This window comes from Anaerobacterium chartisolvens, from assembly GCF_003337415.1.
Taxonomy (GTDB): Bacteria; Bacillota; Clostridia; order Acetivibrionales; family DSM-27016; genus Anaerobacterium; species Anaerobacterium chartisolvens.
In genome coordinates, this window is record NZ_QPJT01000015.1 from 1 (window position 1) to 115,343 (window position 115,343).

Here is a 115,343-nt window from a genome sequence, read left to right on the forward strand (position 1 = left end):
TCTCTTTTTCTCAGATGCTCTATAAGCTCCTTTTTCCTGCTCTTAAGGCTCTCCAGCACCTCCCCGGAAACGACGCCGGCAGGCGCCTTATACCGAAGAGCTCCATCCTCTGCCCATAGCCTTATTTTCATTGCCTCAAGCTCTTTTGCAAACTCATTAACGTTTGCTGAAAAGCCCTTGGCGCTGTTGTTTCCCACAAGCATTATATCCTCTCCTTAAAGACGTGCAGGCGGTTTTTTATCCCGGTATTTTCAAGTCCTCAAAATCCTTAAGCTCTTCCCTGTCGGGAAAAACCTGCTTAAACCTTTCAGCCTGTTCCTCCATAGAAGTCCTTTTGGTATTAAAAACACTTATAAGCATTTTTACCGCTTCCTTTACCTCATCCAGCGAAGGCTGTCTGCCCTCCTTTTCAATCTCCTCCTTCATTGCCTGCACCTTTCTGTAGGGCTCAATAACCCCCTTGGTATACTCGTCATTATCCCAATTGCTGTTTTTGGTGCAAACCGCTATGGCAATGCATTTTGTAATAATATCTATCCCGCGCTTGGGGCCCTCTCCATATCCGTCAGGCTGCAAAATACTGGCTTTTACCGCCTTTCTGTCCTGCTCGCTCTCATATGAGACGGCTTTAATGCCGGGGACATTCTTTTTCATTAAATTTCTTAAAACCGTCTGAGGCCCAACCTCCACAGCAAGCTCAATGCCCTTTTCCTTTAAATATTCCATTGAGGGCTGCCACTTTACCGGCTTTACTATCTGCATTGACAGGTAATCAATAATTTTCTCCTCACCTTCATAAGGAGCAGCCGTTACATTGCTTATTACAGGCCATTTAAAGCTGCCGTATGAATACCCTCCAAGCTCCTCCCTAAGCTTATCCGCAGCGGGCTGCATCAGCGGGCTGTGAAAAGGCGCGCTTACCTTTAGGGGTATAACCCTTGCCCCCATTGTTTTTAAGTCCTCCGACGCAGCGTTTACGGCATCCGTATGCCCTGATATTACTATCTGCTCGGGTGAATTGTAGTTAGACACCACAACTATTTTATCCTCAGAGGATATTTTTTTGCACTGATCCTCTATAGCCTGCCGCGATACGCCGCTGACCGCCGCCATGCTGCCTACCCCCAGCGGTACTGCGCTTTGCATGAACAATCCCCTTTTTCTTACAAGCCGGACGGCATCGTAGAACGACAGCACTCCGGCACAGCATAACGCCGAGAATTCCCCAAGGCTATGCCCTGCGGTATATAAAGGCAATACTCCTATTTCCTCCATGTAAACTCTAAAGGCCGCGACACTGGCCGTTAATATGGCGGGCTGAGTGTTTTCGGTTTTTGTCAGCTCCTCCATGCTTCCTTCAAAGCACATTTTCCGTAAGTCAAACCCAACTGAGTCATTTGCCTCCTCAAAAACCTCCGCCGCCGCCTTAAACTGGCCGCTCAGTTCCTTTCCCATTCCAACATACTGCGATCCCTGCCCCGGAAATAATAAGGCAATGCTTTTCATAAAAATTCTACCTCCTAATAAATATATTGATATTATAAAGCCAGGAGCTTATTTTGCTATCCCCTTCCGCTCATTTGCTTCCTTCTCTGCTTTGCTTCCTTTTGCTTTCTAAGCCTGTCTTCATTCTGCCCAAATGACACTTGCGCCTGCCCGTCGGTAACATATTTTGCCAGTGAGCTTATTGTGGAATGAGTAAACATGTCCAATAACGAAAAGTCCCTGTCAAACTGTTTTTTTATACGGCTGTGAACCCTGGCAAGCAGAAGAGAATGCCCGCCTATCTCAAAGAAGTTGTCATTGACACCTATATTATCAAGTCCAAGCTCCTCCCTCCATATTTCTGCCAGAGCCTTTTCTGTTTCACTGCACGGGGCGGCATAAGCCTCCTTTTTTTCCAGCACAGGCGGCGGAAGCGCCTTTCTGTCTGCTTTACCATTGGGTGATACAGGCATACTGTCTAAAAATACATATATTTTCGGCACCATATACTCAGGCAGCGTCTTTTCCAAAAAGGCCTGAAGCTCGTTGGTCTGTGCCTTGGCTTCATTTTCGGGAACCACATAGCACACCAGATTTATATTTCCCGGCCGTCTTTCCCACGCGGTTACAATACACTCCTTGACCGCCGGATGCCGGAGCATTGCCCCCTCTATTTCTCCCAGTTCTATCCTGAAGCCCCTCACCTTTACCTGAAAATCCATTCTTCCCAAGTATTCTATATTGCCGTCCTCTCTCCATCTGGCAAGATCCCCGGTACGGTATATTTTCTGCCCTTCAAAAAAAGGATTGTCAACAAACTTTTGTGAGGTAAGCTCAGGACGGTTCAAATACCCTCTTGCCAGTCCCGCTCCCGATATGCACAGCTCGCCCGGTACCCCTATGGGCTGAAGGAGCAGGTTTTTGTCCAAAATAAGCAACCGTATGTTATCTATAGGCTTCCCTATGGGTATCGTGTCCAAATCCTCATGTGTGGAGCAGTTAAAATAGGAAACATCAATAGTGGCCTCGGTAGGGCCGTATAAATTGGCGAGGCGCGTCCCGTTTTTGCCCATAGTTTCCTTAAACAGCCTCACATGGGAAGCTGTCAGCGCTTCTCCGCTTGCAAACACCTGCTTTAGAGATGAAATTCTGTGTGCCTCGCCGGAGTCCTTAATGTAATCCATAAAGACCTGAAGCATTGAAGGTACAAAGTGCATTACAGTAATATTATTCCTTTCAATTGCCTCGGTGATTTTCTGCGGGTCCTTCTCTCCTCCCGGCTCAAGGAAGCATACCTTTGCGCCGTAAGCCGACCACCAGAACATTTCCCATACCGATACGTCAAAGGTAAAGGGAGTCTTTTGGAGTATTGTATCACTGCCGTCTATGGGATACATCTTTTGCATCCAGTCAAGCCTGTTAATGAGGGAATGGTGCTCTATAACCGCTCCCTTGGGTTTCCCCGTAGAGCCGGACGTATAAATTACATATGCCGGGCTGCGTGGGTCAATATGGTGCTTCTCAAGGCATGGGAAATCACGGTACAAATGCTGCTCCTCTACAAATATTCTTTGTATTTTTTGCGGCACGCTTATGTCCGAAAACCCTTTATGGGACAGCAGCAGAGCGGCCCCGCTGTCCTCCAGCATATATACAATCCTGTCGTTGGGGTAGTGCGGGTCTATGGGAAGATAAGCGCCTCCTGCCTTTTCAACCGCCATTATACCTGCAATCATTTCGATTGAACGCTCCAGCATAACAGCAACAATGCTCTCGGCTCCCACTCCCTTTGAGTGCAGAAGTGCGGCAATGCGCCCCGCCCTTTGGTTCAATTCCCCATAGGTTGCTTTTTCATCCCCAAAAATGACAGCAACACTATCCGGGGTCTCCCCGGCCCGCGCCTCAAACAGGCTGGCGACGGTACTATGCATGGGATAAAAGGCTTGAGTGTCATTAAACTCATACAGCAGCTTTTCCCTTTCCATTGGGGTAATAATATCCACCCTTGAGACAGGCTGCAGGGGATTTGATGCCACAGCCTCCAGCAGCACCTGCAAATGATCTGCCATACGCTTTATAGTTGACGGATTAAAAAGAGCCTCATTATAGTCAAACCCACCCCTTAGCCTGTTGTCCCCTTCAGTAAGCTGCAATCTGAGATCGAAGGGGGCCATATGGCTTTCAACACTTATCTGCCGCATTTTTAATCCCGGAAGCTCAAGCTGTGCCTCGGGGGTGTTGTGCAAAATAAACATAACCTGAAAAAGAGGAGTTCTGCTGACATCGCGTTCAGGCTTAAGCTCCTCCAGCATTCTGTCAAACGGCAGCTCCTGGTGAGTATAGGCATCTAGCATCATCCTCTTTACACGCTTTAATATATCTGAAAAGCATGGGTCCCCTCCAAAATCCGTGCGAAGGACCAGAGTGTTCATCAAAAAGCCAATAAGCCTTTCCTTCTCTTTTCTTCCGCGGTTTGCAACTACCGTACCTGTAAATATGTCGTCCTGGCCGGAATAGCGGTGCAAAAGTGTCTGAAATGCCGAAAGGATCAGCATAAACATCGTGACACCCTCTTTATTGCAAATTCCCTTAAGCTTTTGGGTTAATACGGGTGAAAGCTCTACGGCTTGAAATCCTCCCTCATAGGTCTGGCTCTTGGGTCTTGCATGATCTGTCGGAAGCTGGAGCGTTAAAGGCTTATCAAGCTGCTTCTTCCAATACTCCAAAGAGCGTCTCATTTCTTCCCCGGCAAGCCTGTCCTTCTCCCACAGCACATAATCCACATACTGTATTTCAGGAGGCTCAAGCGTGGTACTCTTGCCCTCCAGCACCGATTTATAGGCACTGAAAAATTCCCCTACAAATATTATATTGGACCATGCGTCGGAAATAATATGGTGAATTGTCAATGAAAGCACAAACTCATTCTCATCCAGTGTAAACAGGCAAAACCTGAACAAAGGCCCCTTTTCCAGATCAAAAATATGCCTTGCCTCTTCCCGCAGCCTTATTTTAAGCTCTTCCTCAATATTCTCCGCACCCATGCCCTTTAAGCTCAGCTCATGCAGAGCTGTTTCCATTTCACTGTTAATCACCTGCACGGGCCTTCCGCCTACATTTGAAAAGGTTGTCCTCAAGGACTCGTATCTCTTTGTCAGAGCCGCCAAAGACAGCCTTATGGCTTCAGTGTCCACCACACCGGACATCCTTACGGCATTTGAGATGTTAAATACGGGATTCCCCTTAGTCATCTGATCAAAAAACCACATGGACTGCTGTGAGCAGGAGAGAGGAAAATTATTTTCTCCGTCTCGCGGAACAGGCACAATAGCATTACCAGCCGCAATCTTTTCAAGCTCAATCTGGCGAAGAAATTCCATTATTTCTTCCTTTTTGGAGGAAATTTCTCCCAAAAGCTCCTTGGTTATCGCTCCCTTGGGTGCCTCATATGAAAGGCTGTCTCCTTCAAGCCTCAGCTTTATGCTCATATCACGAAGACGGGATAAAAATTCCATTGTAGACATATGCTCATCTCCCCCCTTTATACCTTTTTTAAAGCCGTAATATCTTATATTGTTCCGCGCTCAATATCGTCCTCACCCGCCGCCGATTCCCCGGCGGCCTCATCCGCCCATCTGTATGCCTCAATAAGCTGGGCAACTCCCGCTACCGTGGTGGTCTCGAAAAGCTTCCTTAATGGTATCTGTACGTTAAAGTCCTTGCTAAGCTCTGTGGCAATGGCGGCAGCCAGCAGAGAATGGCCTCCCAGCTCAAAGAAGTCATCATGCCTTCCTACTTTGTCAAATCCCAGAACCTGCTGCCAGTGATCGGCAATAGTTTTTTCAATGCCATCTGCAACCGGCACGTAAGGAGTTTCCAGCTCCGGCCTCGGCCTCTTTTTCAGCTTAGAGCCAAGTCCCTCCAGCGCGTTTGAGTCTTTGCCGCACGCCTTCAGCCCCACCTGTGAAACGTCTATTTCAGGGCATATATTTTTAAAATCCTCGCACAATTCGGTAAGCTTCTCTTTGAATTTAAGAATGCCTTCAAGCCTGTCCCTCTGCTCCTCTCCGTTTAACGGGTCAACATCCTTGTCAAGCCGGAAGGTAAGAGTGATTGTACCCTCACTGTATTTTGACCCGGCCCCTATACTATTTATATCCTCACTTGAAGCTATAAAGGCGTCGGGCTTATCCGCGGCCTCTCCCCTATTTCCCTCCTCTATCCAGTAACGCTGTCTTTCAAATGGATATGTTGGAAGAGGTATGCGCGAACGCGTCTCACCTGCGTAAAGCTTATTCCAGTTTACCGCCCCTCCCTCAAGCCACAGCCGGCCTATTGCCCTCAAGAGGCAAAAGCCTTCTCCTCTGTCATCATCACAGCCGGGCATAGCGTTTATAACACATTGGCCTTCATCCTGCATCAGAAGCTTTTCCGCCTCACCGCAAAGCCTGCACCCCGGTCCCATTTCCACAAGCATCCTGTGAGAACTGTTTAATGCCTCTCCAAATCCCTTCATAAATTCCGAGCCCTCGGACTGCCTTATCCAGTAGCCCGAGCTAAGTGCATCCGAATCCGTTATCCACGTGCCTGTGATATTAGATACAAACGGAATTTCCGGGGCATTGAGCTTAAGGCTTCCCAGCCTGTCATGTACCACCGCCGGCTTGCAGCATGACAGCGCAATGGCATCCTCTAAGGACATTACGCCTGCCAGGCAGGCCGCAACATACTCTCCCACGCCTTCGCCCACAAGATAGTCCGGCTTAACCTCCCATTCCATCCACAGCCTTGACAGGGCATATTCCGTAACAAACACCGCAGTACGCCTGGTCTCGCCATCCCATCCGCTGCCGTAAGCCTGCCTCGCACTAGTGTAGAGCAGCTTACGCATATCAATTCCCGACAATGTCATAAAAATATCACAGCATTCATCCGCCGCCTGCCGAAACACAGCTTCGGTCTTATACAGCTCGGAGCCCATATTTGCATAGGCTGATGCCTCACCGGGGAACATAAATACCACCTCAAGCTCCCCCGGCTTCTTAAAGCGCGAATACACAGCCTCCTGCCCCTGACTTCTAAGCTGCGAGGCCAATTCATTTACATCCCTGCATAAAACCATCCTGCGGTGATTAAACTTCCTGCGCCCCACATGAAGAGTGAAAGCGATATCCGCAAGGTCTGAGCCGGAGTTTTTATCACAATAGCTTATAAGGTTGTTACTCATTTTTTCGAGGGCTGCCGCTGTTTTAGCCGAAAAGGAAACCAACTGCCATTCCCGCAAGGATTTCTGCGAAGGCCTGGATGCGGGAGCCTCCTCAAGAATTGCGTGGACATTAGTCCCCCCTATGCCAAACGAGCTGACTCCCGCCCTTAACGGGACACCGTCCGTTTCCCATTTCTTCAGCATATTATTTATATAAAACGGGCTGTTTGCAAAATCTATCTTCTTGTTGGGCTCTTCAAAATTTAGGCTTGGAGGAAGCATTCCATGCTTCATTGACAGAACAGTCTTTACAAGGCTTGCCATACCTCCCGCCGTAACCAGATGGCCTATATTGGTTTTTACGGAGCCTATCCCGCAAAACTGCCTTTTATCGGTATATGAACGAAAAACCTTAGTAAGCGCGGCAATTTCAATAGGGTCCCCCAAATCCGTGCCTGTGCCGTGAGCATCAATGTAGCTTATAGTCTCGGGATCAATTCCCGAAATTGCAATGGCCTCTGCAATACATTCCGCCTGCCCGTCAACATTGGGAGCGGTAAAGCTGTTTTTGGAGGAACCGTCATTGTTTACCCCCGTCCCCCTTATAACGGCATGTATATAGTCTCCGTCTGCTATGGCGTCCTCAAGCCTTTTAAGCACCACCACAGCAAGCCCGCTTCCGCTTACCGTACCATTAGCCTTAGAGTCGAATGCGCGGCAATGGCCGTCTGCCGACCCTATTCCCCCCTCCTGATAGAAGAAGGCCTCGTTTCTGGAGATCTGAAAGCTGACTCCTCCGGCAAGGGCTAAATCACAGGCATAGTTTAAAAGGCTCTGGCACGCAAAATGAAGCGCTACCATAGAGGAGGAGCATAGTGTATTTACATTTACGCTGGGCCCCATAAGATTCATTTTATAAGATACTCTTGTAGCCAGAAAGTCCTGTGAGTTGTCAATCATTATTTTAAAGGTTCCCACATTTTCAACCAGACCGGGGTTGGAATAAAGGTTCCTTATCATATACCCGCTCAAGTTTGCCCCTGCGTATACGGCAATTCGCCCGTCATACAGCTCTGAGCTGTAGCCGGCGCTTTCCATAACCTCCCACGCGCTTTCGAGAAACAGCCTGTGCTGCGGGTCCATTATTTCCGCCTCTCTTGCTGAAAAGTCGAAAAATGAGGCGTCAAACTGATCCATTCCATCCAGTATTGCGTCGGCTGCCACAAACCTTGGATTGTCCAGCAGGTGCTTGTCTATTCCCATCTTCTCAAGCTCATCGCGGGTGAAAAACCTCACCGATTCGACACCGTTGCAAAGATTCTGCCAGAACTCATCCATATCCGCCGCTCCCGGAAATCTTCCGTTCATTCCTATTATGGCGACAGATCCGAGAGAGCTGCTTTCATAATTATTATCCATTTTAACCACTCCTTATTTTCGTATCATTCTCTGCCTTTTCTGCTTTAGTAATTCAAGCTGCTTTTCTGCTCTCTGATTTACCTGAGTAAACACAGGCTTTTCCTGCTCCTGGCTGCCGGCGCTCAAGTACTTTGAAAGCGAAGACACGGTATTGTATTTATACAGGTCAACTACCGCTATATCGGTTTCAAAGCTTTCCTTTAATTTGGAGTGAAGCTGTATGAGGAGAAGTGAGTCGCCCCCCAGTGCAAAAAACTCATCAAGCACTCCAATCCTGTCTATTCCAAGTATCCTTTGCCATATTTCCGCAAGCTTTTTTTCTGTGTCGCTTTTAGCAGGTATGAATTCATTATCCAGCTCGGGCCTCGGGTGAAGCTGCTGCGCCGGTGCCGCTGCCGTGATGCCTTCGGCTGCCCCTGCTCTGTTTGTATAATCCGCCTGACGGAAGGCCTCCTGTATGTCCCTCGTTGACACAACTACCTGATACTTAAAGCAGCCCTTAAAAATCCGTTTTAAGACCTCATTGCCTTCTGAAACAGAAATTCCTTCGTCAAAGCTCTTATTTCTGCGCCTCTTATCTTCCCTGCAAAGCCTTTCCAGTTCGGCGAAATCAGAATTTTGAGCTGCCGCCGCTCTCGATTTTATACCCTCGGCAGCGGCCTCTCCTATGAGCTTCATTGAGAAGCCCGTTATTTCAACCAGCCTCAATCCTTTGTCGTTCATAATGCTTATATCGCTGGTTATTATCTCCTCGGATTTGCCGTAACCATTTTTAAACCTTATATGCGCGTATATTTTACGTGGTATGGCGGCATTAATGTCCAGCCTTCCATACGAAAACGGCAGGTAGCTGCCTCCCGCCGCCAGCCTTACCGAGCCGGTAGCGGCGTCTGCCACAGCGGGATGAAACCTGTAGCTCGCCATGTCACCTTCAAATTCCTCATCAAGCTCAATTTGCACCAATGCCTCATCATTTCCCATGTCAAAGCTTTTTAGGTTTTTCCATCTCCTTCCAAAGCTTATAAACTCCTCTGAGGCCGCCTTATTCCTTTCGGATTCAGGCATTATGTCCCTTCGGCATCTTGAGGATATTTGGGATAAATCGTCCTGCACCCCGGAATTCTCCTCCTCCAGTCTGCAAACGGTGCCTCTCACATGCTCCTGCCAGCCGTTTGTACCGCCTTTTGAAGCATGGCTCCTGCTCACTATCTGGAAGCTGTACGCTGACCCGGATTTGCCCAGGATAGTGAAAACATCACGTTTTTCACCTGCAGCTACCGCCATGGGAGAAAGAAAAATTACATCGGCAATCCGGCTCCGCACACCTCCCTCTATCTCTTCAAACGCCGCTCTCGCCATTTCAATATAGGTTGTACCAGCTATTGTAGGCGTGCCCAGAACTAAATGCTCAGAAAGAACCCAATGGCTTTCAGGGGACATCTGGGTCATATATACCGTCTTTTGCTCGCTGTGAGCAAGCCTGTCCCCCAGCAGCGGATGGAGGCTTTGAGGCTTGGAAGAGGTTGCCGCCGCCATTCCTGTGCCGGGCCACCTGTCCCAGTTTATTGAAATGACCCTTGTTCCATAATGTGAATCATTCTGCCTTGCAAACGCATCCATAAACGCATTTGCCGCACTGTAGTCCGCCTGTCCGAAGCCTCCCGTCAGTGCGTTCAGCGAAGAGTAGAATATAAAGAAATCGGGCTTCTCATCCTTAAAAGCATCATGAATGGCAACTGTTCCCCTTACCTTGGGAGCAAGTACTTTTTCCGCAAATTCACGTTTTTTTATTTGGATCATTCCGCCGCCCGGTATCCCGGCCGCATGGAAAATGCCGTCTATGCTGCCGAATTTTTGTTGAGCCTGCCTTCTCACGTCCCGCAGAGCTTCAGGGCTTGTGATGTCGGCACTGCATATAAGCAGGTCGGCTCCCTTGCCTATACATGCGGTAAGCCTCTGTATTACCTTTGACACCTTATCCTCCGGGCCTTTTGACTGAAGCCAATCCTCCCATTTTTCCCGTTCAATAAATTGTGACCGGGCCACAAGCACAAGCCTTGCCTTAGCCTCTTGGGCAAGATGCTCCGCCAGTGCAAGCCCTATCCCCCCAAGTCCTCCCGTAATCAAATACACCCCTTTGGGCTTAAGTGCTATGGCATCGCCGTTGTTGCCGTGCAACGGCACTCTTTCATAGGCCAGCTCCCACCTCTCGGTTCCCCTGTAATCAACCTGAGCCTCCTTAGTCTCGGAATATATTTCGGCTGCCAACTGTTTAAGCATCTCGTCTAAATACCGGCTGTCCTTCCGGGGCATTACAAAGCCTATATCACTGCATTTTATTGCGGGGTATTCTATAGGTATAACCCTGCACGGCCCCATTGACATGGCTTTTCCCGTGCATATGCGCCTGCCGCCCAATTCATCACCCGGATGATCCGATATTAGCTTGATGTCCACAGGACATTTCCAGCCCAGCTCTCCATATGCCTGTGCGGTATACAGCATACTGTAGAACAACCTCTCCCCGCATTCTATATAATTCTCGTCCCCGCAGCCGTCAGCGTCACCCGTTACTCCCATAAGATTTACCACAATGCATCCCTTGCCCCCTGAATTTCCAGCTTCATGGAGCAGTGATTTATAATCGGCAGGTGAATTGGGGTTAAACTGGTAAGTATTTTCCGATATTTTCTTATATTCCGAAGCGGCAGATGCAATAATAATGCCGTCCCCTTTTAAAGCCAAAAGTTCCGTAAGCCTTTCTGTGAAGCTGCCCTCCTCTGCCAGAATAAGCATTGACCTGCCGTCTGTCACAGCGGTGGAAGAGCTGTATGGCACATCCCTCACAGACTGCTTCCATACAGGGGTGTAAAACCATTCGTCAATATCCTTTTTCTTTTTTGCATTTATATTCTGCCTTGTATTTTTCATAGGAGCGGATGTCCAGTATGACTTCCCTTCAAATGGGTATGACGGAAGCGGTATGCGCCTTCTTTTTTGCCCCTCATACAGCTTTTCCCAGTCAATTCCTTCTTCCGCAAGCCACCTGTGGCCCAATTCCTCAAGGGAGTCTCCTTGCGTATTCCTGATAGTCTCTGTGCCGTATGTCCCCTTATTATCCTTGTTGTCAAAAGCCCTTTTAGACCCGGCACTCATATTTGACAATATCTCTATTGCGTCCTCACGCGAAGCGCACACTAAAAACCTTCTGATTTCATGCTCTCTTCTTCCCACCTGAAGGGTATAGGCGGCGTCCGCCATGCTAATACCTTCGTTGCTGCTCAAAAACTCCGCAAGCTCCTTGCTCATGGCATCTAAGGCTGTGCCGGTCTTAGCCGAAAGCACTATAAGGTACTCTCCGTCTCCGGCGGCGTCCGGCTGTGCCTTGGGAGCCTCCTCAAGCACCGCGTGTGCGTTTGTACCCCCTATCCCAAAGGAGCTTACCCCCGCCCGGCGAGGATCTTCTCCGCTTTTCCATTCGGCAAGAGCCGCGTTTACGAAAAACGGGCTGTTTTCAAAATCAATTTTGGGGTTGGGCTTATAAAAATTCACGCTGGGCGGGATTTTTCCCTTGTTAAGTGACAGCACCGTTTTAATCAGCCCCGTTACACCGGAAGCAGAGTCAAGGTGCCCTATATTTGTTTTTACAGAGCCCACCGCGCAGAAATTTCTTTTATCGGTATAAGTACCAAACACCTGCTTCAATGCTTCTATTTCTATTGGATCTCCCATAGGAGTTCCCGTGCCGTGTGCTTCTATGTATGTAATTGTAGCGGGATCAATTCCGGCCTTCCTCTGTGCCTCATGTATTACCCTTGCCTGTCCGTCCAGTCTCGGGGCGGTGTAGCCTACCTTCATAGAGCCGTCGTTATTTATTGCCGAGCCCTTTATAACGGCCCATATATTATCTCTGTCCCTGACAGCCTTATCCAGCCTTTTTAATACTACAACCCCCGCGCCGTTTCCTCCCACAGTACCCTTTGCCTTCTCATCAAACGCGCGGCAGTGCCCGTCAGGAGAAAGTATCATTCCCTCCTGGTACATATAGCCTTTTTTCTGCGGAAGTCTTACGCTTACTCCTCCTGCCAGAGCCATATCGCACTCCCCGCTGTTTAAGCTGCGGCACGCAAGATGGACTGCAACTAAAGAGGAGGAGCACGCCGTCTGCACCGTCATCCCTGGCCCTTCAAGGTTCAGCTTATATGCTACTCTGGTGGCCAGAAAATCCTTATCATTGCTTATCATGATCTGATAATCGTTAGCAAGCCCTTCGCTTCCTTCCCCACCCGACAGGTTTTTTATATAGGTATTCATTCCGGTGCTTGCAAATACTCCTATAGAGCCATTGTATTTCTCCGAATCGTATCCCGAATTTTCAAGCGCCCTCCATGACTCCTCAAGGAATATTCTCTGCTGAGGGTCCAGTACCGCGGCCTCTCTCGGGTTATATCCAAAGAACAACGCATCAAATTTGTCCACTCCGTCAAGGATTCCCCATGCCTTTACATATTCTGGCCTGTCCAGCATGTCGGGATCTACTCCCTCTTCAATAACCTCCTCATCGGTAAAACGGGATATTGATTCTACGCCCCTCTCAAGATTGCTCCAGAATTCATCTATATTTGCCGCCCCGGGAAATCTCCCACTTAGGCCTATTACCGCTATATCCTGACCTTCCGTTTCTTTTGCTTCGGCTGCATTTGCAGAAGGAACATTTATTGCCGTGCGGGACTTTCCATCCAGATATTGCGCCAAGGTATGGACAGTGGGATATTTGAACAGCTCAAGCATAGGTATATCCCTGCCCAAAAGCTTTTCCACCCTGCTTCTCACCTGTGCAAGCAGCAGGGAATGGCCTCCCAGATCGAAAAAATTATCATTGACTCCTACGGCGTCACGCTTTAGCACATCCCTCCATATGTCTGCAATTTGCTTCTCTGTCTCATTGGAAGGAGCCTCATACTCTTCTTCGGATAAACTTCCAAGGCTTTTCGGCATAGGGAGGGCCTTGCGGTCAATTTTTCTGTTCGGGGTCATGGGGAAGGACTCCATTACTACAAAAGCGGAGGGTATCATATAATCGGGAAGCTTTTCTTTAAGCAGCTTTCGCAGCAAGGATGCATCAAGGCTGCCCGCATCATACCCCGAATGAGGCACTATATATGCAACCAAAGACTTCTCCCCCGGTATTACCTCCCTCGCCGCAACAACGCTCTGCTTGACAGAAGGGCTCTGGCACAGAAGAGACTCAATCTCTCCCAGCTCTATTCTAAATCCCCTTATCTTTACCTGATGGTCAAGCCTCCCTACAAACTCCATTCTCCCGTCCTTAAGAAACCTCACCAGATCCCCTGTTTTGTATATGCGTGCCCCCAATGCGTTAACAAACGGATTTGGAACAAACCTCTCACGCGTCAGCTCAGGCTGGTTAAGATATCCTCTGGCAAGCCCGTCCCCGCCTATATATAATTCTCCGGGAATTCCAACCGGCATATGCCTCATCATGGGATTTAATATATACACCTTTGTGTTTCCTATTGGTTTACCTATTGTCACAGCGTGTCCGCTTGCTATTTGCTCCATTGAAGACCATATTGTGGTTTCGGTTGGGCCATACATATTCCAAAGGCACCCGCACCTGTCCGCAAGCTTAAACGCCAGCTCCTCCGGCAATGCCTCGCCTCCGCAGAGTATTCTGAGCGTTTTGCTTCCCTTCCAGCCCGACTGAAGTATAATTCTCCATGTGGCAGGAGTGGCCTGCATAATGGTTATGCGATGCTTATCCATAAGCTCTGTAAGCCTGCTGCCGTCTGATGTATCATCCCTTGCCGCGAGGACTACACTAGCACCGGCTATGAGGGGCATAAACAGCTCCAGCCCCGCAATATCAAAGGATAATGTGGTAACAGCCAAAAGCTTGTCTCTGTCCTTCAGCCCTGTCTTTTGCGCGGTAGATACCAGAAAATTCAGAAGGGCATACTGCTCAATCTGGACTCCCTTTGGCTTTCCCGTTGAGCCCGATGTATAAATAAGGTATGCAAGGCTCTCCCTCTCTCCTTTGCACACATTAACCTCCGGGTAATGCATATCTATTGCCTGCCACTCTCTGTCCAGACAAATAATTTTGGCGTTATGATCCGGGAGTGTGTCTGCCAGTGCTTCTTGGGTTAAAACTATGCCTGTCTGCGCATCCTCCAGCATATATGCAATACGCTCACTAGGAAATATAGGGTCCATCGGAAGGTACGCCGCTCCCGCCTTGTGTATTCCAAGCAGTGCCACCAGCATTTGCGGAGTTCGGTCCATATATACGCCAACTACCGTTTCGCGGCCCGCGCCCGACTCAATGAGATAGTTCGCCAGCTTATTGGAACGGCTGCTCAGTTCCCGGTATGTCATTGACCCGTCGCGGCTTATAACCGCCAATGCCTCGGGAGATCTCTCCGCCTGCATATCGAATAGCTGAACCCAGCATTTCACATCTCCCAAGTCCAGCTCCGTCCTGTTCCATTGTTCAATCTGCATAAGCTCTTCCGGCTGAGTTAGAATTTCATACCCATCCAAATACTCGTCGGGAGACGCGCAAATGCCCTTTAAGAGCTGCTTATAATGCCCTGCCATTCTCGCAATATCCTCAGTGTTAAACAGTGATGTATTATATTCAAAATCCACCGCCAGAGAATCTCCGGCATCCCTTACGTCTACACATAGATCAAACCGTGCAAAGCCGCTGTCCATATCCATGGTTGAGATGTTCATTTCTGAAAACACATGTCCCTGCGACGGAGTGTTTTGAAGACTGAAAAGTATCTGAAATAAAGGGTTGCGGCTCATATCCCTCTGTATATTTAATTCCTCCACAAGCTTTTCAAACGGTATATCCTGATTCGCATACGCCTCCAGCGTCACCTTTTTTACTCTGCTTAACAGCTCCGAGAATTTATCCCCCGCCGAAAATGACGTGCGCAGCACCATATTGTTTACGAAAAAGCCTATAAGTCCCTCGATTTCCTTCCTGTTGCGGTTGGCTACAGGAGATCCCACTATAATGTCCTGCTGCCCGGTGTAACGGTAAAGCAGAAGCTTAAAAGCGGCAAGCAGCAGCATAAAAAGAGTGCAATTTTCTCTTCTTGCAAGCACCTGCAGTTTTTTCACCATAGAACCGGGTATGGAGGCGGTGAGTTTAGCCCCTGTATACTGCTGTATTGCGGGCCTATTCTTAATTATGGGAAGCTCCAGTACCGGCAGCTCTCCCGAAAGCTTGGTCTTCCAGAATTCAAGCTGCTGTTTTGTTTCCTCACCCTCTGCTCTTTGCAGCTGCCAACGGGCAAAGTCGGCATACTGTATGTCCAAATCCGCAAGCTTTGCGTCTTTTCCTTCTAAAGCCGCTTCATAGTACTGTGAAAGCTCCTTAAGCAAAATTCCGAAGGACCACCCGTCAAAGATAATATGGTGTACCGCAAGCACCAGTAAATGCTCGTCCTCCGAAAGCCTGATCAGCCTTCCCCTTACAAGAGGAGGGGTGTCAAGCCGGAACGGCCTTGACGCAACATCTTCAGCCAGCTCCATCGCCTTATTCTGTCTTTCATCCGGGGGCATATGGCTGATGTCATCCATATCAAGCCTGAATTCATATTCTTTATTCAACAATTGTACAGGCGTGCCGTCCTCTTCATAAAATGACGACGAGAGAATTTTATGCCTTTGTATAACCATGCACACGCTCTTCTCCATCAAATCTGCCCTAAGACTTCCTTTGAGCCTAAGCGCAGTATAGAGATTGTACTGGGGGCTTTCGCTGTTCAAGCGGTCAAGGAACCACAGCCTCTTCTGTCCGAAGGAAAGGGGCAGCCTGCCTGTGTCCGGCAGAAAGGTCTTTATGCTTTCGCTGCCTCCAGATTTATTTTTGCCTGCACCGTCAATAATGCACGCCAGCGCTTCTATGCAGGGATTTTCAAAAAACTCCGATTGAGTTAATTCAACATCGAAAAGATCCCTTATTCGTGAAATGACGCGTGTGATTTTAAGAGAATCCCCTCCCAGATCAAAAAAGCTGTCACGCGTTCCAACTCTGGAATAGCCCAGTATGTCACACCATACCTCAACAAGCCTTTTCTCTGTATCATTTTTAGGAGGCTCTATTACTCTGTTTCTGATGTCGCTGTCCATAAGGCTGTTAAGCTCGGCCCTTATTGCATCGTATTCTCCGTTTAAAAAGCTCTCCCTGAGCTTATATCTCTGTATTTTTCCACTGGTGGTTTTGGGCATACTTTTTATCGGAATAACGTCCGATACCTCTATTCCCGTCTTTTCACCTATGCACCTCTTTATATCGGCCGACAGAGGCATAAAGCTTTCCGCCTTCTGTTTAAAAAGAATAAACATTACAATACGATCACACTGCAATCCCTCGTCAAATATTCCCACAGCCGCCGCTTTTCCCAGCTCTACTCCTTCAATCTCCTCCGCTGCACGCTCAATATCATGAGAATAGAAATTTTGTCCCGCTACAAATATTACATCCTTTGCCCGCCCTGTTATGACAAGGCGCTTATCCCTCATAAAGCCCAAATCGCCGGTATTCAGCCATCCGTCGCCGGTAATGGCCTGCCTTGTAGCCTCGGGGTTGTTGTAATACCCGCAGGTAACATTGGCTCCCGATATTTGTATATTCCCAATCCTGTTTTCGCCAAGATCGTTATTGTCTTCTCCGCATATTCTTACACGGCAGTCATAAATAGGTAAGCCGACATCGACAAAGGTAACAGCCCTTATGTCTTCCGTCGTAGCCTCTCTCACAGTCTGTCCTATTTTTAGATATTCCCTGTTTAAAGTGACGCACCTAAGCTCATCCCCCATATGCGGGAAGGTTACTGCTATTGTTCCTTCCGCAAGGCCATATACGGGGTACATGGCATTTCTTCTTAAGCCATACCCGGACAGCTTGTCTAAAAACTCATTGCACAGACCGGCAGAAATAGGCTCAGCCCCATTGTATATAAGCCTTATACCAGATAAATCCCAATCTTTTTTAACATCCTCGTTAAAAAATTTAAGGAAATGCTTGTATCCAAAATTGGGGGAATATGTAATTGTGACATTATGCTCGCTGGCCTTGGAAATCCACAGAGAGGGGTGCCTTATAAAAAGCTGGGTATGCATGTTGTACTGGTTCATGCAGGCCAGAACGCCCTTTATATGGGTTCCTATCAGTCCCATGTCGTGCGTAAGGGGCATCCAGTTTAGCCCTGTGTCACAGCAATTTATACCCGTCCATTTTATAACTGAGCTTAAGTTTGCAATTACATTTTTGTGGGTTATTATAACCCCTTTAGGCTCCCCGGTGGAACCCGAGGAAAACTGTACGAAAGCCATGTCGTCAGGGCCTGTGCTATGGATTTCCCCCTGCTCTCCTCCGTTCTCCATATCCTCGACATAAGCAGTCCTTTTTGTTATGGAAGCCATTTGTTCCTGAAGTCCCTTTTTATCGGCGAAGCCCTCAAGCTTGAGCATAAAATCCCTTGAGGCAAGCATACATGGGTTATCCAGTACCTCCCATATTTTAAAAAGCTTCATTTTATGCTCATCATTTGTGCCGGGGGATACCGGAACCGGTATCATGGCACCCAAAATACAGGCCCAGAAGGAATAAACAAATTTTTCATTGTCATCTATTTGGAAAATAACCTGATCCCCCTGCTTAAAGCCAGCCTTCTGCAGCTTATACAGCAAGCTTAAGGAGGCATCGTACAGGGATTTATATGAAACATACCTTTCGTTTGTCTCGCCCAGTATAAAGGTTATTCCCTTTTCATGTTCATCCTTTCTGGAAATAATAAGCTCTGTTAAAGTTTCATGAGCAGACATAACAAAACCCTCTTTTCAGATATAATATTTAATTAAATATTTGTATTTTTTCAAAGACAGGCTTGTCAGGATTTTTTCTGGACTCCTGAGGCCTGAAAAAAACATCCAGCTCAAAGCTTTCCGGCTGGTATACTACTATTTGAAGTGTCATTTTATTATACAAATCGCCGCTGTCCAAAAATGCTCCCGGTGAGCCTCCGTTAAAGGAAGCAACCTCCTTCAATTCATCAGGTGTGACGACAGGCCCCATTTTGCCGAGCTCTGCCTTCATGTTTTCCCATCTTTTAGTGTTGCACTTATTGTCTGAATAATTGTCCTTATTTCCATAAAGCATAAATGAATTAACGCTTCCGACAGCATTTTTCATTTCCCAGGTTATTCCGTCATTAAGCTTGGAGTCCCAGCCTCTCAGCTCACACCGAACCTCCTTGCCGTTTGTTCCTGTGCCGCTGAAATTGTTTTCAAGAACCTTACTCTCCTTTTCATCTGAAAAAGCCAGTAGGTAGTTTATAGTATGCTGCTCAGAGTGTTCCTTCATGAACTCTGCCGCGGAGTCTAAGGTGTCCTGTGTTTCAAGTGCATATCTTAAATCCATCGGATAGGATCTCCTTCCCTCCGATGAGTATGGAGCTCCGGACTGTGAATCAAGTATTGCGGCAAACACCTTGCTGTCATTTAATCCTGTTATTATCCCAATATACCCCATGTAGCCGATTGAGCATATGCTTTTTTGGGGATGCTTTATTGTTATAACCCCTTGAATCCTTGGAAGCTGATTTTTGCTCCCTCCATACCAGTCGAGAATTCTCGCGCTTATAGTGCTTTTTGTTTCGGAGCTCTCTCCGAAAACAGAAATAAAGCTGCACTGGGTGCCTCTTGCCACATCAGGAAGCAAATTGAAAAGATACAGCTCGTCTAAGGAAAGCTTACCGTCTGCTCTCTTATTTTCATTCCCTCCTGAAAAAGCCGACGCTATTCCCTCAATTTCTTCTTTATAGCTTTGCTCAAGCTGGGGCTTTAAGTCTTCAACACGGCTGAACGAACCGGGATAGTCATTCTTGTTGATGTTCTCGGCAATGTAAGAGTCTATTAAAGACTCATATTCCGGCTCCATTTGAAGAATTGCCTTTCCAAACAGCTCTCCCATTCGTCTGGGAGTCAGCCCTGTGGTGTAATCAAGCGTAACGTCAAAATAATTGCCTCTGTCAACAATGGAAACACCCTCCTCCTCAAATGAGGGCTTTACAGCCAGTGTGTCTTTTGCAGGGCCACATCCCATTTGAAGCATCAATGCAAATGCGGCAAACATACCGACAACCTTTTTCAAAGTGATCACCTCTCCTTATAAGTACCGCCGGAAATTTTAACAAAATAGAATTTTACCATTGCGTATATATATGCGGCTCCAATAAGCACAGATAATGCCATCACAGCCTCCATAAAGCCGGAGGGCCCTATTTCCTCCACCATGGCCCATGGAGTTCCGTAGTAATACAGAGTATCGGGTAAATGATAAATGTAATATGCACAATAGCCTGCCACCGCAGTAGCTATTAAAAATACTATTATCCCTTTAATTCCCTTTGCCTTAAACCGTTTTTTGCCACCGGCTATTTTTGATATCAGCAATACCAGCAGTACCGCTATCAGCAGGGCAACCGCCCAACACCCTGCCGCAATTGAATATAATATGCCGCTGTCTATCATATATAAATCCCCCCATTAATTTTATTGCTACGGTCCATCCTCCTGCCAGAATACAGGAATCTTTTCAAACACAGGGACTTCAGGGTTGTCTATTATATTTCTGGGTCGGAAAAACACCTCCAAAGACAGGCTTTCGGGTTCAAAAACCACCATCTGAACCGTCATCTTGTTGTATAAATCCCCACTGTCTGAAAAAGTACCGGGTGATTTTCCCTTTTTGTAGGATATAACATCCTTAAGCTCCTCCGCAGTTACATCCTCGCCCTTCTCCAAAAGCTCTCTCTTCATGTTTTGCCATCTTTTTGTATTGTATTTATTGGGCTTATGGTTGTCATGGTTTCCATACAGTAAAAATGAATTTACCGTTCCCACAGCATTGTCTATTCCCCATGATATGCCTTTATTAAGAGCCGACTCCGAGGTTCTGACGGAACGCTTTACGCGCTTTAAATCCAGACCGTCTCCCGTAAAATTATTTTCTAAAATTACTGATTTAACGGGATCTGAAAAACCGATAATGTGATTGACCCCGTAAAGCTTTGAAGGGTCTCTCATAAACTCACACGCATCCTCCATGGTGTTTGTGCTTTCCAGAGCAAATCTGAGATCCAGAGCATAAGAGCGTATTCCAAGCGAGCTGTAAGGAGTTCCCGACTGAGAGTCTACAATGGCGGCAAACACCTTATCGTCATTGAAGCCCGTCAGTATTCCAATATACCCCAAATACCCCACTGAGCAAAGCTTTTTGTCGGTATACCTCATGGTTATAATGGACTGAATGATTGGAAGCTGGTTATCCTGCCCTCCGAACCAGTCCAGATTCCGCCCTGCTATAGTGCTTCCCGTAGAGGATCTGTCTCCTGAAACGGCCAGATAGCAGCATTGAGTACCGCGCACAACATCCGTAAAGAGGTTAAAGAGATATATCTCATCTCTGGAAATTTTATTGTCGCCACGGACATTTTCTTTCCCTCCCGAAAAAGCATCCGCCAGCCCTTCAATTTCCTCCTTATAGTCTTCATTCATCTGCGGCATTACATCCTCAGCTCTTAAAAGGCTGTAAGGATATTCATATGTGCTTAGGTTCTCGGCAATATATGAATCTATCAGCGCCTCATAATTGGGAACCGCTTTAAGTATTGCCCTCCCGAAGGCTTCTCCCATTTGGCGGCGTGTTAACCCCGCGGTATAATCAAGCACCACATCAAAATAATTTCCCTTATCGGTAATAGAAACACCTTTTTCCTGATAGCTGCTCTCTCCTGTGACAACAGCTATCTCCTTGCTGCATCCGACCTGAAAAATCAGTACCAGTGCCACAATGCCTCCAAGCATTCTTTTAAGCATAATAAGCTCTTCCTTTCAAATAGTCTTACGCCCCCGCAAGTACCGTATCCTTTATATCCGCTTCCTTCCGGGGCTGTACTATCCTTCCCGTTTCCATTTTTATATGCCTGTCGGTATCTGCAAAATAGCTATCGTCATGAGTTATTGCAATAACCGCCTTACCCCTTGCCTTTAGCTCGGGCAGGAGCACCTTGTAAAAGAATCTCCTGAATTCAGGGTCCTGATCGGCTGCCCATTCGTCAAAAAGGCATACGGGGCGATCCTCAAGGTAGCTTACAAGAAGCGCCAGCCTTTTTCTCTGGCCTGTAGAGAGCTTCAACGTACTGAATACCCCCTCGTTAATGCTTACCTTGTCACTTATTCTTAGAACCTCAAGGTATTTCTGTATTTCATCGTGCTTTTGCTCATACTCCACTCCATACAGCTTGTCAAAAAGATGAAAATCACTGAAAACAGTGGAGAAATTCGATCCCAGCACCTCGGAATCCACCTTTTCTCCATTTACTGTTATTTCTCCCTCATCGGGTCTGTAAAGTCCGGTAATCAATTTTGCCAGAGTAGACTTTCCGCTTCCGTTACCCCCGGAAATGAATACTATTTCACCTGACCTGAAGGTATAATCAATAGGCCCCACAGTAAAATTTTCTCCGCTTTCATTTTTATATTCAAATTTTACTCCCTTGAGCTCTATCTGCAATTCTCCTTGAGTATTTACGGCTTGGGGAAGTACCGCCTCTTCCTCCATTTCGGATATTTCCCTTATAAAATCCTTTATCCTTCTCCAGCTTACAAGAACCCTCACCAGAGAGGGAATAAGGAATATTTCCTGATTTACTATTCCTCCCATGTATAAATATACCGTAACATAGTTTCTCAGTGTGTTCCCCTGTATATTGTCAAATATGAAGGGGAAGGTAAAAACCACTATGCCTATTACAAATATGTACATTATTTCTCCAAGAATGGATACTCCTATAAACTTGAACTCACCCTCCACACGCGTATCCCTGTAGATTTCACAGCTTTTTTGCATGTCCTGCCTGAACTCAACCCTTTTCCTGCGGTTTATATAAAGCTCCTTGAAGCCTTTCACCAGATCACTTATATGCCTGAAAAAAATAGTCTGGTAATCCCTGTTTTTTTCAAATATCTTCTCTGCCGAGCGGCTGACCTGTATAAAAAGGAATACCGCAAGGGAAATTACCAGTATTGAGAAAAGCATTCCGTATAAATTCAATGTCCCCAGATATATAAAGCACGTCACCATGGTTATTATCCCCGTTAGACCGTTGACAATCATGTTGACGACCCCGCTGACCGTTTCGGTGTCGTTATTTAATGCCGCCGAGGTTTTACCCTCCTCAAGGGATTCAAACTTATAAAACGGGGCTTTAAGAAGCTTGTTTATTATTTCCATCCTTTTGTCATACACCACGTTGCTGGTAATGGTAATCAGCTTCTTCCTTACAACCATTGCGCTTACTGTAAAAAGAATGATTCCCAGTATAAAGTATATATACAGCCCGCTTTCAATTCCCGACCTTCTGGTTTCGGCATCTATGCTCCTGTTCAAGGTGGCGTTTATAATGAAAATAATAAGAGAATTTCCCATTCCGCTTACCACGCTCAGTACGATTATCATAAAGAATGGCTTGTCATCAGGCTTTGGGAAGAAGTACCCGGCAAGGAAGTACAGGTAAAAGACAGGTATCGCTATAGCCAGTGAGGCTACGGCAGTTATCATAATTTGAGGGCCCAATTGCTGTATAAAGGCCCAGGACATTCCGTCAAACAGTATATACGGCGCTCTGTACATGCAATAAGCAAACAGTGACATAAGCGCGAGAGACAAAATAATGGTTCCCACCCCCTTTGCCCCTTTCCACTCAAAGCGTCGCTGCCCCTTAATAACCTCTTTTATCAGAAGCATAAAATAGTAGAGCGTAACCAAGGTTACTATCGCCAATACTCCCAAAATAATAAAAGACAAACCACTGTCCGGCACTATATGCTCCCCCCCTTACATTTATTCTTCAATACCACTGTTTATAATATCTGCAATCTCTTTAATATAATCGAATATAAAGAAATGCCCCCCATCAAACTCATGCATTTTACAGAGATTGGAGGTGTATTGGGGCCAGCCAAGCATATTATCCTCCCGATCAAGTCCATGAGTAATAGTGTCGGTTCTTCCGTTAAGCACCGTTATAGGGCAGCTAAGCCTTATATTGCTTTCAGCATGTTTATAGCATTCAATAATCCTGTAATCGGCTCTTAAAATAGGAGAAAATATCTGCGTAAGCTGCGGATCCTCGAATATTTCTTTCGGCGTGCCGCCTATTTTCAATATTTCCTCTTTAAACTGGGACTCAGGCAGTGCGTGCAGATCCTTTTCATTTTTTTTGATATGCGGAGCATAGCGTCCCGAAGCGAAAACATGGCAAGGGCCTGTTTTTCCATTTCGCACGATCCTCATGCATAACTCATATACGATAACGGTTCCCATGCTATGTCCGTAAAATGCATACCTGCACCCGTCAAGACCTTGGGATATGCTGCTGTAAATATCATCTGCGGCCTTATGAACGCTGTCATAAAATGGCTGGTTCATTCTTCGTCCTCTTCCTGCAAGCTCTAAAGGTACCAGCTCGATTCGGCTGTCAAGATATGCTCTCCATTTATTGAATACTGATGCTGATCCCCCAGCATACGGAAGACAAAAAAGCTTTACTTTTTCCATATATTGCTCCTGCTAAATAATTTTAATATACAGCTATTTCTCTACAAAAAAAACACAATTACTATTAAGAAATAAGCTAAAAATGTTTTTATATTACTTTAAAGTAAATTAATAAAAATAATTACTATAAATTAAATTTTTAGTCCTTAGAGCTATTACTTTTTAATTATATATATAATAGCATTTTTTGTTAACACAAGTATACACAGAATTTTGGATTTTGTCAATAGAAAGGTTTAATTCCATTTTATAGATAGCAAAAGTCGAATCTCTTTTATACCAAGCATTTAGGACTTTATACCTATATCCTAAAAAAGACCAATATCCTTGATTATATGGAATATGTTCTGTTTATTTGATAAATTTCGCAGGGTTTTGTTCTGATATTATGTAACCTTAGTTAACATTACACAGGGGCTGTTAATTTTAGTAATGCTTTAAAATTGAAACCCTTGTCATGCTTTAATGCAAATAGAAGAAATGCCATCACAACAGCAAGGCTTTTAACGGGAAGTGAATACTTAAGCCCGCAGGCCATACACACCAAAAAGGATACCGCCACGGAGGCGGCACATGAAAGCAGCAGGGGGAGCAGGCCTGCCGGGAATTTTATGCAGGACTTATACATCCTTATTTCAAAAACGGTTAATATGAAAACAGCAGCTAAAAAAACAGACAAAAGATTTATTATTAATGCAGCATTCTTACTGTGCATTTCAAGAAGCGTAGGTATATATCCCTGTAATTGGTTGGAAGAATGTACATGCTGAATTAGCTTTTCCAAATAAAAGCCCAGATCAAATATATTGTCATAAGGAATGTATTGATAGGGAATCATCAGCTCAAATGCCGCCAGCCAAAGCACAAGTCCCATAAGTGCAGGTATAGCTGACAAGGCCGCTAAAAATAAAGCAATGCGCGCCTTCTCCATTATGAGCATTTCAAAAAAGTATTTGTTTTTCATGCAGCCTTTGAGGTAATCGCTGAAAAATATTACGCAGCGTATAAAATATACCGTCAGCATAAATATGACAAGCATGGCTATGAAAAAAACGAATACCCTCAGCGGCTGCTCCAAAAAAGCGCACCCTGCATAAAAGTCGGTAATTCTGTATGCCGTCAAATCAGCTCCGGTCTTTTCTCTCAGTATATTCAGCGTCTTGCTTTCCTTAAAGTGCTGCTCCAAACTTTTATCCTTAATAAAAACAGTGTCTATTCCAAGCGAATTGCTCTCCGGCATACTCTCAAAAGGCACATATATTCTCTCTGCTCCATCCGAGCTCATAAAGGAAAGAAGTGAATGGCTGCTGCGGTAAACCCCTGTTATTTTATATTTTTCTTCCCCAATCATTATATCATTTCCAATGACATTGTACGTTGTAAAAAGCTTCTCTGCAAGCTTCTCACTTATTATTGCAGCCTTACGGCCATATCTGTGCTGGGCTCTTCCCAAAAAAGCCCCTCTTATCATTTCGGTCCCTGAAAAGAGCTCAAGATCCTCTCCCGCAAGCACCACCTTAACAGGTAAAAGGGCTGCTCGGTATCCTGCCGACGCGTCGATCTCATTCATATATGAAACCTTACCCGATGAAAAATATCTTTTTAATACCAGCATATCGCCATAGTCCATCAGATTTTGCTGCTCTATAAACTTATTTTTTATATTTATTTCGATTCTCTCTGTATAGTTGTTTTTGCTGATACCTCTAAAGCCGGATGCAATGTTATGCATAGAAATCACCAGAAAGAACATGCACGACAGCATAAAAGCAAGCCTGATGGAGGCATAACGCCCCGCTTTACCCGTACTCAAAAGCCCTCACCCCAATTTGACCTGTATTTTATCGGACAATGCCTTGCTGCTGAAGGAAACTATTTTGTCATTGCCGGTAATCGCTTCAATAGACGTTATTGCACTATTAAAAGCATCGGTATCCAGTACTTCAACCTCGTACCTCTCCACGTAATTTTCCTTTCCCAATACTCCCTCTCTCTCCTTAACAATAAACATATAATCCTTTCCGTTCTCTCTTATCACGCTGCTGTTGGGTATAAGCATAGGATAAGACACACTTGATTTTACAATCGAAACATCAAGCTTTTGCCCTATTTCAAGCTCACCCTCCGCTTCCTTTATATGGCCGACAAATTCATATCTGCTCTCTCCGCGGATAAATTTCTTCTCATTTACTGTCCCTTTAAAGCTGTTTTTTTTACCGTCCGCCTCAGTAAATATTACGGCGTCGTTTTTATCAACCTCTTCTGCGGCAGGTAAGCCAAGTGTCCATTTAACACAAAGCCCCTCTTCCCTTTTAACCGTCTCAAAAAGCACCTGTCCTCCGACAAATGAAGCTCCCTTTTGAATAAAAGCAGCTTTTACAACACCATCGAAAGGGGCTCTTAGCAGCCCATCCTCAGGAGAATTTTTCTTTTTCTCCTCAAGCTCCAGACTGTAAAGCTCTATTTCAGCGGCCTTTTCCTTAACGGTACGGCTATAATCGTCCTCCAGCCTTTGCCTCTCAGTCTGTTTTCGCGCAAGAAGCTTTTTCTTATCTGCATACTTTCTTTCAGCACTATCAAGGCTGTCTCTGGCATTATTCACGCTTTCAAGAGGCACAGCTCCCCCGTCATACAGGCTTTCCTCAGCGGCCAAGGCTTTTTTTGCCTGCCCGACAGCCTTTAACGCCACCTCGGCGTCTTGAGCGTACTCCTCTAAGTCTATGGGCTGAAACCCGTTTTTATATCTCTCCAGCTCATTTTCCATTTTAAGCAGGGCTAATTCGCTTTTCTTTATTTCCAGAGAAATATCTCCCGTATCTATAACCGCAAGCACATCTCCCTCTAAAAACTCATCTCTCTCCCCCACTCTCACATCAAGGATTTCCCAATTACCGTAGCAGCTTATATTCTCTATATTTAACGGGCATACCTCTCCTTTTGAATTGATTTCCTGTGTCAGCTTGCCTGACCTTATAACGGTATATTCAACCTCCGGCAGCAGTAGGTTATTTATTGTTTTTGAAAAAAACGTAAGGAGCAAGGTAACTGCAATAAAAGCCAGCCCCGTATTTCTTATAATTCTTTTTCTCACGCCGGACTTCCCGGCTGTTTGCAAATCCGCCATTATATATCCCATCCCTTAAAATACTATCAAAATTCCATCCCGTATAGTTTAAGCCAAGAAGCGGCCTACTTTATGCCCGATAATTCTATCCCCTCTATAAAGTAATTCTCTCCATACAAAAATATCAAAAGTGCGGGAGTCATATAAAATACTCCACAGGCAAAGGCTATGCCTATTTCCCCACCGTTTATCCTTGAAAGGAAAATAGAAAGAGGATACATGGACTCATCCTTTAAAAAAACAAGGGGCTGCTCAACCATATTCCAGTTGTCTATAAACACCAATATCGCAAGCGATGCCGCTCCGCCCTTGCATTGAGGCAGCAGCACCCGGGTAAAGGTCCTCAAATATCCCGCTCCGTCAATTTTAGCAGCCTCACAGTACTCATCCGGTACGGACATCATAAACTGTCTGAGCAGAAAGACACCGAAGGTTGAAAACACCCCCGGCAGAATAACTGCCGAATATGTTTCCAACAGGCTAAGCTTTTTAAGAATTATATAGTTTGGAACCAGAGTCACCTGAAACGGCATCATCATTACTATTATATAGATGAAAAAAATCCTTTTGCTAAAGGGAAAGCCCAGCTTGCTGAAGGCATAGGCAGCCAGGGCTGAAACGGCCATCTGCCCTGCCATTATGGGAAGCGTCACAATAACGGAATTCCAGAACATCATAAGAAACCTTGGTTTTCTTAAAAGAGCGTTGTAGTACTGGTACAGGCTTACCCTCTCGGGTATAAGCTTAAATCCGATGTTAAAAGACTCTCCCTCCTTGAGCTTGCTGCTGTCGGCAATTGCACTGTAGGATTTTTCCACCTCAGCACTTGACATAAGGGAATTGGTAACCATGTAGAGCACAGGGAACAGAAAGCTTGCCGAAATACATACAAGCACAAAATATTTAATAATGCGCCTCCTCATATTATATATTCCTCCCGAATCTGGCCTCAATTTTAAACAGTACAAGCACCAGAAGCGCTATTCCCACAGACATAATGAATGCCGCCGTAGTAAGCCTCTGATAGGATAAATTAAAAAAATTGTTATTCATAAAATGCTGAAGCATATATATTCTGAGGCTGGGATAGCTCCCTGCCAGCAAATAAGCCTCTCTGAATATCTTAAAGGAATTTATGACGGATATCATCACCACAAAAAAGCCTGTCGGAATCAGGAAGGGAATTGTAATTTTACTGAGGCAGGTATACCATCCCGCCCCGTCAATGCGTGCAGATTCATAATATTCCTTTGGAATGCTGTTTAAGCCTGCCGCAAACAGTATCATATTATAGCCGCAGTTTTTCCACAGGTACAGTATAATAAGAACCGCCATTGACCAGTCGCTCCTTAGCCAGTCCACCGGCTGCAAATTAAAATTTGAAAGAATGCCGTTCACAACTCCATACTCATTAAACATTATATTCCATACCAGTATGACGGAAGCAACGGGTATTACAAGAGGCAGTATAAAAAAGCTCCTGAAAAAAGCCAGTCCTTTAATTTGTCTGTTTAAAAGCAGTGCAAATGAAAATGAGAAAATAACTATAAGAGGCACAGCTATCGCATTAAACACAAGCGTATTCTTAAACGCAAGAATAAATCAACCGCTGTGCAAAAGATCGTTAAAATTCTTCAGGCCCACAAACCGAATCCCCGCGATATCTTCTGTAAAGCAGTAGTAAAGGCTGATTACAAAAGGCACGGCAAAAAACACGGCAAAGCCAGCAAGGCTTGGGAGAGCAAATATAAAGCCAGCGACAGACTGCTTTGACTTAAGTCCCATATGCTTTCTCTTTTTATCTCCCGCAAAAGCCTCTTCAATATTAACCATTCTTTCACCCTTCCTCCTACTCATCCATATACAGCCTGACCTTATTATCTATGGCCTTTGCCGTCTGGCGTGCATCCTGTTTTCCCGCAATATATGCCTGTACCTCCTGGTCTATGAAATCCAGTATATTCGTATCAATAAATATACATTCACTTATACTGTCTATGTAGCTGTCCATTTTCTTTATTAATTCTTCCGGTATAGCAACAGATATATACTCTTTTTGTCCGTCTGCCAGATAATAACTCATTCTTTTGCCACTTGCTTCCTTACCTGTGCATTCTTTTTTTATCTGCTCATATGCCTTCTTATTAATAGGTGCCCAGAAAGTGTTTACTCCTGCTCCATAGTTCTGATATTTTTCCGACATAAGGAGCTTTATAAATTTAAAGGCCTCATTTTTAAAGTCTGTAGTCTGATTAATACCAACAAATTCACAGGCTTCAGCAGTTATGCCCTGCTGGCCTTCAATAGCCGGATAAGAAAATATGCATATTTCAGAGTCGAAAAAATTTCTTACAGCACTATTTTCTTCCCATAGATTATTTAAGGACACCAGTGATTGTCCATTAAAAAAATACAATTGTCCATCCCTAAAAAGCCTGTACCAGAAATCAGGCGGCTTTAGCTCCTCATCCGGGCATATCGCAGGGCAGATTTGCCTGTATACTTCCAAAAGCCTGATAAATTCGGGAGAATCAAAGTTGACCCGTTTATTAACCAGATCTATAAATACGGGCCAATAGTTTTTTATAAGGCTTGTGAAGCTAAACGAACCGCCAATCAAATATTTTTTTTGTTCACCGCAGCTCTCGGCCAGCTCCTTCATATAGTCCCAGGTAGGATTTAAGTTGTATTTCAGTTGATTATTTGCCAATGTACTTTTAGGCGACCATATAAGGGGAAGGCTGAAATATAAAGGCATCAGGTATCTCTTTCCATTGATTATACCGCAATCTAAAATACTCTTGTTGTAGTCGGACAAATTAAATTCCTTATCCTCTTTTATCAGTATATCAAGGTCATAAAAAGCATTATTTTCGACAATCTTCCATAGCCCCGGTATTCTGCTTGGCTTATCAAGAATAATGTCGGGGCCGTCACCGGATAAAATGGAGGCAGTAATTTTCTGCCTGTATTGCTCGTAATCCTTTTCATCAGAAAGCCAGATGGGACTGATTTTTACCGGGCTGCCAGTATTAAACTCATTTAGCGCGCTCGGGATTCTCTGATCCCATGATTCTACGTACATTTTCATTTCTTTTTCGTCGGTTTCACTGAGCGAACCTGTTCCGCTGTTTGTACAGCCACTTGTCACCGCTGCAATAATTAAAATTACTACCATAAAATTTTTATTAAATTTCTTCATATGATAGACTCCTTTGGATAGTAATTCAACATCTTATATAAATTAGGATACAAACTATCTAAAAAGAATGTAAAATAATTTCCGAAGGAATAATTTCCCCGGAATGCGTGACCGGAATATAATTTAAGCTAACTAAAATCACAAGCGCCTTCTACAGATATACATGCTTTTATAGTTAGAGTAGAAATTATTCTGTAGGATATTATTTTACATCCTCCGTTATCCGATATGCAAAAGCCTAAACTATATAGTCTACCTTTCTTTACGTAAGTATAGTGTCACTTTTTATTTAATATTTTAAAATAAACTAATATTTTGCAGGTTATTGTTTAGAATATACTCCATAATATTACATGTGTCAAATCATTTCCTATTTATGTATTAGTATGTAAGCGGTTTAAGCTTCTAAAAGCTTCAAAGCACAACGAAAAACAGGCAAATCCGCCTGTATAAGCATAAAGAAAGACGCCGGCGAGCTAACGCAAGCGTCTTTCTTATTAAAAGCAGTGTTTTTACCGTTCAAAGCCTTTAAGTCCTCTTACCAGCCCAAATCCTTGCGTATCTGTGCGGCAAGCTGCTCCGCCATAAGCTGGTGCGTTTTTATGCTGGGGTGCCAGTCCTCACCATAGCCGTTTGCCCACTCCTGTACAGGGAACTCTATATAGTGGATCCTCTGATCACCCGACGAGCTTTTCTGCGCTACAACAGTGTTTAAATAATCTCTGACATCTGACAGCGCATTGCCGGACAGCATTGGCCCGATTGCACAGTATATATGGGCATTGGGATACTGGCTGCGTATTCTGTCTACAAAGCTTGAATATGCGGCTGTAAAGGATGACTTATTGGGAGACCCCGTACTGAAGTCATTGGTGCCCAAATTTATAACCACTACCTGAGGAATCCACTTACTTGAATCCCATAGCTTGTTTTTGTCATAAGGCAGTATCTGCGGATAAAGTGCAGGCATTAAATCCCCTGCCGTGTCACCCCCGTAGTTCCTCACTACACCCTTGCCCGACCAGCACACGGTAACGGGATCTGCCTCTAAGAGCCTTGCCGTTATAGCACCGTAAGCCATGTAAGCATTTTCATTTTTTGTAGTAAAGGATTGGTACTGGCTTTCACCCTCGTTTCCATAGCCGCAGGTAATGGAATCGCCTATAAATTCTATGCGCCTTTCAGACGGTGCCGGAGGTGCCAGAAGGCTTCCGCCGGTGACGGTGAAGCCCAGAAATTGCGTGTCACCCACCCATGCCTCTGTCCTCCTCACCAGCTCTACACTGTGGTTTCCATTCGTCAGCCCGGAGGCAAGAGTAATTGGTGCCGAGCTTCCCGCAGTCACATTTATTGGGGCTTTAACGGTACCGTCTATTATTACATTGAACCAGTTGTCACCCATAGAGCGTATGGTTGCACTAATTCCAGTGCCTTTGAAATTGGCTTTAATGCTGCTGCCGCTCCATGCAGACCTTGCTCCTGCGGGGTCACTGGTGTCAAAGCGTCCTACCAGAAGCACACCCGGCTCCGGCGGATTTGTGCCTCCATAGGGCAGGGATTCTATTATGCCCAGCAGGTATTGCTTCATAATGCTGAAGTCTATCGAATTTACTTTATTATCAGTATTAAGATCCATGTGGCTCTGGTATGTATTTTCCGTTTCCAGCAAATACCTCTTAAACAATGAAAAGTCGGTGGAGTTGACCTGTCCGTCATCGTTGCAGTCCCCATACAAAGGCGCAGCACCTGCAGGCACTATCACTGCCAAAAGCAGTACCGCCACAATAAAAAGCACTCCAATAATCCTCTTTTTTTGTACACTTACCATTTAACATACATCTCCTTTTTAACTTTTTACATAAAATTACAGTTATGTTTTTGATTCTTCTTTATACAACACACCCTCCCTTCTTTCTTTTTACGCGGACAATCCATATTTTTACTATAACACATTTTGGTTCGTTGTAAAATATATATATTTTTTCTATAATTTTATTTTTTTGCATTGCAGGGCACTAATCTCTGCACACATCATGGTATATGGTAACACATACCTCATCCTCACCCTTTTTTGCAAAATTATACTTCAGTCCCATATCTCCAAATTGTCTGTCGAACCAGGGCGGAACATGCGCGCATATAACAACAAGCTCATAAAAGGTTTCATTTTTTAAGAAAGGCAGCAAGGCTTTTTTTGAAGTAATTTCCGGCTTATGCAACTGGAGCTTTTTAAGATCGAGATAGAATCTCCCCTCTTTCCCGTCAGGCACAGGACTCTCAGGGATATCCTCCGCACTCTCAGTATCGCTCATTCCCTCTTCCTCCCCTTCTTCGCTGTTCAGTATCTCCCATACACGCTCCAAAAAATCAAGGGGCTTGCCCGGTGCTTCTATTATGCTGAGTCCGGCGCTGTCGAATACATTGAAGGATATACCTGCCACCTCTCTGCCCACAACCGCCTTAGCTCCGTCAATTAATTCAACCAGCCTGTGGAGCAAATCCCTCATATGCTTCATGCCCTTATCCGGTTCCGCCGAATAAGGAAGCTCCCTTATTAGCTGCCATCCTTCCGTTTCCCTTCTGTATAGCCTTACAACACCCTTTTCAAGAAAAGACACCGTCTCCCCGTCTTTCCCCACCAATACTGCAACTATATCGCTCATTCCCCTCCCGCCTTCCTCATATGATTTTTGATTTTAAAAATAAAGCCTCCCGGAAAAATTGTATTTTAATAAAAAAACAATATTCCAAGAGACTTCGTGCTCTGAGCTTTAATATACACCACTGTATACCAAACCTTCACCGACATATAATAAATTTATTTACCAAATTATTATAATTATATTATAATAATTCTTACGAAACAAGAATTTTTATTGCCTTTTATCGCTGTGCAAGCCTTTTCGCAAGCTTGACTGCGTCATAGGCATCCTTAGAATATCCGTCGGCTCCTATTTCCCTTGCGTAGTCTTCATCCACAACGGCTCCCCCTATCATAAACCTGCAATCAAGCCTCTCTTCCTTAGCAAGCCTTATTACCTCTCTCATTTCAACCATTGTAGTAGTCATAAGGGCAGAAAGCCCTATAATTTTTGCTCCCGTCCTTTTGGCCTCAGAAATTATCCTTTGCGCGCTTACGTCCTTTCCCATATCGTATATTTTAAAGCCGTAATTTTTAAGCATAAGGCCCACGATATTTTTTCCTATGTCATGTATGTCTCCCTTTACGGTGGCAAGCACAATAGCTGTTCCTCCGGCTGTCTCTCCCTCCCCGCCTTGTATCAAAAGAGGCTCAACACAATCGAACCCTGCCTTCATTGCCTCGGCACTCTGAATTAACTGCGGAAGAAAATATTTTTTTTGTTCGAAAAGAACCCCCACCTCATTAATGGCAGGAATAAGACAGTCGTTCACTATCCCGGAGGCGGGCATATTCTGCCGTATTGCGGTATTAACCAGTTCGACGGCTTCCTCCTTATTCCCTTTAAGCACAGAATCGTATATTTTGCGCTCCAACGTTCTGTCGTCCTTTTCGGTCTTTAGGGGAACAGCCTCTCCCGTCCGGCTTGTAAAATGTGAAATATAGCCCATACTGTTTGCATCCCTCATGGTCAGAACATCGCAGGCCATTTTTATGCTCATGAGCACCTCGCTTGAAGGATTTGCTATAGTCATAGTCAAGCCGCGGTCTATGGCCATGGCAAGAAATGCGGTATTAACCCAGCCTCTTTCAGGCAGTCCGAAGGACACGTTTGACAGCCCCACAATGGTAGCACAGCCAAAATCCCTGCTGCACCATTCAATGACCTTAAGAGTCTCCATAGCCGCCTGCTGGTTTGAGGATACAGTCATAACAAGTCCGTCAACTACAATATCCTCCTTCCGGTATCCGTACCTTACGGCCTCCCTGAATACCTCTTCAACTATCCCGCACCTTTCCTCACTGCATTCAGGAACACCGTCATCGCTCAAAGGCAGAAGTATAAACATCGCTCCATACTTGGCAGCCACAGGCAGAAGCCTTTCCAGCTTTACCTTTTCCAGAGATATTGAATTTACCAGAGCTCTTCCCGGATAAACCCTCAGCGCCGCCTCAAGCACCTCGGGAGAAGATGAGTCAAGACACAGAGGCAGCCCCGCCATGCCCGTCAAAAGCTCTATAAGCTTTACCATTGTTTCCTTCTCGTCAATTCCGGGCATACCCACATTTACATCAAGCACATGGGCCCCGTTTTCTATCTGCTCGGCAGCCAAACGCCTTACCTCGCCCGTTAAGCCCTGCCGAAGCTCTTCCTTAAGCTTCTTTTTCCCTGTGGGGTTGATGCGCTCTCCAACAACGGCTACAGGCAGGCCCGCACCTAAGAATGCGGTTTTTGAAGAGGAGGTCAAGGCGCTGTAAGGCTTGCAATCCACAGGCATGGGCTTTAAACCGCTGCATTTGTGGTGCAGCTCTTTTATATATTCAGGGGATGTCCCACAGCACCCCCCCAATAAGCTTACCCCCGCCTTTATAAAGTCTTCGGCGTATGTTCCGAATTCCTCCGCACCCATGTCAAAAACAGTACTGCCGTCAACAAGCCTCGGCAAGCCCGCATTTGGCTTCGCCATTAAAGGTATTCTTGCATAAGGCTTCATCATTGATATAATCTCCAGCATCAGCCGAGGACCGGTGGAGCAATTGCAGCCTACAGCGTCGGCACCCAGGCTCTGAAGGGTAATGAGGGCGGTAACGGGGTCTGTCCCCGTAAGTGTTCTTTTGCTTTCGTCAAAGCTCATGCTGACACATACAGGCAGCTCACAGCTCTCCTTTACCGCTATAAGAGCAGCCCTTGCCTCCTGTATATCCAGCATTGTCTCTATAACAAACATATCAACTCCGCCCTCAAGCAGCCCCTTAACCTGCTCCTTATATACATTAACGCACTCTTCAAAAGCCATATCTCCCAGCGGCCTTAAAAACCTCCCGGTAGATGCCAGATCACCCGCAACGAGGCATTTCCCTCCCGCCGCCTGCCTTGATATCTGGGCAAGCCTTTTATTCATTTCAACAGTCCTGTCTCCTAAGCCGAACTCATCAAGCTTTATCCTGTTTGCTCCGAAGGTACAGGTGTATATAATATCCGAGCCCGCCCCGGCATAAGCCTCCTGAATCCCCATAAGAGCCTTGGGGTTTTCTATGGCCCACAGCTCAGGACAAACCCCCGCAGGCATTCCCCTCTTTTGCAGCTCCGTTCCCGTGGCTCCGTCAAGAAGAAAAACCTTTCGGGAGGTATTTTCGCAAAACAGCCCTCTATCCATTCTCAAATCCCCTTCCCTCAATTCCCGCAATTGCGATTACCGACTTTTCAGGCACAAGCATATACTTTTCCGTTATAGACATATCCAGCCTCTCAAGGCGCAGCGCATTGAAAAGCTCCTTCTGGTACAAAAGAGCCAGATCCCCATAGCCGGGACTGTAGCGGTGCCTGGTGAGCTTTATGCCTTCCCTTGCAAGCGCCGAATTTAAAAAATGAACCATCCAGTCCAGGCATGAGTCCGCTGTCTGCGAGGCAACAGAATCTATTATAACCGCCATTGCGGCATTGTTATTTGCCATCTCATATTCAATTCTGTCACATACCTCTTTTCCCACCGTGGCACCCATCAAAACAACCTCCCCGCTGCTGCAAAGCAGCTTGGAAAGGCTGCCGCTTTGCAGCTCAATGCCCCCTTCAAGCCTCACACAAAGCTCATCCCTGTACTGTACAGGCACACGGGTATACGCCCCCATAGGCTTGCACAAGGCTTCTCCAAGCCTTATTCCATCCTCAAGCATTTTCATATAATGCTCATCCAGCTCTGTCACTCCCTTTTTATAGCCTATTCTGGTTAAAATCATATTTTTTTTGGGAGTTGACGGAATACTCTCAAAATATTTTATCCTTGAGTATGCAGCCTCCATTCTTCTCACCCCGCATTTCTTCATATATCATAAGCTTAACTTCACTTAAATTATATTTATATTCATTAAAATACAGTTTAAACGAATTATATCCAATAGTCAATCCAGTTTATATTATAACCCTGCGATCTTTCTATATCTTTCTATATTATATATAAATATGCGGCATAAAAAAACCCTTTACACGAGAACGCATGTTTGATATAATTCTTTTGAAAACAAATGTTCTTCCTATAAAAGCTGTTTTGTAATAAAGTCAAAATATTTATAAGCTTATTTTGCGGAGGTGTTGTATTTTTATGAAGGGTTTATCAAACGGCAGAAAATTCAGTGAACAGATAAGACTGGCAGTAGACATTCAGGATCTCTCTTCAATTATGGAATGTACCTTGAGGATAGCGGAGCTTCAAAAAAAAGGCTACCGGCTGGTTGACACGTATATCGATGAGCAGGAGCAAAACTATTTTTTGGAGAATGCAAAAGCAGAAGCTTAAAGGCGCCGCTCCTCCGGCAATAGCATCAAGCACGCAAAATCAGGGGAAAAGGCCGCTGCAAAACATAACCTGGTACTTGTTTTGCAGCAGCCTTCGGTATTATATTTCCAATTATATTTCCAAAAGCCTTTCCTTTTCAGACACCGCTGCCTGAGACAGGCTTACCGCCTCCCTGCAAAAGTACTCCTGACTGCTTATAATTTCCTTTCCGCGCCTTTGAACCTTAGAGTAGCCTCCCTCCCTGTCCAGAACCCTTGCCTTGACATTATCCCTTAAATATATATCCAGTATTTTTTTTATTTCACTAAATATCCCCTCATCCTCAACAGGAAAAAGAATCTCTATTCTTCTGTCAAGATTTCTGGTCATCCAATCCGCACTGGATAAGAACATCTGCCCGTTTCCATTGTTAGAGAAGTAAAAAATCCTGCTGTGCTCAAGAAATCTTCCCACAATGCTCCTTACCCTTATGTTTTCACTAAGACCCTTTATACCCGGCTTAAGGCAGCATATTCCTCTTACTATGAGGTCGATTTTTACCCCTGCCTTTGATGCCTTATACAGCTCATTTATAATCTTTTCATCTACAAGAGAATTTATTTTTGCAATTATTCTGGCCTTGCTTCCATTTCTGGCATGTTCCGCCTCCGCCCTTATTAAAGAGGTAAACCTGCCGCGCAGAGTCATAGGGGCGACATCGAGCTTATACATTCCCGTAAGCCTGGAATAGCCCGAAAGCCTGTTGAAAACAGCCGATGCATCAGCCCCGAAATACGGGTTGGAGGTAAAAAGACCTATGTCGGTGTAAAGCCTTGCGGTGGTATCATTATAATTCCCTGTACCTAAGTGAACATATCTTTTTATTCCGTCATCCTCCATCCTCACCACAAGAAGTATTTTGCAATGGGTTTTCAGGCCCACAAGCCCGTAGATTACATGACAGCCCGCCATTTCAAGTCTCTTAGCCCATATAATATTGTTCTGCTCGTCAAAGCGGGCCTTGAGCTCAACTAAAACGGTAACCTGCTTGCCGTTTTCAGCAGCCTGCGCAAGAGCCTCCACAATAGGTGAATTCCCGCTTACCCTGTACAGCGTCTGCTTTATAGCCAGCACCTTGGGATCATTTGCCGCCTGCTTTACAAAATCAATAACAGAATCAAAGGATGTAAAAGGGTGGTGAAGAAGTATATCCTTCTGCCTTATGGCATCAAATATGTCCTCACTATCAATAAGCTCCTTTACGGGCTGAGGCTGGTAAGCTGGGTAGCGCAAGTGATCATACCCTGAAAGCATACTTATTTTCATAAGGAAGGTAAGGTCCAAGGGTCCCTTTACTTCATATATGTTCTTGTCGGACAGCTCAAACTCCTCCTTCAGTATGGTAAGCAGCCCGGGATCCATTCCTTGCTCTATTTCCAGTCTTATGACCAAGCCCCATTTCCTTTTTTTTATAAATTCCTGTATCGCCTGAAGAAGATCCTCGGCCTCCTCCTCATCGAGGCCCTGATCGGTATTTCTGGTTACCCTGCAGCACGCCATTGTAACAACCCTATGTCCGGTAAAAAGGGTGTCTATGTTCATTTTTATTATATCCTCAAGGAAAACAAAGCAATCCTTTCCACCCGAGGATGGAACTCTCACCAGCCTGTCCAGAACGGATGGTACCTGCACCATGCCAAATGTAACCCCCTCCTTCCCCTCCGATTCCTCGTCCTTTAAAAGAAGAGCGATATTTACGCTCTTGTTCACAACAAGCGGAAACGGCCGGCTTTTGTCAACCACCACAGGAGTCAGAACGGGATATATGGTATTTTTATAGAGCTTTTGAAGGTAATCCTTCTGCTGCTGATCCAGCTCCTTTCTCTTTAAAAAAACAATCCCTTCCTTTTTAAGCCTGGGCACAAGCGTTTTTGTATAGTAGCCGTACTGGCTTTGCACCATCCTTTGCGTTTGCACCACTATACTTTCTATTTGCTCGGCAGGAGTCATTCCGGCCGGATCTGGTTCGGAAAATCCCGCATGAATCTTGTCATACAGCGACGCCACTCTCACCATGAAAAATTCATCCAGATTTGAGCTGGAAATTGCTAAAAACTTCATTCTCTCCAGTATTGGGTTGCTATTATTGCCGTCGCTTGCCTCAAGCAGAACCCTCTTATTAAACTCAAGCCAGCTTAGCTCACGGTTAAAAAAATTTTTGCAGTCCTTATCCCTGCCGCTGTTCATAATTGCACTCTCCTTTGCTTCAAAACCGGCCTGTAGCCCATAACCTCTTCAAAAAAGGCTGCATTCCCCGTAAAATTCCATTCCTCCAGAAGCATGTCCTCAGAGGCCCATATGTTAAAATTAATTGTCCTTTCCCACACCTGAAGCTCTATTCCTTTTACCTTTCTTTTATGTGATATATCCAATGCTTCGGCCACCCTTAATATGGCAGCCAGCTTTGACACTATAATTCCGTCTCCGCTCTCTAGCATTCTATAATTTTCATGCGTCTGACTGGGTATCTCATGGCTGTGATACCTCGCAATGTTTGCTATAATATCCAGCTCCCTCTCCGAAAGCCCTAATATGTCCTGAAAGCGTATTATATTATATGAATGCACATCATGGCTGTTTGGATTTATATATTTGCCTATATCATGAAGTATGGACGCAACCTGCAGGTACAGCCTCTCTCTTTGCCCAAGCCTGTGAATTTTACCCATCTGGTCAAAAATAGAGGTGGAATGCTTTTCAATATACCTGCAATGCTCCTCATCTATAAAGTATTTTTCCCCTATATACCACACCGAGCTGATAATATCCCCAATAGCCTCATGCCTCCCCGGCGTATCCAGCAGTTCGTCAACCATATCCACCAGGAGTCCATGCCTTAAGGAAGACATGGGAGCATAAATCCCTTCAGCATCAGTCATATTCAGAAAATTGTGAAATAAAATAACGGACGACATGAGCACCTCGGCATCGTTTTGTGCCAGCTTGAACTCTTTTGCTATTTGAGAGGTTGTCATACCGCATATTTTTAAATACAGCCTCTTTAGGGTGTCGCTTTTTACAAAATTCTGCCCCGCACTACTGTCGAAGGCCCTGCACATCTCTATTATAGTTCTTAAGCCGCCTCCTAAGCCAATAAAGCTTTTTATTCTCGCCTGTGACAGCAAGGGAGTAAAAAAGGATATTTTGCTATCAATAAACTCCTCCATAACCTGAGGGAAGTCAAGGGTCTTAGCTTCAAGGCCGGCAAGAATTTCACTCAGCCTTAAGGAGCCCACCTTTATGTATTCCGTGAATTTAAGATTGCCCCTGCTGTATGCAGACATTTCGACCCCGCCCGAGCCTATATCCACTATCAGTGTTCCGCTATGGCTGTCGGTTTTGGCTTTATTTATCAGTTCTCTTATAGCCTTGTACATAAAAAACCGCGCTTCAGTGTTGTTTATCCCCCTGACCTCAAGGCCTGACGTTACCCTTATCTGCTCAAGCACGTATTCCTTATTTTCGGCTTCACGTATTCCGCTTGTGCTTACAGCCTTATAATGTCTTACCTTATATTGCTTCATTACCCTGGAAAAGCCGACAAGGGTATCGCACAGGTCATGAAGCGAAGCTGCTTGTATTCTCCCTGTTGCAAACGTATCCCTTCCAATACCTGTGGGCTTATAAAGGTCTTCAAGAGTTTTTACATTTCCCCGGGCATCTACCTGAGCTATTGACATTCTTATTGCATTTGAACCCACATCAATAGCTGCGATTACTTCATATCCGTTTTTGTGCATAAGCATGTGCCCCTTTTAACGTATTTGTTTATAAATTCGGCCCTTTTATGTTAAAAATTATATCACCTTATGGAGTCTCATTAAATAAATGTAAAAAATTTAACATTGTATAAGGAGTATTTTACAGGTATAGCAAAATTCCGACAAGCAAGCCTTTAGAAATTTTCACGGCGAGCTACACCCCTTAATTATAATTTCATATCACTTGTTAAATTATAATATGTTATATTTTTTTAACCTTTTTCATTATATTGCATATAATATCAAAAGAATACTTACATAAGGAGAATTTTTAATGATTATACCCTTAAAACTTGCCGGACTTGCATTGACCGGGAGCATACTTTCGCCCAAGCTTATTGAGGGTGCTTTTGGCTTTAAGGGCAGAGGCCGCAATACTTCCCGTCCCATGCCATTGAGTATGGACATGTCAGCTTTGCCCAGCTCGCTTCACAGCCTTTTTAAAAATTTATCCGCATCTGTCTCAAGAATTATGCAAAGACCCGTTAAGGAAGATTACAGCAGCCTTGCCAAAAGATTCATTCATAAAAACGCGCAGATTTTAACACCTGCATACCCATTTGGTGTCGGTAAATTTCATCTCGCAGATATAGACGGAGATTCAAGAAATGAGCTTATTATTCCATACAGACTCGATGATGCTGTAAGATTACTGGTACTGAAAAAATCGGAGCATGAGTGGTTCAGAGCAGATGAAATTTCTTTTCCGGGACACAAATCTATAAATTTTATGAATTTTGCCCATGTTACAGGGAGTACCGGCAAGCAAATGCTTGTAGGCTTCAAAATGGACAAAGACCTTGGAAGTCTTCATGCATACTCCTTTGATGAGGGCAAGGTAAGGGAGCTTTTCGCCAGCAGCTACAGCAGGATTGAAGTAATAGAGCCCCAAAAAAGCACGCTTCCCTCTGCAAAAGCACAATTGGCAATATGGAACAAGCTGAATGAAGGGGATTATGACATCGAGCTTATGCAATGGGACGGTATGTCACTTAGCCCCTCCAAAAATCACGCCTCTTATTATCACCAAAGAGTGGTTCCGTATTATATGCGAAAAATCAGGGCGTATCCCTCCGAAGCTCTTAACTGGTACTGCTTTGCAGATGCCTTGAGCAAATCGGGAATGCACAGGGAGGCTATGGAAGCAATTCAGTTTGCCATATTCAGACACACCTCACCCTCGATAAAGCAAAGACTTCTGGAATTACAGGAGAGAATTAGTATAGACAGATAAGGCGCATAACGATTGGTAGGGAACGCCCACCGTGGCGTTCCGCTCCCGTAGGCGTCAGACTGTGTGAAAACCCTAAAATTGTTTGGAAAATTGCAGCTTGCCACCGTTACGGCATCATGGGGTACGGTTCTTCTGCTTTCCTTTCAGTCCTACGCTGCGCTACGGAAGCATAAGAATCCGTCCCCAAGATTCCTCCGCTAACCCTCCCCATCTAATCAAAAATTAAATGCCTATTCTAAATTAATATTATAAAAATAATTTTCAAATGAAATCATTTCTTATCATTGACTCAGTCCAGATATTGGTATATAATATATGCTATAGTTTCTTTCTATTAAGCAATTATTGAATAAAAAATTACACTCAAGCTGGTGTGAGCAGGCCTTGGCACCTCGTCATTCCATCTTTGTTCTCATTATAGGTGCAACAAAAGATACTACTGATATATTTTTATTATATTTTACATTTTTTGTATATATATGGTACATATTTAAAATTTATAATGTTTTTAAAGGATTTTCCAAATAAATGTAGAATATTAATAAATTGAATATATTGAGGATCGAGGTGAAGCTAAATAATGTCTGGCTTAAAACAAAAGTTAATCCAGATAAGGTTGTCAATAAAAGAATTAAACAGCAATTACCTGGGCACTACATACAAAAAATTTGAGTTTAGTCTTTGCGTAACTTTGTATTGGGTGCTTGCTATTATACAGCGGCAGTATATATTCCCTGAGAATATGAACGGCATAATTGCTCAAATGCAATCCTTCACAGCCATATATCTTTGTTTTCGTTTCAGCTATTCAGGCTTTTTTGCAGCAGTTATTTTTAATCTCATCGACATAACAATGCTTGTAGTTTTATACTCAAACACTCGCAGTTCAAACCTGCTTATAGGTATAACCGTAAAGGTTTTTACCATTATATCCACAAGCATAGTTGCAATTCTGGTTGGCAAGGAAAGTGCTCATAAAAAAACTTTGCAAAGATTGGCAATAACGGATGAACTAACTAACGTTTACAATCAGAGGCACTTTCATTCACTTTTAGACAAGGAAATTGCCAGAGTTCAGAAAAGCAAGGGTTCTATCGGCCTTATTCTTGTTGATATTGACAATTTCAAAACCTTTAACGATGTCTACGGACATGACTGCGGAGACAATATATTAAAGGAAACGGCTGTACTTTTGGATTCTCTCTTTAAAAATAAGTTCTTTGTATGCAGATATGGAGGCGATGAATTCGCCGTTATATTGCCCGATGCAAATATAAAGGAGATAGAATCCACCGCACATTACATTAAAGAAATGTATTCTCAAAGAACCATTCACTGTAAAAGTGAAATAAGCGCTAAAGTAACTCTGTCCATGGGGCTGTCCGAATACCCCAATATGTCCGGCAGCAAGAACGATCTCATATCCCATGCCGACATGGCTCTTTACCATGCAAAAAACCTTGGAAAGGATAAGGTTCATTTTTATCAGGACATAATTCTCCAGCTCCGTAAGAGTATAAGCTCGGATCACCAGCAGCTTATAGGCGTTTTTAAAACCTTATTAAGCATTATATCGGCTAAGGACAAGTACACCCTTGCGCATTCGGAGCGCGTGTCCTCCTATGCTGTAATGATAGGCAACAAGCTGTGTTTAGGCTTTAAGGATATAAGCATACTGCAGTATGCGGGGCTTCTTCACGACATAGGTAAAATTGAGATACCCAGATCAATACTTAACAAGGTAGGCCGCTTAACTGATGAGGAGTTTGAGCTTATACGAAAGCACCCGGTATACAGCGCAAATATGCTGGAGCCTTTAGAGGGCATGGATCAGCTTATTGAATATGTAAGACATCATCATGAGAGATTCGACGGGAAGGGATATCCCGACGGTCTTGCAGGCAAGGACATAAGCCTTGGGGCAAGAATACTGTGTGTGGCGGATTCCTTTGACGCGATGCTTTCAGAGCGTCCCTACAGCAGAAGCATGACAGCGGAGCAGGCCTTCAGAGAGCTTGAGAAAAATGCGGGAACACAGTTTGATCCTATAATAGTAAGAATCTTTATTGATGTTATGAAGGAAAAGATCGCGTAAGTATATATTATAGGACGCGATAAAGATTTTACAAACATGGATGATATAATTGCTTACAGAAATTTTTAATAGCAACGAAAAGACGCCTTGCGGGGAAATGTCTCACGGGTATGTCATCAGGCACTTTTCTTAGATGTATTCCTTACGGGTCAAAAAAATTTCTTCCAGCAATTTATATCCTCCATGTAAAATCTTTATCCCTACATATATAATAAAAAAAGAGCCGGATTTGGGAGCTTTGCAGAGCCTCCTTTAAATCCGGCTTTTTGGTTAACATATTTTAAAAAGGCCGTTATCTTTTTACATAATGGGTGTGCAGAAGCTGGTGGGCTTTATGACTTCCTGGATTATCCATATACTCCTCATACATTTCCTTAATCTCAGGGTTTTTATGAGACTTTCTCAATTCCCGGTCTCTGTCTATGCCGTATATCCCTTCAATTCTCATCCTCTTTACCTCTTCGGCAGCCGACTTATCCATTATTATAGGCTGGCCGCCTCCATTTACACATCCTCCCGGACAGGCCATAACCTCTATGAAATGATATGCCGCCTCTCCGGATCTTATTTTATCCAAAAGCTTTGAGGCATTTGCAGTCCCGTTTACAACGGCTACTCTTAAATCCATGCCGTTTATAACAACATTTGCCTCCCGTATGCCCTCCATACCCCGGACTGATGTGTATTCAATGTCATTTAGATCTTTGGCGGTAAGCAGGTCCGCAACGGTACGAAGAGCGGCCTCCATTACTCCTCCTGTGTTGCCGAATATTGCGCCCGCTCCCGTGGAGACACCCATAAGGCTGTCAAAGCCGCTGTCGGGAAGCTCGGCAAATTGTATTCCCGATTGCTTTATCATTTTAGCCAATTCTCTTGTTGTAATTACGGCATCCACATCTCTCAATCCATCCACCTTCAGCTCTTCCCTGTCTGCCTCGAATTTTTTTGCCGTACACGGCATGACTGAGACAACAAAAACCTTCTTAGCATCAATGCCTGCCTTGTGAGCATAATAGGACTTGGCAACGGCACCAAACATCTGCTGAGGAGATTTGCAGCTTGAAAGATTGTCTATGAAATCATGGTAGTTGTGCTCGCAGAATTTTATCCATCCGGGAGAGCATGAGGTTATAAGAGGAAGCCTACCTCCGTTGTTAAGCCTGTTAAGCAGCTCGGTGCCCTCCTCCATTATTGTAAGATCCGCACTGAAGTTTGTGTCAAACACCCTGTCAAAGCCCAATCTTTTAAGAGCCGTCACCATCTTGCCCTCAACATCGGTTCCCGGCTGCATTCCAAATTCCTCGCCCAAAGCTACCCTTACCGCGGGAGCCGTCTGCACAACCACATGGAGCTCATTGTCTTCAACAGCATTCCACACCTTGCCGGTATCGTCCCTTTCCTGAAGAGCTCCTACAGGACAGATTTTTATACACTGTCCGCAATTAATACAGGAGTGCTCCGAAAGGCTGTCTCCATATGGTGTGGTTACTGACGTATGTGCGCCTCTGTGAGCATAGTTTATAACTCCTACATTTTGTATATCGGAGCATACGGCGGCACACCTTCCGCAAAGCACACATTTCCCCGGGTCCCTCACTATATAGCTGCTTTTATCAATCGTACCTCTGTCTGCCCTTTTCTCATAAGGCACAGCCTCCACTCCCATTTCATTGCAAAGCTTCTGCAGTTCGCAATTTTGATTTCTGGGACATGACAGACATTCCCTGTCATGATTGGCCATGATAAGCTCCAATATGTTTTTTCTGGACTCCCTCACAGTGCTGCTTGACGTTTTTACCGACAGCCCTTCTGAAACCTTTGTAACACATGCGGGATGAAGTCCTCTCCAGCCCTCTACCTCTACCACGCATATCCTGCAGGAGCCCACCTCATTAAGCCCCTTCATGTAGCACAGCGTTGGAATCTCTATCTGAAGCTGTCTGGCAGCCTGCAATATTGTCGCGCTCTTAGGCACCGAAACATCAAGTCCATCTATTTTAATATTTATCATTTCCATACTTACTCCGCCCCCTTGCCGTGCATATTGCACTTCCCGTTTTCACACTGTCCGGCAGCATGCGCCTTAAATTCCTCTTCAAAATACTTAAGAAGTGTAATAACTGCTGTCGGCGCGCTTTGCCCCAAGCCGCAGAAGCTTGTTGTTTTCATTGTCTGCGAAAGGCTTTTAAGCCTTTCTATATCATCCAATGTTCCCTTACCTGTGGTCAGCCTTTCGAGCAGCTCAACCAATCTCTGGTTTCCTTCTCTGCACGGAGTACACTTTCCGCAGGATTCCTCCTCAAAAAACTCCATAACAATTTTTGCATAGTCCACCGCACAGTGGCTGTCATCCACCACCAGCACAGCTCCTGATCCGAGCGAAAGCCCGCTTTTCTTAAGAGTGTTATAGCATATTGCGGTATCCAGCAAGCTTTCGGGGAAACATGCTCCCGAGGAACCCCCAAGATGAACAAACTTCAGCTTTCTTCCGTCAGGAATTCCCCCTCCCATGTCATATATAAGTTCTCTTAAGGTTGTTCCAAAAGGCACCTCGTAAACTCCCCTGTTTGCCACATTGCCTGAAAGGCACATAAGCTTTGTACCTCCGCTGAATTCAGTACCCATAGAACTGAAGCTGTCTCCGCCTTCTTTAACAATCCACGGTATGCATGAATATGTCTCTACATTGTTAAGTATTGTGGGCATCATATACAGCCCGCAGTTTTTAATATATGGGGGCTTTTGCCTTGGCCTTCCCGTCTTTCCCTCAATCGACTCCACAAGGGCAGTATTTTCTCCGCATACATACGCACCCGCCCCCGATATCACCTTAATATCGAAATCCAGACCTGTGCCAAGTATGTTTTCCCCAAGATATCCAGCCTTTTTAGCATTTTCAATTGCACTTTTAACAGTCCTCTGTATAGCGGCATATTCTCCTCTTATATAAATATATCCCTCATTTGAACCCATTATAAATGCGCCTATAGTCATGCCCTCAATCAGCTCTAACGGGTCCTCCGCAAGTATATGCTTATCTTTAAACGTTCCCGGCTCGCCCTCATCGGCGTTGCAGACCATATACTTTGGGCCTTTTTTTATAGCATACGCCTGCTCCCACTTTATTCCCGTGGGGTAAGCCGCCCCTCCCCTTCCAAACAGGTTTGCCTTCTTTATTTCTTCAATTATGTCCTCTGGCTGCATACCCACAGCTTTTTTTAAGCCCTCATAGCCCCCTGCGGCGACATATTCCTCCACCGAGTCAGGCTTTATAGCTCCGAACCTTGCACTTAAAACCTTAGCACTTTGCATATTTAAGCCCCTCCCTGTAGGAAACAATTATGTCCTTAAGCTTTTCCCTGGTCAGATTGCCGTAAACGCTCTCACCAACTTTAATAGCCGGAGCAATGTCGCATGCCCCAAAGCAGCTCGACAGCTGCAAAGTAAAGATGCCGTCGCAGGTAGTCTCTCCCGCCTTTATCCCCAGTTCCTCCTCCAGCATACAAAGCACATTTTCCGCGCCTGAAACGTGGCACGGCCCGCTCTTACAGACCTCAACAATAAATTTGCCCTTGGGTGAGGTATTGAACATTGCATAAAAGGTTATTACTCCGTAAACCTTGCTAAGAGGCATTTGCAATGCCTCCGACACGGCGGCCACCCACTCTGCGGGAAGATAATTATTACCTGAAAGCTGCTGCAGCTCAAGCATAATCTGTATAAGGCTTTCTTTTTGATTTCCATATCTGGACAAAACCTCTCTGACTTTTTCCATTCTGATCCCCCTAATGTTATAATTGTTTAATATTTAACAAACTTTTTTAAACGAACACATCAGCCTCTATATTCCGGCACTTCATCTCTCCATACTCTCAACTCAAACTTTATACCAAATAAATATATGATTATTGTAAGATACGGTTTTTTTATATCCTTAATATGAAATACACATAAAACCAACTATTATCCACAGCTTCTATTTTGAAGGCACAGCTTTTTTTTGTCAAACAGCACTTTGATATTTTTTTCACATATACGTCTCTAAGCCTCTAATTTGCTATTAAATTCACATTCTTTCTTAATATTTTAACTGCACATTGTATACAAGATAAGCCACTTAAGCAGCTTGAATAGCTCAATAATTTTATATGTCACACAATTTACATAAAAAAAATATTCTCCCGGATTAATATACGGGTTTTAATGAAGTTCTTAAGATTTTCTTAACAATGTTTAAACAAAGCCTTACGCCTTTGCTGAAAAATCCCCCAAATACAGCTTGTCAAGCTACCTACAGGCATTTTAATCATCACTTGAAGCCTATATTCTCCTTCACAAAAGGCTCTGTAATTTTTAGTTTTTTTGCTGTATAATAACTACTTGTACTTTGTATTTAGAGGCTAATTCAATTTCATTCATGTGTATATTGATTAACATTTTGTTTTAGGTAAGGGGGAATCTTTTTTGAATATCACAGCCCAGTCAGGCAAGGCCATATGCCCGGATGTTACGGAAAGCTCCCGGAGAATCAGCGCGGGAGCTGCTTCTGCTGTTGTTGTATTTTTCATATTATTAAACTCAGTTAAAATTACAATGTTTAACTTTTTGATTATGGAGTCCCAAACAGTATGGACATTTGCCTATAAGCTTTTTTTTACACTGCTTTTTACGGTGCTTGTATTTTATACCTCTTTAACCTTTAAAAAGCCTCATGTTATTGTAATTGCATATATAATACAGACTGCATATATAATTACAATGCTGTGCTACTACAACTACTTCCGCAATTACCTGCATTTATTTCAGGTAACCGCTCTTTTTACCGAGGGCATCACTTCGGTAAAGCACTTTACCATACCATGGAACAACAACCTCTTGACGGCTATTTTAGACCTGCCGTTATTTTTATATGTGCTTATAACCTATAAAAAAATATCAACATTTAAGACTGTACTGGGGCCTTACCTTAAATATATACTTATAGCCCCGGCAGTACTCATTGCGGCCGCAGAAGGCTGGAGCCTGTACAGCGGAAGCTCAATTGTACATTTTTCAAAGGACTATTCGGCATATGAGTCAGCCATTGTAGAAAAATATGGCACCCTTGCCAACAGCCTGTGCGACATCATAACAAATAAGGGTGGCAAAAACCATATACAGCATTTAAAATATGGAGGCACAATAACAGCAACCGCCAAGGAAACGGCAAAACCCAATTTTGTTATTATACAGGTTGAATCTATGGACTCCAATGTGGTAAACCATAAATATAAGGGAAAATATATAGCTCCCTATCTCCATAGCGTTTCGCAAAGCAGCGTATATTATCCTTATACCATGAGCTACCACAAGTCGGGAGGCACCTCCGACAGCGAATTTTCCGTAATCAACAGTGTAGAACCGCTTGGGAATTTTCCGTCCATAAAGCTGTCCGACTACAGCTACCCCAATTCAATGCTCAAAAGGCTTAGTTCGGCGAATTATGCCTCCTATGCCTTTCACGGAAACACAGGAAGCTTCTATAACCGCAATGTGGCTTTTGATAAAATGGGCTTTGACACCTTTTATGATATTAATGCCATGGGAATGGAGGACGAGGGCTGGGGTGCTCCCGACCATGAGGTTTTTGATTTTGCCCTGAGAGTAATGGAAAATGAGGAAAAGCCATTTATCTCCTATATAATAACCATGACCAGCCATATGCCGTTTACCAATGCGGAAAACTATTATAAAAACGATTTGTACGATAGCATTGAGGATGAAACGGTTAAAAACTACTTTAATTCAATATCCTATGTGGACAGCGCGATAAAGGACTTTGCAGAGCAGATAAGCACCCGCTTTGAAAATACCTATATTATAATATACGGAGATCATACCCCCAATATTATTACTCCCGAGTATACACAGGCCTCCTTTGAAACAGACGGGTCGTATTTTGAGTTTGTGCCTCTTATTATTATAACTCCCGACCGGCAGGTATATCATGAGAAAAGCAGGGCGGCGTGCTTTTTAGACGTCGCTCCTACTGTTCTTAATGCTTCGGGCATATCCTTTGAAATCCAGTCCAAAGGAATGGATCTCATTAACCCCGTCGGCTATGCCACAGTTCCGTTTTACGGCAATGATTACAACAGAGCTTATTTATACGAAAGAGTTACAAATCCCCCCGAAGAATAAAAAGGCCTCAAGAAATAAGGCTCTTTTCGGACGTCTCCGGCTCTCTTACCAGGGGCATGGTTATGCTAGCCTTGAACAAATCCCCGTCAATAACGATATCAAGCCTGCCTCCCTGTATCTCCGCAAGGCTTTTTGCTATTGACAGCCCTAAGCCGGAGCCTTCGGTGGTGCGTGACTCCTCCCCTCTTACAAAGCGTTCCACAAGCTGTTCTGGCTCAACATCAAGGGGGTTTTCGGAAATGTTTTTTATTGTTATAGCCCCGTGTTCCGGCGTATGCTCAATATCTATATAAACTCTGGAGTTTTTCTGGGAGTATTTTACTACATTGGAAAGTAAATTTTCCAATGCTCTCCACATCAGCCTTCCGTCGGCATAAATCATTACGGGCTTTTCAGCTGCTTTAATACGAACTTCCAAGCCCCTGTCAATTATTTTGTCCCTGAACTCTGCTTCAGCTTGAATGATAAGGGCGTGGAGGTCAACCCCATCAAGGCTTACCGCGATATTGCCGCTTGCGACCTTGGATGCCTCAATCAAATCCTCTATAAGCTGCTTCAGCCTTAATGATTTTTCGTCAAGTATTTCGATGTACCTTTTAGTGTCCCCGCCCTCAGGGCTTTCTTTTTTAAGAAGATCAACATAGCTGATAATTGAAGTAAGAGGAGTTTTAAGATCGTGAGACACATTCGTGATAAGCTCCGTCTTAAGCCTTTCCCCCTTTACAGCCTGGAAAACAGCCTTCCTAAGTCCTGACTGTATATTCTGAATATCCCATGCAAAGCCCGCAAAGGCAGCCGAAGCATTGGGCTTTTCAAGGTATACCTCCAGATTGCCTCCCGATATTCCCTTTACCCAGTTCATTATATCCGACAAAGACACCAGCGCCTTCAAAACCAGATACACCGAAATTATGTTCAGCAGTATAAGCAATACAAGCGTTAAAGGCCCGGTATTGTGCCCGTCAATTATCATGGCGGCAAACAGTATGCCATTCATAAGACCGTAGCCAAGAAGGAATAATATTACTACAAGCCTGAACTTAACATTGAAGCAAAATCTCACAAACTTTATAACCGTCCTTGAAAGGTTGTAGATTAAGGTATGCTTTATAAGCGAACCGCTCTTTATATGTCTTGCCATGCTTAAGATATAGCTCAGTGCTATAAGCAGGTCGGCAGACAAAATAACGAACACCCCCGCAAGCTCCCAGATATTCCGCCAATCATAAAAATTTTTAACCGAAAGCCATGAAATGACTGCAGCAAATATGACAAGCGCGGTATGGATGTCATTATAGAGCCTGTCAACCCGCTTAAGCCTCACCTGTCCGCCCTTCTCGCCGCGCCCTGCGGAAATTATAAGGCAGATGAAGCACAGAAGTCCTATAATAAAGGACAGGCTGGCTATGACAATAAAAGCAGGCATGAGCTTATGAGCAGTTGAATGCATTTGCCATGCCTCATAAAAGGCATCTCCAGGAGAGAGCGGCTCCTCCACTGCGGCGTACAACTCAAACCCCGTTCCTTCCAAAGCTTTGCTTAAACCGGGATCAACGTTATGAATAAAATTTAAGGGAACAGCTTCTTCATAGCTCCCGGCTAAATGCACATAAACCTTCTGCGCTTTCAATTTACTTGCCGTATCCGCAACATTGAAGCCTCTGCCGGTTTCTACATTTGTCAAGGCAGTTCCGGTTCTAACGTCAACCACCATATACATGAAATTAACCCAAGAATCAATCTCTGCCTTCACTTCCTTAAATCTTTCCAGATGCTCCTTAATTATTTTTTGCCTCAGCAACTCTATCTCTTCCGCGGTCACCTCCCCATTTTCCACGCTGGGAACAGTGGCATTTGACACTGTGGTTTCACCTGAGCCTAAGGCTTTTTTATCACTGTTTTTACTCTCCCGGCTTTCTGTTTCATAGCCTTCTAGTATGATATCTATAGGCTCACCGGCTATATCAATCCTCATTCTCTCAGCCTCTTCCGCTTTCTGCCTTTTTTCCTCAGCCAGCTCCCTTTTCCCTTGCTCCACCATCTCCTCGGTAATTGTATTACCGCCCCTTATATATTCCTCACTCCTCAGTGTAACTCCATAGTTAAAGGCATAAGATACATTATTTCTAAACTCTCGCTGGTATTTATGTGTTTCAAAATAATTTTCCTTCCTCAGCCCATCATAATGCCATGCCACAAACACCATTGAAGCAAACAATCCGGCGAAGGCCGCCCATATAAGAAATACCGACACCCTCTTTGCCGCCTTTGAGTATTTAATATTTTTCAATTTTATATCCAATTCCCCACACCACCTTAACATATTTTGGCTCCTTAGGATTGATTTCAAGCTTTTCACGTATGCGCCTTATATGTACCGCAACAGTATTTTCAACAGAAAAGGAGGGCTCGTTCCATACCCTTTCATATATCTCATTAATAGAAAACACTCTGCCCATATTTTCCATGAGCAGCTTGACAATGCGGTATTCTATAGGCGTAAGCCTCACAAGTTCCCCGTCAACCCTTACCTCCTTAAGCTCATCGTCTATTTCCAGTCCCGCCGTTTTCAATACACCGTTTTTTTGCTCCATGCTTCCTAACTGAGTATACCTTCTCAGCTGGGATTTTACCCTCGCAAGAAGCTCGAGGTGATTAAAGGGCTTGGTTACATAGTCGTCGGCACCGAAATTCAGTCCGGTTATTTTATCGGTATCCTCAGATTTTGCAGATAAAAGGATAATGGGGATATTCTTTTTTTCCCTTACCCTCACAGTTGTAAAAAAACCGTCAAGACCCGGCATCATTATATCCAGTATTATAAGATGTATATCCTTCTCAAACGCCGTCTTTACAGCCTCCAGCCCGTCATGGCACTTATAAACCTCATAGCCCTCCTGCTTAAGATAGATTTCCAGCGCATCCACGATAGCCCTGTCGTCATCACACACCAAGATATTGTACATTCCCCTTCTCCCCCGGTAACGTTATCGTTTTAATTATAATATAAAATCACCCACCTTTCTAATATATATGTAGCGATAAAGATTTTACATGGAGGATATAACTTGATGTAAGCAATTATATCCTCTATGTTTGTAAAATCTTTATCGCGTCCTATATAGATAATACCAGCAAAAACTTACAGGCAGCCTGACAAAAACCTTACGAATTTCTTACAGTCCGGCTGGAGCGTATGAACTATTTACTTTTATTCTGCATACTATAGTTATAGATCAATATGATAAAGCAGGGGGAATAGCGGTATGCCCATCGATTCTGAGGATTTCAGCCGGTTAAGCGATTTGGACAAAATGAGGTGCGGCGGCGGGAATGGGACGCTGAAAAACTTCTTTTGCAGCACAGCCAGAAGCAGTATAAGCAAGGCTGTGAGTCTTATAAATAGTGATAATCTTCAATTTTCTTCATTGTTTGCGTTACAGCAGGAGATTAGCAGGTTTAATTTATATAAATACCTTAATGAAAAAAATAAACAGGCTTTAGATCTGTGCGAAAGGGTACTCCATAGAACGCCAATGAATATGAGGAGTCTCCCGGAAAAGTCCAGACAGTCTGTTTATTCATCTCTTAAATGGATTATTGAAAGCTCACGGTTTGACAGGGGCTTTGACAACGAGAAGGAGGAGGTGGTTGATACCGCTGCTCTTCTGCTTGTAAAATCATATAGAGATAAGACTGTATTGGATGTCATTGTGGATATGATATTTCAGAGGCACAGGAGAGAAGGCTTTACATATGACCTTATATGGGCCGCATTTGAAGCCCGTGACCCCAATGTTCTGATAATGATTGCAGGAAGGCTGCTGTCAGATGAGCCCAAGGACGTGGAACTTGCAAGAAAGCTTCTCAGCTTCATACCCTGCATAGCCTTAGGAAAGGGCAAAAGCAATATACGCCAGCATTCCGAGTGCATTAACTGGATAACTGAAAATTATCCCTTCATTTATTACACCGGAGAAAGCCTTCATCAGGGAAGCAGTCCCATACCCTATACTGTATCCATAGAGGCAAAGTATCTTTGTGAACCGGTATGCTGTGAAAGCGGAGAAATATCCGTCCAGCTAACCCCCGAGCAAAAGCAGCTCGCAAAAAGCTTCAATAAGCTGGAGCCTTCTTTGAGGGTACTGCTTTCACATTGCTCATCAGTATTGCACAAAAATAGAATCAGTCTGTGGAACGAGTGGATTAAATCTCCCATTGAGCAGCAGATTGCATACGCCAAAAGTATGGGAGGTGCCTTTAATGATTAAAATATCCGGCAGTGCGGCAGATATTGATTCACTTAATTTGGAATATGTTCCAGGCAGTCCGGGAAGAAAAATTATAGACATACTTTCCTCCAGCAGCAATGTTTATAATTTCACCTCTTTGGATCAGCTTAAGTTTACAATTAACCTGCGGATAAAAATTATAAACGCATCAAAGGACTTAAGCAGAACCAGCTTCTCCTTTAGAATATTCCGAAAATCCAAGTGCAATACCGATTACTGGATACGAACAGATGAGGGAGGCTTTAAGCTAAAGCCCGGAGCCAAACCGGCATCCGCTATAAGGGATATTTACAGAAGCAGCTCAAAGTATGGCACCGAATGTGCAACGGCAATGGTTATTGTATTTTATAAGGCACTGGCAGACATACTGAACGACAACACCTTTAATATAACATTCCCATATATATACCTTATGGATTGGCAGAATTTAGATAGAAAGCTTAATATTGCGACCTACAGATCAGTTCCCGACTACCTGCCCGGGGATTGCAGATACTTTAAAAACCCCGATGTCAACCCCGAAACTCCCGAATGGCAGGGAGAAAATGCAATAGATTTAGGGAACGGCACATACTACGGTCACGGAATAGGAATAAGAAACACAGACGGTATTATCAACGCTCTAAACAGGCACAGAGCGCCCGGATCCCAGACCTCCGCATATCTGATAGACTCGGTGACCCGTCTGGATTTTATGTATCCTTAATCAGATTATAACAAAGGGAACTTTTCTCACCTTTTTCCGTCCAAGAAATAAAACAAATAAGGTGGGATAGTATGTTAAAAAAAGCAATTATCACCCTGCTGCTCCTGTCGGTTGTCATTCTGTCCATGAGTGGCTGCGGAAGCTCTAAAGGCCATTCGGATTTTTCTGCCGAAGTGGCCGTGAAAACGGAAAGTGCCTCAGCATCTCCTCAAAGCAGGCCCTCCGAAAGCGCCGGGGATTCAGGCGGCAGTCCCCAAGCTTTTAATGCCGCCTCTTCGCAGATAAATTCCGGGCATAAAATAATTCAGACCGGGGAAATACAAATAGAAACCCTTGAATTTGAAAAGTCGGTTTCCGCTATTACCAAATATATAGCCTCTGTCGGGGGTTATACCGAAAGCTCCTCCATAAGCGGGAACCGAACCTCAGCCCGTGGCATAGGCTCTCTTAAAAACGCATTCTTTACGTTCAGAGTCCCTCAGGATAAATACGCAGGGCTTTTTGACGACTTTAATGAATTCGGTACCGTTGTTTTCAGGCAGTCAAGGGGAGAAGACATCACCGACAGCTATTTTGACACTGAGGCTCGTCTTAAGTCCCTGAATATCCAGCACGAAAGATTGCTGTCACTGCTTCAAAAGGCTGAAAAGATGGAGGACATACTTGCCATTGAGAAGGAACTTCAAAGCACTCTCTATCAAATAGAAAGCCATACCGGAACGATAAAAAAATGGGATTCGCTTGTCAGCTTCTCCACTGTGGAGGTCAGTATAAGGGAAGTGGGCGAAATACAACCCGAGGCTTCCGGCAAGGGGCTTTTCAGCCGCATGTACTTCGGCTTCACCAGCTCTCTTAAGCAGCTTTGGACGCTGACTCAGGGACTGCTTATATTTATTGTTTCGGCCCTTCCGTTTATTATTCCGCTGTCGGCAATTGCGGCGGCAGTATACTATTTCCTCAGAAAGAGGCGGAAAAAGGTGGCTCCTGCCCCGGACAGAAAAGATGAAGAGTAGTCAGCAAAGGCCCTTCCGCAAAGGAAGGGCCTTGTGTATTCACTTTATCAAGTCTTGCATTGCCCGATGTATATTAATCTTCGGTTTAGCGCAAGCCTATTTCCCGGCAGCGACCAGAACCTTGTCCCTCATCATGAAAACGCCCTCGGCAAACAGCATCAGGCCGGTTGCTATGAGCAGCCATTCTATTTTGACAAAATCGGCTATGGGGCCGAATACAAGCATTCCCAACGGCATCATGGCGCTTGATATCATCGTCAAAACACCGAACACCCTTCCCAGATACTCCTCCTCCACCTTTTGCTGCAGTAAAACCATTGACGGGGTATTAAACACCGGCATTACAACTCCTATCAACCCCATAAACAATAAATATATCCAAAATACAGGAACTATTCCCAGAGCAACGGTACAGGCTCCGGTGACAAGGTTGGACAATGCCATTGTATATACCTTGTTTTTAAAGCCTCCCCACGAAGCCATAAAAATACCTCCCGCCATCATGCCCACTGAAAAAACTATCTCTACTGCGGTCAGCCTCCACACATCATTTCCAAAGCTGCGTGATACCTGCAAAGGTGTCAGGAAAGCGACGGGCGCCGCCATCACAAAGAAAACGGCACAGTACAAAAAGAATCTTCTGACATATTCATGACTTTTTATATAGTTAAACCCTTTTCGCATATCACTAAAGTAGCTGATTGGCTGCTTTTCACTTGCCTTTGCATGTACGGGCACATGCAGAAATAAAAGCAGTACTGAAACAGCAACAGTGGCCGTAATGACATCTATAAAAAATATTGACTCAATGCTGGCCATAGACATAAGTGCGCCGCTCAGCATGGGAGAAGCCAGCAGTACCAACGACTGTATGCTTCCATTCACGGCATTCACCCTCATAAGCTTATCCTCGGGAACAAGCTGGGGAATAAACGCACCCACAGCAGGCGTCTGAATCCCCGTCCCCACCGCACGTATCGCTGACATGACAAAAAACAGCCAGATAGCGTCATGACCCATAAAAAGCATTATTGCCAAAACAAGAGTGGCTAAAGCAATCATAGAGTCTGATAAGGCAATCAGCAGCTTGCGGTTATACCGATCTGCCCATACCCCCGCAAAGGGAGAAAGAACAAATGTAGGAATAAACCCACAGATAATAGATATCATCATCATTACTCCCGACTGCGTTTTCAACGTAATATACCACGCAATGGCATACTGTACAAGTGAGGTTCCAAAAAGCGATATCGTCTGGCTGGCTAAAAAAAGCACTATATTTCTTTTCCAATTGTTATTCATAGCTTAAAATATACTCTCCTATTCTTCAAATATGCAAAGCCGATATATTTCCCCAATAAACCAATGGCTATTGTGAAATAAAGTTGTTAATTAGGCACAGGCATAAAAACCCCCTTCAGCGTGCTGAAGGGGATATAATATTTCACTTCCGTAAGAAAACCCTCAAGTATTACAGATGTAGTATAAATTTCAGGACAAAAGCAGACACTTTCAGCTTTAAAATCGCTAATTTATATTTATACTTTTAAGATAACGGGCAAATCTGCATTTAAGACACTGCAAAGGAACCATCCTAAAGACAGAGAAGGCATTCTAATTGGGAAGAAACATCCGCTTCAGCTTTTAAATAAATTAAGCTTAACAGCCTTGATTAAATTAAGTCCAAAAAAGAATTATTCAATCATAACTCCCAAAATACCTTCCTTTCAAAGATTACATGAGAAGTATAACACTGCCTTATTTAACTTGTCAATAAATTTTTTTAAATTAAAAACTGCTTAAACGTTTAAATTATATATTTAGCAATAAAGATTTTACATGGAGGATATAATTTGATGAAAGAAATTTTTTTGACCCGTAAGGAATACATCTAAGAAAAGCGCCTGATGACAGACCCGTGAGACATTTCCCCGCAAGGCGTCTTTTCGTTGTAGTTAAAAATTTCTGTAAGCAATTATAGCCTCTATGTTTGTAAAATCTTTATCGCCTCCTATATAGCTGTATTTTTAAAACATTTTCGTTGAAAATAAATTGTTTAATATATTACATAATTGTTTTATTGTAGCTTATAGCATAGTATAATTATAGCGTAAAAAGTTTTTAGGAGAATGAATAAATGAAGATACCAAAACTTGAAGAAGCTCTGCAGCTAATGAATGAAGCCAAAGCCATGAATCCCGGCCCATGGTGTGATCACTCCTTTTATGCAGCCCGGGCCGCCGGAGCTATTGCAGAGCTTCACCCTGAGCTTGACAGCTCAAATGCATATATACTTGGGCTGCTTCATGACATAGGAAGACGCGAGGGTATGCACCAGATGCGCCATATACTGGACGGATATAAGTTCCTTCACGCTAAGGGCTTTGATGACGCGGCAAGAATATGCCTTACGCATTCGTTTCCCGTGAAGGACATCGGTACAGCCGTGGCAAAATGGGACTGTCCTGATAATATGAAGAGCTTTGTGGACAGCTATTTGTCGGGAATTGAATACAATGAGTATGACAGGCTTATTCAGCTTTGCGATTATCTTGCGCTGCCTAGCGGCTTCACCCTTGTGGAAAAAAGAATGATTGATGTGGCATTGCGCTACGGCACCAATGAATATTCAATACTGAAGTGGAAAGAAATACTCAACTGCCGCAGGCACTTTGACGCAAAGATAGGCTGCCCTGTGTACAGCATACTTCCCGGTATAGTGAAAAACACCTTTGAATTTGACCCTAACACTTAAAAATCATTAATTATATTCATAATTTCTCATAAAAAGCCGATATACTGACAGTAGATTGTAAATTCTAAAAAAGGTATGGTGCATTTAAGTGGACGGCACAGTTGTTATATTGGACTATGCGGATTTTGAAAGAGAAAAGGTAAAGCATGTCCTTGGACTTATGGGAAATTTCGAAGTTATTGAGATATGCTCAATAGATGAATTCAAGCCTAAAACAGACAATCTGGAAAATATATCTCTTTTTGTAATGGATATCGCTTTCCCGTCCGAAGATCAAGGCTTTGAGCTTCTGGCAAGCATAAAAGCCGGCATTGGCAAAAATGTTCCCACAGTTATAATTTCCAAGGTAGAAAAGCTTCAATACAGAAACTTAGCGGCTAAACACGGTGCAAGTGACTTTATAATCAGACCCTATAATTCAAACCGTCTCGAGAACTCTATAAGAGGCCTTATAAGGCTTGAAAAAAAATTCTTTTATGATACCGGCAGCATAGAAAGCATAGTTATGAGCTTTGACTCTTTTATGGAAAAGCAGTTATACATGGCGGAGGAAACAAAAAATCCTCTTTCCATAGTAGTCATCACATTGCTCCATCCCATCCAAAGCACTGAGGATAACCAATCCTTTGAAGAAAAAAGCAATGCCTCATGCTGTATTGCAATAGATACTATTTCGCCTATGCTGGGTATTCCCGATACCTTAATATTTAATAAGGGAAGCGATATACTTGTTGTGCTGCCTCTTACCGACCGTGGATATGCAGGGCTGTGCAACACCAAAATTCAGGAGAGTATAGATTCAAACCTTAAGAAGCAGGGAGAAGCTTTTGAGAATTATTTCTACTCTGTATGCGTGACATATCCCGAGGAAGGACAAAATTTTCAGCAGCTTATGAAAGCCGCTTACAAAAAAATATCTGACTGGCATGTCTCGGTAAAATCAGGCTCTATCCCTCAAAAAACCAAGCTTTATGCAAAAAAAGTTTATAACACCTACAATAAATGGTATTAAAAGAATAAATCCCGTTGGCCTAAACTGCCAGCGGGATATTTTGCTTAAAAGGGATGCTTTTCTATTTAATCCGCTTTGCAACCTTAAGCCTAGCAACCGCTCTTGCCATTGCAGACTTAGAATGAATATGCTCAATACGGCTTGTTCCCTTGCGCAACCGCTCCTCAGCACGCTCCGCGGCAGCCTTAGCCCTTGCTATATCAATTTCATCCGGCCATTCGGCTGTATCGGTTAAAATAATTACGGTATTTTTTTCAATTTCCATAAAGCCTTCACCAAGAGCAGCCTCAATCCATTCCCCGTCCCTTTTCATTTTTATGGGGCCTATGTCCACAGCAACTACCATGGGCGCATGATCCTTAAGCACTCCCATTTCGCCGTCGGGGGTTCTCAATATAACCGCTTCAACCTCACCTGAAAAAAACTTCCTTTCAGGTGTTACTATCTCCAGATAAAATACAGCAGCCATAAGCTACACCCCCTTACATCCCGTCCGCTTCCTCATAAACCTCGTCTATTGTGCCCTTCATAAAGAAAGCATTCTCAGGAACATGATCCATTTTGCCATCCAAAATTTCCTTAAATCCTCTTATAGTTTCCTTTATAGGCACATACCTGCCATGATATCCCGTAAATTGCTCCGCAACAAAGAATGGCTGGGATAAATACCTCTGTATTTTTCTCGCTCTGAAAACCAAAAGCTTATCCTCCTCCGAAAGCTCATCCATTCCAAGAACGGCAATAATGTCCTGAAGCTCCTTATATCTCTGCAAAACCTCCTGAACTCTTCTTGCAACAGAATAGTGCTCCTCCCCTACAATACGCGGATCAAGAATCCTTGAAATGGAGTCAAGAGGGTCAACCGCCGGATAAATTCCAAGCTCCACTATCTGCCTTGAAAGCACCGTTGTAGCATCAAGATGTGCAAATGTGGTGGCGGGAGCGGGGTCAGTAAGGTCATCGGCAGGAACATAAACCGCCTGAACAGATGTAACCGATCCCTTCTTTGTAGAGGTAATTCTTTCCTGAAGCTCACCCACGTCGGTAGCCAGCGTAGGCTGATATCCCACCGCAGAAGGCACCCTTCCAAGCAGTGCCGAAACCTCCGAGCCAGCCTGAATGAATCTGAAAATATTGTCTATAAACAGCAAAACATCCTGTCCAAGAGTATCTCTAAAATACTCCGCCATTGTAAGCCCTGTAAGCCCCACTCTCATTCTGGCTCCGGGAGGCTCATTCATCTGTCCGAAGACCATTGCCGTTTTTTCTATAACTCCCGAATCCTTCATATCATTCCACAAATCATTTCCTTCTCTGGTCCTCTCTCCCACACCTGTAAAAACCGAATACCCGCCATGCTCTGTGGCAATATTCCTTATAAGCTCCTGTATAAGCACCGTCTTTCCAACCCCTGCTCCTCCGAACAAGCCTATCTTACCGCCCTTTGCATAGGGCGCCAAAAGGTCTATTACCTTTATTCCCGTCTCCAGCATCTCGGCTGCAGGCATTTGCTCCTCAAAGCCGGGCGCCTTTCTGTGTATCGACCAATACTCGGCGGCATTTATATCCCCCATTTTGTCAACGGGCTCTCCAAGCACATTAAAAACCCTGCCGAGCACCTCCTTGCCTACCGGAACCTTAATGGAATCTCCCGTATCAACAACGTCCATTCCCCTGACCAATCCGTCTGTGGAATACATTGCAACACATCTTACGGTATCGTTTCCCAGGTGCTGCATCACCTCAACAGTTATGCCGCTGTCCCCGTTGTTAATTTTCAGGGCATTATAAATTTTAGGAAGCAACCCGCTTTCAAACTTAACATCTATTACAGGTCCAATTACCTGGACTATTTTCCCAGTTGTCCCTTCTTCCATAAATTCACCTCATTTTAAAATTATTCGATATTAACACCTATATTTTAAGCAAGCTAAGACTTTACTTAAGCGCGGCAGCCCCTCCAACTATTTCAGAAATCTCCTGCGTTATGGCCGCCTGCCTTGCCCTGTTGTAATACAGGTTCAGCCTCTGAAGCATGTCATCAGCATTTGAGGTTGCATTGTCCATCGCGGACATCCTTGAACTCTGCTCACTTGTAAAAGCCTCCACAAGAGCTCCGTATATTATTCCCTTTACATATTTGGGTATGAGAACATCGAACACCGCCTCAGGCGACGGCTCATAGCTCAAGGAATCATCGATCTTAATTTGGGAGCCGTTATCTCCCGGCTTCTTGAGGTCTGCTGCTATAGCCTTAAGCTCTAAAGGCAGCAGCTTCATTACAGTGGGCTCCAGCTTTATAGTAGATATCATTTTTGTATATATAATAGACACATCGTCAAACTCGCCGCGCTCAAACCCGTCCAAAATAATTTCCGCTATTTCTCTGGCCCTGTATACTGTCGGGTCCTGAACCGCATAATCAAAGTCCGGGCTTATGTTGCAGCCGGTTTTTGAAAAATAAGCGGCTCCCATATGCCCGGCAATAAACAGCCGCGCGTCAGGGGTTTGCCTGACACAGCTTTCGGCAAGCTTTATAATATTATGGTTGTATCCGCCTGCCAAGCCCTTGTCTCCCGTAATTACAATATATGCCTTTTTAACTTCGATCTTTTCACTCTTTATATCGAAGAACCTGTTTTCTACATCTCCGCTGTGCTGAAGGATGTCCGCCATAGTAGCCTTAACCCTGTCAAAATAAGGTCTGGTCTGTTCAAGCTGCTGTCTGGCTTTTTTGAGCTTGGCAGCGGCAATAAGCTTCATTGCCTTTGTAATCTGCCTTATCTCCTTTATGCTCTTAACCCTGAGCTTTATTTCACGCATATTAGCCATGGTATCACCCGCATTCCACTTTAAATAAATACTGTCTTAAATTCTTCTATGGCAGCTTTCAGCAAGGCTTCTGTTTCAGAGCTTAATTCACCCGTTTCCGCTATGCCCTCGGGGATCTTAGGATGCCTGTCTCTTATGAACCTGATCAGCTCGGTATTAAATCTTTTTACATCCTTCACAGGCAAATCCATAAGATATTTATTGGTAGCGGCATACAGCACCATAACCTGGTCCTCTACATGCATTGGGGCATACTGAGGCTGCTTTATGGTTTCTATCAGGCGCTCTCCCTGTGTAAGCTTGTCTCGCGTCGCCTTATCAAGATCCGATCCGAACTGGGCAAACACGGCAAGATCTCTGTACTGGGCAAGGTTTATTCTCAATGCTCCCGCAACCTTCTTCATGGCCTTTATCTGAGCGGCTCCCCCAACTCTCGATACCGACAGACCGACGTTTACAGCAGGCCTCTGTCCGGAGAAAAACAGCTCGGTTTCAAGGTAAATCTGCCCATCGGTAATGGATATTACATTTGTTGGTATATATGCCGATACGTCGCCTGCAAGCGTTTCTATAATAGGCAGCGCGGTAATGGAGCCTCCCCCCAGAGCATCGCTGAGCCTTGCAGCTCTTTCAAGAAGTCTGGAATGCAAATAAAAAACATCTCCGGGATAGGCTTCTCTTCCCGGCGGACGCCTGAGAAGCAGAGACATCGCTCTGTATGCAACGGCATGTTTGGAAAGGTCATCATATACTATAAGCACATCCTTATGGTCATTGTACATAAATTCCTCCGCTATGGCACAGCCGGCGTAAGGAGCTATATACTGCACAGGAGCTGTTTCACTTGCCGTTGAAGAAACAATAACGGTATACTCCATAGCACCGAATTCATCAAGAGTGTTTACTATACCCGCAACCGTCGATGCCTTTTGCCCTATCGCAACATAAATGCAAATAACATCCTTGCCCTTTTGATTTATTATAGTATCAATAGCAATAGCGGTTTTACCCGTTTGCCTGTCTCCTATTATAAGCTCTCTCTGTCCTCTTCCTATGGGTGTCATGGAATCAATTGCCATAATACCTGTCTGCAACGGCTTGGTTACAGACTTTCTGTCAACAACGCCGGGCGCGGTAAAGTCTATTGGCCTGTACCTGCCTGTATTTATCTCCCCCCTGCCGTCAATAGCGATGCCCATGGGGTTAACCACTCTTCCTATAAGAGCCTTTCCCACCGGCACCTCAACCGTTTTACCGGTTCGCTTGACAGGCGAACCCTCCTTTATGTCCTCGGAATTTCCTAAAATAACACATCCTACGTTATCCTCTTCAAGATTTAACGCCATTCCCAAAACATTATTGTCAAACTTCAGCAGCTCTCCGGACATGCATCCTTCCAGCCCATATATTCTTGCAATTCCATCTCCTGCCTGAATAACATATCCTACATCCTCGGTCTTGGCTTTTACCCCATAGTTCTCAATTTGCTCTTTTATTATTGAACTGATTTCTTCAGGCCTTAAATTCATTTATATCACCTCAGCAACCCCATCGTGAATCCCCAGCTATTAACTAAAAACGCATACATCCTTACGGCCTGCTATTCCGTCAACATTGTTATCCTCGAAACGGGTAAATTTTACATAGTTATAATACCTTTATTTTTGCCCTGCTTTTAATACGAAATACAGGCAGTACGCTTTCAGCCTCCCATTATAAACTCCTTAAGGCCTTCCAGCCTGCCCGCTATAGAACCGTCCATCACCTTATCCCTTATTATTACTCTGAGTCCTCCGATAAGCCCCGCGTCAATCTCGACACTGGCCTTAACGGAGTGTGCATTGTACATTATTCTATACTTTTCGCACAAGGAATCTATTTGCTTCTTTTCAGGCTCCTGTGGCGAAGCTATAATAATGCGAAGGATGTTTTCTTTTTTATCCGCCAGAACTTCAAATTCGCTGCATATCCCCGAGAGCAGGCCTATTCTTCCTTTATCCAGCAAAAGCATAAGGAAATCAACAAGATGGCCCTTCACACTTTCCGAAAATATTTTTTTAACTGTGTTTTTCTTTATTTTAGCTTTAATCTCAGGATTTTTTAAAAACTCCCTCATACTGTCATTTTTTTCAAACACATAAGCTATGGAGGACAAATCCTGCTTGTACTCCTCAATAGCTTTCTGCTCCTCCGCTATATTTATTAAAGCCTCTGCATACCTCTTTTCAATTAAAGGCACTTTAAAACACCTTCTCTTCTAAAATAATCAAGCTAAGCCGCACCAACACGGTCTATAAACTTATCCACAAGAGCCCTGTTACCCTCGGTATCCATATTGGCCTCAATAACCTTTGACGCAGCAGCAAGCGCCAGTCCGGCCACCTGAGATTTTATATCCTTCATGGACTGCTCTCTCTCGCGCTCTATCTCATCCCTTGCTTTGGAAATAATCAGCTCTGAATTTTTTCTGGCCTCGGATATAATACTGTCGCACTCCCTGCTTGCTCTTGCGCGTGCCTCCTCAAGTATTTTATCCGCCTCTGCCTTGGCAGTATTTAACTGCTCCTCATATTTTTTCTTTAATTCAGCCGCCACAGCCTTGTCCTTCTCCGCACTGTCCAGAGAATCCTGAATGCCCTTAGACCTCTTTTCCATAAACTCAGTCACCGGCTTAAAAAGCAGCTTTCTCATGAAAAAATAGAGGATCACCAGATTGATTGCCACAAAAATAAAATCAAACTTTTCAAATGAAAGCATATGTCCCTCCCTCTTTAAGAAGCTATACTTAAATTAAATAAACTGTATATATAATGCCATTCCTAAAGGCCTGCCCTTAAACTATCAAGAAATATCCGGCTGTTTTTAGAAATGAATATGGATTTTTGTTATCAATATGTGAAAGGATATGTAAAACATCCTTTCACATATCTAAACTTTAATTCTTTGAAGCAAACAGACAGACATACTATTATGCCGCCCATTTCATCAACAGCAGTATCAGCGCAATAACAAATCCGTATATGGCAGTTGCTTCTGAAAGCGCAGTTCCCAATAAAGTAACACTCATTATTTTTCCCGATGCCTCCGGCTGTCTTGAGATTGCCTCAGAAGCCTTACCGGTAGCAATGCTTATACCGATTCCCGCTCCTATTCCCGTAAAAGCAGCAATAGCCGCGGCAATAGCTACAAAACCGTTCACGCCCATTTCCTCACCTCCCCTACTCAATGGCTTCCGCTATATAAAGCGAAGACAAAAAGACAAATATATACGCCTGCAAGATTCCATCAAACAAATCAAAATATATGCTCAAGGCAGCAGGTACTACTGCCGGCATAACAAGATATATTAATTCCATTATAATAAACGCACCCATTATATTCCCGAATAAACGCAGCGCAAGCGAAAACGGTCTTATAAAATAGTCAAGAATTTTAAAAGGCAATATTACCGGCATTGGCTCCGCAAAGCTCTTAAGCCAGCCCTTGGGCTTTTTAATCGCTATGCCTGAAAAAAGGACGACCAGTATTGATATAATGGCCATGCAGGCGGTGACATTTATATTTCTCGTAGGGGGGCGAAGCTTAAAGTCATGTCCGGGAAATATATTGAAAATAGAAATAGTGTTTGAGACTATAAGAAATAAAAGTACAGTTCCTAAATACGCTGAAAAGAATCTCCAGTGATGGCCTATGTTCTCTTTGGCAAATGAATTTATAAATTCCACAACAGCTTCAACAACATTTTGTTTACCCTTTGGCACTGCCTCCAATTTTCTTGTGAAAATAAAAGCAAGCAAAATCAAGGCTGTTACAATAATCGACACTACCACCATAGTATCAGATACCGGGATTCTATATCCAAAAATCCGAATACCGAACAGCTCGTGAGACTGCATGGCATAAGTCAGTCTTTCACCTAGTTCCATTGTTTGCACCTTCTTACTCAAAATTATTATGCGTTACCCTTAGTATTTCGGTAATGTTATTAATAAAGATAACAGCAGGAACCAACAAAATACCCGCAACAACCCCTGCAAATAATGGGAAGCTTAAATTAATGGCAGCCGTAAGCAGTACAATAACAGCAAGCTGGCTCATTATATAATTCAATGTCACTCTCCTTCGAGCCGTACCCCTGTCGCCATTAACAAGCACGCGTGATAGGAACGATGCCTGTGAAGAAAATCTCAGAAGGCTGAAAGCACCTCCGGCAAACAACCCAAAAAGCACCGTCCATTTAGATTCTATAAATATTAAATTCAATACCGCCAGCAATAAAAAAAGCACACATACTCTTCTGGCTATAAACTTTTCCAACTTACTTCCAAATAAATTTTTAATCCACATAGTTATCAAAAATAATTAAAGTTCCAATATACAAATGCCGATAAACAAAATATGCATGAGGGCTTTACAACTATTGCAATGCCCTGCCAGCAAGGCTGTTGCACAAAAAAATAAATTTGTAAATTATAATATCACAGAGGTATATTTAAATCAATACCCTGATTGATTTTTTTTTAACAAATAGCAATCGTTTACAATATTGCCTCCGTTATTTCTTTGTGCCATGGTTTATTTATGTAACAATTGCACAATTACAAAATTGCAATTATGGTTGCAATAATTCATCTACAGGAGTGATTTTATGGATATTGGTGCTTTAATCGGACTTATTACGGCATTTTCAGGTCTTATTTTAGGTTTTCTTATTGAAGCGAAATTTGAGTTTACCGCACTTAGCGGGTTGATATCTGCTCCGGCAGCCTCTTTCGTTCTTATTGGCACCATAGGAGCTGTAATTCTCAGCTTCCCCGTCTCGGAATTGAAAAAACTTCCCGGTGCATTAAAAACAGTTTTTACTATAAAGCATTACAATGAAGTAGATATGATAAACCAGCTTGCCGAGCTTTCGGAGAAGGCAAGAAAAGACGGGCTTTTAAGTCTGGAGCAGGATGCGCAGAGCAATGAAAACGAGCTTATTAAAAAGGGTCTGGCTCTTGTTGTGGACGGCATAGAAACAGAAGTAATAAAGGATATTCTGGAAAGGGAGAATGAGCTGAGAGAAAGCATTCATGAATCGGGGGGCAAGATATTTGAGGCAGCGGGTGGATATTCTCCTACGATGGGGGTGCTGGGTACGGTTATGGGAATGGTAAACATACTGGGGCATATGGGCGCCGATACCGTCGCTCTTGCACACATGATAGCTACAGCCTTTGTCGCTACAATGTACGGTGTTCTGTTTGCCAATGCCGTATACCTTCCGTTTGCCTCAAGGATCAAGGTAAAGGCAGAGAGGGAAAAAATGATAAACGACCTGATTATAGAGGGGCTGCTCTCCATACAGGCAGGTGAAAACCCGAGGATAATAAAGGAAAAGCTAAACCTTACGCTTCTGGAAAAGATGAGTGGAAAATCAGACTCAAAGCAGGAACAGCTTGAAGAAGTGGAGGGATAAAAATTGGCGAAGGAAAAGGTAGTAAAGGATACCTCCGAACGGTGGCTGCTGACATATGCCGATCTTATGAACCTGCTGCTTATATTTTTTATAATACTTTACTCAATGAGCCAGATGGACCAACAGAAGTTTGAGCAGTTTTCCCAGTCCTTTCAAGAGGTTCTCGGAACAAGCACAGGCACTACCTTCATGCCCACCAGCGGCGGCGGGAATTCCCCCATAAATCTTGGGGCCAACGCGCTTCCCTCAAGCCCGGTGATTCCGTCGAGGAATGAGCAGCAGCAGATGGAGGCTGTGAGAGAAAGCGTGTCTGAGCTTATACAAAGCGGCGGCTTAGGAGGAAATGTAGATGTAAGGCTTGAGGAGCGGGGAATAGTCATTTCAATCACCGCACAGCTTCTTTTTAAGCCGGGAAGCGCAGATTTAGAGCCCAATTCAAAACCTACAATAGAGGAAATAGGACAGGTGCTTAAAAAGATAAGCGGTAACTACATAAAGGTAGAGGGCCACACAGACTCGGATCCGCTGTCAAGAGCATCTAAATACGCAGATAATCTTGAATTGTCAACTGCCAGAGCAAATAATGTGCTGAGGCTTCTTGTTAAAAATGCCGGAATCGACCCCAAAAAGATTTCATCTGCAGGCTACGGGGAGGAAATGCCCATAGCTAAAAACGATACCGCTGAAAATAAGGCCAAAAACAGAAGGGTCAACATTGTTATATTGCGAAGCATATATGATAAATCGCAGCCCGAGACTATAGAAAGCCCTTCGGGAAGCTCTAAGGATCTGCTCCCTTAAAAGGAGCAAAAAGAAAAAACACAGGGCCTTTAAAAGGCGCCGTGTTTTTTTGTATATAATTTGAACTATGGGTATTCTTGACGTGGACTTCTGTGATATTATGAAATTGGTATTATACAGGCAATTAATAAATATAAACTTTAAACATAAAAAAGTGGAGGACATAAATCCTATGGCGAAGAAAAAGAATAACGAAATCACAATTCGCTCCAGTGCAGCTGAATATCTGACATTTATTGCTGCAACAGGAGACAATGAACAAAGCTTTGAAGTTCGCTATCAGGATGAGAATATTTGGATTACGCAAAAAATGATGGCTACACTGTATGATGTTAGTATTGCAGCTATTAACCAACATTTAAAAAAGATTTTTGACGACGGCGAACTCGAACCTGATTCAGTTATTAAGAAATACTTAATAACTGCCACCGACGGGAAAAATTATAATACAAACCATTATAACCTGCAGGCAATAATAGCGGTAGGCTTTAAAGTAAACAACGAACGTGCTGTCCAATTTCGCAAATGGGCGAATCAGATTGTGAAAGACTACACCATTCAAGGCTGGGTTATGGATGAGGAGCGTTTAAAACACGGCGGAACAATCCTCACACAGGAATATTTCGACCGACAACTTGAAAAAATTCGTGAAATACGTTTGAGTGAGCGGCGGTTCTATCAGAAAATAACCGACATTTATGCAACAAGTCTTGATTATGACAGCACAGCAAAAACCACACGGGATTTTTTCGCTAAAGTACAAAACAAGCTACACTTTGCTGTTCATGGCAACACTGCTGCTGAGGTTATATATAATCGTGCAAACGCCCAAAAAAAACATATGGGTTTGACCACTTGGAACGACGCACCGCAAGGAAAAATCCAGCGTAGCGACGCTGTTGTGGCAAAAAATTATTTGTCGGAGGTGGAATTGCATTCGCTAGAGCTTATCGTGTCGGCGTATCTTGATTTGGCGGAACGCCGTGCATTACGACATATTCCAATGACAATGGAAGACTGGGCAAAACACCTTGACTTAATTTTACAGGCTGACGGGAACGAACTCTTAACAAACGCAGGAAAAATTTCCACACAAATAGCCGAGCAGCACGCACTTTGTGAATTTGAAAAATATCGTGTCATACAAGACAGACTGTTTGAAAGTGACTATGACAGATTTTTAGCGCAGCTTAACATGCTAGAAGAAAAAAGCAAGCAGTGAGCAGGAAAACCGTGAACTTGAGAGAGGTGCTATTCCTTACGGGACAACGCCCCTCTCCTTCTTTATATGTGTCGGTATTGAACCGCGCCTTTAAAAGGCGCGGTGTTTTTTTGTTCTCTATGCCCCAAACTCACAGGGCTTTTCGGAGCTGTATTTAAATTGATATAAAAGAGCCTGCGCTATTCTTTTGCACGCTTGTCCGTCCCCATATGGATTTACGGCTTTAGACATCATGCCGTATATCGAGGCATCCTCCAGAAGCTCCCCGGCAAGGGCAATTATCCTGTCCTCATCCGTGCCCGCAAGCTTGAGAGTTCCCGCCGATATCCCCTCCGGCCTTTCAGTCTCATTTCTAAGCACAAGAACAGGCTTTCCAAGAGACGGAGCCTCTTCCTGCACCCCTCCTGAATCAGTCATTATAAAGCAGGATTTGTTCATTAAAGCCGCAAACTCCTGATAATCAGGAGGATCAATCAGGTGTATCCTTTCATGGCCTCCCAAAATTTCTCTTGCCACATTCTGAACTGCGGGGTTTAAGTGTACGGGATAAATAATGTGTACATCGGCATATTTATCGGCTATGACCCTTAATGCACGGCAAATGCTCTTTAGCGGCTCCCCTAAATTTTCTCTCCGGTGAGCCGTAACCACAATCACTCTTGCTCCCGGATAGTCAATTTGGGGGAGTCCTGTGCCGCTTAAACCGCGTTTATCGGTGACAATTGCTTTTAAAGCATCAATCGCTGTATTCCCTGTAACATATATCTTATCCTTGGGTATATTTTCATTCAGCAGGTTTTGCCTGCTTTTTCCGGTAGGGGCAAAGTGCATGTCCGCCAGTGCTCCCGTGAGCTTTCTGTTCATCTCCTCAGGATAAGGAGAATACTTGTCAAACGTACGCAAGCCGGCCTCCACATGCCCCACAGGTATTTTATTATAGAACGCGGCAAGACTCCCCGCAAAGGTTGTTGTGGTGTCTCCGTGCACCAGCACAATATCGGGCTTTTCGTCTGCGAAGATACCGTTTAAGCCCTCTATAGCCCTTGTGGTAATACCCGCCAGAGTCTGCATATCCTTCATTATATTTAAATCGTAATCAGGCCTTATATTGAAAATATTAAGAACCTGATCAAGCATTTGCCTGTGCTGCGCCGTAACGCACACAACCGATTGAATTTTCTCGTTCCCTTCCAGTTCCTTTACTAGAGGCGCCATTTTTATTGCCTCAGGTCTGGTACCGAAAACAGTCATTACTTTTAACTTTTTCACTTTTGGTTCTCCTCTTACTGTTAAGCACATGTAATATAATATTTTATGACAATTCAGAAGATATGTCCTTGGGTACAGAAGGAGTGTCTTCCTCCGATGAAGGAGCCTCTTCTTTTGAAGAAGATATGCCCTCGTTCATAGCATCACCGTCACCAGAATCATTGGAATTCTTTGCCGGATCATTTTCGGGAACCTCTTCAAGCTCCTCATCATCTCTTGTTGTAATTTCACTCATATACCTGGCTCCCGCTATAACAAAAACGGAAATGGCCAGCACCAGTATAATGGCGCTCAATACTCCCTTATCCGCCAGCACTATGGCACAAAGCCCTAAAGTGGCACTTACGGTATACATTACTACAACAGACTGCCTGTGGCTTAACCCCATGTCAATAAGCCTGTGGTGAAGATGTCCCCTGTCCGGCTCCATTATAGGCTTTTTATTTATAATTCTTCTGATAATGGCAAAAGAAGTGTCAAACAAAGGAAGCCCAAGCACAAGAAGTGGAATTGCTATTGCTATGGCAGCATAGGACTTCAGTGTACCCTGTATGGATATCACTCCCAGCGCAAAGCCCAAAAAATTTGATCCTGTGTCCCCCATAAAAATTTTTGCGGGATTAAAGTTGTACGGAAGAAAGCCAAGCGCAGATCCCGCTAAAGCCGCTGTCACTATTGCTATATCCCATCTTTCAAGTATTATGGATATGAAAAACAGCGAAAGAGAAGCTATTGAGGATACTCCAGCCGCAAGGCCATCAAGCCCGTCTATCAGATTTACGGCATTTGTTATGCCTACTATCCATAAAATAGTTATACCATAGGATATTACAGGATTGAGCTCGGAAATACCTATTGAAGAAAACGGGTTTGTCACAAAGCCTATACGAGTACCTGTAAAAGCTACTATACATGCCGCCGTAATTTGAAACACAAGCTTGTACCTTGCACGCACCTGCTTTATGTCGTCTATTATCCCTATTACTGTAATAATAAGTACACCCACAAGAAACCCTATAAATTGAAAATTGGGTTTAAAAGCACTTGAGGCACTTATATACAGGCTTACCGAGGTAAATAATATTGCCACTAAGAAGCCTGATACAATTGCCAGGCCTCCCAACCTGGCAATTGGCTTTTTATGCATCCTCCTGTTGTCTCTCGGCACATCTATCGCACCCCATTTAAAAGCAACCTTTTTTGCTATGGGTGTGGCAGAAAAAGCTACAATAAAGGACAAAATGAAGGATATAAAATACTCGTATATCAAAACAACACCTTCTTTAAAATTTGACCACCCTTACGCCTGCTTCCTTAAGCAGCTCGGAGGAAAGCTTATCTGGGTACTCTCCGCTGAAAACGACCTTTTTAATTCCTGAATTGATTATCATTTTTGCACACAATACGCAGGGCTGATGAGTTACGTACATAGTACCGTCCTTAACGCTTGTTCCTGAATACGCAGCCTGAACTATAGCGTTTTGCTCTGCATGGATAGCTCTGCACAGCTCATGTCTTTCCCCTGAAGGTATCTGCATCTGCTCCCTCATGCAGCCGATCTCCGCGCAATGCTTGCAGCCCACGGGAGCGCCGTTGTATCCTGTGGCAAGTATTCTTTTATCTTTTACTATCAGAGCCCCTACCTGACGCCTTATACAGGTGGATCTGGTCTTTATAAGATTCACAATGTCCATAAAATACTCGTCCCAAGTCGGCCTCATACGTAAAACCCCCACCCTTTAATGGCATAAAATGTATTTTCTTAAAGCATCTATTTATTCGGACAATAGCTATTTAGTTCCAAACAGCCTGTCTCCCGCATCCCCTAAGCCGGGAACGATATAGCAGTGGTCATTCAGCTTCTCATCCACACACGCACAGTATATTTCAACATCGGGATGCGATTCGTTAACTCTTTTTATACCCTCCGGGGCCGCTATAAGGCACATGAGCTTTACACTGCTTACGCCCTTGTCCTTTATAAACTGTATTGCAGCAGATGCAGAACCCCCTGTGGCAAGCATGGGATCTAAAATAACAATATCCCTTTCCGCCGCGTCAACAGGAAGCTTGCAGTAATACTCCACAGGCTTTAAGGTTTCAGGATCCCTGTAAAGTCCTATATGACCCACCTTTGCCATGGGCAGCAACTGTATCATCCCATCCACCATGCCCAGACCGGCCCTTAAAATAGGCACAATCCCAAGCTTCTTTCCCGAAATCACCTTTGTCTTTGCAATACCTATCGGAGTTTCTATTTCTACCTCCTTAAGAGGCATATTCCTTGTCACTTCATATCCCATCAGCATTGAAATTTCTGAAACCAGTTCCCTGAATTCCTTTGTGTTTGTATTTTTATCTCTCAAAAGGGATATCTTGTGTTGTATAAGAGGATGGTCAAAAACAAATACGTTATTCATACCGCAAATACCTCCCTTATTTTAAAAAATTTTTTTCTATTTCACAAATTTTATTTACTCGTGTTAAATGCCTTCCGCCCTTAAATTCCGACTTAAGCCAGGTATGTACTATATCCAGCCCAAGGTCAACTCCTATCACACGTCCTCCCAATGCAAGTATATTAGCATTGTTATGCTCTCTGCTCATCCTTGCCATATAGCTGTCGGTGCAGACGGCAGCTCTTATTCCGCGCACCTTGTTTGCCGCTATGGAAATACCTAAGCCTGTCCCGCATATAAGTATTCCCTTTTCACACTCATTATTTATTATTGCCTGTGCCACAGGCAGAGCGATATCAGGATAATCCACCGAATGCTCACTGCAGATTCCGAAATCCTTTACTTCGTATTTTTCAGCTTCAAGAAACTCCATAATCTTCAACTTTAATGCGTATCCCCCATGGTCACTGCCTATTGCAATCATTGCTGGTATCCTCCTTATTTACTTTTCATAATTATTTTATAGTATCAGGTTTTATATGTCAAAAAAACTTTCCTTACGAAATTTTTCTATATATGCAGCTCCTTCTCCAGTCTGCGAACAACTCCCTCCAAGGAATTCCTTATTTCGCGCGCGCACTGCTTATACACATGGAGAGGCATTCCGTACGGATCGACAATGTCAAGATCATAGTTGGAGGTTCCCGAGGCATAGTAATCGGTAGCCCCGGAAGCGTACTCCTTGAGGGTAAATACTTTACCGCGCGCCTTGGGAAACATCGAAATGATCCCTTCCTTATGGGCTCTTGTCATTGTCAATACTATGGAGGCTTCTTCTATATCTCTGTCCGTTACCTGCTTTGAGCGGTGAAGGCTTATGTCAACGTCCCACTGCTCCATCAATGCCCTGATTGCGTTTCCGCTGGCACCGTCCCCTGAAAAGGCGGCGGTTCCGGCAGAATTGCAGGTATATTCCACAGACAGCTTGGCATTATCCTTTATAATAGATTTAAAAATACCTTCAGCCATGCTGCTCCTGCAGGTGTTTCCCGTACAAATAAAAAGTACTTTTTTCATAGCTCTAACCCCAATTCCCTAATCAAACCCTTATTATATTATACCCTGCCGCCTTATTCATTCTGTTCATAACGGCAAGACCTATTCCCGCACTGTCTATTGCCTCCGATATTATTACCTGCACACCCATGGAATCCATCTCCCTTAAAACCTTAAACAGGCGTGCAGCTATTGTCTCGGGATTGTCCCTGTCGCCCATTGATATTACGTTTTCAAAAGGGTACATGTCTATGGTCTGCCGTGTAGCCAGTATTCCGGCCTTTATGCCCCTGCCTTTATACTCGCCCGCCAATTCCTTTATCTTAAAGGCAACGTGCTTAACCTCCCCCTCCACGACAATCACCTTCGCTCTTGGAGAGTAATGAGTATACTTCATCCCGGGAGCTTTGGGGACAGAATCCTTTTTTGCTCCGTCCGCATCCGATGGTTCGATACTCACAGGGCCCACCAGACCCTCAAGCTGCAATAGAGTTATTCCTCCCGGCCTCAGTACGGCGGGAGGCACCGACGTCATATCCACAACTGTGGATTCTAAGCCGACTTGCGCGCTTCCCGCGTCAATGATAACATGCACCTTACCCTGCAAATCCTCAATGACATGGCGGGCAATTGTAGGGCTGGGAAGCCCCGAGGTGTTTGCACTGGGCGCCGCCACAGGAACACCGGCCTCCCGTATTAAAGCCAGTGCCACAGGATGCGCCGGCATTCTTACACCTACGGTATTCAGCCCTGCCGTAACGGCATCGGGAACTATGCCGGACTTTTCCATGATGATGGTAAGAGGCCCCGGCCAAAGTTTGTCCATCATAAGGGAGGCCTTGTAAGGGATACCGGCAACCAAACTATTGACAGAGTCTTTACAGGCAACATGCACAATCAGAGGATTGTCTCCCGGGCGCCCCTTTGCCTCAAAAATTCCCGAAACAGCATTGCCATCCAGTGCATTGGCTCCCAGCCCATACACCGTTTCGGTAGGGAATGCCACCAAGCCGCCGGACTTTATAACCTCAGCACAGTACCCAAGCTTTCCCATATCTATGCTGTTTACATCCAACGCAATAATTTCAGTTTTCACACTCCCTTACCTTCCCTTCAATTATATATTGTAACTAAAATGCCGCATAAAATACCGATAACATTTCCTAGGGACGGAAGCCTTCCAGCGTATAGCCTTTTTGATTGAGGCACAATTTCAGCACATACTATATAAAGCATTGCCCCTGCCGCAAAGCCCAGGCATACGGGTATGAAAAGCTGTGAAAGCTCTCCCAGAACGGCCCCTGCCAAGGCGCCCAATCCCATCGGTACACCCGAAAGCACCGTAATTAAGAAAGCCTTCATTTTTGAAAATCCTCCGGCTCTCATGGGTACAGCCATTGCCACTCCCTCTGGTATATCATGTATCAATATAACAAGGGTAAGTGTAAACCCCAGGCTTGCAGATGCCTCAAAGCCCGAGCCAACTGCAAAGCCCTCGGGGAAATTATGCAGTGCAATCCCCATTGCCGTGAGTATTCCTGTCTGCAAAAGCTTGTCTCCCCTGTGCGTCCTCTTGAAAACCGCCGCCTTGCTCAGCATATTTTCAAATAATATAACAGCACAAACACCTGCGAACATTCCAAAAAAGGCCAGACCCGCACTCCCCAGTCTGAATGCTTCCGGTATCAGCTCAAAGCATACAACAGAGGTCATTATCCCTGCCGAAAATTCCAGTATGAGGCTCATAAAGCGGTTGCTTATATCGTTAATGAAAAAAGCCATAAGCCCGCCTATAGAGGTTCCTATAATTCCCGACGCCAAACCTATTAACGTAACACGGATCAAATATTCCATAGCTCCTCCCGGTAATAAAACATTCCTTTTAATCTTATTCCCGAAGGAGAGGTAATATTGCAGTATTTCATTAAATAAGGCCTAAGAACCCTCAGTCCTCTTCATCGCTTCCGCTTCCGAGCCTCCCTGCATGGTCTGAAGTAATCAGAGAATCAAAGATCTCGTCAAAGTCTCCGTTCAAAACCTCCTCCAGCTTATATAAGGTAAGGCCTATTCTGTGATCCGTAACTCTGCCCTGAGGATAGTTATATGTCCTGATTCTTTCACTTCTGTCCCCCGTACCCACCTGGCTTTTTCTTGCCTGTGCAACTTCGGAGTGCTGCTGCATCTGTGCAATGTCATAAAGCTTTGACCTTAAAATCTTCATTGCCTTGTCCTTGTTTTTATGCTGAGATCTCTGATCCTGACAGGTAACCACAATTCCGCTTGGCCTGTGCGTTATCCTGATGGCAGAATCGGTCTTGTTTATGTGCTGCCCCCCTGCACCCGATGCGCGGTATGTATCTATATCCAAATCTGAGGCGTTTATTTCCACGTCTACTTCATCAACCTCAGGCAAAACCGCTACTGTAATGGTAGAGGTATGTATTCTTCCGCTTGATTCGGTGGAAGGCACCCTTTGAACCCTATGAACCCCACTCTCGAATTTTAAGCGGCTGTAAGCGCCCTTTGCCTCTATTGAAAACACCACTTCCTTAAAGCCTCCCAGCTCAGTGGCATTGGAATCAAGTATTTCTGTTTTCCAACGTCTTCGCTCGGCATACATTGAATACGCCCTGAAAAGAACTCCCGCAAAAAGAGCGGCTTCTTCCCCGCCCGCACCTCCTCTTATTTCAACAATGACGCTTCTGTCATCATTGGGGTCCTTGGGCAGCAGCAATATTTTGAGCTCCTGCTTAACACTGTCAAAGCACCCATAAAGCTCCTTCAATTCAGCTTCGGCCATTTCCTTAAAGTCCTTGTCGGAACTATCTCCAAGAAGCTCTTTAGTTTCGTCGATATCGTTGCTGATTTTTTTGTATTCACGGTATTTTGATACGATATCCCCCAGCTCGGAATGCTCTTTCATCAGCTTCCTATACTCATCCTGATTTGAAATAACAGCAGGATCGCTCAGCTTCAGGTTAATTTCATCGTATCTGTTTTCCAGTACTTCAAGTTTGTCGAACATTCCACACCTCATGTATAAAAATAAATTTACGATGTTATATTATAGCATAATATATTATCCAAATCTACAATTATAAATAATGGAAATTTATCTCACAAGCTTTTTATATTGCCTGTAAATATAAAAAGCTTATAAAAGGGCTTTTACATGCAAGCAGGGAGGGTGTATACACCCTCCCTGCTCAGGCTTTAAGCCTTTAAATTATGTACATCTAATCCTTGCAATATCCGCTGTTGCATCCTCCAAAGCCGCCAAATCCGCCTCCGCAGCAGCAGCACAGGATAACAATTATAACTATTATCCATATCCACTCGCTTCCTCCTCCGAAGAAGCCGCCAAATCCGCCTCTTTCATCTGACATAATTAATTCACTCCTTTCAAAATCACTATTCGGTATTGCGGGAATAATTCCAACGCAAATTTTTATAATGCTTACACATTTTTCAAAAGTACCTGTCAAACCTGCCAATAGTGTTTTGTACTTCCATAACAGGCTTTTAGTCCATGCTATGCTTTTATTTACGCTTCCAAGAGCCTTTTACAGTCACTATCATACTATTCACACTTATCAATTTGTGTTACCCTCCCTGGCAGAGAATAAATTAAATTTTTCAGGTGTTGACGGAATAATTATAATAAATCCTATCTGTCTTTCTATGTACATTGACAGGAATCAGGCATATTTCCTTATGCATTTCTCCAAAGCTTTCACATATTATTTGTGCTCTGCTGTTTCTTCCTGATAGCTGAACATCTGAAATTTCACAGGAATCATCGCTGCGCTTCCTTTTTTGGAGCTTAAACTTCATTCCTCTATCCCCGCGCCTTTCAACCGTTATTTTGAGATTTTTCCCCGCAGCCCCGACAGAGGGCTTAAAAAGTACATAGCAGGAGGCCATGTGATCCAGCCTTCCGCTTTGATGCCCAACGGGATATGCCGTATATATGTTTTTTATCTTAAGGGCCGAGGTCCACAATGCTCCCTCCTTGTAATACTGAGCAGGATTAAAGTTGCAGGCGGCAAATCTTTCGAATGCTGTCTCAATACCGTCCTTAGGATTTATTTCCCTTATGGCGTCGTTGATGGCATTTAAGCTGTTTCGATGCGCCTTTGCCTGAAGCTCCCACACCCTTTTTATAATCTTATGCCCTCCCATATTTTCCGAAAGGTATTTTGCAAATATAACTCCCCCGTAATTGCTTTGTTCAAGCGACTTCTGAGGATTGGAAAACACCCTGTCTATATACTGTATATAGTCATTAATGCTGGTATATATTTCATCCTCATTCCAGGTAGCCGTTGCCTCCTTCCACCATGAATCGGCATCTGCGTTATACGCATTCTGTACGGCATGAAAAAACTCGTGCGCAGCCGTCACCCTCATACAATCATTCCTGCTTTTTTTAAATCCCTTTGAGGCCGCATAGCTGTTATCTATGCATATATAGCAGGATGAGGTTCTAGGTTCCCATGATGACGTCCCATAAAAGGTTTTTGGAAACATCACCCCGTATATTCCTCTTAAGTCATATACATATATGTCAAAATCCTTTTTGCCGGGATCGAGTACAGGGGCTTTAAAGCCTCTTGTCTCGCACGTTATATTCCTTGAATTATCAAAAGCCGCTCCCACAGACTCTATATAATCGGGAATGCCGCTCCTGTTGGTATCTGCCGCAGATACCGCATTTGCTCCCGACAGGGTGTAATGTATTTTAAAGTAGCCCGATTTGCTGGTATAAGCCCTGTCCAGCTTAGGAGGGGATGATATGTACCTCTCAGCCTCTCTTTTAATCTCACTGTCGGCATTATCTCCCAAAATATAGTCATATATCTCCTTTATCATTGTAGTGGCGCTTTTAATAGGGACTGAAGACCTGTACTCCCTTGTGAGCTTTTGACTGTCAAATATGGAGTGCAGATAATGGAGTATCTTTTTCTTTTCGTCCAGAATTCCGTTTTCAAAAGCCATTCTTACCTTTCCCTCAGAAGACACCTCGGGTATTTTTGTATTTATTAAAACCTGCCGGGTTACACTTCCCGCAGATATATTTACATTCAGCTTAACGCTCTGCAAATCATTATGCCTGAGACAAAATCTGCTATCCTCGAGACTAAGCTGCCGGTTGTCAAACAAATATCTTACCTTCCCTGCCAATATGTTTCCATCCCGGTCCTTTAAAACCATGTTCAAAGAGAAATCCTCATTAAATTCAACCTCCTGAATGTCTCCCGTTTTTAATTCTATAGAAGCCACATCTCTTAATGCAAAGTCATTTACAGAGGCTTTTTTTTCATCAATATATATGTCGGTATTTATAGCTCCCGTTCCCTCAGGGAGTGTATTTATGTCCAAATTTACGGTATATTTGCCTCCATCAGCATCAAAGCTGTATTCTCCGTTTTCATCCGTCTTTACACTTGATATAAGCCTTTCCTTTATTACAAAAACCCCGTCATCCTTTGCCGGGTCAATTTTATTTTTAGGATCAGACCTGTAAAGATTTACCGTAACACCGGGAAGCACCTGCTCATCCTTATCCACAGTATTATTATGGTTAGAGTCTTTGTACACAACCCCTTTAATAACCTTTTTAGCTGTATCCCTTGTAATCATATGCATACCTTTTCACCTCCGCAGAAATAATCAAATATATATCCCCACTAAAAACTATGTCCATTATATAAATAGAAGCCACCAGCAGGTGACTTCTACCCTTAAGGAGTATGTTTATGCGTTATCCTTGCAAGCGCCATAACCTATTCCGCCGCAATAAAACAACAGAAGGAATATGATTATAAAGAACAGTATTGTACAATCATTTCCAAAAAATCCTCCATATCCTCCACATCCGCCCATATGAACTCTCCTTTCAACTTTATGTTAATATTAATTTCATTTGTAATATTAATATATTAATAGATTGTAGCATTTGTTACATAAAGTGCAGGTAAAAATATATGAAGAATGCAAGTGTCTGAACAAACTCCCATAACAAATTTGTAATAAATTCTATAATAATTAAATTAATCCTTGTTGACAAGGAGCGGCATCTAATGTAAAATAGTTAAGCGGTGCTGGTATTTGTACCGCATAATTTTATGGAAAGATGGCTGAGCTGGTCTAAGGCGCACGACTGGAAATCGTGTGAACGCTAACCCGTTCCGAGGGTTCGAATCCCTCTCTTTCCGCCAAAGTAAAAGCTGGCAATTGAGACATATTGACAGCAAAAGGAAATCTCGCTACACAAGTTTGTAGTGAGATTTTTCTTTTTCCTTGAAAATTGCCTCATAAAAAGAAAAATCTCCGTCAAACACAATACGAATGAAGGAGATTCATTTATTCTTTGCTTACAGAGACTTAATCATCTCAATTGCTTTCATTATCCACCGAGTGGCACCGGTCAGGCGGTAACCTGTGAACCCGGCCTCTTTGAGAATATCCGTAATTTCCGCCTCAGCAATTTCCAGATTCAGAAAGCCGGATAATCCGCCCCGCTCCCTTGCAATCTCTTTCACATAATCCCAGTAGGTACCGGCGTAGCCGAATGTCGTTGCGTATTGCTCCGGCTCGGCGACGGCGGCTTGCACCATTTCTTCGGTATCCTCGTAAAACAGACTGCGCCCGTTATCGTATAGAGGATAAAAGCTCTCTGCACCATTGCTCATTTTAATGGCGATATTGGAAAGGTGCCTGTCGTCCTGTCGAGTGATGAAGTCCAGTAGAATCATTTTCGCAATATCGTCTTTGTACTGCGGACGAACTGACACAAGGTTTTTATACTCGTTATCCGAACGCACTCCATCAAACAGGCGGCGAAAATGTACGATGTACTCTTTTGAGAAGTCATACAGGAAAGCCGAGAACACCGTGTCCTTGTCAATGCGATAAGCCGGGCAGCAAGGTACACCGAGTTTTTGCGCCAGAAGGAAAACCGCAACTTCGGATTCCACATCGGTAATCAGCGGACTGATACGCTGTTTATAGATGCCGTATTGTCCATCATATACGCCGTAACGCTTAATGTTATAGCCCTCCGGCGTGTCAATGCTGTCGCCGGCTAAGTCAATGCGCTGGTGGAAAACTGAATCGAAAACATCGGTAATTACCGAATCCAACTGATCATCTTCGCTGTTTGAAATCCAGAGTAAATCTTTCGGATGGATGCCGTGAGTAATTTGCGCAATGCGGAGAACATCATAGTTTGATAAACCGCAGCGGAACAGTATGTTTTCAATATCCCGCCTGTCGCGACTGACTATACGCTCGGAAAGGAACTCAGTAAACCGCTCCGCACTCCAGCTATCTGCGCCGTGGGTGTACATGGACACAACAGAGTTAAACTCAGGTTCGCCAAACTTCACATTGTTAGCGGAATCAATCGTTGCGATAACGGCGTTATCCCACTTCAAATAGCGAAGCCGCTCTTTGGGCTTTTCGCGCCCGTCGGCAGGTTTCTCCGCATTCGCCGGTATTTTATAGCTCTTGCCCTGCTTCACCGCGCCGGGAATTTTGCCCTCGCTGCAAAGCACGCGAACGCGGCGGTCAGAAATGCCCCACTTGGCGGCAGCTTGCAAGGCAGATATATATGGCATACTCATATCGTAACCGCTCCCTTCACATTGAACAGTATAGCATAAATCGGAATAAAAGTCAAGAAGTATTATTCCGATAATTCAAAAGCAGACGGCAAATTATTCAATATAAAATGGAATCAAATTGTAAAATTTAACCAATAAGCGTTGATTTTTTTAGCATCAATATATTACCTAAAACGACTTTGTTCTAATCATCAGTTGCCTTCCGAGCTTAGTTACAATACTTCTTGGAGACAACCTGATTGATTCTGTCATCAACTTATTCCCAATCCCCGCAACAGCTACAGCCTTTCCTTTCATCAAGGCAGAATACCCGATCTCTGCAACCTTGCCTGCATCCATAAGGCTGCGGCTAAACATTCTTGTGTCCTCAATTTTTGCCCTCTTTGCAAAATTCGTTCTTGTAGCGCCTGGGCACAACGCTGTAACCGTAACCCCGGAGCCTCTCAGTTCTTCTGCAATTCCCTCGGAAAAGTGAAGTACAAAAGCTTTTGAAGCACAATAGACGGCATTCAACGGACAAGGCTGAAATGCACCGGTTGAAGCCAGATTAAGAATTTTTCCATCCCTTCTTTTAACCATATCATCCAGAAAAAGCCGTGTCAGCTTTGTTAATGTAAACATATTAACATACATTAACTGAACATTGTCTTCAAGAATTGTTTCATGAAAGTTTCCGTATACCTGAATACCTGCGTTATTGATCAGTACGTCTACCTGTATAGACTTTTCCTTAATAAAGCTGTATATTTCTTGTGCGCTCGATAGCTGAGATAAATCTACCGGCAGATGTGTGATCCGAGTACTTCCATTCTGTTCACGTAGTTTTGATACGGCTTTGTTAAGATTTCCTTCATTCTGTGAAACTAAAACCAAATCATACCCGTTCTTTGCAAAAATTCTTGATAATTCAAAGCCTATACCGCTTGATGCTCCTGTGATTAATGCCGTTTTCCCTTTTACAGACATAACACAACCTCCCATTTTATGTATTTACCGATTATATCTTTGCTGCCCAATTTTTTCATGATATTATTATCTCAAAAACAATATTCAGGGTATAGGAGTGTGTTTATCCTATGATTAATACTACTACCATAAAAAATCAGAGTACTGATAAAATTCGGAGAACTGAATTATCCAATTTTCTTCGGATCCGCAGAGAACGTTTAAATCCTGAACATTTCAAAATACCTGTCTCCCCAAGAAGACGGACTCCCGGACTTCGCCGGGAGGAATTGGCGCAGCTGGCTGGAGTAAGTGTTTCCTGGTACACCTGGCTGGAGCAAGGCAGACCTATAACCGTATCAGATCAGGTACTGGAAAGCATATCACGGGTCCTCCAGCTTAACTGGGCGGAACGCAGGCATTTATTCCTGCTTGCCAAAGATCACTTACCCCCGTCAAGCCTCAGCAGCGAAGATATGCATTGTATCAGCCCACAATTACAACAAGTACTCGATGCTTTCGGAATTTGTCCCGCATATATGCTGGACAAATTTTGGAATATTGTCGCCTGGAATAAAAGTGCTGCTAAAGTTTTCTCAGATTATACCACCTTATCATCCCGTGACAAAAACCTTATCTGGTTGCTCTTCACTCATCCGTCACAAAAAAAACTGATTGTTGACTGGGAGAATGAAGCCAGAAGATGCATTGCACAATTTCGGTTCAGCATTGACCAATATATTGGCGAACCATGGTTGACAGAACTTATAAATGATCTGAATTATGTCAGCTCCGACTTTCGCAATTGGTGGACAAAATACGACATTCAAGCTGCCCACGGGAAATGTAAGCGGTTGAACCATCCACAAGCGGGCAGCTTGGCGTTGCACGCTACAACATTGCTGCTTCCTGATTATAATGAGTTTAAGATAATTGTTTATACGCCTCTTCCCGAAGAAGGAACAGCTGATAAACTGGCAAAATTAGTGGAAATACGATAGTATTATAATTAAAAGAATAAATCTCCCTTTATATAAATAGGCTTATTTTAGATTTTCATGAATTAAACAGGAGCGTCCCTAAGTAAGTCAAAATGTTTCAATATTACCATGTACCTTTATTTTTAGCAGCTCTCACAATAACGTTCCTTCCATCTTTAAAAATTTTAATACCTGCAATAAAAATTACATAAATCTCAAGTCTGCCAAACAACATACCTACGATCTGCGTCCATAAAACAATGGGAGGTGTTGTAGGAAGTGTAATTCCAACCGATAGTCCTACAGTACCTAAAGTTGAAGCATATTCAAACAAAGAATCCTGAAGGGAATAACCATTTGCGGTCATTATACTTACACCCGCGAAGAATGTTACCATATATACGAAAGTGTAATTTGAAGCTTCTGAGATGTGTCTCTCTTCTATAAAAAGTTTGCCTTCCGGCCTATAAACATAATCCTCATTGACCAAGTGCTCAGGCAAGAATTTTTTTCTTAATTGCCAAAAAAATGCCTTAAACAATAAATAAATTCTATTCTGCTTTATTCCGCCTGCGGTTGAACCTGCGCCTCCCCCAATCAGCATGAGGACAATTAATAGAAAAATCGGGAACGGTGTCCAGCTGTTAAAACTAACAGTTGAAAAGCCTGTAGTACTAAGGGCTGTTACTACTTGAAACGCAGAAGCCCTTAACCCCTGAGGTATATTTCCATAAATTCCGTTTAAAGAGACAAATGAAACAATAGGTATCATAAGTCCCAGTAAAACCAGCATGAACCGCATCTCTCCCACTCTAAAAAAGCTTCTGAACTTCCCTCTGATCAAGAGCAAGTGCGCTGCAAAGTTTGTTGTTCCCATAAGCATTAAGATTATTGTTACCAGTTCAATGGGAAGGCTTTTATACGTGCCTATGCTGTCAACCTGCGTAGAGAATCCTCCTGTCGACAGTGCGCATATTGAATGGTTTATTGCATCAAATAATGGCATCCCAAGAAACACATAAAGAATTGTACCCGCCACAACATACCCTGCATAAATAGACATAATTATTCTTGCTGACTTTGCAAGGTTAGGAAGAAGTTTATCCGAGTGGCCTTCAGCATTGTAAAGCCTCATTCCATATGTTCCTGATAAGGCCGAAAGCATTACTAAGACTAATCCTACTCCGCCGAAAAACTGCATGATACTTCTAAACAGTAAATATATTTTAGGAGTAGCAGTAACATCAACAACAGACAGTCCTGTAGTAGTCCAACCGCTGACTGCCTCAAAAAAAGCTTGCGTAAAGTTTAGCTGTTTAGATAGCATAAATGGCACTGCAGAGAAAAAAGCAGCCAAAAGCCAAACAGCAATAACGATTACAGTATCCTGCCTGAGTGATAACTGCCGCTTTTTTTTACCACGGATTAAAAGACTTAAGAAAAAACCCAGCAAAATTGCTATAGCTGCAGGAATAACAAAGTTTAGAGCATATCCCAATTCATTTGGATATATAAGAATAACAAATATCGGTAATAGCATAATGCCGCCTATAATCATGGTTAATATACCGATATATCCTAAAACGGCCTTATAGCTTTCTATAACTTTACCATTGAGTTGCATTAAATATCATCTCTCCCCACTATAAGCTCAATTAGCTCTCGTTGAATTTTAGGAGGCGACAGGATTATAAGTTTATCATCAGCTTGAATTCTGGTCTTACCTCTAGGAATAATGCTATTTACACCCCTTATAATGCATCCAACTATACCCTGTTCAGGAAAGCCAATCTCAGCAAGAGTTTTTCCGCACACAGGGTAATTTTCCCGTACAACAATTTCCATCATAACGATCTTTCCTTGCTCAATTGATATAAAATTTTCAATCTCGTTTATGGCAGCCATTTGTTCTATGATTCCTGCCACAATATAGGTAGCACTTATTACTGAATTAATACCTAGTTTTTTAAATACTTCAACGTTTTTTGGGTTACTCACAGTAGTAAATGCCCGTTTTACGCCATAAACTTTTTTTGCAAGCTGACAAATTACCAGGTTGTCCGCATCCTTTGGTGTTAAAGCAATAATGACATCCGCTCCTCCAATATTGGCATCCTCGAGAATATAAGGCTTGCTTCCATCACCAAAAACCACAGGAGCATTATGTGTGCGCGACAAATATTTGCAATAGTTTTCATCATCATGAATCAAAGTTATATGATGCTTTTTTTCAAGAAGGGATTTTGCAAGAAAATCGATCTTTTTCCGTCCTCCTACCATGACTATATTCATTTTAATCCCTCCGTTCCAGTGTGTGAAATTAGCTTTTCAAATTCACATATTGATAGCTTAGAGGGATAGATAATCTGTGTATTGAAGTCTTGATATACTATCTCTTTTTCTGTATCATAAAGCCGTGAAACCACTTTGGGAACATTAAATATTTTGCTTGCAATTTGTGCAATCATTATATTAGTATTATCATCATTTGTAGCTGCAACAACTAAATCTGCCTTTTCAATACCTGCCCTTGTTAACTCATCTATGTCAGTTGCATCCGCAACTATATTAAATCCGCTATAATCAGGCGACAGCTTTCGAAAAGATGAACTGTTACTATCTACAACAACAACATCTTTACCCTGTGATGATAGCATTGATGCAATATTTGCACCAAACCTGCTGCATCCTGCTACTATTATATAGCTGCAATCTTTTTTCTTCATTTGATATGCTCCTTCCTTCTCAAGTGTCCTGTTTTTTCATGTCTTGCCTTTATAATAAGTACTTATAATGTTATAAGATATCAAAAAGTATATAAATCTGGTGTTAAGAATACCATTGACTGCATAAAGATTTTGTTAAGATTTTTGAAAAAAAAGAAGCCCTGTTATTAAAGGCTTCAAACTAAACTAATCTATTTAATATCTATTCATCTGCCAGACGATATCCTACTCCAACCTCGGTTAATATATACCTCGGCTGTGCAGGATCTTTTTCAATTTTCCTGCGAATGTTCGCCATGAAAACTCTGAGTGACTGAGTATCGTTTCCTGAAAATGTACCCCAAACCTCATTTAGTATATATTTGTGAGTTAAAACTCTCCCTGAATACTTCGCCATTAGTGACATAAGCTTGAATTCAATAGGTGTAAGGTGTATTTCTTCATTCGATAGAAAAATACGACGTTTTTCAAAGTCAATTTTTAATTCTCCTGCCAAAAATGTGGCCGGAGAATCACTTTCTGATTGACTGCTTTGATTTGAATGTCTTAACGCCACTCTGATACGTGCCAAAAGCTCCGCAACACTAAAGGGTTTTGTCAAATAATCATCAGCCCCGCTATCTAAGGCTTCAACTTTTTCCCGCTCGTGCCCTCGTGCGGACACTACAATGATTGCAGCTTTAGTAACCGGCCTTACCATAGCTATAACATCAAGACCATCAATATCCGGCAGTCCCAAGTCAATAACTATAATATTCGGATTATGGGAGGAAACAAGTGAAACAGCTACTTTACCGTTTTGTGCATCAATACACTTATAGCCCTGTGCTTCAAGGGATACACATATAAAATTACGAATAGGCTTATCATCTTCAACAACAAGAATCAAGGGTTTATTATCCATTAATATCACTCCTTCGCAGGTAGTTCAAACCTGAATGTCGCACCCCCGGATGGGTTATTAAACACTGAAATTTCTCCTCCGTGTGCAGTTATAATTGATTTGCATATTGCAAGCCCCAACCCGGTACCACGTCTTCCTGTATCATTTATGGTTGCAGCAGAGTAAAACCTGTTGAATATTAAGGGTATATTATCTTCTGATATTCCAGCCCCATTGTCTGACACTTCAAACACTACCTTTTCATCACTAACCTGCGTTTTTATTTCAATTGTTGAGCCATACGGTGTATATTTTATCGCATTGTCAAGAAGGTTTACAAGTACCTGCTCAATAAGGGTTCCATCCATCGGCAGCATGATTAAATCATCAGGTATATTTATTTTTATGGTATGGTTTGCGGCGAGCTTTTTAATCCTTGAAACAGCTTCTGCAACAATTTCCTCTACCGCCTCCATATTCTTTTTCATCTCAATTCTTCCTTCATCAATCCGTGTTATACTTAAAATGTTTTCTACTGAATGTATAAGCCAGCTTGCATCCTCATAAACACCCTGCAATAGTTTTATTTTCACACTTTTATCAAGAACATCATCATTATCAAGAATTGTGGCGGTGGAGCCCAAAATTCCGGTAAGAGGAGTTCTTAAATCATGAGATATGGCACGCAAAAGATTCCCACGCAGTCTTTCCCTCTCTACCTCCATTTTTGACCTTTGTTGCTTTTCTGACAGCCGTTCTCTCTCTACAGCCAGTGCAATCTGCGTTGTAACCGTCTCTAATAGTGCTTTTTGCTCATCTGATAAAAGCTTATTATCAAAACAAGAAACACCTACAACTCCGAGAGTACCACTCTGGCCTTTTATCGGAATATAATAGGCAGAACTATTAACATACGTATTTGTATCCGCACCGCCGGGATTTCCTGTTTTAAATGTCTCTGATATTACCTGCATTTCGTTGAATGATTTAAAAATATTGGTACGCTCATCATTGTTGAATGAATAAATATATGGTTCTCCTAAAGCTTCCGATGAATTAATCGTCGAGATTATTACCGAACGGCTAAATAGTTTTGCTATATTGGTTACTCCAACTTCAGCTATCTGATTAATATTTCTGACTTTCAGCAGGCTTTTACTGATTTGATAAAGCACCCGTGCCCTCTTTTCGCGTAGTAGGGATAGCCTCGCTTCTTGTTTTGCTTTTGCGGTTAATGTACTTGTAATAATTGCGGCTATAAGCATAATGACAAAGGTTACAGGATAATCCGGTCTATATGTCACAAGCGTATAATAAGGCTCTGTAAAAAAGAAATTAAATGTCAAAACGCCAACTACAGAGGCTAAAATCCCGTAAAAATAACCGTCTGTCTGTTTTGCGGCAAGCAATACACCCAATATGTATGCCACAATTATATTTGATTCATGAAAATCGATGTGTCTGAATAAAAAAGACAGGAGCGTTACCAATGCCATAATACCAATGGTTACGGCAAAATTCGAAGCTGCTAATCTTATTCTGTGGGGGTTAGTACGATTATTATATTTTGTTTCACTTAGATCATCTAAGGATAAATTATTAAATTCACTTGATTTCATTTATATTTCACCTTCTGCCATATTTATGATTCACACATTACCGTCTCCAAGACTCTTTGCACCTGAAATACGTCCGCCGGCACAAAGCTTCTGCACCTGTCTTAAGGAAATATTCCATAAAAATTTCCTTTCCTAAAAAAAGCTACTTTGTGAGGATTAATTGCTTTCTGCCGTTAAAAAAGCCCCTATAAGACATATAACAGGCAATAAATGAAGATATGGAAGTCGTGGAGAGCAGCATAAACGTAACCATTATCTGGTATTTTATAGCTTCCATCGGTGATGTTCCGGCGAGAATCAGTCCGGTCATCATACCTGGCAGCGACACAATTCCCAGCGTTTTTGCAGAGTCAATAGTCGGCAGCATCCCTGTTTTAATAGAGTCGCGTATAATTTCGATCGAGGAAGGCAGTATGTCCGCTCCCAGTGAAAGCTTTGTCTCCACTTCCTCCCGCTTGTTTTTAAAATCAGATGCTATCTGTTTATAACATAGTCCCAGTGCAACCATTGCATTGCTGATAATCATGCCGCTGACCGGGATTATCTGGTACGGCTCATATTGAATTGTTTTTGAAAAAACGAGGACTGCCAGAGTTACTACCGTTCCTGCCGCTATAGATAAGAAGGATATAGTAAGGCCATTTTTAATAGCCTTTCCCCTTTTAGCAGCATTATATGCCGCATTGAAGATCATAAAAATCAGCAGAAGGGTTGTAAAAACAGGGCTTTTGAAGCCGAATACATATTCCAGAACATATCCTACGGCAATAAGCTGAATTATCGACCTGATTACACTAATTATGGTTTCTTTTTCAAGCTTGAGCTTTTGCCAGTAGGAAAAGAAAAGCGTCACCAGTACAAGAGAAGATGCGATAAGCAAAGAAGTAATGTCAATTGCATTCGAACCATTCATTTTATAACCTCCAATGACTTTATTTCACCAGTCTCTATTGTTAAAAGCTTGTTTGCATATTTCCTGCTTTGTTCACGGTTATGTGTTATCCAGAGTATGGTAACACCCTCCTTATTCAATGAAGCTATGACATTTTCAACGATTTGAGTATTGTCCGTGTCAAGTGCGGAGGTGATTTCATCCAGGAGCAGAGCTTCCGGCTTGAAAAGCAAATTCCTGATCAGTGCTATCCTTTGCTTTTCACCGCCTGAAAGGTTTCTTACACCCTTATCCAGATAATCGGATGACATATGAAATAAGGAAAATAACTCACTCGCCCTGTTTTGGTCGAGCTTTGCATTTCTTATTGAAAAAGGAAATTTGATGTTTTCTATTACCATATCACCAAAAAGGCATGGTGTCTGAAAACAATACGCTATACTTTTCCGCAATTCCGTAGGATTGTACTCGTTTATATTTTTACCCTTGTACATAATGCTTCCGGCAGCAGGACTGATCAAGTTGTTGCAAAGCTTGAGGAATGTACTTTTACCGCTGCCCGACGGACCGACAATTGAAATAAAGTCTCCCTGCTTTATACTGACCGATATATTCTTAAGAATAGTTTTACCTTCATTATCAAAAGATACATTTTGAAATTCAAGCAATGACAAAATAAGCACCTCCCCATATTATCCTCAATCAAGCGAGAATAAGGCCTCTTTGTTAACGTTGTTTATTAGTTCCTCAAGCAGCTCTTTAAGTTTCTCCTTTTTGTCATGATCAAGGGTGTTGAAAAAGTTCTTTGAAAATACCTTATCCTCTTTTATATGTTTCTCTACGGCTGTTTTCCCTTGTTGCGTGGTGATAAGCTCGACAGTCCTTCGATCTTTATTTGTCCTTAACCTGTCAATCAGCTTTTTATTTTCCAGCCTGTCAATAATTCCAGTCATTGTAGACGGAGGTATGCTGTACTGCTTTGAAATGTCTTTGACTGCCATTTTTTCGTTAAAATATATTCTTTCCAAAACATACATATCCTGAGGCTGAATATTTGAAGTTTGAAGCTGATATTCATTCTTATACGCAAATACTTCCAGCAGTTTATGAATCAAAGTGTTTTCATCCAAATTGTTACCTCCTCATAATAAACTTTCGATAATCATAAATTACGATTATCGTATAAAATTATAACATTTATTTGTATTTACATCAATAGCCTCTTTTGATACCCATTCTGCTGTCTGTCTGCCGCGATTTTGCGTTAACTCAACTTCACCCGCTAATCGCATATATTCTTTAATAGTTATCAGTTTTTATAGAAACGATAATTCAGTTCGTACAAGGCAAGCAGCGGACCTTGATCATAAGTTTCACCCGGATACAGCTTTTTCATTTCAAAGAATCTGCCAAGCAACCAAGGAATGTTGTCTTCTGCTCCTCGCAACCAATTTTTGAAACCGCTTCGGTTTCACGAGCCGTCATTCCATTGCCGTGGAGTGGCGGCTTTTGCTATTTGGCAATCATAGGCATCACCTCACTTTTTAGGGGCTAATCATTAACAATTATAATAATTAGTACATGACCATATAGTAACAAAGCCTTGTAATATTGTCAAGACTAATGTATAATATAATCAATGTTAAGTCGTTGTTGATGAGGTGACAAAGGATGGCATATCAGTACAAGGTTTGGATTGCAGATGGTAAAGAGCACTTTGAATATGGAAATAAACAGAAAAAGAAAAAAGACCTGCCCTTTGGGACAAGCCTGATGGAACTGCTCTATTTAGATGCTTGGGCATATGGCGAGTTGTTTGACGGCATAGGCAAGGCAATCATGGATCTATATTCCTCCAAAGAACAGCGGTATGCGGATGAGGTTGTCGCTGCGCTGGATATGGTAGTGCCCAAACATATCTACTTTGAGCTGCTTCGTCTGGAGTGGCAGGAACGGCTGGGACAGGCAAAGCGGCAGAATTATGAGAACATTGTTGACCTGCTGCCCCACAAGGAGCTGACGCACATTCCGTCCAATCTTCACACCATGCAGGAGCAGATTAAAACACTCTTTGCCCATGTGCTGGATTTGGACACTAGCCCCAAGGAGTCGGTGCAGAAAAAGATGGTGCGGTACTATAACTACCGTGGAAGTGACCGGTTAAATACCTTTCAATTTCAGCCCCAGCCCATGAGCTTTGAGGTCATTGACCGTAAGACCTTTACCGAGGTTCTGTATCCGAAAAATATCTATGACATTATAGATTATTTTGTCCGGGAATGCGTAAAGCGTGAACATCCCATGCGTATCTGCAAAAACTGCGGACGGTATTTTGCCATCTCCGGGCGTACTGATGCGGAATACTGTAATCGTTCGATTGACGATAAGGGGCGCACCTGCAAGGATATGGGAGCCATCAACCTGTGGAATGAAAAGCGGAAAGATGATGAGGTTTTCAAGGTCTACCGCCGGGAATACAAGAAGCGCTTTGGTTGGATTAAGGCGGGGAAAATCGAGCAGGAGGATTTTTACGCTTGGAGCGAAAAGGCAAGAGAAGAAAAAGCCAGATGTGATAGTGGAGAAATCAGCTTGCAGGAGTTTACTGAGTGGTTAGGGAGATAAATAATATGAAAACAATTTTGATATTGGAAGATGACGAAAATCTAAGCCGAGGCATAGCGTTTACCTTTGAAAGGGATGGCTACGACGTTGTTTCAGCAGGCAGCATTAAGGACGGAAAGCGGATGCTGGAACAGCATAAGATTGACATTATCATACTGGATTTGGGACTGCCGGACGGAAACGGGATGGACCTATGTAAAGAGATTCGGACACATTCGAAAGTTCCTATTATTATGCTGACTGCCTGTGATTTGGAAACGGACGAGGTGTCCGGTCTGTTGGCAGGCGCAGATGATTATATTACCAAGCCCTTTTCCCTTTCTGTTCTCCGTGCAAGAGTGGAAGCCCTGCTCCGCCGCACGGAGGCTGAAAACCGCCATATCATCCTTTCCAGCAAGTACAGGTTGGACACAAACCTTTGCAAATTCTTTCGGGAGGCTGAAGAAATACCCATCAGCGCAACGGAATACAAGCTACTCTATTTTCTGATGACAAACACTGGGCAAGTGCTTTCAAAGGAACAAATATTATCCTCTCTATGGGACAACGAGGGGAATTTTGTGGATGAAAACACCTTGCCCGTCAATATCAGCCGCTTACGCGCAAAGCTGGAGGACGATCCCAAAAATCCTCACATCATTAAGACCATTCACGGCATCGGCTACATTTGGAACGGGGGTATGTAGGGATGGCACTTGCAGTTACGATTATCACAGCCATTGCTATATGCTTCCTAACGGTCCTTTTCAGCTATCGCTATATAAAAAAAACCTTTGATTCTATTGATCAGGTTTTGGACAGCGTATTAGCCAGAAATACAGAGCTAGCATTTGAAGTGGCGGCGGACAATAGGCTTTCCAAGCTGACGCATAAAGCCGTTAAAATTATTCAGATGAACACAATGGATATTTCTCAAACCAAGCAGGAAAAAGAAATTATACAAAGCTTCATATCGGATATGTCCCATCAGATGAAAACGCCTCTATCCGGTGTTGCCATGTATACCAACCTGCTACTGGAAGGACGTATAACCGAAGCCGAGCGGCAGGAATTTTTATCGCGTGTCAAAACGGGAACGGAAAAATTGCAATGGATGGTGGACAGCCTTGTAAAAATGTCAAGGCTGGAGGTAGGAGCCATCGAATTGTCCCCTGTGCCCACAGGTATCAAACAGACTATTTCTGACAGCATCAGCACCGTATACAGTGCTGCGGCCAAGAAGAACATTTCCATTCAAACGGCTTATTTTGAGGATGTTTCGTTGCTGCATGACCGCAAATGGACAGGTGAAGCAATCACAAATATTTTGGAAAATGCAATCAAATATTCCTCAGTGGGCGGAGAAATTAATATATCCGTGGAAACCCTGCCTATCTATACAAAAATCAGCATTACCGATTATGGTATCGGAATTGCTCCCGACGAGTGGAACTCTATTTTCAAGCGGTTTTATCGGGGACGAAACGCAAAAGGTGTTGACGGGGCTGGATTAGGACTTTATTTAGCTTCACAAATATTTCAAAAACAGGGCGGCTATATCCTCGTAGATTCCAAGCCGGGGAAATATACGACATTCTCAACGTTCTTACAGAACTGTAAGAAATAAATCCGATTCTGTTAGGAGCCTGTAAGAATTGCGGTTTATGATGATCGTATCAGGAAAAGGAGGTATATAGCATGTCGGTTTTGAAAACAGAAGCCTTAAAAAAATACTATGGAAAAGACCCCAACACCGTCAAGGCATTGGACGGCGTTGATTTGGCAATACAGGAGGGCGAATTTGTCGCCGTTGTCGGTACGTCGGGTTCGGGGAAAAGCACGCTCCTGCATATGCTGGGCGGCTTGGACACGCCGACAAGCGGCAAGGTCATTGTCGGCGGCAAGGATATTTCGGGAATGACGGATGAACAGCTTACCATCTTCCGACGCAGGAATGTAGGTTTTGTATTCCAGAATTATAACCTTGTTCCCATTCTGAATGTCTATGAAAATATCGTTTTGTCGATTGAACTGGACGGAAATGCCGTGGACAAAAGCTTTGTGGATAATATTATTGAAACTTTGGGCTTATCGGAGAAGAAAAATAATCTCCCCAACAATTTATCAGGCGGACAGCAGCAACGCGTCGCTATCGCCCGTGCGCTTGCCACAAAGCCGTCTATTCTTCTTGCAGACGAGCCTACCGGCAATCTGGACAGTAAAACCAGTCAGGATGTGTTGGGAGTTTTGAAGATGACATCGGCTAAATTCCATCAGACAATGATGATGATTACCCATAACGAACAGATTGCCCAGCTTGCCGACCGGGTAATTCGGATTGAGGACGGCAGAATCTTCGCCGCGGAAGGGCGGTGACGGTATGAGAAATAATAACCAGGCTGTCGTAAGAAAGCTGTCCAAACGAAGCTTTCTGGCGAATAAAAGCCGGAACCTATTTGCGCTGATTGCCATTGTGCTGACCACGGTTCTGATTACGGCAGTGTTCACCATCGGCATCAGCCTCTCAGATGGTATGCAGCAGATGTTGATTCACAGCTACGGGCGCAGTACGGAGGTGGATTTTCAATATCTTACCCAAGATGAAGCGCAGCGTGTGGCTGAGCATCCGCTGATCGAGGAATACGGCCTGTCAAGGCTGATTACCGCGACAACCGAAGGCGTATTCCGTCAGGCGCAAGGCGAAATTCATACGGCTGACGAGAATTTTGCAGAGTTTACTTTCAGCAAGCCGACGACAGGCCGGCTGCCCGAAGCGGAAAATGAAATCGCCCTGACAAGCTGGATTCTGGACGCGATGAACCTGCCGAGGGAATTGGGGCAGACCGTGCATCTGGATTTTGAAGTGGCCGGGACGCCTTACAGCATGGATTTTACCGTCTGTGGGTTTTGGGATATAGACATAAACCTGAACCCTTACGGAATCCTGTATATCTCTGACACTCTGGCAGACAAGCTGCTGGCAGGTGTGAATCCAGCGGAAACACGCATAGTTGCCGGTTATTACGGCACAACGAAACTGACTGCCAATATAGACGGAAAGCTGTCTGAACTTGAAGAAAATGTGGATACCATCCTGCGGGATACGGGAATTGACGCCGAGGTCGGGGGCGTTCTTTTTAACGACGCTTACGACAGGGCGGGCATGGACGTCGGAATCATTGCGGCAATGGCACTCATTATCGCCATTATACTAGTAAGCGGCTATCTTCTCATCTACAATATTTTTTATATTTCAGTCATGCGCGATGTACGATTTTACGGCCTGCTGAAAACCATTGGGGCGACGCAAAAGCAGCTTGGCCGCATCGTCAACTTTCAAGCGCTTCTGCTCTGTGTAGTTGGTATTCCTGTGGGCCTGCTTTTGGGTTATCTGCTGGGCATTGTGCTAATTCCCGTTCTGCTTGGTTTTCTCAGCATTGACTATATGCCGGCGCCCCCAAATCCGTGGATATTCCTGCTTGGAGCGGCGCTTGCTCTGGTTACGGTGCTGATAAGCTGTCACGGCCCCGCGAAAAAAGCGGGAAAAATCAGTCCCGTGGAAGCGGTGCGCTATACGGGTCTTGCCGCCGCCACCGCCAAAAAGACCAAGCGCGGCAGAGATGGGGCGAAAATATCCCGTATGGCTTGGTCCAACATCTTTCGCAGCAGAAAAAAAGCGTCGCTGGTCATCGCGTCCCTGTCTGTCGGGCTGATTTTATTCAATGTCGTTTACACCTTAGTGGGGAGCTTTGATGTCAATAAGTTCCTGCAAGGTCATATTAACGGCGATTTTCTAATTGCCGACACGGATTACTTTAGCTTTGCCAAGCCCTATACTCCAAGCTATACATTAGGCGAGGATTTGCTGTCTGATATTAAGGAGCTTGGCGGCGTACAGGAGGTTGCCAAAGTCTATTATGCAAACGGCTTTGTTCCCATAGAGGGAAATATGAAGGACGGTTTAATCAATTCTCATCGGAAAAGGATTTTAGCGGAAAAGCCCTCTCTCTCGGAACAGGAAATCGATGAAATCATTGAAAAGACGGATTTCAGCGCCTACGGCGATTCTATAAATGCGCAGGTCTACGGTTTTGACAACTACTGGCTGGATAAGCTGGAGGAAAACATGATCGAAGGAAACTTTGACCGTGAGAAATTTTTGTCCGGTGATTACCTGTTGCTTGGATTTGATGGGGAGGGCATGATTCAAGTTGGGGATACCGTCACATTCTCTTTGGACAAGGATGGCGAGAAACGCAGCTATGAGGTTATGGGTCGGGTGGATTATAGCGCACTCAACTCTTTAGGAGCGCATTTTATCTCAATGCCCGGGTTTTCCGTTTATCTCCCTTCATCCGAGTTTGAAAGCCTTGCTAACCCTAATATCATGTCGGCCACAGTCATAGCGGATGAAGCCGCTGTTGACAGCCTCCAGACAGAGATTGGGGCATTGCTTGCGGATAATCCCGAAGTGGATTTTCGCTCCCGCGCCGATTACATTGCGGAGATGAAAAGCGATAATCAGCAGTTCGCGCTCATTGGCTTTACGCTGTGCGCCGTGATTTTGTTAATCGGTATCCTGAATTTCGTCAACACCACCATGACCAACATTTTTTCCCGTAAGCAGGAGCTTGCCATGCTCCAGAGCGTAGGCATGACCGCTAAACAAAGCAAAAAGATGCTCGTATTGGAAAGCATATACTACATGTCGATGGCGTTGCTTGTCTTTGTAACGGCGGGCTATGGGGTCAGTTACTTTGCTGTCAACGCTGTAACGCAGGGCAGCGCTGCATATACCTATCAATTCAGCTTTTCGCCTCTGGTCTTCTGTTTTCCAATATTGCTGCTTTTAGCCTACGCACTGCCGATTCGGGTGTATAAAAATATCTCAAAAGACAGCGTAGTGCAACGGCTGCGGGAAAACGAATAACTCCAGTTTTGTATATTTAAGCATATAAAAGAGACGCAGGCCCTTCTGATTATCAAATGATCAGAAGGGCCTGTTATATTTTGATAATACTACAAAGGCATCAAGTTTGCTGACTGATATGCCTTTGGATTTTACCGCATGAAATTGTTATTTGGGAAGTCATATTCCTCCAACAACCCTTCGTCATCTATAAAAACGGCCAAAACATCCGGCTCAAAATTTGTACTTTTTTGCCTCGATTTTGATTCATTTTTCGCTCCCAAACCACTACATATTGTGGTTTTAATCCCTTACTTTTTACCTCTACCACAATACGTCATCATTACTTAGTTAAGCTTAAGCTTGTACAAACCATTTTTTGTTTTGAACACCTTTAGAGATTTTCGTTTGTTGTCTGTTGTACCTGTCACTGAGCTCCATCAAATAATGAAAGTTGTTTATTCCTCTCAGGAAAAAGAATGCAAAATTTAAAAACTTCTTTTTCCCCATAAATTATGTTGTTGTCTTTACAAAACTTCTTTATTATTCTTGAGAGTTTTTGACTGTTTGGACTTTTAATTCCGTAAGATGAACCATATTTTTTCATATATTCCTTCTTTAAGTTGGGAAAATATTCGTCTAATTTTTGGTAATAGTATTCTCGATTCCCATAACGCAACGTCATTCCTATTCCAAAAGCAAGCAAGCCCGTGATTTTAGCCTGTTTACAGTAGTCTAAAATTCCTAAAATATTGTCTTCATTGTCATTTATAAAGGGGAGGATCGGTGTTAACCAAACGACAGTCGGTATACCTGCCTTGTTCATTTCTAATAAGACTTCAAAACGCCTTTTGGTTGTGCAAACATTCGGCTCCAATTGTTTACAAAGTTCTTCATCATAAGTGGTAAGTGTCATTTGCACCACACATTTTGATTTCTGATTTATTCTTTTCAAAATATCTATATCCCGCAAAATCAAATCTGATTTTGTGAGTAAAGATACGCCAAATCCATGCTTCTCTATAACTTCAAGGCATTTTCTTGTGTTCATTAATTCTTTTTCAAGGGGTATATATGGGTCTGTCATGCCACCAGTAGTTATCATACACTTTTCACGCTTTTTAGATAATTCTTTATCAAGTAATTCCACGGCATTTGTTTTAACTTCTATATTTTCAAAAGTATATGTCATCCCATATATCTCACTTCGGGAATCGCAATATATACAACCATGGGTACAACCACGATATATATTCATGTTATTCTTTTTTGACAGAATTGTTTTGTATTCTTTATAATTTATCATTAGCTTACACCCAAATCTTCTTATTCAAATATCCTTCATTCAGTAAATGCACAGTTTTAAACCTTCCTTCATAAAATACCGCGTAATTATTAATACGCAAGGGACAGATTTAGCTTTTTCTAATGTATCTATTTCAATAAGGTTTAAATGCTCTTTAGCTATATTATTCATTTCCAAATTAATATAGTTATCACATATAATAAAAACTCCTTTTCAAAAACAAGAAGGCATAGAAATAGATCTATGCCCACTCTGTATTTATCCTATTTTCCAGCGTTTTAATGTGGGGAAGAACTCCTTCATCATATTTCTGGCTTCATCCTCACTCATACCAGAATTCGCAGAAACCATGTGTGGAACACAAACTTCAATCATTTCTCCCATAGAAATGTCTGATGTAAATGCCCCCTCCAAGTAACAATACTTACAATAGTCTTCATTCTTCGTTCCATCTGAATTTGTTCCGTACATTTCATTCGTATCCCCCATCGGCATTGCACAAGATTGACAATACTTTTCTTTCATTAGTAATCCCTCCTCATCATTTATATCTAGATTATAGACTATTTAACATGACAACACTGTGTCATATTAAATATATTTTTTTAAAGCTTTTTCCAATCTTTCTTGAATAAGATCACGTATATGCACAGGTTCAATCACCTCAGTATACTCACCAAATGACATAACGTAACCGTACACCCATTCATCCTCTGGAAAAACAACAGTACGTTGATTATTTTGATTTGATTGTAAGATTACCCATCTTTGTCTTTGCCACTGCCTCTATCCTGCCATCAATAAATGTACCTGTGACAGTGTAAGGCATCTTTCCCATTGGTGTTTTCAATTCGCCTGAAAAAGCTACTCTTCCATCCTCAATGGTTCCACCGCTGAATGGGTTATCATTGTTTATCAAAGACAGTACTCCGCTTAAGGCGGTTCCGTCTATGTTTAAGCTAACCTTGCCCGGAAGCTCTCCCATAGGGGTTGAAACCAGAACTTCATAAGCTGACTGCATATTATTTGTCTCCTTTTCTATTGTTGTAACAGAGGCAGAAGTTTTCTCATCAGAAGCCCTCTTCCCTATGTCCTTTGACTATATGGAAGAATTCAGGAGCATTCTTTTCTAAATAGTGAAATACTATTTCTTTAACACCTTCATACTCTTCATCACTCAAGTTCTGAAGTTTTTCTACTCCTCCAAGCTGATCCAGCATAGTAATGCCAAGTCGCTTAAGCTGCTTTGCCCAGCCAAGGTTCATATTGCGTATATCCATTTCCATAGGAATAGCTGATGGTGCGCCGGAAGCTATTCCTTCATTCACCATATCCGGATGTCCTTGCCGTCCCCAACCGGGTGAAAGCTGCATAAATACTTTCGCACCCTTATAGGAATGAATCACATCGGCCATCTGACTCAAATAACGATATTTCTTCTGACTATCGCATAATAGCGGATTTAGCGAATCGCTGCCTCTCCATGGATAAGGGTTAGCCACTACGCACTCCGTAATGATAAGTCCAAAGCCACCTCTTGCCCTGGCTGCATACCAGGCATTTGATTGATCACTCGCATACCCTTCCGGTCCCGTATAGCCCATATTCATTGGTGACATCGCAATTCTGTTTTTCAATTCAACGTTTCCAATTTGAATTGGCTCAAACAATATTTCTGTACCCATTTATATAACCTCCTTATTAGCTTACAAATGTTATATAATTGACATTTGTTGTTTTTAAGTGTAGAATAATTCCATCATCAATTCAAGAGTCAAAAGACCTTGCATTGTAATATAAGAGACAGATCTCGCCAATCTGTTTCCGAAAAGGAGGATAAGCATGGAAAATAAATATGACTTACGGATTGTCCGCACATATAAATCATTGACAGCGGCTTTTTTACAGCTAATAAGCGAGAAACACTTTGAAGAAATAACCATAAACGAATTATGTGAAAGAGCCATGATTCGTAGAACAACATTCTATAAGCATTTTGCTGATAAATATGAGTTTTTTCGTTTTTTTGTCCGGCGACTTCAAACTGATTTTGATGCAATAAATCCTTCTTCAGCAGACTACAAAGACTCTCAGTCTTTTTATCTCAGCATCATCCGTCATGTGATCGTTTTTTTCAAGGAGCATGAACAAGTTGTTCAAAATGCTTTAAATAGTAATTTACTGCCCACACTTCTTGACATTCTTTCAGAACAGATTGCTTCAGATATAGCGGAGAAGATTAAAATCGGTATAAAAAAGGGCATAAATGTACCAGCATCTCCTGATATAACCTCATCTTTTTTTACCGGCGCTATAATACACACTGTCAGATGGTGGCTGGTGCAGAAAAAGCAACTATCAGAAGAAACGCTGGTTCAGGAAGTAGAAAAAATTCTTTTTGCTTTGCATTGATACTGTAATTAAAACGCTAAAAAGAACAAAGATGAGTGACGAAATTTACTCATTTCTGCTCTTTTCATATTCACAAAACAATTCAGAATTTCTGATAATTAGCTTACTGATTTCCAGAGAAATCTCAATATGAGAACTCCCCTTTTTACCTCTGATCCATATGTCATCATTTTAATCTCCTTAAGGATACCAATACAATCATCGTTGCTCCAGAACCCATGAACACCTTGCATTATCAAGGTTTCAGCCACGTTCTATCCTCACAACAGCCTCAGAATGCCTTGAGTAGACAAAAATGATGTCATGAGGACCTAGTGGGGCCTTGGCGGCAAGGTATATTTCGAAAAACAGGTTTCTTAAAACCACATTTTCCAAATTTTCGCCTCCGCACTTTCACATCGGAAGTGTCATCATTTCTGTCTGGCACCTAGTAGTGCTGCTACAACTTTACCAGTAAGTAAAAAACTTTCAAACACCTTGTGGTTTGAGAGCTTTATTCTGAACAATTTACTTTAATCTTTCTTGTTTGGAGCCAAGTGAAAACACATATTCGAAAAGCTTTAAGTCCTTTGCGCCGTATTTTTGTTTAATATAAAAAGCAGGTCTTTTTTCATTTCTTCAAACTGAGAAATAATCGTGTTGAGGTTCTTTTCAATATTCTGAACCTGTACTTCTGGTATTTTCCCGTACTTATATGCAATCAACCGTTCTGCAATAATTTGATAGTTCCAGCTATCAGAATACTTGCCCTTATTATGTATAGCAAATCCTATTGGGAGACGATCATTTCTCATACCAATACTGACTGCCATTGGCGATATCCCAAGATAATCAGCCGCTATCTTACAGGTGATTTTAGGAAACTTTCTAATTTCTTCATCTGTGTATTTAGGTATATGTCTCACCTCTATTCCCTTTCCATTTTAACTCTGCCTTTGATTTTTGCCTTACAATAAATTATAGCTTATTTTCCTTAAATTAAACAGTCAACAACAGGATTTACTAAATGACTTTCTCCTTGCTATAATAGTTAACAAAAAAGAACCAGTGCATAGAACATTTTATGTACAACTTAATTAAACGTTCATATATTCTCTAATAGCATTTGACTCAAGTCATTATCTTACAATTTTAAATAAAAAAGAGGCTTTTATTATAGCCTCTCATCACACTAACTTTCAGCAGCAACTATTTTTTGAGGTTGGAGAACAACAAGAATCTTTTGTTTGTGTATTCTCTATTTTACCCTTCATGGACTCATAAAAGTGTTTCAAGTTTTCAGGCAATACATATTCTTTCTCTTCTTTATCAACTCTATTACTGCCATACACTTCTTTTAGTAGTGCTTCAATAATCATCGCCTTCGGTGGTATTGTATATTCTTCGCCATGGTATATCCAAACCCGACAATCAACTTCATCTCCACACAAATCACCACAAGACTCACATAAACTTTCTTTGAAATCCATCTGAATGTCATGCCCGTTTACACGTATTGTTGGTGAACTTACGAATCTATGCTGTACGGCAAGCTCCTCACTTATTACATTAATCTTGTTTACGACCACTTCAACTCCTGTAGCTTCAAGAACTTTTGACACTTCTGATAAAGCTTCGTCAAGGCTTGAATCCGCCCCTTGGCAGCGTGTACAAACACTCAGATCAAGAAATAGAAAATCAATAATAATTTGCTTTTTTTCAGCCTTCATTTCCTTCGGAGTATCACAGCAGCCTGGGCCACAGAAACAACCACTTGTAGTATTCGTTTCGATATCCTGAGAAGTATCTGCACAATCTGAGCAACAGGAGCAATTTACAGAAACATTGTTTTTATCAACCATTATAAAAACACCCCTTATATATTTTCAGTCTAAAGACTTTACACATATAAAGACGCAGAATATAAAAAAAGGACGCATACTTTACGCCCTTAATTTCAACAGAATTTACAATCATTGCACTTATGCTGATAGTCAATAACATTTCCCAAACGGTCAAACTCAAGCTGGCAGCAACCTAAAAGCATCTCTTTCAACTTTGCTCTTGCCCTTTGAACTCTTGATTTCGCTCCTGATACCGATAAGCCCATTCTTTCACCAAGTTCTTTCTGAGTCAGATGTTGAAACTCGGTTAATAAGATTGCCTGTTTATAGCTTTCAGGTAAATATTCAATCATTGCTTTTACGCATTGTGCAATTTCATCGTTTGCTGTCGACTCATCATCTGTCTCACTTAAAATATCTTCCGATAATTCTATAATGCCCTCTTCATATTTTTGGGCTCTATAGAAATCAACTATAGTATTTCTTGCTATTCTGTACACCCATGCATGGGTCTTTTCTGTATCCCTTAAACTATTTATGCTGCTATGAATTTTATAAAACACATTTTGTAGAATATCATCTACATCCTGATCATTTTTAATCCGCCTTTGAATAAAACTCTTAAGAGGCTTATTGAATTCCTCCCAGATACTTTCAATGCTCGTGATCATTTAAATATCACTATCCCTTACTTAATATTTTCAAGGATTTTTATAATTTCTTTAGGTTTTAAAACCTTACCAAAAGAGACAACCTTCTCATCAATCACCAATGCCGGAGTTGACATTACACCGTAGGCCATAATATCCTTAAAATCTGTTACTTTAGCAATCTCTGCTTCTACTCCTGCCTCCTTAAGTGCTGTCTCAGTATTTTCTTTCAATGTAACACAGTTCTTACATCCTGAACCCAAAATCTTGATTATCATAGTAATTCACTCCTTAACTATTATTAGAATCCTAAATTATATAATATACCTCTTCAGTTTATATTTAAAAGATTATAAAGCCTACATCAAAAGATAACCAAAAGCATTGAAGAGATAGCCAATAATAATAATGCCCAGGGTTACAATACCCGCAAATATAGCTAAGAGCTTCATCTTCACAACTTTCTTTAACATGATCATAGATGGAAGTGAAAGTGCAGTTACGACCATCATAAAGGATAAGGCTGTACCAAGTCCTACTCCCTTTAAAACTAAGGCTTCAGCTATAGGTAACGTTCCAAAAATATCAGCGTACATAGGCACACCTACGATAGTGGCTAATAGAACCGAATACCATTTATCCTGACCAAGAACTGCTGAAATAATGCTTTCAGGAACCCAATTGTGGATGGCTGCTCCTATTCCAACTCCAATTAGAATATACAACCATACCTTCTTTATTATACTTAACACTTGTTCCCTTGAAAAATTGATTCTGTCATGAGTAGTCAGCTCTTCTTGTTCTACCTCAAGTACCTTATTGCTAAAAACAAAAGGTTCTACATACTTCTCAAGCTTAGATTTACTAATGACGGTGCCTCCAATAACTGCAAGGATAACCCCAACAACCACATAGGCTATTGCTATTTTCCAAGTAAATATACTAGCAAGTAAAATGACTGATGCTAGGTCTACCAGGGGAGAAGATATTAAAAATGAAAATGTAACACCAATTGGCAGTCCTGCACTGGTAAAACCAATAAACAACGAAATCGAAGAACAAGAACAAAATGGCGTAACAGTTCCAAGCAAAGCTCCTAATATATTTGCTGAAATTCCATTGTATCTACCTAATATCTTTCTAGTTCTCTCAGGTGGAAAAAAACTTTGGATATACGAAATCGTAAATATCAGAACTGTAAGTAATATAAATATTTTTATTACATCATAAATAAAGAAGTGAATACTTCCACCTAATCTACTGTTAACATCTAACCCAAAAACATTTGAGACAATTAACCTTACCAGATTGCTTAGCCATTCCATCTTAAGCAGCTGGTTATTGAGCCACTCGAATATAAACAAAAAATCATCTCCTTATTCTTAACAGCATTCATTACATACATCGATTTTTGAACCAATATTATCGAAAAGGTACTTTAATGAATCCAAGCCTTCTTTATGAATAGAGTATTTCATCCATATGCCATCCCGCCTACCTCCAACAAGCCCACTATCACAAAGTATTTTCATATGATAGGAAAGTGTGGGTTGCGTAATATTAAATTCTTCTAGTATTTTGCAGGCGCAAAGCTCACCTTCTGACAACATATCAAAAATCTTCACTCTTGTTTCGTCTGATAATGCTTTCATTAACATAGCATATTCTCCATAGTTTTTGTTCAAAGCGTTCACCTCATATAAATTTTGTTTATATATAGATACTTATCTATATTCATTATATCCCTACACATAGATAGGTGTCACTGTGTTCAAAGTAAAATTTAATAGTCGTCTTTAAATCTATATAAATCAGAGCAATAAAAAAGCTGCTCAGGTAAGTTACCCAAGCCAGCTCATTTATCTTCAAATGGGAGTGTAAATAATTTTGTGTATTTGGATTTTATGTAAATCCTTCTTAGGCAAGTAATATTGGTTAAGTTTTGTTTACAGAATACACGGCCGTGTTTTCTTTTCATTATAAAGTATTGCCAATTGTAAAAGTTTTATACATAAACTTCATAATAATTGGCAATACTTATTTATTTTCCAAATCATAAAAATCAAAATCTAACGGTGCTATGTTTACTTTTTTGAGATCCAGTCAATAATTTTATCGAGGCCCGGCTCTGTCCGATAACCTGCAATGCTGGGAAGCAACGGGAAACCTACAACCGGGCTGAAATTTTTATAAATTTCCAGGAAGCGTACAAAAATCCTACATAAGATTCTATATTTTTTCAAAACAAAGGAGTGCTCAGGATGTTCAACTTTAGTGCTAACCACATGGTGGTACTATGTCAAGAAAAAGTACAAATTAAATATGGAGTTTTATCCGCTAGCCCTGCTGTAAGAATATGCTAATTTTTTTAGCTAGCAAAGTTATCTTTTTTTGATATTTTATATTCTTTTTCATATTGATTTGGAGACACATATCCACAATGACTATGAATTCTTACTGTATTATAAAATGTTTCGATATATTCAAATATCAGCCTGTATGCATGCTTATAATCAATTATTTTATAACGGTTTAACCATTCTCTTTTTATAATCGCATGGAATGCTTCTATACATGCATTGTCCCACGGATAAGCCTTTTTTGAATAACTCCTGATCATTCCTTCCGTTGCTTGCTGATAATCATTTGATACATATTGACATCCCCTGTCTGTATGCATGATTAGCGGTCTATCCACATTTCTCTTTTCTTTTGCTTTATTTGTGGTCCTAATTACATATTCAGTCTCTAAAGTATCACTTAATGTTCATGCAATAATTTTACGTGAAAATAAATCCATTATACTTGTCAGATATACAAATCCCTCAAAAGTCCAAATATAGGTAATATCAGAACACCAAACGGCATTCGGTTCATCTGGGTTGAATTGCTCATTTAGAATATTTTCTAATTTAGTACTGAAATCAGAGTTAACAGTTGTCTCCGTATAGGGCTTTACATACTGTGCCTTTATTCCCATTTCTTTCATATAATTGCCGACTGTCTTTTCGGCTATTGTTTCTCCTTCATCATGAAGTTTTTCAGTAATTTTGGGTGCCCCATAATTCTGGTGCGATTCATCATATATTTCCTGAATTTTTTCTTTTAACATTTCTTTTCGTTTTGTTCTGTCTGAGGGTAAACGTTTTAACCATGCATTATATCCTGACCTTGAAACGCCTAAATATTTCAACATTCCGCTGACACAAACCCGGCGTTTTCCACTGAGTTCTTCCTTCTTTGCGGTGACTTCTGTATAAATAGCTTATGTCATCTTCCCAGAATGTTGATTGCTTTTTTTAATACATCAAGCGCATCCTGCGCATCGCGCAGTTCCTTTTTTAACCGTGCGATTTCTTTTGCTTCATCGCTAGAATAATTTCCGGATCCTCTGGTAGGTACTTCACCTTGGTGTTCTTTTGCTGCATTTACCCAGTTACTTAATGCAGACTTACTGATTCCCAGATTCTTAGCACAGCCATTCATACCTAATTCCCTATGCCCATGATAATAAGATACCGCATCTTCTTTAAAATCTTGTGTGTACTGTACGCTCATGTTAAGCTCCTCCATCTTGTATTTATTGTAACAATTTATTTGGAACTTTCCACATTTGCTTTGTACTATTTATATTCTACCACCAATACGTTCTTGTTGGGATAATTCACTAATACGGTATGCCAGGAAATTCAGTTCATCAAGGGCAGGTTTTTCAGGTATGTAGTCAAGCTCCGCCCCCTCCATATTCATGCACTCAACAATTTGATATGGCTGGCCCTCCGTTATCCTGGCGCGATGCAATGCATCCTGCAGCTCTCACTTGCCTGCCGGAAGAGCAAGGTATGCGCCGATGTATCCCGGCGCATCGTATAAATCTGTCCTCATCAGCGTTATGGTCATCACTTTTTCTTTTTCTGGCATTCGATTCTCTCCTTCCTGAAATATATAAGTCGCCCTCGATTTCGATTAAAGCCAAAGAGTGCTACATATTGAACTGCATTCCCTGGCCTGTCGGTTCCTGCTTAAACTCCTGTTCCGGCTTAATAGAATACTCATCGCTATCGTTCCAGAAGCTAATATAGATTTCACCCTCCGGAGTTTTGATAGGCCGCTGTTCAAGGCCTTCTCCAAACCCATCAGCGTTTTGCCCGCAAATAAAATCCAATAGCCCGGCTGTTTCTTTACTTGATAATGATTCCTTCAGCCCCGCGGTCATCACTCCCCACAGCTCGCCGCCGACAATTTCAACCGACGGGTACAGGCTGTGCACCTTTTGGCTGAGGGCTTCATCATGGATGTACTCCGCAAGCCCTCTGTCATTTTCAAACTGGCGGTTCTCTTTTGCGATGGCAGCAAGGATAGCCTCCTCATATGCCAAGGCCTCCGAGGAGGTCATTTGAATAGGGTTATCCTCCATTCCAAACTCACCTTGCGGATAGGTGACAATCTTCAGAGGGAAAAAGATACGCATTGTTTCATTTGCCATTGTGCTTTCCTCCATTCGTTTTGATATCATACATTTAGATCCCTAAAAAAGGCACAAAAAAAGCGGGGTATCTTCGTTAGAAAATACTCCCCGCTAATTTTCAGAGGTTACTTAGATTCCGTAATGGATCATAAATTTATGCCGCCGCACCGCTTCCTCTATTTTTTTAGAAAGGGTCTGCAGCTCTGCCCGGCCGGTTAAGTCAATTATTTTCTTAAATTCGGGCAGGGATGACGGCGGTATTAATGTTATGCCGTAATATACAAGTCCGTTGCCCGGACGGGAAAGGGTGTGAATATATGTTTCCAGTACACTTAATTCCCTGAGCAAGGGTTCAATGTGATCATCGTGTATTGCAATACAGCCATATTTTTCGGGACAATATTCGTCATACCTTTTATCTTGCTCCGGCTCCGTTTCAAAGATTCCAAACTCATGCTTTGCCATTTGATCACCTATATACCATTGCCTGTCGGCGAGGTTCTCTGCGTTATGATTGTGCCTGCTCCGTATTTCGTATATATGCCGTTTTCTTGCCTGCACCAGTTTTGATGATATACCCCTCTTTCAGCAATCCGGCCAGTGCAACCTCAATGGTCGAAGTACTTATATCGGGGCATTTTTCAAGGATGTCTCTTTTAGACAGCCTTTTTAGCGTGTTATCAAACAACAGCCTTATTCTTTCAGGTTTTGACAAGCTCCTGTTTTGTAAATGCTCTACCCTTGATGAAAATTCTTTATAGGCATTGAGGATAATCCCTAAACAATACTTCACAAAAGGCAGATTGTCATTTTTATTCTCATGCCACAGCTGCGAGCTGTTCTGCAACGTCTCATAGTAGGTTTCCTTTGTCTTCTCGATAATCATTTCCAGGCTTATATATTTTCCAACAATATATCCTGAGCGATAAAGCAGCAAAAGCGTTAGCAGCCTGCTCATCCTTCCGTTTCCGTCATTGAAGGGATGTATACAAAGAAAATCCAGAACAAACATGGGAATCAAAAGTAGAGGATCATGCTTTTCCGCATTGATAGCCTCAACAAATGTATTTGTCAGTCTTTCCATCGCATCCGGTGTTTCAAAAGCAGACAAAGGCTGAAAACGGATTCTGTTATTTCCTTCAGGGTCAGTTTCTGCAATGATATTATCTGATTTTTTAAAATTACCGCCTGACGATGACGGGCTGAATTGATAAAGATCCCTGTGAAGCTGCAGTATTACATTTACTCTGGGAGGCATATAATCATAGTTTTCATGAATCAGCTGGAGAACTTCCCGGTAACCGGCGATTTCAGATTCAGAACGGTTTCGCGGTTCGGCTTTTTCCTTGACAATGGCATCAAGACGTTCGTCAGAAGTATATATGCCTTCAATTCTGTTGGATGCGCCAATGCTTTGGATTTTGGCAATCTCAAGCATCGCATTCAAAATATCCGGCTTCGCTTCTATAAACAATTCCTGTTTTCCTTTGTACTCATGTATTGCTGATACCAGATTCATGATATCACTGCAGAACAATTCGTTCGGAATCACATTGTAGTTGAATTCTCGCATATGTTCACTCTCTTTCTGCACATCAGATCATCTTTATGCATAATTCTATATACATTTTGTGCATAAGTCAAGTAAATTAGGCAGAATTGAAAGCTGTATTCTGCACAAAGCTCAATGATTCTGCACTATTTATTGCTAACTATGTGCAGAACATGTTTCACTTTTATGCTGCTTCATAATACCACACCTTCTATCAGTTTCTATCACTTCTATCACAATCAAGTGATAGAAAGCCAGAAAACCACCTTAAAGTTTATGACAAACATACAGTCTTATCAACGCTATACTCTCAACGTAGTTATCGCTCCCATTTCAGATAAACCATATCAACCAGTTGTTTTCCATCTTCAAACATTGGGTGGTCGTAATTATCTATAAAAAAGTTTTTTATTCTATGTGATTCGGTAAAACCACATTTTTTATAAAAAGTAAGGGCAGAGGGAACATCCCCCGTCCCAACCAGCATAGTGTTGCAATCAGTGTAAGCAGAAAATAGGAACTCTATCAGGGCTTTTCCATAGCCTTTTCGTCGACAATCAGATAAAACAGCAATGTTTTTAAGCTCATAAACACCATCAGCTTCTTGTGTAATCACACATTCAGCTTTTATGCCATTATCATCCAAAACAAACATTTCACCATGATCAAGATACTTATCTATCATATCTTCTTGCTCGTCAGCCAGCAATAATAGGTCCATATATTCTTTTTTGTTGTCAGTAATTTTTCTTATATTCATAATATCAGAATGTACTTCGGCATGGGTCGCATCATAATCTTTAATCCCTTGAATCAATTCTTGTTTAGCCAATTCCATCTCTGCATTTGACTCAGCTTTTTTATTAGATAAATATTTATATGCTTTTTGAACAAGTACAGTAGTCGCAACTCCTACCGCAACAGCTGCTCCTAGCCACGGAAACATTTTTCTTTTTCCTGAATTGATAAGTAAGTCTACCAATTTTTTAGGACCACCATTTGCTTTTGCCATCTTTGATAGTTCTGCATAATCCCATGCCATTTTATTTTCCTCCGCAAATTTCGGTTTGTTTGTATGTTCTATATTTATTGCCAACCATGGGAAATTCAAGTCTGGACTCTGAAATACCAAATGTCATCTATGAAATACCTCAAAAATCCGGGTCAAAAAACGCACTTTTTTGCCCGGATTTTTGCTTAATTTTCGCTCCAAAACCACAATACGTCATCATTATCACGCACTCAACATGCCTTGAGTGGGTAAAAAAGATGCCGACTGAGGCTGGTAGCCCCTTGGCGGTGGGGTATAAAGCTTATAACCCATGTTTATTGTGCAAAAAGCCTGATTGAATCTATTGCTGTTCGGCAAACCTCCACCATGCGACTGTTCCAACAAACCCCGTTATTCCTGTAATAGCAAGTATGGCGATGCTGGCGAAGCCAAGAGGAACATTTGAAATGAACAAAGCCGGAATTGTCCAGGGAAAGTAAGCGGCAAGCCCAGCCTGCGCAACGACATTGGAAATGATCACAATAAGGAACGCAAACCCAATAGGAGCCAAATATCCCTTACTGACATTCGCCAACAGGGCACTTATTGTGCTGACAGCCATAATTAGCAATGACGTTGCCATAAAAGCAAGAAAGCTATTCACGATAAGCAATCCTGTCCCACCATTAAGCCCAATCAGTATTCCCATAATGAACACAACCGCAAACATGAAGAAGGCCAACAGTACATCCCAAAGGAAAACTACGATAAACTTTGACAGCACCACATAAAGTTTAGATACTGGCTTCACAAGCAATTCACTGATCGTTTTATCTGTATATTCCCGTCCGAAAACCCAACAGGCGGTGAAAGAAAATCCAATTACCAAAAGAGCAGTAATGGAACCAAGTAAATCAGTTAAATAAGGCGCCCAGCCAGTACCAGCAGCGTTGATATATGTGACTAAACCAAGCATAATTGGCATGGTGGCAAATGCAGCAACGACAATCCAAAAAACACTTGAACGCAATACTTTAAGGGCTTCGCAATGTACAAATGATAATATCTTCATCAGTGTATCCTCCTTGTGCTTTGAATGATCCGTAAAAAATAACCTTCTAAATCTTCGGTAACGATGTTTAATTGTGTTGGGGGTTGTCCAAAACGAACCAGCAGTTCGGCCAATCTTTCGGGTTCTTCCGTCGCGGGGCCTTCCGAAAGGAACAAGCGTCCATCTGTGCTTTCCTCAAAACGATATCTATGTTCCGAGAGTATCTGTTTCATTGCATTTTTATCGCGGCCATCCAGAACCACGTGTTTTTGTAAAGACTGCTCCAAATGCGCCATTTTGATTTCCTGGATCAACTGTCCTTCATGGATTATTCCAATTCGATCAACCAGCTTTGAAAGTTCTTCCAGTTGGTGACTTGATATAAAAACAGTAACCCCAAAATTTTTCGATAAATCGAAAAGCATCTCCCTGATTTCCACGACACCAGCGGGGTCAAGACCGTTGATGGGTTCATCCAAAATTAAAATCTTTGGATTGTGGATCATTGCTTTCGCTAATCCTAACCGTTGTTTATTTCCCAGAGAAAGATTCTTCGCTTTCTTATCTTTATGAGCTTCCAAGCCGAGCTTTTGTATCACACGAGTGATGGATTGGCGGTCAGATATCATTTGCATCCGGCGGGCAATGTCTAAATTTTCTATTACAGTAAGCCCTGGATAATAAGTTGCTTCTTCCAAATAGCCAATTTTCTCCCATAACTTGTGACTTCCGGAGTCAACTTTATTCCCCAGCATGTAGATACTGCCGGACGAGGGTTTGAGCAATGACAGCATCATTTTGATTGTGGTCGATTTACCTGCCCCATTCAGACCAAGAAACCCGAATATTTCGCCATGATTCACATCAAGTGAAAGATCGCTGACGGCGCGATAATCACCGAATTTTTTTGTAAGGCCATCCATCTGTATTGCAGCGTAACAGCTACTTGTTTTTTCCATTTGCTTTACTCCTTTTGTGATTTTCATTTTGCATCTTTATCTTAAATGACGCTATAATGCACTTTAATCTTTAAACATAAACTGAACCTCAATTTTTACTCAGAAATTCGTTGATGTTCATTTTACTTTATAGGTGGTATACTATTGCAAATGGAGGTGAATATAGTGTTCGATATTTTAGTTGTCGAAGATGACATAAATACTCAGAAACTAATGTGCGCTGTTTTAAAGCGCGGCGGATATAACGCATGTACTGCAAATGATGGTCTTGAAGCACTTGACAAGATGGAAACACAACGATTTGATTTGATTGTTTTGGATTTGATGATGCCTCGCTTGGATGGCTATGAGTTATGTCATCAATTACGTGATGTTGGCGAAAACATCCCGATCCTGATGGTAACCGCTAATCAAGATACGGAAAACAAACATAAAGGTTTTCTTTCCGGAACTGATGATTATATGACGAAACCCTTTGATGAACAAGAAATGTTGTTCCGAATAAAGGCACTTTTGCGTCGGGCGCGAATTACCAGCGAACACAAAGTGGTCATGGGCGAAACTACAGCGGACTACAATACGCTTGCAGTTTCATGGAAAGATGAACAGCTTGCTTTACCAAAGAAAGAATTTCAACTTCTTTTTAAGCTCATGAGTTATCCCGATATGATATTCACGCGCAATCAACTAATGGACGAAATTTGGGGCTTGGAGACTGAAACAGACGAACATACCCTGAATGTCCATATCAACAGACTGCGCGATAAATTCAGAGACAACCCCGATTTTGAAATTGTGACAGTGCGCGGCTTGGGGTATAAGATTGTGAGGCGCGTATGAAACGAATAAAAAAGTGGCTTCCTCCGAAAATCAGTCTTGCGGTTTCCTTGGTAGCTTTGGTTTTTCTGGTCATGCTTTTGTCCATTTTTTCGGCTGGGTTGATTGCTTATTTGCTAATTCAAATAGGCATCTTGGATTTAGAAGGTACCGCAAGTCCAAGTCGAGCAATCTCCATAATGGTATATATCAGTATTTTTATGGGCGTGGTAATAGCAACATTATTAAGTCGGCGCTCTGTTAAACCAATCCGAGATATGATGAAAGCCACCGAAAAGGTATCTCAGGGTAATTTCTCGGTTATGGTAAACGGCAGTTTTGTCTTTGAATTGGATGCGCTTGCCGGGAGCTTCAATAAGATGGTGCAGGAGTTAAAAGGTATCGAAACCCTGCGCAGTGACTTTGTGAGAAACTTTTCCCATGAGTTCAAAACACCCATTACTTCGATTAGTGGATTCGCCAAACTATTACAAGCGGGTGATGCTAGCGACGAGGAAAAGCAGGAATACCTAAATATAATTGTGAAGGAATCAGAGCGGCTTGTTCATCTTTCCACTAACGTTCTTAACCTTTCAAAAATAGAAAGTACAGAGATTATTAGCGAAAAAACTATCTATTGTTTAGATGAACAAATCAGACTTGCAATTGTAATGTTAGAACCAAAGTGGAGCGATAAAAATCTTCACGTTGACATTAACCTTGAAGATGGAATTAAAATACTCAGTAACAAAAATTTAATTCAGCAGATTTGGGTTAATCTTCTTGATAATGCCATCAAGTACACCAACAATGGCGGAGTAATTAAAGTGGGCCTATGGAGGAGCGGACAAAAGGCTACCTTCCGGCTTGAAGATAACGGATACGGAATGAGTGATGAAACCATGAGGCATATGTTTGACAAATTCTATCAGGGAGATACCTCTCATTCAATGGCTGGAAATGGATTAGGGTTAACTTTAGTCAAGAGAATTACCAAGTTATGTGAAGGAACTATTAAAGTACAAAGCGAGCTTGGAAAAGGTAGTATTTTTATTGTACAACTGCCATTAGGCCTGAATGTAAAGGTCGATAATAACGCCCTCAACAATTCCGATCCGGAACGTCAAATTTTCGATGAGTCTATAGGCTCGGCTAGTAATAAGCCCTAAAGCCCAAGCAAACCACCGACGCGGCCGTATGTTATGATTTTTCGTTAATCATATCCGTAAGTGTTACATCTGGGTGATGATAACGGCCACGGTTTTGTGTTTTATTCTTAAAGTTGATGGCTTGTTTAGGGCACCACTGAACACAAGCCATGCACTGCTCGCAGTGATGCAAAAATATTGGCTTGCCGTCTTGCATTTTTATATTTTCAACAGGACAAACTTTGCTGCAGATTGCGCAGTTGTTACAAGCTTCGCTTACATTGAACCCTTTGTCCTTATTTGCCAGGGACTTTATAAAAAG

At 42.7% G+C, this 115,343-nt stretch carries 103 protein-coding genes and 1 tRNA gene (1 of these 104 running past the window's edge); 22 read left to right on the forward strand and 82 right to left on the reverse strand.

The window, feature by feature from the left end:
- From DFR58_RS13085 to DFR58_RS13175, 20 genes are all read right to left on the reverse strand, one after another.
- Window positions 1-203, reverse strand: a 203-nt coding sequence (locus tag DFR58_RS13085; RefSeq protein ID WP_147273177.1) for a TubC N-terminal docking domain-related protein, incomplete at its 3' end; no start/stop codon positions are given.
- 34 nt (window positions 204-237) lie between these two features.
- The gene (fabD, locus tag DFR58_RS13090) at window positions 238-1,506 is read right to left on the reverse strand and encodes an ACP S-malonyltransferase (RefSeq protein ID WP_114298308.1); all 1,269 of its coding nucleotides are present in this window, start codon (window positions 1,504-1,506) and stop codon (window positions 238-240) included.
- A gap of 56 nt (window positions 1,507-1,562) precedes the next feature.
- On the reverse strand, window positions 1,563-5,009 hold the full coding sequence (locus DFR58_RS13095) for a non-ribosomal peptide synthetase (protein WP_114298309.1): 3,447 nt from the start codon (window positions 5,007-5,009) through the stop codon (window positions 1,563-1,565).
- Between the two features lie 44 nt (window positions 5,010-5,053).
- Window positions 5,054-8,110: a type I polyketide synthase gene (locus tag DFR58_RS13100; RefSeq protein ID WP_114298310.1), complete on the reverse strand. Its 3,057-nt coding sequence runs from the start codon at window positions 8,108-8,110 to the stop codon at window positions 5,054-5,056.
- A gap of 12 nt (window positions 8,111-8,122) precedes the next feature.
- Window positions 8,123-17,977, reverse strand: a complete 9,855-nt coding sequence (locus DFR58_RS13105; RefSeq protein WP_114298311.1) for a non-ribosomal peptide synthetase — start codon at window positions 17,975-17,977, stop codon at window positions 8,123-8,125.
- A 28-nt stretch (window positions 17,978-18,005) separates the two neighbouring features.
- Window positions 18,006-19,304, reverse strand: coding sequence for a C45 family autoproteolytic acyltransferase/hydrolase (locus DFR58_RS13110; protein WP_242987626.1), 1,299 nt, complete (start codon window positions 19,302-19,304; stop codon window positions 18,006-18,008).
- 5 nt (window positions 19,305-19,309) lie between these two features.
- Window positions 19,310-19,684, reverse strand: coding sequence for a hypothetical protein (locus tag DFR58_RS13115; RefSeq protein WP_114298312.1), 375 nt, complete (start codon window positions 19,682-19,684; stop codon window positions 19,310-19,312).
- A gap of 27 nt (window positions 19,685-19,711) precedes the next feature.
- Complete coding sequence (locus tag DFR58_RS13120) at window positions 19,712-21,031, reverse strand: C45 family autoproteolytic acyltransferase/hydrolase (protein ID WP_114298313.1); 1,320 nt, start codon at window positions 21,029-21,031, stop codon at window positions 19,712-19,714.
- Between the two features lie 25 nt (window positions 21,032-21,056).
- Window positions 21,057-23,036, reverse strand: a complete 1,980-nt coding sequence (locus DFR58_RS13125) for a cyclic peptide export ABC transporter (RefSeq protein WP_114298314.1) — start codon at window positions 23,034-23,036, stop codon at window positions 21,057-21,059.
- Between the two features lie 21 nt (window positions 23,037-23,057).
- Window positions 23,058-23,774, reverse strand: coding sequence for a thioesterase II family protein (locus tag DFR58_RS13130; RefSeq protein ID WP_114298315.1), 717 nt, complete (start codon window positions 23,772-23,774; stop codon window positions 23,058-23,060).
- 406 nt (window positions 23,775-24,180) lie between these two features.
- A complete protein-coding gene (locus tag DFR58_RS13135) occupies window positions 24,181-25,587 on the reverse strand; it encodes an ABC transporter permease (protein ID WP_114298316.1) in 1,407 nt (468 codons plus the stop codon).
- Window positions 25,588-25,593: 6 nt separating this feature from the next.
- Entirely contained in the window at window positions 25,594-26,898 is a 1,305-nt protein-coding gene (locus DFR58_RS13140; RefSeq protein WP_114298317.1) for an efflux RND transporter periplasmic adaptor subunit, read from the reverse strand.
- 65 nt (window positions 26,899-26,963) lie between these two features.
- Window positions 26,964-27,821 carry a carbohydrate ABC transporter permease gene (locus DFR58_RS13145; protein WP_114298318.1) on the reverse strand — a complete coding sequence of 286 codons (858 nt, stop codon included), beginning with the start codon at window positions 27,819-27,821 and terminating at the stop codon, window positions 26,964-26,966.
- 1 nt (window position 27,822) lies between these two features.
- The gene (locus DFR58_RS13150) at window positions 27,823-28,473 is read right to left on the reverse strand and encodes a carbohydrate ABC transporter permease (RefSeq protein ID WP_341457403.1); all 651 of its coding nucleotides are present in this window, start codon (window positions 28,471-28,473) and stop codon (window positions 27,823-27,825) included.
- A 27-nt stretch (window positions 28,474-28,500) separates the two neighbouring features.
- Window positions 28,501-28,731 (reverse strand): hypothetical protein, encoded by a 231-nt coding sequence (locus DFR58_RS22560; RefSeq protein ID WP_341457404.1) that lies wholly within the window; start codon window positions 28,729-28,731, stop codon window positions 28,501-28,503.
- Between the two features lie 16 nt (window positions 28,732-28,747).
- Window positions 28,748-30,100: an ABC transporter substrate-binding protein gene (locus tag DFR58_RS13155; protein WP_114298319.1), complete on the reverse strand. Its 1,353-nt coding sequence runs from the start codon at window positions 30,098-30,100 to the stop codon at window positions 28,748-28,750.
- Window positions 30,101-30,638: 538 nt separating this feature from the next.
- The gene (locus tag DFR58_RS13160; RefSeq protein WP_114298320.1) at window positions 30,639-31,928 is read right to left on the reverse strand and encodes a GDSL-type esterase/lipase family protein; all 1,290 of its coding nucleotides are present in this window, start codon (window positions 31,926-31,928) and stop codon (window positions 30,639-30,641) included.
- Between the two features lie 187 nt (window positions 31,929-32,115).
- Window positions 32,116-32,763 (reverse strand): Fe-only nitrogenase accessory protein AnfO, encoded by a 648-nt coding sequence (gene anfO / locus DFR58_RS13165; RefSeq protein WP_114298321.1) that lies wholly within the window; start codon window positions 32,761-32,763, stop codon window positions 32,116-32,118.
- Between the two features lie 220 nt (window positions 32,764-32,983).
- Entirely contained in the window at window positions 32,984-35,398 is a 2,415-nt protein-coding gene (locus DFR58_RS13170) for a homocysteine S-methyltransferase family protein (RefSeq protein WP_114298322.1), read from the reverse strand.
- The gene (locus DFR58_RS13175) at window positions 35,391-36,041 is read right to left on the reverse strand and encodes a methionine synthase (RefSeq protein ID WP_114298323.1); all 651 of its coding nucleotides are present in this window, start codon (window positions 36,039-36,041) and stop codon (window positions 35,391-35,393) included. Before DFR58_RS13175 ends, DFR58_RS13170 begins: the two co-directional genes overlap by 8 nt.
- Before the next feature lie 299 nt (window positions 36,042-36,340).
- On the opposite strand from DFR58_RS13175, the gene DFR58_RS13180 reads away from it, so the two are divergent.
- On the forward strand, window positions 36,341-36,535 hold the full coding sequence (locus DFR58_RS13180; protein ID WP_114298324.1) for a hypothetical protein: 195 nt from the start codon (window positions 36,341-36,343) through the stop codon (window positions 36,533-36,535).
- Window positions 36,536-36,646: 111 nt separating this feature from the next.
- Here the strand turns inward: DFR58_RS13180 and DFR58_RS13185 are convergent, their stop codons facing one another.
- Both DFR58_RS13185 and DFR58_RS13190 read right to left on the reverse strand, forming a co-directional pair.
- Window positions 36,647-38,761: an RNA degradosome polyphosphate kinase gene (locus tag DFR58_RS13185; protein WP_114298325.1), complete on the reverse strand. Its 2,115-nt coding sequence runs from the start codon at window positions 38,759-38,761 to the stop codon at window positions 36,647-36,649.
- On the reverse strand, window positions 38,758-40,314 hold the full coding sequence (locus tag DFR58_RS13190; RefSeq protein ID WP_114298326.1) for a Ppx/GppA phosphatase family protein: 1,557 nt from the start codon (window positions 40,312-40,314) through the stop codon (window positions 38,758-38,760). Before DFR58_RS13190 ends, DFR58_RS13185 begins: the two co-directional genes overlap by 4 nt.
- 295 nt (window positions 40,315-40,609) lie before the next feature.
- Here DFR58_RS13190 and DFR58_RS13195 point away from each other — a divergent pair, with 295 nt between their 5' ends.
- Window positions 40,610-41,569 carry a hypothetical protein gene (locus DFR58_RS13195; protein ID WP_114298327.1) on the forward strand — a complete coding sequence of 320 codons (960 nt, stop codon included), beginning with the start codon at window positions 40,610-40,612 and terminating at the stop codon, window positions 41,567-41,569.
- A gap of 742 nt (window positions 41,570-42,311) precedes the next feature.
- Window positions 42,312-43,664: a bifunctional diguanylate cyclase/phosphohydrolase gene (locus DFR58_RS13200; protein WP_242987628.1), complete on the forward strand. Its 1,353-nt coding sequence runs from the start codon at window positions 42,312-42,314 to the stop codon at window positions 43,662-43,664.
- 292 nt (window positions 43,665-43,956) lie between these two features.
- On the opposite strand, the gene DFR58_RS13205 is transcribed toward DFR58_RS13200, so the two are convergent.
- The 3 genes from DFR58_RS13205 to DFR58_RS13215 are packed head-to-tail and all read right to left on the reverse strand — an operon-like array spanning window position 43,957 to window position 47,439.
- Window positions 43,957-45,681, reverse strand: a complete 1,725-nt coding sequence (locus tag DFR58_RS13205) for an NADH-dependent [FeFe] hydrogenase, group A6 (protein WP_114298329.1) — start codon at window positions 45,679-45,681, stop codon at window positions 43,957-43,959.
- A gap of 2 nt (window positions 45,682-45,683) precedes the next feature.
- On the reverse strand, window positions 45,684-46,976 hold the full coding sequence (locus tag DFR58_RS13210; protein ID WP_114298330.1) for a complex I 51 kDa subunit family protein: 1,293 nt from the start codon (window positions 46,974-46,976) through the stop codon (window positions 45,684-45,686).
- Window positions 46,963-47,439, reverse strand: coding sequence for an NADH-quinone oxidoreductase subunit NuoE family protein (locus DFR58_RS13215; protein WP_114298331.1), 477 nt, complete (start codon window positions 47,437-47,439; stop codon window positions 46,963-46,965). The genes DFR58_RS13210 and DFR58_RS13215 overlap by 14 nt, the downstream gene beginning before the upstream one ends.
- Window positions 47,440-48,128: 689 nt before the next feature.
- On the opposite strand from DFR58_RS13215, the gene DFR58_RS13220 reads away from it, so the two are divergent.
- On the forward strand, window positions 48,129-49,844 hold the full coding sequence (locus DFR58_RS13220) for an LTA synthase family protein (protein ID WP_114298332.1): 1,716 nt from the start codon (window positions 48,129-48,131) through the stop codon (window positions 49,842-49,844).
- Window positions 49,845-49,851: 7 nt separating this feature from the next.
- Here DFR58_RS13220 and DFR58_RS13225 read toward each other — a convergent pair whose 3' ends face one another.
- Window positions 49,852-52,146, reverse strand: a complete 2,295-nt coding sequence (locus tag DFR58_RS13225) for a sensor histidine kinase (RefSeq protein WP_170138150.1) — start codon at window positions 52,144-52,146, stop codon at window positions 49,852-49,854.
- Window positions 52,121-52,810, reverse strand: a complete 690-nt coding sequence (locus DFR58_RS13230; protein ID WP_114298334.1) for a response regulator transcription factor — start codon at window positions 52,808-52,810, stop codon at window positions 52,121-52,123. Before DFR58_RS13230 ends, DFR58_RS13225 begins: the two co-directional genes overlap by 26 nt.
- Window positions 52,811-53,110: 300 nt before the next feature.
- Between DFR58_RS13230 and DFR58_RS13235 the strand changes: the two genes are divergently transcribed.
- The 3 genes from DFR58_RS13235 (at window position 53,111) to DFR58_RS13245 (ending at window position 55,855) form a co-directional block, all read left to right on the forward strand.
- The gene (locus DFR58_RS13235; protein ID WP_114298335.1) at window positions 53,111-54,115 is read left to right on the forward strand and encodes a hypothetical protein; all 1,005 of its coding nucleotides are present in this window, start codon (window positions 53,111-53,113) and stop codon (window positions 54,113-54,115) included.
- Window positions 54,108-54,842 (forward strand): protein-glutamine gamma-glutamyltransferase, encoded by a 735-nt coding sequence (locus tag DFR58_RS13240; RefSeq protein WP_114298336.1) that lies wholly within the window; start codon window positions 54,108-54,110, stop codon window positions 54,840-54,842. Before DFR58_RS13235 ends, DFR58_RS13240 begins: the two co-directional genes overlap by 8 nt.
- A gap of 71 nt (window positions 54,843-54,913) precedes the next feature.
- The gene (locus DFR58_RS13245) at window positions 54,914-55,855 is read left to right on the forward strand and encodes a DUF4349 domain-containing protein (protein ID WP_114298337.1); all 942 of its coding nucleotides are present in this window, start codon (window positions 54,914-54,916) and stop codon (window positions 55,853-55,855) included.
- 96 nt (window positions 55,856-55,951) lie between these two features.
- Here DFR58_RS13245 and DFR58_RS13250 read toward each other — a convergent pair whose 3' ends face one another.
- Window positions 55,952-57,157, reverse strand: coding sequence for an MFS transporter (locus tag DFR58_RS13250; protein ID WP_114298338.1), 1,206 nt, complete (start codon window positions 57,155-57,157; stop codon window positions 55,952-55,954).
- Window positions 57,158-57,992: 835 nt separating this feature from the next.
- On the opposite strand from DFR58_RS13250, the gene DFR58_RS13255 reads away from it, so the two are divergent.
- Together DFR58_RS13255 and DFR58_RS13260 are read left to right on the forward strand one after the other, a co-directional pair.
- Window positions 57,993-58,610: an HD domain-containing protein gene (locus DFR58_RS13255; RefSeq protein WP_114298339.1), complete on the forward strand. Its 618-nt coding sequence runs from the start codon at window positions 57,993-57,995 to the stop codon at window positions 58,608-58,610.
- Between the two features lie 88 nt (window positions 58,611-58,698).
- On the forward strand, window positions 58,699-59,622 hold the full coding sequence (locus DFR58_RS13260; RefSeq protein WP_114298340.1) for a response regulator: 924 nt from the start codon (window positions 58,699-58,701) through the stop codon (window positions 59,620-59,622).
- A gap of 61 nt (window positions 59,623-59,683) precedes the next feature.
- On the opposite strand, the gene DFR58_RS13265 is transcribed toward DFR58_RS13260, so the two are convergent.
- The 9 genes from DFR58_RS13265 to DFR58_RS13305 all read right to left on the reverse strand — a co-directional run bounded on the left by DFR58_RS13265 (window position 59,684) and on the right by DFR58_RS13305 (window position 66,771).
- Window positions 59,684-60,091 carry a F0F1 ATP synthase subunit epsilon gene (locus DFR58_RS13265; protein WP_114298341.1) on the reverse strand — a complete coding sequence of 136 codons (408 nt, stop codon included), beginning with the start codon at window positions 60,089-60,091 and terminating at the stop codon, window positions 59,684-59,686.
- Window positions 60,092-60,104: 13 nt separating this feature from the next.
- Window positions 60,105-61,499 carry a F0F1 ATP synthase subunit beta gene (gene atpD / locus DFR58_RS13270; protein ID WP_114298342.1) on the reverse strand — a complete coding sequence of 465 codons (1,395 nt, stop codon included), beginning with the start codon at window positions 61,497-61,499 and terminating at the stop codon, window positions 60,105-60,107.
- Between the two features lie 61 nt (window positions 61,500-61,560).
- On the reverse strand, window positions 61,561-62,454 hold the full coding sequence (atpG, locus tag DFR58_RS13275; protein WP_114298343.1) for an ATP synthase F1 subunit gamma: 894 nt from the start codon (window positions 62,452-62,454) through the stop codon (window positions 61,561-61,563).
- Window positions 62,455-62,474: 20 nt separating this feature from the next.
- Window positions 62,475-63,983 carry a F0F1 ATP synthase subunit alpha gene (gene atpA / locus DFR58_RS13280; protein WP_114298344.1) on the reverse strand — a complete coding sequence of 503 codons (1,509 nt, stop codon included), beginning with the start codon at window positions 63,981-63,983 and terminating at the stop codon, window positions 62,475-62,477.
- A 173-nt stretch (window positions 63,984-64,156) separates the two neighbouring features.
- A complete protein-coding gene (gene atpH / locus DFR58_RS13285) occupies window positions 64,157-64,693 on the reverse strand; it encodes an ATP synthase F1 subunit delta (protein WP_114298345.1) in 537 nt (178 codons plus the stop codon).
- 32 nt (window positions 64,694-64,725) lie between these two features.
- The gene (gene atpF, locus DFR58_RS13290; protein WP_114298346.1) at window positions 64,726-65,211 is read right to left on the reverse strand and encodes a F0F1 ATP synthase subunit B; all 486 of its coding nucleotides are present in this window, start codon (window positions 65,209-65,211) and stop codon (window positions 64,726-64,728) included.
- Window positions 65,212-65,422: 211 nt separating this feature from the next.
- Window positions 65,423-65,659, reverse strand: coding sequence for an ATP synthase F0 subunit C (atpE, locus tag DFR58_RS13295; protein ID WP_423230836.1), 237 nt, complete (start codon window positions 65,657-65,659; stop codon window positions 65,423-65,425).
- Window positions 65,660-65,672: 13 nt separating this feature from the next.
- Complete coding sequence (locus DFR58_RS13300; RefSeq protein ID WP_114298347.1) at window positions 65,673-66,380, reverse strand: F0F1 ATP synthase subunit A; 708 nt, start codon at window positions 66,378-66,380, stop codon at window positions 65,673-65,675.
- A gap of 13 nt (window positions 66,381-66,393) precedes the next feature.
- Window positions 66,394-66,771 carry a hypothetical protein gene (locus DFR58_RS13305; RefSeq protein WP_114298348.1) on the reverse strand — a complete coding sequence of 126 codons (378 nt, stop codon included), beginning with the start codon at window positions 66,769-66,771 and terminating at the stop codon, window positions 66,394-66,396.
- Between the two features lie 331 nt (window positions 66,772-67,102).
- Here DFR58_RS13305 and DFR58_RS13310 point away from each other — a divergent pair, with 331 nt between their 5' ends.
- From DFR58_RS13310 to DFR58_RS13320, 3 genes are all read left to right on the forward strand, one after another.
- Window positions 67,103-67,915: a motility protein A gene (locus DFR58_RS13310; protein WP_114298349.1), complete on the forward strand. Its 813-nt coding sequence runs from the start codon at window positions 67,103-67,105 to the stop codon at window positions 67,913-67,915.
- Window positions 67,916-67,918: 3 nt separating this feature from the next.
- Window positions 67,919-68,716, forward strand: a complete 798-nt coding sequence (locus DFR58_RS13315) for an OmpA/MotB family protein (protein ID WP_114298350.1) — start codon at window positions 67,919-67,921, stop codon at window positions 68,714-68,716.
- 172 nt (window positions 68,717-68,888) lie between these two features.
- Window positions 68,889-69,938, forward strand: a complete 1,050-nt coding sequence (locus DFR58_RS13320; RefSeq protein ID WP_114298351.1) for a virulence RhuM family protein — start codon at window positions 68,889-68,891, stop codon at window positions 69,936-69,938.
- A 117-nt stretch (window positions 69,939-70,055) separates the two neighbouring features.
- On the opposite strand, the gene wecB is transcribed toward DFR58_RS13320, so the two are convergent.
- From wecB to DFR58_RS22515, 12 genes are all read right to left on the reverse strand, one after another.
- Complete coding sequence (gene wecB / locus DFR58_RS13325) at window positions 70,056-71,207, reverse strand: non-hydrolyzing UDP-N-acetylglucosamine 2-epimerase (RefSeq protein WP_278278812.1); 1,152 nt, start codon at window positions 71,205-71,207, stop codon at window positions 70,056-70,058.
- A 43-nt stretch (window positions 71,208-71,250) separates the two neighbouring features.
- Entirely contained in the window at window positions 71,251-72,477 is a 1,227-nt protein-coding gene (locus tag DFR58_RS13330) for a glycosyltransferase family 4 protein (RefSeq protein ID WP_114298352.1), read from the reverse strand.
- 13 nt (window positions 72,478-72,490) lie between these two features.
- Window positions 72,491-72,928 (reverse strand): deoxycytidylate deaminase, encoded by a 438-nt coding sequence (locus tag DFR58_RS13335; protein WP_114298353.1) that lies wholly within the window; start codon window positions 72,926-72,928, stop codon window positions 72,491-72,493.
- A gap of 69 nt (window positions 72,929-72,997) precedes the next feature.
- Window positions 72,998-73,627 carry a uracil phosphoribosyltransferase gene (upp, locus tag DFR58_RS13340; protein ID WP_114298354.1) on the reverse strand — a complete coding sequence of 210 codons (630 nt, stop codon included), beginning with the start codon at window positions 73,625-73,627 and terminating at the stop codon, window positions 72,998-73,000.
- A gap of 16 nt (window positions 73,628-73,643) precedes the next feature.
- Entirely contained in the window at window positions 73,644-74,090 is a 447-nt protein-coding gene (gene rpiB, locus DFR58_RS13345; protein ID WP_114298355.1) for a ribose 5-phosphate isomerase B, read from the reverse strand.
- Window positions 74,091-74,176: 86 nt separating this feature from the next.
- Window positions 74,177-74,683 carry a low molecular weight protein arginine phosphatase gene (locus DFR58_RS13350; RefSeq protein WP_114298356.1) on the reverse strand — a complete coding sequence of 169 codons (507 nt, stop codon included), beginning with the start codon at window positions 74,681-74,683 and terminating at the stop codon, window positions 74,177-74,179.
- A gap of 22 nt (window positions 74,684-74,705) precedes the next feature.
- Window positions 74,706-75,758, reverse strand: coding sequence for an L-threonylcarbamoyladenylate synthase (locus tag DFR58_RS13355; RefSeq protein WP_114298357.1), 1,053 nt, complete (start codon window positions 75,756-75,758; stop codon window positions 74,706-74,708).
- A 17-nt stretch (window positions 75,759-75,775) separates the two neighbouring features.
- Window positions 75,776-76,516, reverse strand: a complete 741-nt coding sequence (locus DFR58_RS13360; RefSeq protein WP_114298358.1) for a ZIP family metal transporter — start codon at window positions 76,514-76,516, stop codon at window positions 75,776-75,778.
- 91 nt (window positions 76,517-76,607) lie between these two features.
- Window positions 76,608-77,687, reverse strand: a complete 1,080-nt coding sequence (gene prfA, locus DFR58_RS13365; RefSeq protein WP_114298359.1) for a peptide chain release factor 1 — start codon at window positions 77,685-77,687, stop codon at window positions 76,608-76,610.
- A 211-nt stretch (window positions 77,688-77,898) separates the two neighbouring features.
- Complete coding sequence (locus DFR58_RS21865; RefSeq protein WP_170138151.1) at window positions 77,899-78,048, reverse strand: hypothetical protein; 150 nt, start codon at window positions 78,046-78,048, stop codon at window positions 77,899-77,901.
- A gap of 250 nt (window positions 78,049-78,298) precedes the next feature.
- Window positions 78,299-80,311: an MXAN_6640 family putative metalloprotease gene (locus DFR58_RS13375; RefSeq protein ID WP_114298361.1), complete on the reverse strand. Its 2,013-nt coding sequence runs from the start codon at window positions 80,309-80,311 to the stop codon at window positions 78,299-78,301.
- Between the two features lie 108 nt (window positions 80,312-80,419).
- Window positions 80,420-80,548, reverse strand: coding sequence for a hypothetical protein (locus tag DFR58_RS22515; protein ID WP_278278813.1), 129 nt, complete (start codon window positions 80,546-80,548; stop codon window positions 80,420-80,422).
- A 244-nt stretch (window positions 80,549-80,792) separates the two neighbouring features.
- Between DFR58_RS22515 and DFR58_RS13380 the strand changes: the two genes are divergently transcribed.
- A tRNA-Ser gene (locus tag DFR58_RS13380) sits at window positions 80,793-80,883 on the forward strand.
- 156 nt (window positions 80,884-81,039) lie between these two features.
- On the opposite strand, the gene DFR58_RS22565 is transcribed toward DFR58_RS13380, so the two are convergent.
- A complete protein-coding gene (locus DFR58_RS22565; RefSeq protein WP_207659231.1) occupies window positions 81,040-82,290 on the reverse strand; it encodes a hypothetical protein in 1,251 nt (416 codons plus the stop codon).
- A gap of 168 nt (window positions 82,291-82,458) precedes the next feature.
- Entirely contained in the window at window positions 82,459-83,256 is a 798-nt protein-coding gene (locus DFR58_RS13390) for an SDR family NAD(P)-dependent oxidoreductase (protein ID WP_114298362.1), read from the reverse strand.
- Window positions 83,257-83,366: 110 nt separating this feature from the next.
- On the opposite strand from DFR58_RS13390, the gene DFR58_RS13395 reads away from it, so the two are divergent.
- The gene (locus DFR58_RS13395; RefSeq protein WP_114298363.1) at window positions 83,367-84,236 is read left to right on the forward strand and encodes a helix-turn-helix transcriptional regulator; all 870 of its coding nucleotides are present in this window, start codon (window positions 83,367-83,369) and stop codon (window positions 84,234-84,236) included.
- A gap of 103 nt (window positions 84,237-84,339) precedes the next feature.
- Here DFR58_RS13395 and DFR58_RS13400 read toward each other — a convergent pair whose 3' ends face one another.
- The 8 genes from DFR58_RS13400 to DFR58_RS13435 form a co-directional block, all read right to left on the reverse strand.
- Window positions 84,340-85,773 (reverse strand): TrkH family potassium uptake protein, encoded by a 1,434-nt coding sequence (locus DFR58_RS13400; RefSeq protein ID WP_242987631.1) that lies wholly within the window; start codon window positions 85,771-85,773, stop codon window positions 84,340-84,342.
- Window positions 85,774-85,838: 65 nt separating this feature from the next.
- Window positions 85,839-86,507, reverse strand: a complete 669-nt coding sequence (locus DFR58_RS13405) for a potassium channel family protein (RefSeq protein WP_114298365.1) — start codon at window positions 86,505-86,507, stop codon at window positions 85,839-85,841.
- Window positions 86,504-86,941 (reverse strand): potassium channel family protein, encoded by a 438-nt coding sequence (locus tag DFR58_RS13410; protein ID WP_114298366.1) that lies wholly within the window; start codon window positions 86,939-86,941, stop codon window positions 86,504-86,506. The genes DFR58_RS13405 and DFR58_RS13410 overlap by 4 nt, the downstream gene beginning before the upstream one ends.
- A gap of 202 nt (window positions 86,942-87,143) precedes the next feature.
- Window positions 87,144-87,845, reverse strand: coding sequence for a response regulator (locus tag DFR58_RS13415; RefSeq protein WP_114298367.1), 702 nt, complete (start codon window positions 87,843-87,845; stop codon window positions 87,144-87,146).
- Window positions 87,846-87,850: 5 nt separating this feature from the next.
- Window positions 87,851-89,443 carry an ATP-binding protein gene (locus DFR58_RS13420; RefSeq protein WP_114298368.1) on the reverse strand — a complete coding sequence of 531 codons (1,593 nt, stop codon included), beginning with the start codon at window positions 89,441-89,443 and terminating at the stop codon, window positions 87,851-87,853.
- A gap of 142 nt (window positions 89,444-89,585) precedes the next feature.
- A complete protein-coding gene (locus DFR58_RS13425) occupies window positions 89,586-90,356 on the reverse strand; it encodes an ABC transporter permease (protein ID WP_114298369.1) in 771 nt (256 codons plus the stop codon).
- Window positions 90,353-91,009, reverse strand: coding sequence for an ABC transporter ATP-binding protein (locus DFR58_RS13430; RefSeq protein ID WP_114298370.1), 657 nt, complete (start codon window positions 91,007-91,009; stop codon window positions 90,353-90,355). The genes DFR58_RS13425 and DFR58_RS13430 overlap by 4 nt, the downstream gene beginning before the upstream one ends.
- Before the next feature lie 24 nt (window positions 91,010-91,033).
- The gene (locus DFR58_RS13435; RefSeq protein ID WP_114298371.1) at window positions 91,034-91,465 is read right to left on the reverse strand and encodes a MarR family winged helix-turn-helix transcriptional regulator; all 432 of its coding nucleotides are present in this window, start codon (window positions 91,463-91,465) and stop codon (window positions 91,034-91,036) included.
- Window positions 91,466-92,006: 541 nt separating this feature from the next.
- On the opposite strand from DFR58_RS13435, the gene DFR58_RS13440 reads away from it, so the two are divergent.
- The 5 genes from DFR58_RS13440 (at window position 92,007) to DFR58_RS13460 (ending at window position 97,866) form a co-directional block, all read left to right on the forward strand.
- Window positions 92,007-92,957, forward strand: coding sequence for a DUF6076 domain-containing protein (locus DFR58_RS13440; protein WP_114298372.1), 951 nt, complete (start codon window positions 92,007-92,009; stop codon window positions 92,955-92,957).
- Between the two features lie 5 nt (window positions 92,958-92,962).
- Window positions 92,963-93,643 carry a response regulator transcription factor gene (locus DFR58_RS13445; RefSeq protein ID WP_114298373.1) on the forward strand — a complete coding sequence of 227 codons (681 nt, stop codon included), beginning with the start codon at window positions 92,963-92,965 and terminating at the stop codon, window positions 93,641-93,643.
- 2 nt (window positions 93,644-93,645) lie between these two features.
- The gene (locus DFR58_RS13450; RefSeq protein WP_114298374.1) at window positions 93,646-94,563 is read left to right on the forward strand and encodes a sensor histidine kinase; all 918 of its coding nucleotides are present in this window, start codon (window positions 93,646-93,648) and stop codon (window positions 94,561-94,563) included.
- A 71-nt stretch (window positions 94,564-94,634) separates the two neighbouring features.
- Entirely contained in the window at window positions 94,635-95,312 is a 678-nt protein-coding gene (locus DFR58_RS13455) for an ABC transporter ATP-binding protein (protein ID WP_114298375.1), read from the forward strand.
- A 4-nt stretch (window positions 95,313-95,316) separates the two neighbouring features.
- Window positions 95,317-97,866 carry an ABC transporter permease gene (locus DFR58_RS13460; protein ID WP_114298376.1) on the forward strand — a complete coding sequence of 850 codons (2,550 nt, stop codon included), beginning with the start codon at window positions 95,317-95,319 and terminating at the stop codon, window positions 97,864-97,866.
- A gap of 406 nt (window positions 97,867-98,272) precedes the next feature.
- Here DFR58_RS13460 and DFR58_RS13465 read toward each other — a convergent pair whose 3' ends face one another.
- From DFR58_RS13465 to DFR58_RS13490, 6 genes are all read right to left on the reverse strand, one after another.
- Window positions 98,273-99,151 carry an SPL family radical SAM protein gene (locus DFR58_RS13465; RefSeq protein WP_114298377.1) on the reverse strand — a complete coding sequence of 293 codons (879 nt, stop codon included), beginning with the start codon at window positions 99,149-99,151 and terminating at the stop codon, window positions 98,273-98,275.
- 4 nt (window positions 99,152-99,155) lie between these two features.
- Window positions 99,156-99,251: a YoaP domain-containing protein gene (locus DFR58_RS13470; protein WP_242987633.1), complete on the reverse strand. Its 96-nt coding sequence runs from the start codon at window positions 99,249-99,251 to the stop codon at window positions 99,156-99,158.
- Between the two features lie 158 nt (window positions 99,252-99,409).
- Complete coding sequence (locus DFR58_RS13475; protein ID WP_114298378.1) at window positions 99,410-99,676, reverse strand: zinc ribbon domain-containing protein; 267 nt, start codon at window positions 99,674-99,676, stop codon at window positions 99,410-99,412.
- A 66-nt stretch (window positions 99,677-99,742) separates the two neighbouring features.
- The gene (locus tag DFR58_RS13480) at window positions 99,743-99,910 is read right to left on the reverse strand and encodes a WCX domain-containing protein (RefSeq protein WP_114298379.1); all 168 of its coding nucleotides are present in this window, start codon (window positions 99,908-99,910) and stop codon (window positions 99,743-99,745) included.
- The gene (locus tag DFR58_RS13485) at window positions 99,888-100,172 is read right to left on the reverse strand and encodes a hypothetical protein (RefSeq protein WP_114298380.1); all 285 of its coding nucleotides are present in this window, start codon (window positions 100,170-100,172) and stop codon (window positions 99,888-99,890) included. Before DFR58_RS13485 ends, DFR58_RS13480 begins: the two co-directional genes overlap by 23 nt.
- Before the next feature lie 49 nt (window positions 100,173-100,221).
- The gene (locus tag DFR58_RS13490) at window positions 100,222-100,836 is read right to left on the reverse strand and encodes an oxidoreductase (protein WP_242987634.1); all 615 of its coding nucleotides are present in this window, start codon (window positions 100,834-100,836) and stop codon (window positions 100,222-100,224) included.
- Between the two features lie 157 nt (window positions 100,837-100,993).
- On the opposite strand from DFR58_RS13490, the gene DFR58_RS13495 reads away from it, so the two are divergent.
- Window positions 100,994-101,563 (forward strand): TetR/AcrR family transcriptional regulator, encoded by a 570-nt coding sequence (locus DFR58_RS13495; protein WP_114298381.1) that lies wholly within the window; start codon window positions 100,994-100,996, stop codon window positions 101,561-101,563.
- 243 nt (window positions 101,564-101,806) lie between these two features.
- Here DFR58_RS13495 and DFR58_RS22520 read toward each other — a convergent pair whose 3' ends face one another.
- The 16 genes from DFR58_RS22520 to DFR58_RS13570 all read right to left on the reverse strand — a co-directional run bounded on the left by DFR58_RS22520 (window position 101,807) and on the right by DFR58_RS13570 (window position 113,057).
- Window positions 101,807-101,938: a hypothetical protein gene (locus DFR58_RS22520; protein WP_278278814.1), complete on the reverse strand. Its 132-nt coding sequence runs from the start codon at window positions 101,936-101,938 to the stop codon at window positions 101,807-101,809.
- A 185-nt stretch (window positions 101,939-102,123) separates the two neighbouring features.
- Window positions 102,124-102,468, reverse strand: a complete 345-nt coding sequence (locus DFR58_RS13500; protein ID WP_341457406.1) for a hypothetical protein — start codon at window positions 102,466-102,468, stop codon at window positions 102,124-102,126.
- A 273-nt stretch (window positions 102,469-102,741) separates the two neighbouring features.
- Window positions 102,742-103,404, reverse strand: coding sequence for a DUF2703 domain-containing protein (locus tag DFR58_RS13505; protein WP_114298382.1), 663 nt, complete (start codon window positions 103,402-103,404; stop codon window positions 102,742-102,744).
- A gap of 95 nt (window positions 103,405-103,499) precedes the next feature.
- Window positions 103,500-104,057, reverse strand: a complete 558-nt coding sequence (gene sigZ / locus DFR58_RS13510; RefSeq protein WP_114298383.1) for an RNA polymerase sigma factor SigZ — start codon at window positions 104,055-104,057, stop codon at window positions 103,500-103,502.
- A gap of 17 nt (window positions 104,058-104,074) precedes the next feature.
- Complete coding sequence (locus DFR58_RS13515) at window positions 104,075-104,314, reverse strand: thioredoxin family protein (RefSeq protein ID WP_114298384.1); 240 nt, start codon at window positions 104,312-104,314, stop codon at window positions 104,075-104,077.
- Between the two features lie 81 nt (window positions 104,315-104,395).
- Window positions 104,396-105,400, reverse strand: a complete 1,005-nt coding sequence (locus DFR58_RS13520) for a permease (protein WP_114298385.1) — start codon at window positions 105,398-105,400, stop codon at window positions 104,396-104,398.
- Window positions 105,401-105,418: 18 nt separating this feature from the next.
- Window positions 105,419-105,730 carry an ArsR/SmtB family transcription factor gene (locus tag DFR58_RS13525; protein WP_479722745.1) on the reverse strand — a complete coding sequence of 104 codons (312 nt, stop codon included), beginning with the start codon at window positions 105,728-105,730 and terminating at the stop codon, window positions 105,419-105,421.
- 674 nt (window positions 105,731-106,404) lie between these two features.
- Entirely contained in the window at window positions 106,405-106,716 is a 312-nt protein-coding gene (locus tag DFR58_RS22400) for an integrase core domain-containing protein (RefSeq protein WP_242987636.1), read from the reverse strand.
- Between the two features lie 87 nt (window positions 106,717-106,803).
- Window positions 106,804-107,232 (reverse strand): IS3 family transposase, encoded by a 429-nt coding sequence (locus DFR58_RS22405; RefSeq protein WP_242987638.1) that lies wholly within the window; start codon window positions 107,230-107,232, stop codon window positions 106,804-106,806.
- 74 nt (window positions 107,233-107,306) lie between these two features.
- Complete coding sequence (locus tag DFR58_RS13535) at window positions 107,307-107,594, reverse strand: transposase (RefSeq protein WP_114298386.1); 288 nt, start codon at window positions 107,592-107,594, stop codon at window positions 107,307-107,309.
- 424 nt (window positions 107,595-108,018) lie between these two features.
- A complete protein-coding gene (locus DFR58_RS13545) occupies window positions 108,019-108,522 on the reverse strand; it encodes a hypothetical protein (RefSeq protein ID WP_114298387.1) in 504 nt (167 codons plus the stop codon).
- Window positions 108,523-108,633: 111 nt separating this feature from the next.
- Window positions 108,634-109,065, reverse strand: coding sequence for a hypothetical protein (locus DFR58_RS13550; protein WP_242987639.1), 432 nt, complete (start codon window positions 109,063-109,065; stop codon window positions 108,634-108,636).
- Window positions 109,013-110,077 (reverse strand): Fic family protein, encoded by a 1,065-nt coding sequence (locus tag DFR58_RS13555; RefSeq protein WP_114298389.1) that lies wholly within the window; start codon window positions 110,075-110,077, stop codon window positions 109,013-109,015. Before DFR58_RS13555 ends, DFR58_RS13550 begins: the two co-directional genes overlap by 53 nt.
- A 298-nt stretch (window positions 110,078-110,375) precedes the next feature.
- Window positions 110,376-110,816, reverse strand: a complete 441-nt coding sequence (locus tag DFR58_RS13560; protein ID WP_114298412.1) for a GNAT family N-acetyltransferase — start codon at window positions 110,814-110,816, stop codon at window positions 110,376-110,378.
- Between the two features lie 592 nt (window positions 110,817-111,408).
- Window positions 111,409-112,119: an ABC transporter permease gene (locus tag DFR58_RS13565; RefSeq protein ID WP_114298390.1), complete on the reverse strand. Its 711-nt coding sequence runs from the start codon at window positions 112,117-112,119 to the stop codon at window positions 111,409-111,411.
- Entirely contained in the window at window positions 112,119-113,057 is a 939-nt protein-coding gene (locus DFR58_RS13570; RefSeq protein ID WP_114298391.1) for an ABC transporter ATP-binding protein, read from the reverse strand. The genes DFR58_RS13565 and DFR58_RS13570 overlap by 1 nt, the downstream gene beginning before the upstream one ends.
- A gap of 165 nt (window positions 113,058-113,222) precedes the next feature.
- On the opposite strand from DFR58_RS13570, the gene DFR58_RS13575 reads away from it, so the two are divergent.
- Together DFR58_RS13575 and DFR58_RS13580 are read left to right on the forward strand one after the other, a co-directional pair.
- Window positions 113,223-113,897, forward strand: a complete 675-nt coding sequence (locus tag DFR58_RS13575; protein WP_114298392.1) for a response regulator transcription factor — start codon at window positions 113,223-113,225, stop codon at window positions 113,895-113,897.
- The gene (locus DFR58_RS13580; protein ID WP_114298393.1) at window positions 113,894-115,042 is read left to right on the forward strand and encodes a sensor histidine kinase; all 1,149 of its coding nucleotides are present in this window, start codon (window positions 113,894-113,896) and stop codon (window positions 115,040-115,042) included. Before DFR58_RS13575 ends, DFR58_RS13580 begins: the two co-directional genes overlap by 4 nt.
- Before the next feature lie 31 nt (window positions 115,043-115,073).
- Here the strand turns inward: DFR58_RS13580 and DFR58_RS13585 are convergent, their stop codons facing one another.
- Window positions 115,074-115,343, reverse strand: the 3' portion of a protein-coding gene (locus DFR58_RS13585) for an EFR1 family ferrodoxin (protein ID WP_114298394.1). Its footprint extends 498 nt past the window's final position; only the last 270 of its 768 coding nucleotides appear in the window; the start codon falls outside the window, past its right edge; its stop codon occupies window positions 115,074-115,076.

Coding starts and splice junctions, on each gene's coding strand:
- DFR58_RS13350 (WP_114298356.1), bottom strand. CDS start 74,683: ATGAAAAAAGTACTTTTTATTTGTACGGGAAACACCTGCAGGAGCAGC.
- prfA (WP_114298359.1), bottom strand. CDS start 77,687: ATGTTCGACAAACTTGAAGTACTGGAAAACAGATACGATGAAATTAAC.
- DFR58_RS13545 (WP_114298387.1), bottom strand. CDS start 108,522: ATGGCAAATGAAACAATGCGTATCTTTTTCCCTCTGAAGATTGTCACC.
- DFR58_RS13580 (WP_114298393.1), top strand. CDS start 113,894: ATGAAACGAATAAAAAAGTGGCTTCCTCCGAAAATCAGTCTTGCGGTT.
- DFR58_RS13335 (WP_114298353.1), bottom strand. CDS start 72,928: ATGAGGCCGACTTGGGACGAGTATTTTATGGACATTGTGAATCTTATA.
- DFR58_RS13200 (WP_242987628.1), top strand. CDS start 42,312: ATGAACGGCATAATTGCTCAAATGCAATCCTTCACAGCCATATATCTT.
- atpF (WP_114298346.1), bottom strand. CDS start 65,211: ATGCTTTCATTTGAAAAGTTTGATTTTATTTTTGTGGCAATCAATCTG.
- DFR58_RS13450 (WP_114298374.1), top strand. CDS start 93,646: ATGGCACTTGCAGTTACGATTATCACAGCCATTGCTATATGCTTCCTA.
- atpG (WP_114298343.1), bottom strand. CDS start 62,454: ATGGCTAATATGCGTGAAATAAAGCTCAGGGTTAAGAGCATAAAGGAG.
- DFR58_RS13235 (WP_114298335.1), top strand. CDS start 53,111: ATGCCCATCGATTCTGAGGATTTCAGCCGGTTAAGCGATTTGGACAAA.
- DFR58_RS13100 (WP_114298310.1), bottom strand. CDS start 8,110: ATGGATAATAATTATGAAAGCAGCTCTCTCGGATCTGTCGCCATAATA.
- DFR58_RS13555 (WP_114298389.1), bottom strand. CDS start 110,077: ATGCGAGAATTCAACTACAATGTGATTCCGAACGAATTGTTCTGCAGT.
- DFR58_RS13215 (WP_114298331.1), bottom strand. CDS start 47,439: ATGGAAAAAGTCAGAGAGGTTTTGTCCAGATATGGAAATCAAAAAGAA.
- sigZ (WP_114298383.1), bottom strand. CDS start 104,057: ATGATCACGAGCATTGAAAGTATCTGGGAGGAATTCAATAAGCCTCTT.
- DFR58_RS13130 (WP_114298315.1), bottom strand. CDS start 23,774: ATGGAAAAAGTAAAGCTTTTTTGTCTTCCGTATGCTGGGGGATCAGCA.
- DFR58_RS13155 (WP_114298319.1), bottom strand. CDS start 30,100: ATGAAGAAATTTAATAAAAATTTTATGGTAGTAATTTTAATTATTGCA.
- DFR58_RS13230 (WP_114298334.1), bottom strand. CDS start 52,810: ATGTACAATATCTTGGTGTGTGATGACGACAGGGCTATCGTGGATGCG.
- DFR58_RS13375 (WP_114298361.1), bottom strand. CDS start 80,311: ATGCATATGATTACAAGGGATACAGCTAAAAAGGTTATTAAAGGGGTT.
- DFR58_RS13300 (WP_114298347.1), bottom strand. CDS start 66,380: ATGGAACTAGGTGAAAGACTGACTTATGCCATGCAGTCTCACGAGCTG.
- DFR58_RS13420 (WP_114298368.1), bottom strand. CDS start 89,443: ATGAAATCAAGTGAATTTAATAATTTATCCTTAGATGATCTAAGTGAA.
- DFR58_RS13515 (WP_114298384.1), bottom strand. CDS start 104,314: ATGATAATCAAGATTTTGGGTTCAGGATGTAAGAACTGTGTTACATTG.
- DFR58_RS13560 (WP_114298412.1), bottom strand. CDS start 110,816: ATGAATATAAGAAAAATTACTGACAACAAAAAAGAATATATGGACCTA.
- DFR58_RS13105 (WP_114298311.1), bottom strand. CDS start 17,977: ATGTCTGCTCATGAAACTTTAACAGAGCTTATTATTTCCAGAAAGGAT.
- atpE (WP_423230836.1), bottom strand. CDS start 65,659: ATGGGCGTGAACGGTTTTGTAGCTATTGCCGCGGCTATTGCTGCTTTT.
- DFR58_RS13195 (WP_114298327.1), top strand. CDS start 40,610: ATGATTATACCCTTAAAACTTGCCGGACTTGCATTGACCGGGAGCATA.
- DFR58_RS13240 (WP_114298336.1), top strand. CDS start 54,108: ATGATTAAAATATCCGGCAGTGCGGCAGATATTGATTCACTTAATTTG.
- DFR58_RS13460 (WP_114298376.1), top strand. CDS start 95,317: ATGAGAAATAATAACCAGGCTGTCGTAAGAAAGCTGTCCAAACGAAGC.
- DFR58_RS13395 (WP_114298363.1), top strand. CDS start 83,367: ATGATTAATACTACTACCATAAAAAATCAGAGTACTGATAAAATTCGG.
- DFR58_RS13465 (WP_114298377.1), bottom strand. CDS start 99,151: ATGATAAATTATAAAGAATACAAAACAATTCTGTCAAAAAAGAATAAC.
- DFR58_RS13495 (WP_114298381.1), top strand. CDS start 100,994: ATGGAAAATAAATATGACTTACGGATTGTCCGCACATATAAATCATTG.
- anfO (WP_114298321.1), bottom strand. CDS start 32,763: ATGAGCGATATAGTTGCAGTATTGGTGGGGAAAGACGGGGAGACGGTG.
- rpiB (WP_114298355.1), bottom strand. CDS start 74,090: ATGATTGCAATAGGCAGTGACCATGGGGGATACGCATTAAAGTTGAAG.
- DFR58_RS13490 (WP_242987634.1), bottom strand. CDS start 100,836: ATGGGTACAGAAATATTGTTTGAGCCAATTCAAATTGGAAACGTTGAA.
- DFR58_RS22515 (WP_278278813.1), bottom strand. CDS start 80,548: ATGGGCGGATGTGGAGGATATGGAGGATTTTTTGGAAATGATTGTACA.
- atpA (WP_114298344.1), bottom strand. CDS start 63,983: ATGAATTTAAGGCCTGAAGAAATCAGTTCAATAATAAAAGAGCAAATT.
- DFR58_RS13390 (WP_114298362.1), bottom strand. CDS start 83,256: ATGTCTGTAAAAGGGAAAACGGCATTAATCACAGGAGCATCAAGCGGT.
- DFR58_RS13115 (WP_114298312.1), bottom strand. CDS start 19,684: ATGATAGACAGCGGCATATTATATTCAATTGCGGCAGGGTGTTGGGCG.
- DFR58_RS13250 (WP_114298338.1), bottom strand. CDS start 57,157: ATGAATAACAATTGGAAAAGAAATATAGTGCTTTTTTTAGCCAGCCAG.
- DFR58_RS22560 (WP_341457404.1), bottom strand. CDS start 28,731: ATGGTTAATATTGAAGAGGCTTTTGCGGGAGATAAAAAGAGAAAGCAT.
- DFR58_RS13265 (WP_114298341.1), bottom strand. CDS start 60,091: ATGGCTGCTGTATTTTATCTGGAGATAGTAACACCTGAAAGGAAGTTT.
- upp (WP_114298354.1), bottom strand. CDS start 73,627: ATGAATAACGTATTTGTTTTTGACCATCCTCTTATACAACACAAGATA.
- DFR58_RS13360 (WP_114298358.1), bottom strand. CDS start 76,516: ATGGAATATTTGATCCGTGTTACGTTAATAGGTTTGGCGTCGGGAATT.
- DFR58_RS22400 (WP_242987636.1), bottom strand. CDS start 106,716: ATGCATACAGACAGGGGATGTCAATATGTATCAAATGATTATCAGCAA.
- DFR58_RS13320 (WP_114298351.1), top strand. CDS start 68,889: ATGGCGAAGAAAAAGAATAACGAAATCACAATTCGCTCCAGTGCAGCT.
- DFR58_RS13405 (WP_114298365.1), bottom strand. CDS start 86,507: ATGAATATAGTCATGGTAGGAGGACGGAAAAAGATCGATTTTCTTGCA.
- fabD (WP_114298308.1), bottom strand. CDS start 1,506: ATGAAAAGCATTGCCTTATTATTTCCGGGGCAGGGATCGCAGTATGTT.
- DFR58_RS13475 (WP_114298378.1), bottom strand. CDS start 99,676: ATGAAAGAAAAGTATTGTCAATCTTGTGCAATGCCGATGGGGGATACG.
- DFR58_RS22405 (WP_242987638.1), bottom strand. CDS start 107,232: ATGTTGAAATATTTAGGCGTTTCAAGGTCAGGATATAATGCATGGTTA.
- DFR58_RS13310 (WP_114298349.1), top strand. CDS start 67,103: ATGGATATTGGTGCTTTAATCGGACTTATTACGGCATTTTCAGGTCTT.
- DFR58_RS13425 (WP_114298369.1), bottom strand. CDS start 90,356: ATGAATGGTTCGAATGCAATTGACATTACTTCTTTGCTTATCGCATCT.
- DFR58_RS13245 (WP_114298337.1), top strand. CDS start 54,914: ATGTTAAAAAAAGCAATTATCACCCTGCTGCTCCTGTCGGTTGTCATT.
- DFR58_RS13185 (WP_114298325.1), bottom strand. CDS start 38,761: ATGAACAGCGGCAGGGATAAGGACTGCAAAAATTTTTTTAACCGTGAG.
- DFR58_RS13190 (WP_114298326.1), bottom strand. CDS start 40,314: ATGCACAAAAACGGATATGAAGTAATCGCAGCTATTGATGTGGGTTCA.
- DFR58_RS13145 (WP_114298318.1), bottom strand. CDS start 27,821: ATGAGGAGGCGCATTATTAAATATTTTGTGCTTGTATGTATTTCGGCA.
- DFR58_RS13120 (WP_114298313.1), bottom strand. CDS start 21,031: ATGCTTAAAAGAATGCTTGGAGGCATTGTGGCACTGGTACTGATTTTT.
- DFR58_RS13170 (WP_114298322.1), bottom strand. CDS start 35,398: ATGGATAGAGGGCTGTTTTGCGAAAATACCTCCCGAAAGGTTTTTCTT.
- DFR58_RS13205 (WP_114298329.1), bottom strand. CDS start 45,681: ATGGAAATGATAAATATTAAAATAGATGGACTTGATGTTTCGGTGCCT.
- DFR58_RS13455 (WP_114298375.1), top strand. CDS start 94,635: ATGTCGGTTTTGAAAACAGAAGCCTTAAAAAAATACTATGGAAAAGAC.
- DFR58_RS13410 (WP_114298366.1), bottom strand. CDS start 86,941: ATGAAGAAAAAAGATTGCAGCTATATAATAGTAGCAGGATGCAGCAGG.
- DFR58_RS13485 (WP_114298380.1), bottom strand. CDS start 100,172: ATGCAGTCAGCTTATGAAGTTCTGGTTTCAACCCCTATGGGAGAGCTT.
- DFR58_RS13160 (WP_114298320.1), bottom strand. CDS start 31,928: ATGGTAAGTGTACAAAAAAAGAGGATTATTGGAGTGCTTTTTATTGTG.
- DFR58_RS22565 (WP_207659231.1), bottom strand. CDS start 82,290: ATGAGTATGCCATATATATCTGCCTTGCAAGCTGCCGCCAAGTGGGGC.
- DFR58_RS13180 (WP_114298324.1), top strand. CDS start 36,341: ATGAAGGGTTTATCAAACGGCAGAAAATTCAGTGAACAGATAAGACTG.
- DFR58_RS13445 (WP_114298373.1), top strand. CDS start 92,963: ATGAAAACAATTTTGATATTGGAAGATGACGAAAATCTAAGCCGAGGC.
- DFR58_RS13175 (WP_114298323.1), bottom strand. CDS start 36,041: ATGGAGGCTGCATACTCAAGGATAAAATATTTTGAGAGTATTCCGTCA.
- DFR58_RS13440 (WP_114298372.1), top strand. CDS start 92,007: ATGGCATATCAGTACAAGGTTTGGATTGCAGATGGTAAAGAGCACTTT.
- atpD (WP_114298342.1), bottom strand. CDS start 61,499: ATGGAAGAAGGGACAACTGGGAAAATAGTCCAGGTAATTGGACCTGTA.
- DFR58_RS13400 (WP_242987631.1), bottom strand. CDS start 85,773: ATGATTATAGGCGGCATTATGCTATTACCGATATTTGTTATTCTTATA.
- DFR58_RS13415 (WP_114298367.1), bottom strand. CDS start 87,845: ATGGATAATAAACCCTTGATTCTTGTTGTTGAAGATGATAAGCCTATT.
- DFR58_RS13255 (WP_114298339.1), top strand. CDS start 57,993: ATGAAGATACCAAAACTTGAAGAAGCTCTGCAGCTAATGAATGAAGCC.
- DFR58_RS13210 (WP_114298330.1), bottom strand. CDS start 46,976: ATGCAAAGTGCTAAGGTTTTAAGTGCAAGGTTCGGAGCTATAAAGCCT.
- DFR58_RS13095 (WP_114298309.1), bottom strand. CDS start 5,009: ATGTCTACAATGGAATTTTTATCCCGTCTTCGTGATATGAGCATAAAG.
- DFR58_RS13565 (WP_114298390.1), bottom strand. CDS start 112,119: ATGAAGATATTATCATTTGTACATTGCGAAGCCCTTAAAGTATTGCGT.
- DFR58_RS13535 (WP_114298386.1), bottom strand. CDS start 107,594: ATGAGCGTACAGTACACACAAGATTTTAAAGAAGATGCGGTATCTTAT.
- DFR58_RS21865 (WP_170138151.1), bottom strand. CDS start 78,048: ATGTCAGATGAAAGAGGCGGATTTGGCGGCTTCTTCGGAGGAGGAAGC.
- DFR58_RS13505 (WP_114298382.1), bottom strand. CDS start 103,404: ATGGTTGATAAAAACAATGTTTCTGTAAATTGCTCCTGTTGCTCAGAT.
- DFR58_RS13570 (WP_114298391.1), bottom strand. CDS start 113,057: ATGGAAAAAACAAGTAGCTGTTACGCTGCAATACAGATGGATGGCCTT.
- DFR58_RS13140 (WP_114298317.1), bottom strand. CDS start 26,898: ATGGCGGATTTGCAAACAGCCGGGAAGTCCGGCGTGAGAAAAAGAATT.